The organism is Streptomyces sp. NPDC006529, assembly GCF_040611795.1.
Lineage (GTDB): Bacteria > Actinomycetota > Actinomycetes > Streptomycetales > Streptomycetaceae > Streptomyces.
Genome location: NZ_JBEXPB010000005.1, coordinates 1 through 115,343 on the forward strand (window position 1 = coordinate 1; position 115,343 = coordinate 115,343).

The following is a 115,343-nucleotide window of genomic DNA, read 5'->3' on the forward strand; positions in this document are numbered from 1 at the left end:
CGCTAGTTTGCGCTGCCGCCCTATAATTTTGGTAACCTATACGGGGGGGGGGGGGGGGGGGGGGGGGGGGGGCGGGGGGGGGGGGGGGGGGGGGGGGGGCCCGGGGGCGCCGCGGGCCCCCCGGGGGGGCCGGGGGGGCGGCGCGGGGGGGGCGGCCGCCCCCCCCCGCCGGTCAGACGATCGCGTCCGGGTCCTCGTCCGGGTCCTGGACGACGTGCATGGCCGCCTCCTCGGCGCTCGCCGCGCCCGCGTCGATCCCCTCGTCCCGGGCGATCAGCTCCTTGGTGGTGTCGCTACGGGCGCCCTCGTCCGGCGCCGTCAGTCGCCCGGCGCGGTCACCGCCCACCTCGGCGTCGACCGGTTCGCCCTCTCCGCCGGGCAGGTCACCCACGCCGTCCCCGTCGGGTGCGGCGACGTCGGGGACCTCCTGGGAGAGCCTCTCGTCCAGGGTTTCGCCGGCGTGCTGCTCGGCCGCCGTCGTGCCGTACTTGGTGACGCCCAGGGGCTTTTCGGGAGGGGAGTAGCCCTCGTCCAGCATGTCGTCGTAAGTCCGCTCGTCCACGGCGTTCTGGAGGTCCAGGGGCGCCGCGTCTTCTTGTTCCTCGTTGGTGCCCGTGGGCTGGTAGGCGTCGTCCGCCATCGGGTTCTCGCTCATCAGGCGCTCCTTCTGCCCTTGGTGTCGTGGTCGCGGGGGTCTGCGGGGTCCGTGGGGACCACCTCCGTACGGCCCTCCGGCAGCACGAGCGACCGGTTCCCGCCGGACGGGTCGAGGAGGGCGCGGACCTGCGCGCGGGTGACCGCGCGGGTGACTGGCACGGCCGTATCCGGTGGGTGCTCCGCCATCGGTCCGTCCTTCCGTCTCGATCATCCTCTTGCGGCGGCTGCCCGCGACCCGGCGGGCGAAACAGCGGACCAGCCTGATCGGGGGTGTCGCGGGGCATCGCGGCGAAGGAGCCGGGCAGACGCTCTGCACGGCACACCGCCCCCGGTGCGGCTGCCCGGGCCGCGCAGGGATCCGGCCGCCGCCCGCGCCCGGCCGCTACGAGCCGCGCGCGGTGCGGGCGAGCCACGGGGTGAGCGTGGTGCCCGCGATCAGTTCCCTGTACGTCTCGTCGCCGGGCAGGGGGACGATGAGCCAGTGGCCCGGGGGGAAGAAACGGCCTTTCGTGCGGGCGAGCCCGCCGTAGACGGAGCGCAGGAACGCCGGGACGGAATCCCGGGGCACGTCATGGAACTCGACGTCGTCGACGGTGATCTTCGCGTCGTCCTCGGGGAAGAGCTGGACGGTCACGGCGGGGGATCCCGCCAGTTCCACGAACGCCTCGTGCGGCAGAGAGCCGTCCGGGTCGAGGGTCGCGAAGGCGCCGGCCGAGGTGCGGCGCGACGTCTGGTCGGCGCCGATGTCGTCGGTCACCGTCATCGCCAGGCCGTGGGCGAGCGCGATCTCCCGGATCGCGGTGACGGCGGCCTCGGTGGACGGGAGGTGGGGGCGTTCCATGGTCACCATTCTTGCCGGTCCGGGTGAGGGCCTTGCGGCGGCCCGGTCCGGCGGTGGCGGCACCCGGACCTCCCGCCCCGGTGGCCGCCCGGCACCGCGCGGGGCTCGGCGACCTCCTGGAGCGTGGGGCGCCTCTCCGGCCTGAGGCCGGGGGAGGGCCGTTTCCGCACCCGAATCAGGGCAGGTCGGATGTCGCCGGCCCGGTGCGCCGCCTGCGCTGCGACCGCGGCCCGGAGCGCGTGGCCGAGATGGACCGGGTCCGGAGCCGACGGATCCGGTCGCGGCGGATGATCGCATTAGGGTGGCGCGCATGTCTGCCAACAGCTCCTCGGTGCACGGCACATCGACGACCCGGACGGGTCCCCCCATACCCCGGCGCGGCCGTCGTCCGTACGCGGGCGTCCGCGTCTCGGCGGTGGCCGGCGGTCTGCGCTGGGCCGCCTCGCGGTGGCCGTTCGTCGAGAACGAGGTGGCGGGCCTGCGGCCCTTCGTCCGACCCGGGGCCGTCTGCCTCGACATCGGCGCCGAATACGGGCTCTACACCTGGACCCTGGCCGCGCTGAGCGGACCGACGGGCGCCGTGCACAGCGTCGAGCCGCTGCCCGGCCCGGCGAGCTGGCTGCGCACCACCGCCGCCGCGCTCGGCTGTGACAACGTCACCGTGCACCGCACCGCGCTGGGCGCGCGGGCGCAGGAGGGCACGATGAGCCTGCCCCGGCGCAGGCTGCTTCCGGTGCACGGGCGCGCGTACCTCACCCAGGGGGCGTCGGGGCCCGGCCCCAACACCGAGTTCCCGCGCTCCCGTCCGGTGGCCACGCCCGTACGGACCGTCGACGGACTCTGCCGACACCTGGCGCTGGAGCGGGTCGACTTCATCAAGGCCGACGTCGAAGGGGCCGAGGAAGCCGTCCTGTCGGGCGCCCGGCACACCCTGGAGCGGCACCGGCCCGCGCTGCTGCTGGAGATCGAGGACCGCCACCTGGAGAAGTACGGCACCCGCTCGCACCGGATCGTCGACCGCCTCGCCGCGCTCGGCTACGCGATGCACCGCCGGCACGACGGAGCGTGGACACGGGTGACGGAGGTCACGGAGGAGTTCCGCAATTACCTCTTCACCGTGCGCCCGTTCCCCTCCGGCTGAAGGATCCTGGACTGTTATGGGCTCCACTCTCGTCATCACCAACGATTTCCCGCCGCGCCAGGGCGGGATCGAAACCTTCGTCCACGCCATGGCCACGCGGGTGCCGGACGACGACGTCGTCGTCTACACCTCGCACGAGCCGGGCGACACGGCGTACGACGCCACCCTGCCGTTCCCGGTCGTCCGTGACACCAGCGGCATGCTGCTGCCGACCGGCCGGGTCACCAAGCGCGCCGTCGAGATAGCCCGCGCGCACGGCTGCGACCGCGTGTGGTTCGGTGCGGCGGCGCCGCTCGCCCTCATGGCGCCGACGCTGCGCGAGAACGGCGTCCGGCGCATCGTGGCCACCACCCACGGCCACGAGATCTGGTGGGCCCGGCTGCCCGGCGCGCGCACCATGATGCGCCGCATAGGCAACGGCGTGGACGTGGTCACCTATCTCGGCGAGTACACGCGCGCCCGGATCGCACCGGCACTCGGTCCGCGCGCCGAGCTGAGCCGCCTGGTGCCCGCCGTGGACGCCGACGCCTACCGGCCCGACGCCGAGGCGGGCGCCGCGCTGCGCGCCGAACTCGGCCTGACCGGCAAGCGGATCATCCTGTGCGTGGCCCGGCTCGTCCCCCGCAAGGGCCAGGACAAGCTGATCGAGGCGCTGCCGCTGATCCGGCGGCAGGTGCCCGACGCGGTGCTGCTGATCGTCGGCCAGGGCCCGGACGAGGCCCGGCTGCGCAAGCTGGCCAAGCGGCACGGCGAGGACGCGGTCCGCTTCGTCGGCGGCAAGACGCACCACGAGACGCCCCGTTACTACGCCGCGGCCGACGTCTTCGCGATGCCGTGCCGCACGCGCAAGGGCGGCCTGGAGGCCGAAGGGCTCGGCATCGTCTTCCTGGAGGCGGCCGCCAGCGGCCTGCCCGTCGTCGTCGGTGACTCCGGCGGCGCCCCGGACACGGTGCTCGACGGGACGACCGGCACGGTCGTGGACGGCACCCGGACCGGGGCGATAGCGGCGGAGCTGACGCGCCTCCTCCTGAACACCGACCGGGCCGCCGAGATGGGCACCGCGGGCCGCCAGTGGGCGCGCCGGTCGTGGTCCTGGGACGCGCAGGCCCGCCACCTGAACGAACTGCTCGACCCCGAGCACGAGCCGGTGCCCGTCCCCGCGCCCCGGCGGGCGTAAGGCCGGACCCCGCGTACGCAAGGGCGCCCCTCCCGAACGGGAGGGGCGCCCTTTACGGCTGCCTCAGCCTTCGATCCAGCCGTGGCTCTTCGCGACCCGCAGGAACCTCTCGCGGATCTGCACGATCTGCGCGCCGGTGAGCGACGGGGCCGCCTCCAGCAGGACCTCGGTGACCTCCCGGATGTACTGGGCGGGGCTCAACGCGTCGCACAGCGCGTCGTCGACGGCCCCGGAGCCGGCGGCCGAGAGCGTCCCGGGAGGCGTCACCGCGGTGCCGTCGGCGTTCTTGGCGAGCTGGACCGACGACGCCTTCAGGCCCCGGTCGCCGTCCTCGATCTCGAACTCGACCGCCGTGCCGGACCGGATGTACGACTCCGGGATCAACAGGTCGTTCACGTGCAGGAAGACGTCCTCCCCACCGTGCTCGGGAGCGATGAACCCGTACCCCCGGGTTCCGTCAAAACGGATCACGCGACCAGAAACCACACCAACCCCCAAAGAACACCGGGCACCTTGCCCGGCACCACAGGGCACAGAGTAGGGCGAGCGCCGGGCGCCCGGACACCGGGGCCCCGTCGCGCGGCGCAACGGCCGGGAATTCAAGGGCCCGATGTCACGTGCGCGCCCCGGCCGGGACCCGGCCGACCGGGTGCAGGGCCGCGTGCTCCAAGGGGGCCGACGGGTCGATCGAGACGTCCAGGGGGGCCGGCCGGGCGCCCGCGCGGACCAGCAGGTCGCCCACGGCGGCGATCATCGCGCCGTTGTCGGTGCACAGACCCGGGGACGGGACGCGCAGCGTGATGCCGGCGGAGCGGCAGCGGGCCTCGGCCAGGGACCGGACGCGGGAGTTGGCCGCGACCCCGCCGACGACCACGAGGGTGGTGACCCCGTGCGCGCGGCAGGCCGCGACCGCCTTGCGGGTCAGTACGTCGGCCACCGCCTCCTGGAGCGAGGCCGCCCCGTCGGCCAGCGGCAGCCGCTCGCCCCGGACCCGGTGCTGCTCGGCCCAGCGGGCGGCGGCGGTCTTCAGCCCGGAGAAGGAGAAGGCGTACGGGTCGTCGCGCGGCCCGGTCAGCGGGCGCGGGAAGGCCACCGCGCGCCGGTCGCCCTGCCGGGCCGCCCGGTCGACGGCCGGTCCGCCCGGGTACGGCAGGCCGAAGACGCGGGCCACCTTGTCGAAGCACTCGCCCGCCGCGTCGTCCACGGTGTCGCCCAGGTGCGTGATCGGGTCGCGCGCCAGGTCCCGTACGAGCAGCAGCGAGGTGTGCCCGCCGGAGACGATCAGCACCACGCAGGGGTCGGGCAGCGGACCGTGCTCCAGGGTGTCGGCCGCGACGTGCCCGGCCAGGTGGTGGACGCCGTACAGCGGCACGTCCAGCGCGTACGCCAGGGTCTTCGCCCCGGCGAGCCCGACCTGGAGGGCGCCGGAGAGGCCCGGGCCGGTGGTCACGGCGACCGCGCCGATGTCCGCGGCCGTCAGTCCGGCTTCGTCCAGGGCCCGGCGGACGACCGGGCCGAAGGAGTGGAGGTGCGCGCGGGCCGCGATCTCGGGGACCACCCCGCCGAACCGGGCGTGCTCGTCCATGCTCGACGCGAGCGCGTGGCCGAGCAGCCGCCCGTCCCGGACGAGCCCCGCGCCCGTCTCGTCGCAGGACGATTCGATCCCGAGGACTACCGGAGAGCCCACGTGTCACCCTTTCACCGCAGCCGCTTATTGCGACCTATGTGCAATAAGGCTACGGCACGCCGGGCCGCCGCCCCGCTGCCCCACCTGCGGCGCAGGTCTGCCACCTCACACCGGCAGCCCCGTCGGTTCCTTGATCCGCTTCATGATGATCTGCGAGTTGACCTCGGTGATCCCCGTCAGCGCGGTCAGCTGCTCGATCCACAGCCGCTCGTACGCCCGCAGGTCCGCGACCGCGATCCGCAGCAGGCAGCCCGGGCTGCCGAAGAGCCGGTAGGCCTCGATCACGTCCGGAATGTCCTGGAGGGCCGCCTCGAAGGCCTCGACGGACTCGCGGTCGCGGCGCACCTCGACCGAGACCAGCACCTCGAAGCCGCGCCCGACGGCGTCCGGGTCGATCACCGCGCGGTAGCCCTGGATCACCCCGTCCTGTTCCAGTTGGCGCACGCGGCGCATGCAGGGGGAGGGGGTGAGGCCCACTCGCTGGGCCAGCTCCTGGTTGCTGAGCCGCCCGTCCTTCTGGAGCTCACGCAATATTTCACGGTCGATGGCGTCCATGGCGCAATCATCCCCCACGCTGTGTTAAATCCCGGGCTGAAGTGGCAATCCTATTGCGCGTAGATGTTTCTATGATTGCCCGGATACGCACACACGTACGGGGGCTACGCGCGGAAAGGCAGGCAGCCGTGGGACGGATCGTCGTCATCAGCACCGGCGGGACGATAGCGAGCCGCTGGCAGGGTTCCGGATTCGCGGCCGACGCCGACGGCAGCGAGGTCATGGCGACCGCGCCGCTGCCCGAGGGCATCACCGTCGAGATCGTCGACCTGTTCAGCGTGAACAGCCCCCGCCTCACCACCGCCCACCAGCTCACCCTGCTGCGCACCGTGCACGAGGTGCTCGCCGACCCCGGCGTGCAGGGCGTCGTGGTCACCCACGGCACGGACACCCTCGAAGAGTCCGCCTTCCTGGTCGACCTGCACCACCACGACCCGCGCACGGTCGTCTTCACCGGCTCGCAGCTGCCCATGGGCGCCGAGGACGGCGACGGCCCCGGCAACCTCTACGACGCCCTGCTCACCGCGGCCACCACCCGCGGGCTCGGCGTCCTCATCGCCTTCGCCGGGCGGGTCCACGCCGCGCGCGGCACCGTCAAGACCCAGACGCTGACCGCCGACGCCTTCGCGAACCCCTCCGGCGAACAGCTCGGCAAGGTCGGCTTCGGCAAGGTCACCGTACTGCGCCACCCGGTCCGCCCCGCGCCGCTCGCGCTGCCCGCTATGCCCGAACTGCCGCCCCGCGTCGACATGGTGATGCACCACGCCGACGCCGACCCGACGCTGTTCCAGGCGGCCCTCGCCGCCGGAGCCCAGGGAGTGGTCCTCGTCGCCACGGGTGCGGGCAACGCCACCCCCGAGATCGTGGAAGCGGTACGCGCCGCCACCGCGCGCGGCGTCCTGGTGGCGCTCACCACCCGCGTGGCGGCCGGTCCGGTCACCGAGATCTACACCCAGGGCGGAGCCGTCGACCTGGTCGCCGCCGGCGCGGTACCGACCGGCACCCTGCGCGCCGGGCAGGCCCGCATCGCGGTCCTCTCCGCGCTCCTGGCCGGTCAGGACCCGGCCGAGCGGGTGCGGATCCTGCACCGGTCGCTCGTCTCCGAGGCTCCGGTCCTCGTCGACGCCTGACCACCCCGGATCCGGGCCGCCCGTCGCGGGCGGCCCGGCCCGGGGACAAGGGCAGGACCGCCCGCCCGCTCACGTCGTCGGAGGCAGGTCCCGCCCGAAAGCGGCCAGCAGCTGGTCCGCCGCCGAGGTCGCGGTCACCGTGCCCGCCCGCACCCCGGCCTCCAGGTCCGGCGCCAGCTCCCGTACCGCGGGGTCCGCGCGCAGCCGTCCCAGCAGTTCATCGCGGACCATCGACCAGGTCCACTCCACCTGCTGCGCCGCCCGCTTGGCCGTCAGCCGGCCGTCGGCCTCCAGCACCCGGCGGTGCTGCTCCAGCCGGTTCCACACCTCGTCCAGCCCCGCCGACTCGCGGGCGCTGCACGTCAGCACCGGCGGGGTCCAGGCCGCGTCCACCGGGTGCATCAGCCGCAGCGCACCGGCGAGTTCGCGGGCGGCCGCCCGGGCGTCGCGCTCGTGCGGGCCGTCGGCCTTGTTCACGGCCAGGACGTCGGCCAGCTCCAGGACGCCCTTCTTGATGCCCTGGAGCTGGTCGCCCGTCCGCGCCAGGGACAGCAACAGGAACGAGTCGACCATCCCGGCCACCGTCGTCTCGGACTGGCCGACGCCGACCGTCTCCACGAGCACCACGTCGTAGCCCGCGGCCTCCATGACGATCATCGACTCGCGGGTCGCCTTCGCGACCCCGCCCAGGGTGCCCGCCGAGGGCGACGGCCGGACGAAGGCCGCCGGATCCACCGCCAGGCGCTCCATCCGGGTCTTGTCGCCCAGGATCGAACCGCCCGTGCGGGTGGAGGACGGGTCCACGGCCAGCACCGCCACCCGGTGGCCGAGCCCGGTCAGCATCGTGCCGAAGGCGTCGATGAACGTCGACTTGCCCACGCCCGGCACCCCGCTGATGCCGATCCGGCGCGCGGCCCCCGCGTGCGGCAGCAGCTCCTTCAGCAGTCGCTGCGCCAGCACGCGGTGATCGGGGCGGGTGGACTCGACGAGGGTGATGGCGCGCGCGATGTGCGCGCGCTTCCCGTCGAGCACACCCTTGGCGTAGGCCTCGATGTCGATCTTCGGGGGCATCGGCTCGCCGCCCCGCCTACAGCTCGTGGCCGAGTTCGGCGGCCAGCCGCGTCACCAGGTCGTGCGCCGCGTCCGGGATGACCGTGCCGGGCGGGAACACCGCCGTGGCCCCCATCTCCAGCAGCGTCGGCACGTCCGCGGGCGGGATCACCCCGCCGACCACGATCATGATGTCCTCGCGCCCCTCGTGCGCGAGCTGCTCGCGCAGCGCCGGCACGAGCGTGAGGTGACCGGCCGCCAGCGAGGACACGCCCACCACGTGGACGTCCGCCTCGACCGCCTGGCGGGCCACTTCCTCCGGCGTCTGGAACAGCGGGCCGACGTCCACGTCGAAGCCCAGGTCGGCGAAGGCGGTCGCGATCACCTTCTGGCCGCGGTCGTGCCCGTCCTGGCCCATCTTGGCCACCAGGATGCGCGGACGACGGCCCTCCGCCTCCTCGAACCGGTCCACCAGGGCGCGGGTGCGCTCGACCGACGGGGACTCGCCTGCTTCGCTGCGGTACACACCCGAGATGGTACGGATCTGGCTCGCGTGCCGCCCGTACACCTTCTCCAGGGCGTCCGAGATCTCGCCCACGGTCGCCTTCGCGCGCGCCGCGTCCACGGCCAGCTTGAGGAGGTTGCCCTCCAGCCCGGCGCCGGCGCCGCGCTCGGCGGCGTTCGTCAGGGCCCGCAGGCAGTCCTGCGTCACCGCCTCGTCGCGCTCCTCGCGCAGCCGCCGCAGCTTGGCGATCTGCTGGGTGCGCACCGAGGAGTTGTCCACCTTGAGCACGTCGATCAGCTCGTCGGTCTCCACCCGGTACTTGTTCACCCCGATGACCGGCTGCCGACCGGAGTCGATGCGCGCCTGCGTACGGGCCGCGGCCTCCTCCACCCGCAGCTTCGGGATGCCCGCGTCGATGGCCTGCGCCATACCGCCGGCCGCCTCGACCTCCTCGATGTGCTGCCACGCCCGGCGGGCCAGGTCGTAGGTCAGCTTCTCGACGTACGCGCTGCCGCCCCACGGGTCGATCACCCGGCAGGTCCCCGACTCCTGCTGGAGCAGCAGCTGGGTGTTGCGGGCGATCCGCGCCGAGAAGTCCGTCGGCAGCGCGAGCGCCTCGTCGAGGGCGTTGGTGTGCAGCGACTGGGTGTGCCCCTGTGTCGCCGCCATCGCCTCGATACAGGTGCGCGTCACGTTGTTGAAGACGTCCTGCGCCGTCAGCGACCAGCCCGAGGTCTGCGAATGGGTGCGCAGGGAAAGGGACTTGGCGTTCTTCGGGTCGAACTGCTTGACCAGGCGCGCCCACAGCAGGCGTGCGGCCCGCAGCTTGGCGACCTCCATGAAGAAGTTCATGCCGATCGCCCAGAAGAAGGACAGGCGCGGCGCGAAGGCGTCCACGTCCATCCCGGCGCCCAGCCCCGCCCGCAGGTACTCCACCCCGTCGGCCAGTGTGTACGCCAGCTCCAGGTCGGCGGTCGCCCCCGCCTCCTGGATGTGGTAGCCGGAGATCGAGATCGAGTTGTACCGCGGCATCTTCTGCGAGGTGAAGGAGAAGATGTCGGAGATGATCCGCATCGACGGTTTCGGCGGATAGATGTAGGTGTTGCGGACCATGAACTCTTTGAGGATGTCGTTCTGGATGGTCCCCGCGAGCTGGTCGGGGGAGACCCCCTGCTCCTCCGCCGCCACGATGTACAGCGCCAGCACGGGCAGCACCGCGCCGTTCATCGTCATCGACACCGACATCTTGTCCAGCGGGATGCCGTCGAACAGCTGGCGCATGTCGTAGATCGAGTCGATCGCCACGCCCGCCATGCCGACGTCGCCGGTCACGCGCGGGTGGTCGCTGTCGTAGCCGCGGTGCGTCGGCAGGTCGAAGGCCACCGACAGGCCCTTCTGGCCCGAGGCGAGGTTGCGCCGGTAGAAGGCGTTCGACTCCTCGGCCGTGGAGAATCCCGCGTACTGCCGGATCGTCCAGGGCTGGTTGACGTACATCGTCGGGTACGGGCCGCGCAGGTACGGGGCCACGCCCGGGTAGGTAGCCAGGAAGTCCAGGCCCTCCAGGTCCCGCCCGGTGTACAGCTGCTTGACGCCGATGCCCTCCGGGGTCTCCCACAGCAGGTCGTCCGTGGCGGAGCCGGTGGACTCCTTCACGGCCGCCCGCCACTGCTCCTCGGACCCGGCGGGAGCGGTCCCGCCGAGCGCCAGCTCGGAGAAATCGGGGATGCTCACGAGGTCACTCCCATCCGGTCGAGTACGGAGGACAGCACGGCGACCGCGTCGCAGCCGGCGAAGACGTACTCGTCCACATCGGCCGCGCAGGTGCCCGGGCGTCCGGCGAGGAACACGGTCGTCGCGCCCGCGGCGCGCAGTGCGGCCGCCACCGCCGCGGCCTGCTCCTCGTACAGCGTGTCACTGGAGCACAGCACGGCCATGCCGTCGGCGCCGCTCGCCGCGTAGGCGGCGGCAGCCGTTTGCGCGTCCACGGACACCGGGTCGTGCACCGCCTCGACGCCGCCGGCCTGGAACAGGTTGGAGGCGAAGGTGGCCCGCGCGGTGTGCGCGGCGGCCGGACCCAGCGCCGCCAGGAACACCCGCGGCCGGGACCCGGTCGCGGCCAGGTGCGCGTCGGACCGGGCGCGCAGCGCCTCGAAGGCCTCGTCGCGGCGGACCCGCGGCAGCCCGCCCGAGGGTCCGGCGGGCGCGCTCTCGCGGACCACCGGCTTCTCGGACAGCTGTGGGAACTCGCTGACACCGGTGATCGGTTCGCGCCGCTTGGCGAGCTTCGCGGAGCGCGCGGCCCAGGTGGCGGCCAGGCGTTCGGCGACCAGCCCCGAGCGCAGCGCGGCCGGCTGGCCGCCCGCCTTCTCGACCGTCTGGAAGAACTCCCAGGCGGCGTGCGCGAGTTCGTCGGTCAGCTGCTCGACGTACCAGGAGCCGCCCGCCGGGTCGATCACCCGGGCCAGGTGCGACTCCTCCATCAGGATCGTGGAGGTGTTGCGGGCGATCCGGCGCGCGAAGGCGTCCGACAGCCCGAGTTCGTGGTCGAAGGGGAGCACGGTGACCGAATCCGCCCCGCCCACGCCCGCGGCCATGCAGGCCACGGTGGTGCGCAGCATGTTCACCCACGGGTCGCGCCGGGTCATCATCACCGGCGAGGTCACGGCGTGCTGGCGCTGGGCACCCGCCTCCGCGGCCCCGCAGGCCTCGGCGATCCGGGCCCACAGGCGGCGCGCGGCCCGCAGCTTGGCGATGGTGAGGAACTGGTCGGCGGTGGCCGCGTAGCGGAACTCCAGCTGCCCCAAGGCCGCCGCCGTGTCGAGGCCCGCCTCGGTGAGCGCCCGCAGGTAGGCCACGCCGGTGGCCAGGGAGAGCCCCAGCTCCTCGGCCGCCGAGCCGCCGGCCTCGTGGTAGGGGAGGGCGTCCACGGTCAGGGCGCGCAGGCCGGGCCAGTCGGCCGCGGTCTCGCGGGCCAGCTCCACCGCGCCGGACAGGTCCAACGCCTCGCCGGTACGGGCCTCGTGGCCCAGCGGGTCGGCGCCGAGGCTGCCGCGGGCGTCCGCCGGGGCCACCCCGCGCTCGGCGTACAGGCCCAGCAGCGCCCGGGCCGCCGCGTCGTAGGCGGCTCCGGCGTCCAGGGCGACCGGCGCGAGGTCGAGGTAGACCCCGTCCAGCGCGCGGGCCAGACCCTCGACCGGGACGCCGCTGCGGCCGACGGTCAGCCACAGCGAGGTGACCCCGTTCTCCAGGTCGGCGAGCACGGCCTCGTTCAGGAGGGCCGGATCGGTGTGGGTGAGCCGCTGGCGCACGTCCCAGCCGCCGGCGGCGGTCCCCTCGGGCCGGCCCCCGCGCAGGAACGGCGCGAATCCGGGCAGGCCGATGGCGCCGGTGTCGGCGGAGCCCCCGGACGCGGGTGCGGTGTAGAGCGGGCGCGTACTGAGCCCGTCCTCGAGCGTGGTGGACAACGCGTTCTCAGCTGCCTCGCCGGATGCTTCCTTGCCCGACTTGCGCAGTACGCCCTCTACCAGGCGCTGCCACTGCTCATGCGTCGCGTCAGGGAACTCGGCGGCCAGGGAAAGCCCGTCATCAGGCAGGACCGTCATGGCTCGAATGCTAGGGGCGCCGCTAAAGCGAAGCCATAACCCCCCTATGTGATCTCGCACTCCCAGTTCTTGTCAGGTTCAGGACAGAGCGGCGGGATCCCGGAACAGCGGACCGAGCAGCACGGTGGCAGCGGCCTGCGGAAGTACGGCGGGCCCCGCGTGCGGGGCGACGATCCGGCCCGGGCCCGCCGCCGCCGGGGACAGCTCCGCGGCGGCCGCGCGGATGTCCTCCAGATAGCCCTCGTGCAGCACGCTCGACAGCTCGCTGATCACCATGACGGCCGGGTTGAACACGTCGAAGAGCAGCGCGGCCGCACCGCCGACCGCCCGGGCCCGCTCGCGCAGCAGCGCGTCCGCGCGCGGGTCGCCGGTGGCCGCCGCGTCGACCAGCATCCCCACGGAGGGGTCCGGCACGATGCCCCGGCGCACCGCCTCCGCCCCGAGCGCCGTGTCCGAGGCGGCCGCCTGCAGGCAGCCGGTACGTCCGCACGCGCACGCCGCGGCCGACCCGGGCACCGGCAGGTGCGCCACGTCCCCGGCCGCCGCCCCCGGCCCCTGGTGGACCGTGCCCTCGATGCCGAAGGCGGCGTCGACCACGTTGCCGATGAAGAGGTGCACCAGGCTGCGCCGGGCCTGCGGGTGCCCGAAGAGGATCTCCGCGTGCCCGACGGCGCGCGCGTGGTTGTCCACCCGGACCGGCACCTCCAGGGCGCGGGACAGCGAGGCGGCCAGCGGTACGTCGTGCCAGCCCAGGGCCTCGTGCCGGACGACCGTCCCGGTGTCCGGGCGCACCCAGCCGCCCAGCGCGACGCCGACCCCCAGCAGGGGGCGCGCGCCGCGGGTCTGCGCCAGGAACGGGCCCAGTTCGGCGGCGAGGCGGCCGGTGAGCCGGTCCGGGGACGGTGTCTCCTCGTACGGGAGCGCCCGCCGGGCCAGCACCTGCCCGCGCAGGTCGACCAGCCCGAGGACGGCGCTGCGCACCCCGATGTGCAGCGCCCCCGCCACCGGGCCGCCGACCGCCCCGGTGTGCAGGTCCAGCGGCACCCGGGGCCGGCCCGCCGCCGTGCCCGGGCCGGCCGGGGGTGCGGGCACCTCGCGCAGCAGGCCGCGCCGCACCAGCAGGGTCGTCTGCCGGGACACGGCGGCCGGGCTCAGCCCGCACAGCCCGGACACCGCGCTGCGGGCGACGGGCCCGTGATCCAGCACGGCCCGCAGCACGGCGGCGGCATTGGCCACGGCCCGCCCGTCCCCCGCGCTGCGGCCCCCGGCCGCCACCTGCCCAACCCCCACGCGCCCTCCTCGACTGTCCCCCCGATCATGCCGGACCACCGGGCGCTACCTGGGCCACAGTCAGCCTCGCCGGCGTCTGAGGCGCCCCCGGAGGGCAGGGCCGGGCGCGGCCGGTGACGCGCCGGTGCGCACGTCCGGGCTGCGCCGCGTGTCCGACGCGCGGCTCGCGGGCCCTCCGGGGGCGCCTCAATCGCCGGCGAGGCTGGGATGTGGGCCGCCTTCGGTGTCGGGCCCCGTCGGCGATTGCGCGAGCCGCCCCGCCTCCGGCGTCGGGGTGCCGCCCTCCAGCCCCGCCGGCGTTTGAGGCTCCCCTGGAGGGCTGGGTCCGCTGCGGGGCGCGGCCGGTGCGCTCGGCAAGGCCGCGCCCGGACCGGATGGGGCGGGGGCGTGGCGGGCGCGTTGCGGGGGCGTGAAATCCGGGAGGGGCGATCATGCGCCATACGGCCTGCGCGCCTTGCCAGGGGATCGGCGGAACTGCAGGTCAGGGTAGGTGGAGCGGCACTCACCCCGGCCCCCCACTGGCCGGTTCCCACCCCTCCCCCCGGGGGTTGACCCGCCCCGGACCCCCTGACAGTCTCCGAGCCATGTCCGCGACTGCACGCATCGTCTCGCGGCTCCACACCCCCGGCGGCGCGTGTTCCGCCGTTCCGGGCGGATGTCCGGGCCGCTGTCCGGCCCCCTGCCGGGCCTGACCGCCCGCTCACGTCCCACCGCGCCCCGCCCCGCCGCCCCCGGTCGGCCGACGCCGCGCACCCCTGCCCGTACCCCTGCCCCGCCCCGGCTCCACCCCCGGTCCCACGGCACCCGTACGCCCACCCCTATTTCTTCCGCTGCGGAAAGAACATCAGGAGGCCTCCCATGAGCACCAGCACCCTCACCGAGACCGACACCCACACCCACACCCACACCGACACCCTCACCGTCACCAAGGTCGGCGGCCGCATCGGCGCCGAGATCGGCGGCGTCCGCCTCGGCGGCGACCTCGCCCCCGAGACCGTCACCCGGATCCGCACCGCGCTCCTCACCCACAAGGTCGTCTTCTTCCGGGGCCAGGGCCACCTCGACGAGGCCGGCCACGAGGCCTTCGCGCAGCTCCTCGGCACCCCCGTCGCGCACCCCACCGTCCCCTCCGCGGACGGCCGTTACGCCCTCGGCATCGACTCCCACCACGGCGCCCGCGCCAACCAGTGGCACACCGACGTCACCTTCGTCCCCGCCTACCCCGCCTTCTCCATCCTGCGGGCCGTCACCATCCCGCCCTACGGCGGCGACACCCTGTGGGCCAACACCGCCACCGCCTACGCCGGCCTCCCCGCCCCGCTGCGCGCCCTCGCCGACTCCCTGCGCGCCGTCCACTCCAACGAGTACGACTACGCCGCGCTGCGCCCCGACGCCCTGCCCGAGGCCCTCGCCCAGTACCGCGAGGTGTTCACCTCCACCTCCTTCCTGACCGAGCACCCGGTGGTCCGCGTCCACCCCGAGACCGACGAACGCGCCCTGCTGCTGGGCAACTTCGTCCAGCGCCTCGACGGCCTGACGGGCCGCGACTCCCGCGCCCTCCTCGACCTCTTCCAGGCGCACATCGAGCGCCCCGAGAACACCGTCCGCTGGCGGTGGAGCGCCGGTGACGTCGCCATCTGGGACAACCGCGCCACCCAGCACTACGGCGTCGACGACTCCGACGACCACGAGCGCATCCTGCGCCGGGTCACCGTCGACGGCGACGTCCCGGTCGGCCCCGACGGCCGCCCCTCCCGCCTGATCAGCCCCGAGGCCGTCCCCGCCCCCTCCTTCGGCATCCCCTCCGGAGCCTCCGGAGCCGGAGCCGGAGCCGGAGCCTCCGGAGCCGAAGCAGCCCCGGCCGCCGCCGCGCCCTCCGCCTGACCCCGCCCCGTACGACGCCCAAGGAGCCCCCGTGGCCAGCATCCTCGCCCTCACCGGCAGTCCCTCCCCGCACTCCCGTACCGCGGTCGTCGCCGGCCACGTCCTGCGGCGCCTGTCCCACTCCGGCTTCGCGACCTCGCACCTGCCCGTCCGCGAACTCCCCGCCGCCGACCTGCTCGCCGCCCGCGGCGGCCAGCCCGAGCTGCGCCGGGCCCTGGCCGCCGTGGCCGCGGCGGACGGGCTGGTCATCGCGACCCCCGTCTACAAGGCCTCGTACACGGGCCTGCTCAAGGCCTTCCTCGACCTGCTGCCGCAGGACGGCCTGGCCGGCAAGACCGTCCTGCCGCTCGCCACCGGCGGCAGCCTCGCCCACGTCCTGACCCTCGACTACGCCCTGCGCCCGGTGCTCACCGCGCTCGGCGCCCGCCACGTCACCGCGGGCCGCTTCGTCCTCGACTCCTCCGTCGAGCGCGGCGACGGCCCCGACCGGCTGCGCCCCGAGGCCGAACTCGACCTCTACCAGGCCGTCGACGAGTTCGCCGGCGCCTTGCGCACGCACGCTGCGCCCCGCCCCGACTCCACGCTGACCACCGCCCCGTAACCGTCCCACCGCCCCCAGAAGGACCAGTCATGCCCGCGACATCCACCCGGACCACCACCTCCCGACGCCAGTTCCTCGCCCTGCTCGGCATCTCGGCGGCCGCGGTGAGCTGCGGCACGGCCACGGCCTCCTCCGGCGGGGGCGCCCAGCTCAAGAAGCTCAAGTACCAGGGCGCGGTCGGCGCGGTCACGCTGCCCGAACTCGCCGCGGACCTCGGCTACCTGGGCGACGTGACCCTCGACTGGGTCGGCAACACCATCAGCGGCCCCCAGGACATCCAGTCCGCCGCCACCGGCCAGACCCACTTCGGCGGAGCCTTCAACGGCGCCGTGGTCAAACTCGCCGCGGGCAAGGCCCCGATCAAGGCCGTCATCTCCTACTACGGCTCCGACCAGTACTCCTACGGCGGCTACTACGTCCTGGAGGACAGCCCGATCCGCTCGGCCCGCGACCTCATCGGCAAAAAGGTCGGCATGAACACCCTGGGCGCCCACTATCAGGCGCTCCTGGACATCTACCTCAGCCGGGGCGGCCTCTCCAAGGCGGACGCGGCCAAGGTGGAGGCGCTGGTGATACCGCCGGTCAACACCGAACAGGCGCTGCGGCAGAAGCAGATCGAGGTCGGCGTGCTCAGCGGCGTCCTGCGCGACAAGGCACTGGCCACCGGCGGCATCCGGCCCCTGTTCACCGACTACCAGCTCCTCGGGGCGTTCAGCGCCGGTTCGTACGTGATGACCCAGCGCTTCATCAAGGAGAACCCCGACACCGTCCGTACGTTCGTCACCGGCGTCGCCAAGGCCATCGAGTGGTCGCGCGTCACCCCGCGCGAGGAGGTGATCGCCCGGATGACCGCGATCGTCAAGAAGCGCGGCCGCAACGAGGACACCACCACCCTGCAGTACTGGCACTCGTACGGAGTGGCCGAGGCGGGCGGCCGGATCGGGGACAAGGAGTTCCAGCTCTGGCTCGACTGGCTGGGGGAGCGCGGCGAGATCAAGAAGGGGCAGCTCAAGGCCGCCGACCTCTACACCAACGAGTTCAGCGGTTACCGGAAGGGGGCCTGAACGCCATGGCGAAGATCGTCTTCGAAGCGGTCACCAAGACCTTCCCGTCCGCGTCCCGGGGAGACTTCACCGCCCTCGACGGCATCGACCTCTCCATCCCGGCGGGGGAGTTCCTGGTCGTCGTCGGACCCAGCGGCTGCGGCAAGTCCACCCTCCTCGACCTGCTCGGCGGCCTGACCCGGCCGAGCGGCGGCCGGATCCTGCTCGACGGCGAGCCGGTCACCGGCCCGGGCCTGGACCGGGGCATCGTCTTCCAGCAGTACGCGCTGTTGCCGTGGCGCACGGCGCTGGGCAACATCGAGTTCGGCCTGGAGGCCACCGGCGTACCGCGCCGCCAACGCGCCGCGAGGGCGCGGGAGTTCCTGGACCTGGTCGGGCTCACCGGCTTCGGTGACCGGCACCCGCACGAACTGTCCGGCGGGATGCGCCAGCGCGTCGCCATCGCCCGCGCGCTGGCCTACGACCCCGACGTGCTGCTGATGGACGAACCCTTCGCGGCGCTCGACGCCCAGACCCGCGAATCCCTCCAGGACGAACTGCGACGGATCTGGCAGGCCACCGGCAAGACCGTCGTCTTCATCACGCACAGCATCGAGGAGGCGGTGTACCTCGGTCAGCGCGTCGCGGTCATCACCTCCCGCCCCGGCCGCATCAAGGAGATCGTCCCGGTCTCCCTCGGGGACCGCGCGAGCCGCCTCGTGGGCGAGGACCTCCGCTCCAGCCCCGAATTCGCCCGCCACCGCCACGAGATCTGGACCCTGCTCCACGACGAGGTGGCCCGTGCCCAGCAACTGGAGAAGGAGCAGGCCACCGTATGAGCACTGACACCCGTACCCCGGTCCAGCCCACACCGGCCCCGCCGACGCTTGAGGCGCCGCCGGAGGCACCCGCCGCCCAGCCCGCACCGGCACCCGGCACTCAGCCGGCCCCCGCACCCGCCGCCCGGCCGGCCCCGGCACGCGCAGCCGAGCGCGGCAGGTTCGGGCACCGGCTCCGCGGCGCAGCCGTCCGCTCCGCCGCCCTCGTCGCGCTGCTCCTCGTATGGGAGACCGCGCCCCGCCTCGGCCTGGTGGACCGGACCTTCCTGCCCCCCTTCAGCGAGGTCGCCGTCGCCTGGTGGGAGCTGCTCGCCGACGGACAGTTGGGCGAACACACCTGGGCCAGCCTGGTCCGCTCCTTCGGCGGCTTCGGGATCGCCGTGGTCGTCGCCGTACCGCTCGGCCTGCTCATCGGCTGGTACCGGCCGGTCGCGGAACTGCTCGGCCCGCTGCTGGAGGTGTTCCGCAACACCGCCGCCCTCGCGCTGCTCCCCGTCTTCGTCCTGCTGCTCGGCATCGGCGAGACCTCGAAGATCTCGATGGTCGTCTACGCCTGCGTCTGGCCCGTCCTGCTGAACACCATCAGCGCCGTCCGGGGGGCGGACCCCACCCTGGTCCGGCTCGCCCGCTCGATGGACCTCTCCACCCTGCGGCTGTTCCAGAAGGTGATCCTGCCGTCCTCCGTGCCGACCATCTTCACCGGCATCCGGCTGGCCGGAGCGGTCTCCATCCTGGTCCTCGTCGCCGCCGAGATGATCGGTGCCAAGGCGGGCCTCGGCTACCTGATCAATGCCTCGCAGTTCAACTTCGCGATCCCCCAGATGTACGCCGGGATCATCACCATCTCCGCGATCGGCGTGGCCTTCAACCAGCTCCTCGTCTCGATCGAACGCCGCCTGAGCCTGTGGCGCGTCCCGGCCGCCGGCTGACGCCCGCGCCCCCTCACCGCGCTCGCTCCCCCCCCTGCTCCCCTTACTCCCCGCTGAGGACCCCGCCATGACCACCGACTCCCGCCGCACCCTCCACCTCAACGCCTTCCTGATGAACGCGGGCCACCACGACGCCGCCTGGCGCCACCCCGACAGCACCCCCGAGCGGGTCACCGACCTGCGCTACTTCCAGGAACTGGCCAGGACCGCCGAACGGGGGCTGCTCGACTCGATCTTCTTCGCCGACGGCCTCGCCCTGTGGGGCAAGGCCCGCTACAACGCCCTCGGCGGCTTCGAGCCGCTGACCCTGCTCTCCGCCATCGCCGCCGTCACCGAGCACATCGGCCTGATCGCGACCGTCTCCACCACCTTCAACGAGCCCTTCCACACGGCCCGCAAGTTCGCCTCCCTCGACCACCTCAGCAACGGCCGCGCCGGATGGAACATCGTCACCTCGGGCACCGTCGACGAGGCCCGCAACTTCAACCAGGAAGAGCACCTGGAGCACGGCCTGCGCTACGACCGGGCCCGCGAGTTCCTCGACGTGGCCACCAAGCTGTGGGACAGCTGGGACGACGACGCGATCGTCCTGGACAAGGAGGGCGGGATCTACGCCGACACCGACAAGCTGCACCCGGCCGCCCACCGCGGCGAGTACTTCGGCGTGGCGGGTCCGCTGAACGTGCCGCGTTCGCCGCAGGGCCACCCGCTCCTGGTGCAGGCCGGTTCCTCCGAGGACGGCAAGGAGTTCGCCGCGCGCTACGCGGAGGCCGTCTTCACCGCGCAGCAGACCCTCGCCGACGGCCAGACCTTCTACAAGGACCTCAAGTCCCGCCTCGCCCGCTACGGACGGGCCGAGAGCGACCTGCTCGTCCTGCCCGGCATCGCCCCGGTCATCGGTTCGACCGAGGCCGAGGCCAAGGCCCTCGAACAGCGCCTGACCGACCTCCAGGTGCCGGAGTACGGACTGGCCCAGCTCTCCGGCATGCTCGGCACCGACCTCACCGGCCTCCCCCTGGACGGGCCGCTGCCGGACCTGCCCGAGGAGCGCGACATCAACGGCAACAAGAGCCGGTTCACGCTCGTCGCCGAACTCGCCCGCCGGGACGGCCTCACCCTGCGCGAACTGATCGCCCGGCTCGGCGCCGGCCGCGGCCACCGCGTCTTCGCGGGGACCCCGGAGCAGATCGCCGACCAGCTGGAGCAGTGGTTTACCCAGGGCGCGGCCGACGGCTTCAACATCATGGCGCCCGTCCTGCCCACCGGGCTCACCGACTTCGTCGACCACGTGGTGCCGATCCTGCAGAAGCGCGGTCTCTTCCGCACCGAGTACACCGGACGCACCCTGCGCGAGAACTACGGCCTCGCCCGCCCGGTAAGCCGTTACGCCGCCACGGCGGACGCGCTCTGACGCGGCGCGGGCACGGTCCGCCGCCCCCGGGCGTACCGGACCGGCGGGAACGGCCGGTCGGGCGGACACCTCCGCCCGCCCGGCCGTTCCCCGTCCCCGCGCGGACTCAGACGCTCAGCACGATCTTGCCCCGGGTCCGGCCGGCCCGGCTGATCTCCCATGCCTTCGCCGCCTCGGCGAGCGGCAGCACGTGCTCCACGTTCACCACCAGCGCGCCGCTGTCCGCCAGTTCGGCGAGCGCGGTCAGGTCGGCGGTGTCGGGACGTACCCACAGCTGGTGCGCGCCCTTGGTCGCGGCCTCGTAATCGGCGATGGAGACCACCCGGTCCCGCTGCTTGACCAGGCCCTGGAGCAGTTCGACGGCCCCGTCCCCGAAGAAGTCGAGGCCCGCGTCGATGCCGTGGGGCGCCAGCGCGCTGATCCGGTCGGCCAGTCCTTCGCCGTAGAGCACGGGCTCGGCGCCCAGGGAGCGCAGGTAGTCGTGGTTGTGCGTCCCGGCCGTGCCGATCACCCGGGCGCCCAGGGCGACGGCGATCTGCACGCCCAGCGAACCGGTGCCGCCCGCCGCCGAGTGGATGACGACGGTCTCGCCCGCCGTGACGTTCACGCGCTTCAGGGACTGGTAGGCGGTGAGCCCGGCCAGCGGGATGCCCGCGGCCTGCTCGAAAGTCAGCTCGCGGGGCTTGCGGGCGAGGGTGCGCACGGGAGCCGACACCAGTTCGGCGTAGGTGCCGAGCTGCACCCATTCCTTGCGGAGGTAGCCGTACACCTCGTCGCCCACGGCGTAGTCGAAGGTGTCGGCGCCGACGGCTTCGACGACTCCGGCGACGTCCCAGCCGGGTATGACCGGGTAGCGCACCTCCAGGGTCGGATCGAGGTATCCGGCGGCGATCTTCCAGTCGACGGGGTTGACCCCCGCGGCCCTGACCCGGACGAGCACTTCGCCGGGCCCCACCTTGGGTTCGGGCGCGTCGACGAGTTCGAGGGTGCCGGGAGTGCCGTCGGTGCCGTACGCGGAGTAAGTGATTGCCTTCATGATCACTCCAACTACCCCTGCTGCAGGGCTATTCCGGAGCGGGTACGGCGGAATCAGGCCGATCAGGCGGGCAGGCTGTTGCGGTGGGAGAGCCGCCGGGCGGCGCTCAGCAGGGCCTGGATCCGGGCCCCCGAGCGCTCGACGTCATCCAAGGGGGAGGGGAAGGGCAGGCGGACGTCGCGGTGCCCGGCGCGGTCTTCGAGGCGCAGGGTGATCCCGTACCGGTCCAGGGCGAGCGGCAGCGCGCGCAGCACCCCGGGGGCGGGCGGCGGCTGGACCAGCCGCAGGAGCAGGGTGACCAGATCGTGGTGGTCGTCGAACAGGTGCGTGAGCATGCCCGCCTCGTAGTCGGCGAGCGGGTCGGGGCGGGCCTCGTCGAGCTCGGTGAGACCGATGTACGAGCGGCCCTCGTCCGTCTCCAGGACCGCCCGGCCGAATTCCACGCACGTGCCGGCGCCGCTGCCGTCCGAACCGTCGGCGTACGGGGTCAGGAGGTGGCCGAGGACCGTGACCCGCGCGCGGACCCGGTCGCGTACGGGGGTCGGCGCGATGTCGGTGAACTCCAGCCGGATCGCGGGCCGGTCGTCGTGCGGCGCGCAGCGGCCGGCGAGCGGGTTCCCGGCGGCGGGGCCGGCGGGGTGCCAGTGCAGGTGCCCGAGCACGTCGGCGCCGTCCAGCCGGCGGACCTCGGTGCGCACGCCGTCGACGGTCACGGTCATGGAGTGGGCGGCGGCCAGTACGGAGCGCGCGCGCTCGGCGTCGGTCGGCCGGGCGGGCGCCGGGTCGGACGCAGCGGGGTGGTCGGGGTCGCCGGACGTGCGCATGCGGATCTCTCCATCGTCCCGAGGGGTTGGTTAGGTATGCCTAACCTAACCCATCTCGGTATCGCTGAGTACCCGGCGCGCCAGCCGGTCCAGGGTCCGCGCGATCCGCTCCCGGCTCAGCCCCAGGGTGTGCCGCTGGTGGTGGTACACCTCGGGGGCCAGCGGGCTGAGCAGGATGTCCACACCGCTCTCCGGGTCCTCCATCCCCGCGTCCGCGAGCAGGGTCCGCACGTGGGCCCGCCAGTGGCTGTAGGCGGCGCCCGTGAAGCGGGCCGGGCCGTGCTCGGCGCCCAGCGCGAGCGGAAGGTGACGCTCCAGCAGGTCCAGGGCGGCGGAGTAGAAGGCGGCCATCCGCTCCGCGGCGGGTGCCCCCGGACCGAGCGGCGGCGGGCCGAAGGCCAGCTTCCCGCGCAGGATGCGCTCGTGCTCGTCCAGCAGCGCGACCGCGATCGAGCGCGGATCGGGGAAGCGGCGGTAGAGGGTGGCCCGGCCCACGCCCGCGGCCTTGGCGATGCGGTCCATCGTGACCGTCCGCGGATCGTGCTCGGCGAACAACTGCTCGGCCGCCGCGAGTATCTGCTCGTGATTGCGTAACGCGTCCACCCGCTTGACGAACCGGGGCGCGGGGGCCGTACGACCCACCGGTTCACGGACCGCGGGGAGCTCGTCGCGAGGCGTCATGGCGGCGACCTTACGTGCTTCGTGTCGTTGTTGGGCTGAACGGGTGAAACGCGAGAGGATGGGGAGATGCACAAGAAGCGTCTGGCCAAGGCGGCCTGGTGAGCAGGTACGACGTCACCGATGAACAGTGGGAGGGGCTCGCGCAGGTGGTACCCCTGCGCAATCGCAACGAGTGGCCGTCCAGAGTGGACCACCGCACCATCCCGACGGCTCCCGATGCGGCCGTCGCCGCGCAGCGCCGGTTCGTGGTGATCCGGGTCCAGATCTTCGCCGACGCGCGCGAGGTGGCCGAGTACCTCATCGCGCAGATCCCCGTCCTGCTCGACCTCACGGGCGCCGACAGCGAAGTGGCCAAGCGGATCCTGGACTTCAGCAGCGGCGTGGTCTTCGGGCTCGGCAGCGGCATGCACCGGGTCGACCGCAACGTCTTCCTGCTGGCCCCCGTCGGCACCGAGGTGGAGGGGATCGCGGCCGCGGCCGTCCCCCGATCGTAGGAAGGTCGCGGCGGCGGAACGGTTCGGCGGCGCCGGGGGTGCCCGGGCGGCCCGTAGCGTCCGGGCATGGACGCCACCTTGGACACCGCCCGCAGCGGCTCCGCCGCCGCGTTACCCCCGCCTGCCCCCTTCCCGCCGGCCGCCCCGCCCCCGCCGGCGGCCCACGTGCCCGCCCCGAGGCCGTACGCCGACCGGCGCCCCGGAGCCGCCGCCCACGCGGCGCCGTACGTCGCCCGGGACGCCGCGGCCGCCCCGCGTCCCGAACCGGACGCCGCGGCCGCTCCGCACCCCGGACCGGGCGCCGCGGCGGTGCGGCACGCCCGGCCCGCCGTCACCGAGCTGCGGCTGTCCGCCTTCGCCGCCCACCGCGCGGCGGTGTTCCCGCTCGCCCCGGTCACCCTCTTCGCGGGGCCCAGCGGCAGCGGCAAGTCCCAGGTGCTGGCCGCGTACGAGGCCCTGGCGCGGCTCGGCTCCGGCGCCCTCCTGGACGAGGTGTTCCCCGACCCGGTGGCCCTCGTACCGGAACGGGCCCGCCCCGACGCCGAGCGGCGCCGCGGCTTCCGGATCGGCTGCACGGTCGACGGCCCGGTGGGTCCGGTCCGCCTCGACCTCGCCGTCCAGGCCGAACCCGCCCTGCGCGTCGTCGGCGAACGGCTCACCGCGGGCGGCCAGATCCTGCTGAACACCGCCCTGCGCGACCCCGGGCGGCGCTCGGTCCAGGCCGCCTGGCTGACCGGCGGCTCCACCGGCGTCACCCGCGCGCCCTTCCCCGACGACCGGCTCGGCACCGCGCTGCTGCCGCTGCGGGTGGCCGGCAGCACCGAGGGCCAGCGACGGGTGCTCGCCGCCGCCGAACAGGTGGTGGTCGCGCTGCGGTCGGTGTTCCCCTGCGACCCCCGACCCGCCGCGATGCGCGCCCCCGTGCCGCCCGGCGAGGGACGGCTGCGTGGCGACTGCGGCAATTTGGCCGACGTACTGCGCCGGACCCGGCAGGAGTGCGGCACCCGGTACGCACTGCTGGTCGGGGCGGCCCGGACCGGCTGCGCGGGCCCCGTCGAGGGGCTGGTGGAGCGGGCCGACACCGAGGGGCGGGTGGTGGCCGCGCTGGAGCGCGGCGTTCTCCCGGCCACCGACCTCGGGCGGCTCGGAGCGGGCGAACTGCGCTTCCTCGCCCTGGCGCTGGTCCTGCTGACCGGCCCCGGGGTGCTGGCCGTCGACCAGGCCGCCGAACTGCTGCCCGCCCAGCAGGCGCTGACCGTCCTCGCCGACGGCTTCGACCGGGGCCTCGACCGGACCCAGCGCGCCGAACTCCTGCGCCTGGCCATGCTGTCGTGCGGCCGCGGGCACGTCCGCCTGGTGGCGGCGGTGGGCGAGGAGGGCGCCGGAAACGCCCGCGAACTGCCCGGGGTGTCGGTGGTAGACCTGTCCCCATGAACGAGAACCCCTCCCCGGAACCGGACCCGGACCCGGACTCGAACCCGGACCTGGACTCGAACCCGGACCTGGACTCGAACCCGGAACAGGACCGGGCGCCGAGCCGGGCGCCGGACGAGCGGCTGGCGCTGCTCCAGCGGCGGCTGGCCGCCTTCGCGGCGGCGCGCGACTGGCAGCCCTTCCACACGCCGAAGAACCTGGCGGTGGCGCTGAGCGTGGAGGCGTCCGAACTGGTCGAGATCTTCCAGTGGCTGACGCCCGAGCAGTCGCAGCGGGTCATGGAGGACCCCGGCACCGCGCACCGTGTGGCGGATGAGGTGGCGGACGTCCTCGCGTACCTGCTGCAGTTCTGCGAGGTTCTCGGGGTGGATGTGCTCGACGCGCTGGCGGCGAAGATCGAGCGTAATGAACGTCGTTTTCCTCTGAAGGTCACTTCGGACGGGGAATGTCACTCTTCGGAGTGATGGCACTGTCCACAACCATGTTTGTGTCCACAGATTTCCGAATACCCCTGGCTTTACTGGCCCGTTGCCCTCACTCTGGGTAGTGATAGGGGAACAGCTGGGTGTCGTGCGGACGGGGGGCGGCATATGGACGCGGTACGGCTGATCGCGGCCGGCCGACACGCTCTGGCGCAGAGCGGGGCGGCGATGGACATCGTGGGCGAGGCCTGGCAGACCCAGGCGCTCGCGCAGGGAACAGGGGGCTGGCTGGCCATATCGGGGCCACCGGAGCTGAGAGCGGAGGCGCGAGGGCTGGGCGAGGCGGGGACCAGAGGCTGCGGGGTGATCGACCGCGCCGCGGTCAGCGGCGAGGGCCGGGTCCCGGACTATCCGCCCAGAGCGGCCCAGCTCACCGAGGTGTCGGATGTCCGCCAGTGCCTGCTCGGGCTCCAGGCGCTGCTGGGTGAAGTGGGGATAGCGCTGGTGGGCGTCGCCTGCGCCACGGACGAGGAGGGCCTGTACTGGCAGTGCATAGAGTCGATCGACGCGGCGGACGAGACGAGCGACCGGGTACGGGCGATCCTGCGCAAGATGACGGTGCGCGAGCGCGGTTCCGCCTCGGGGGTGGTCTGAGCGGGCCCGGCAGCGGAGGGGCGCGGGCGGCCCGTCGGGGTCCCGCCGTGCGGGGCGGCGGGCCGCGCGCGTCGCCGGACCCGTTCAGCGCACCGTGGACGGCTGCTCGCTCGCGGGGGCGCGGTCGGGGGCGCCGGGGCCCTGGTGGCTCAGGTGGCCTCGGCGGCTCCGGCGGAGCGGACAGCGGCCGACTGGAGATCGGCGTCGAGATCGCAGAGGTCGGCGTTCAGCGCCGCCATCAGCTCCTCCATCTGCTGCAGCAGCCCCTTCGGCGCTCCGCCGCTCGGGGCGCCGGCGCCGGCCTCTTGGGGGAGCGGGTGCTCCGCTGCTTGTCCGGTCTGTCCTGAGCGCTCGGGCACGGACTCGTGGGACATGGCGGCCTCCTCGGCCCCGGCCCTTCCGGGGAGGGAAGGGGGGTGGTGGACGCGCTGACGCAAGCCGCCGGCGCGCGGTCCGGCGGTCCGGCTCCGTCGGGAAAACGATCCCCTTCGGCGCCGGTCACTGGCGCGGCCGGGCGCGGCCCTTGCGGGTGACCCGGATTCACCCGGGCGGGGCGCGGGGCAGGATGGGGAGCATGGATCTGCGGATTTTCACCGAGCCCCAGCAGGGTGCGGACTACGACACCCTCCTCACCGTCGCCCGGGCCGCCGAAGAACTCCACTTCGACGCCTTCTTTCGCTCCGACCACTACCTCAGCATGGGTTCCGCCGACGGGCTGCCCGGGCCGACCGACGCCTGGATCACCCTGGCCGGGCTGGCCAGGGAGACCAGCCGGATCCGGCTGGGCACCCTGGTGACGGCGGGCACCTTCCGCCTGCCCGGCGTCCTCGCCATCCAGGTGGCACAGGTGGACCGGATGTCCGGCGGCCGGGTCGAACTCGGCCTGGGCGCCGCCTGGTACGAGGCGGAGCACCGGGCCTACGGCATCCCCTTCCCGCCCGAGCGCGGGGCCCGCCTGGAGGAACAGCTGGCGATCGTCACCGGACTGTGGAACACCGCGCCGGGCGACACCTTCGACTTCGACGGCACCTACTACCGGCTGGAGAAGTCGCCCGCGCTGCCCAAGCCGCTGCAGGAGCGGGTGCCCGTCGTGGTCGGCGGGCGCGGCACGAAGCGGACCCCGCGCCTGGCGGCGACGTACGCGGACGAGTTCAACATGGCCTTCGCCCCGCTCGCCGACACCGAGGCGCAGTTCGGCCGGGTCCGGGGCGCGGCCGTGGCCGCGGGGCGGGCGCCCGACGACCTCGTCTACTCCAGCGCGCTCGTCGCCTGCGTCGGCCGCGACGACGCCGAGGTGGCCCGCCGGGCCGCCGCCATCGGCCGGGACGTGGCGGAACTCAAGGCCGACGGTCTGGCGGGCACCCCCGACGAGGTGGTGGAGCGGATCGCCGCCTTCCAGGCCATCGGCTGCTCGCGGATCTACCTCCAGGTGCTCGACCTCGACGACCTGGACCACCTGGAGCTGATCTCCTCCCGCGTGATGCCCCAGCTGGGCGGGTGAGCGGGCGATGACCCGCGCCAGCACCCCCCTGGCCGAGGCCTTGGGCCACCGGACGCTGGTCCTGGACGGCGGCCTCGGCAACCAGCTCACCGACCAGGGCTGCGACCTGAGCGGCGGTCTGTGGTCGGCGCGCGTCCTGGCCGAGGACCCGGCGCAGGTCCGGGCCGCGCACACGGCGTACGCCCGGGCGGGGGCCGAGGTGCTGATCACCGCGAGCTACCAGGTGGGGCTGGAGGCCTTCGCCCGCCACGGCTACGACCGGCGCCGCACCACCGCCCTGCTGCGCGACGCCGTCACCCTGGCAGACGGGGCGGCGCGGGCGGTGGGACACGAGGTGTGGGTGGCCGCGTCCGTCGGGCCGTACGGGGCGACCCTCGCCGACCGTTCCGAGTACCGCGGCCGGTACGGGCTGAGCGTGCGCGAGCTGGCCGCCTTCCACCGGCCCCGGATCGAGACCCTGCTGGAGGCGGGGGCCGACGTACTGGCCCTGGAGACCGTCCCGGACACCGACGAGGCGCTGGCCCTGTTGTCCGTGCTCGCCGGGACGGGGGCGCGGGCCTGGCTGTCGTACACGGTGGCGGGGGACCGTACCCGGGCCGGCCAGCCGCTGGCGGACGCCTTCGCGCTGGCCGCCGCCGCACCCGAGGTGATCGCGGTCGGCGTCAACTGCTGCGCGGCGGCCGATGTCCTGCGCGCCCTGGAGACGGCGGCCGCGGCGACGTCGAAGCCCCTGCTGGCGTACCCCAACGACACCTCGGGCACCGCCGACTGGCCCCTCGACGCCTGGCAGCGGGCGGGCGCCCGGATGATCGGAGGCTGCTGCGGGGTGGGCCCGGCCCGGATCGCCGCCCTGGCGGACGCTCTGCCCGCGGCCGAGCCGCGGGGCGGCGGCGGCCGCCGGTCCGTGTGAACCGCACGCCCCCCGTTAGGTCGTATGGGGGAACTTTGCCCGGGAAGTCCCTGGAAACACCGGGCGGGATCGTTCTTCCAGGGCAGCGGAAATTTCCGCGACCCTGGAAGGACGGAACGTCAGATATGAAGATGACCGCGCGCGGAAGCCTTGCGGCGCTCATGACCTGTATGGCCGCGGCGGGTGCGGCGAGCCCGGCCCTCGCGAGCACGGTGCCGGTGGGGGTCCCGCTGGAAGCCGTGGAGACCACGCTCGGGGTGGACACCCCGCGGGTGGCCACCGGAGTGCCCGTGCCGGTCGTGGGCGCTCCCGACGTGCCCCGGCACCACACCGGGGACCTGCTCCCCACTCCGCTCGTCCCGACCATCCCGGTCGGCACCGAGCTGGGCCGCACCGGGATCACCTCCCCGGTGCCGAACCTGCTGGGCCGGCCGGAGACCGACGGTGAGGGTTCCCTGGACTCGCCGGAGACGACCCTGCTGGCACGCACCGCCGGGGTGGTCGTCGGAGCCCCCCTCTCGATGCCCGACGGGCACAACTACGGGCTGCCCAACCTGGTCGCCCCCAAGTTGGGAGTGATCGCCCCGGAACTGACGGGTTCCCCTTCGGCGCTGCTCGGCCTGCGCTGAGTCGACGGATCGTCAAAACGCCGCCCGGTCTGCGAACGTGTACGCCATGGGATTCCATGTCGACTCCGAGACCGGGCGGCTGCGCCGCGTCATCCTCCACCGGCCTGATCTGGAGCTGAAGCGGCTGACGCCGAGCAACAAGGACGCGTTGCTCTTCGATGACGTGCTGTGGGTGCGCCGGGCGCGGCAGGAGCACGACGGTTTCGCCGACGTGCTGCGCGACCGGGGGGTGGAGGTGCACCTCTTCGGCGATCTGCTGGGCGAGTCCATGGAGATCCCGGAGGCGCGCCACCTCGTGCTGGACCGGGTCTTCGACGAGAAGGAGTACGGCCCCCTCGCCACCGATCACCTGCGGGCCGCCTTCGAGGGACTGAACTCCGTGGAGCTGGCCGAGGCGCTGGTCGGCGGGATGACCAAGCGGGAGTTCCTGGAGCGGTACGCCGAGCCCGTCTCGGTCCGCTTCCACGCCATGGAGTTGGACGACTTCCTGCTGATGCCGCTGCCGAACCACCTGTTCACCCGGGACACTTCGGCCTGGATCTACGACGGCGTGTCCATCAACGCCATGCGCTGGCCCGCCCGGCAGCGCGAGACCGTGCACTTCGAGGCGATCTACAAGCACCACCCGCTGTTCACGGCGTCCGGCGCCTTCCACTACTGGACCCAGGGCCAGGCCGACTACCCCTCGACCATAGAGGGCGGGGACGTCCTGGTCATCGGCAACGGCGCGGTGCTGATCGGGATGAGCGAGCGGACGACTCCGCAGGCGGTGGAGATGCTGGCGCGCGGACTGTTCGCCGCCGGCTCGGCGACCTCCATCGTGGCCCTGGACATGCCCAAGCGGCGGGCCTTCATGCACTTGGACACCGTCATGACGATGGTCGACGGGGACACCTTCACCCAGTACGCCGGTCTCGGCATGCTCCCCTCCTACACGATCGAGCCGGGCAACGGGGACCAGGAACTCAAGGTCACCGACCACCCGCCGGAGCACATGCACCGGGCGATAGCGGCGGCGCTGGGCCTGGACTCGATCCGGGTGCTGACCGCCACGCAGGACGTCCACTCGGCGGAGCGGGAGCAGTGGGACGACGGCTGCAACGTGCTGGCCGTGGAGCCGGGGGTGGTCGTCGCCTACGAGCGGAACGTCACCACCAACACCCACCTGCGCAAGGAGGGCATCGAGGTGATCGAGATCCCGGGCAGCGAGCTGGGCCGCGGGCGGGGCGGACCGCGCTGCATGAGCTGTCCCGTCGAGCGCGACGCCGTCTGAGGCCGGGCGGCGGCGGGGCACGGGCGGCGGCACGGGCACGGAGCGGGGGACAGGGGGCTGTATATCAATGCAGGGGATCGTATAGACTTCCAATACCCCCTGTCCCGTGACTCAGGAGCGCCCCCATGGCCACCGACCTCGTCGGCCGCAGTTTCCTCAAGGAGCTCGACTTCACCGCCGCCGAGTTCCGCGGCCTGATCGAGCTGGCCGCGGAACTCAAGGGCGCCAAGCGGGCGGGCGCCGAGGAGCGGCGGCTCCAGGGCCGCAACATCGCGCTGATCTTCGAGAAGACCTCCACCCGCACCCGCTGCGCCTTCGAGGTGGCGGCCGCGGACCAGGGCGCGTGCACCACGTACCTCGACCCCTCCGGCTCGCAGATGGGCCACAAGGAGTCGGTCAAGGACACCGCGCGCGTCCTGGGCCGGATGTTCGACGGCATCGAGTACCGGGGCGACAGCCAGGACGTGGTGGAGGAACTGGCGGCGCACGCGGGCGTGCCCGTCTTCAACGGGCTCACCGACGACTGGCACCCCACCCAGATGCTCGCGGACGTCCTCACGATGACCGAGCACTGCCCGGGCAGGCCGCTGGAGCGGATCGCCTTCGCCTACCTCGGTGACGCCCGCTTCAACATGGGCAACTCCTACCTGGTCACGGGCGCCCTGCTCGGCATGGACGTGCGGATCGTGGCGCCGAGGGCGTACTGGCCCGCCGAGCCGGTGGTGGCCGCGGCCCGCGCGCTCGCGGAGGCCAGCGGCGCCCGGATCACCCTCACCGAGGAGATCGCCGAGGGCGTCGCCCAGGCCGATTTCGTCATCACCGACATCTGGGTGTCCATGGGGGAGCCCAAGGAGGTCTGGGACGAGCGGATCGCGGCCCTGTCGCCGTACGCCGTCACCATGGACGTCCTGCGCGCCAGCGGGAACCCGGACGTCAAGTTCATGCACTGCCTGCCCGCCTTCCACGACCTGGGCACGAAGGTGGCCCGCGAGATCCACGAGCGGCACGGCCTGGAATCGCTGGAAGTGACGGACGAGGTGTTCGAGTCCGCGCACTCCGTCGTCTTCGACGAGGCGGAGAACCGGCTGCACACCATCAAGGCGGTCCTGGTCGCGACGCTCGCGAAGCCGTAGGGCCCGCAGGTCCTCGGACGGCCCTCAGCACACCGCGGCGGTCGGCCGCGCGGGCAGGGTGAACCAGATGGCCTTGCCGCGCGCCGTCGGCCGGTGTCCGCACGCGGAGCTGAGGGCGCTGAGCAGCAGCAGGCCGCGTCCGTGCTCCTGCCAGGGGTCCGGCGGCGGCGGGTGGAGGTCGCCGGGCGGCCGGGGATCGCCGTCGTGGACCTCGACCTGACAGCCGTTCGCCAGCAGCTCCACCACGAGTTCTATGGGCCCGTCCGCGCGGGTGTGCTCCACGGCGTTGGCGACCAGCTCCGCCGTCAGCAGCTCGGCGGTGTCGCTGTCGGCGCCCGTCGCGGCCTCGGCGAGCGCGGTGCGCACCAGGGCGCGGGCGATCGGCACCGCGGCGGTCGTGTGCGGGAGGGCGATCCGCCAGGCGGAGTCGTCGGGCATGGGTGTCCGTCCGTTCCGTCGGGGCCGGGGGAGGGCTGGGGTCGTAGGAAGAGGTCCCGCCTTCAACCATACGGAGGGGCCGTCCCGGGGCACCGGGCGCCCCTGCGTCTGCGCGCGGGACGCGCGTTCCTTCCGGCCGGGACCTTCGGGCGTGCGGCGCATCGGCATCGGATCTCCCCTCTCCGTGTCGCATCCTGTGGTGCGTTTCCGTGGTGCGTTTCCGTGGTGCGATTCGGTCGTGCGATTCCGTGTTGCGTTTCCCTGACGACAGTCACGATCCGGTGATACCGTCACCGTGTGAGCCCCTTCACCGGTTCCGCAGCCCCCACCGAACGGTGGCGCCACCTCCGGCTGACCCGCCAGGACGGCGTGGCCACCGTGACCCTCGACCGCCCCGAGAAGCTGAACGCGCTCACCTTCGGCGCCTACGCCGATCTGCGCGACCTGCTGGCCGAACTCTCGCGCGAGAGATCCGTCCGCGCCCTCGTCCTCGGGGGCGAGGGCCGCGGCTTCTGCTCCGGCGGCGACGTCGACGAGATCATCGGCGCCACCCTCGCGATGGACACCGCACAGCTCCTCGACTTCAACCGGATGACCGGACAGGTCGTCCGCGCCATCCGTGAATGCCCCTTCCCCGTCATCGCCGCCGTACACGGGGTGGCCGCCGGGGCGGGTGCCGTTCTCGCCCTCGCCGCCGACTTCCGGATCGCCGATCCCACCGCCCGGTTCGCCTTCCTCTTCACCCGAGTGGGCCTCTCCGGCGGCGACATGGGCGCCGCCTACCTGCTGCCCCGGGTCGTCGGCCTCGGCCACGCCACCCGGCTGCTGATGCTCGGCGAACCCGTCCGGGCCGCCGAGGCCGAACGCATCGGCCTGCTCAGCGAACTGACGGAGGAGGGCGGGGCCGACGCCCGGGCCGCCGAACTCGCCGCACGCCTCGCCGCCGGCCCCGCCCTCGCCCACGCCCAGACCAAGGCCCTGCTCACCGCCGAACTCGACATGCCGCTGGCCGCTTCCGTGGAACTGGACGCGGCCACCCAGGCCCTGCTGATGAACGGCGCCGACTACGCCGAATTCCACGCCGCCTTCACCGAGAAGCGGCCACCCCGATGGAGCGGAAGGTGAAGGTGGCGCCATGAAGGTCGCTGTCGTGGGCGGGGGACCCGGGGGACTGTACGCCGCCGTCCTGCTGGCCCGGCAGGGCCACCGGGTCGAGGTGTGGGAGGCCAACGCCCCCGACGACACCTTCGGCTTCGGCGTGGTGCTCTCCGACGAGACGCTCGGCGGCATCGAACGCGCCGACACCGAGGTCTACGCCGCGCTGTCCGCCGAGTTCGTCCGCTGGGACGACATCGACATCGTCCACCGCGGCCGGGTCCTGACCTCCGGCGGCCACGGCTTCGCCGCCCTCGGCCGCCGCAGGCTCCTGGAGATCCTGCACGCGCGCTGCGCAGCCCTGGGCGTCCGGCTCCGCTTCCGCACCCGGCTGCCGGCGGCCCAGGCGCTGGGGCCGACGCACGACCTGGTCATCGCGGCCGACGGGGTGCACAGCGCCACGCGGGCGGCGGGCGCCGAGACCTTCCGCCCGCGGCTGGAGAGCGGCCGCAGCCGGTACATCTGGCTGGCCGCCGACTTCGCCTTCGACGCCTTCCGCTTCGAGATCGCCGAGACCGAACACGGCGTCATGCAACTGCACGGCTACCCCTACTCCGCCGACTCCTCCACCGTCATCGTCGAAATGCGCGAAGAGGTCTGGCGGGCCGCCGGACTCGACCTGTGCGACGAGGCGGAATCGGCCTCCCGCTGCGCCAAGACCTTCGGCGAGGCGCTGCGCGGGCGCTCCCTGCGCGGCAACCGCTCCACCTGGACCGCGTTCCGCACGGTCGTCAACGACCGGTGGTCGCAGGGCAACGTGGCCCTCCTCGGGGACGCCGCGCACACCGCCCACTTCTCCATCGGCTCGGGCACCAAACTCGCCGTCGAGGACGCCCTCGCACTCGCCGAAGCCGTCCGCGAACGGCCCGGCCCCGCCGACGTGCCCGCCGCGCTCGCCGCCTACGAGGCCGCGCGCCGCCCGGCCGTGGCCAGCACCCAGCGCGCGGCGGCGGCCAGCATGCGCTGGTTCGAGGAACTCGCCGGATACGTCGACCAGCCGCCCCGGCAGTTCGCCTTCAACCTGCTCACCCGCAGCCGCCGGGTCACCCACGGCAACCTGCGGCTGCGCGACGAGCGCTTCACCCGCGCCGTCGAGCGGGACTTCGGCTGCCCGGACGCGGCCACCCCGCCCATGTTCACCCCGTACCGGCTGCGCGGCCTGACCCTGCGCAACCGCGTGGTCGTCTCTCCGATGGACATCTACAGCGCCGAGGACGGCGTACCGGGCGACACGCACCTCGTCCACCTCGGCGCGCGGGCCCTCGGCGGCGCGGGCCTGGTCATGACCGAGATGGTCTGCGTCAGCCCCGAAGGGCGGATCACCCCCGCCTGCACCGGCCTCTACACCGACGAACAGGCCGCCGCCTGGACCCGGATCGCCGACTTCGTGCACACCGGCGCACCCGGCACCGCGCTGGGCGTCCAGCTCGGCCACGCGGGGCGCAAGGGATCCACCCGCCGCATGTGGGAGGGCATGGACGAGCCCCTGGACACCGGCAACTGGCCGCTCGTCGCCGCCTCCCCGCTCCCGTACCGGCCCGGCGTCTCGCAGGTCCCCCACGAGCTGGACGCCGCCGGGCTCGCCCGGATCCGCGACCGGTTCGCGGCCGCCGCGATCCGCGCCGCAGGCTGCGGCTTCGACCTGCTCGAACTGCACTGCGCCCACGGCTACCTGCTCTCCGGGTTCCTCTCACCGCTCACCAACCACCGCACCGACGCCTACGGCGGCTCGCCCGCCGCCCGGCTGCGCTTCCCGCTGGAGGTCTTCGACGCCGTCCGCGAGGTGTGGCCCGCCGACCGCCCGATGACCGTCCGGATCTCGGCGACCGACTGGGCGCCCGGCGGCACCACCGCCGACGAGGCCGTCGCCATCGCCGCCGCCTTCGCCGCCCACGGCGCGGACGCCATCGACGTCTCGACCGGCCAGGTCGTCGCCGACGAGGCGCCCGAGTACGGCCGCTCCTACCAGACCCCCTACGCCGACCGGATCCGCAACGCGCTGGGCGTCCCGGTCATCGCGGTGGGCGCCGTCTCCTCCTGGGACGACGTCAACTCCCTGCTCCTCGCCGGGCGCGCCGACCTCTGCGCCCTGGGCCGCCCGCACCTCTACGACCCGCACTGGACCCTGCACGCCGCCGCCGAGCAGGACTACGCGGGCCCGGCCGCCCCCTGGCCCGCCCCCTACCGAGCGGGCAGCCGCAGACCCCCCGTGGGGCGCGGCTGAACCGTACGCTTCGCCGTATGGACGAGCTGGACGGAGTGGAGATCGTCGCCTTCGCGGACGGCGACGCGTTCGACCGCTGGCTGGACGCGCACCACGCGCGCCGCGAGGGCGTGTGGATCAAGGTGGGGAAGAAGAACGCGGGCATCGCGTCCGTCACCGAGGACGAGCTGGTCGACATCGGGCTGTGCCACGGCTGGATCTCCGGGCAGCGCAGGCCGCTGGACGAGCGCCACTACCTCCAGAAGTACGTGCCCCGGCGCCCCCGCAGCCTGTGGTCGCAGGTGAACGTCGACAAGGTCGAGGAGCTGACCGCGGCGGGCCGTATGCGCGAGGCGGGCCTCGCGGAGGTGCGCCGGGCCCGGCAGGACGGCCGCTGGGCCGCCGCCTACGCCCCGCAGAGCACCGCGACGGTCCCCCCGGAGCTCGCGGCCGCCCTCGCGGAGCGCCCCGGCGCGGCGGCGGCCTTCGCGGCCCTGACCGCGTCGCAGCGCTACCAGCTGATGCTCCCGCTCCTCCAGGCCCTCACCCCGCGAAGCCGCGAGACCCGGCTGGCGGCGGTCCTCACCCGCCTGACGGCGCGGCCGGACTCCTGAAACGAGATCTCCTCAGCCGTCCGCACGCGGGACGATGACCGAGCGGTCCCACAGCGGGACGTAGCCGAGGCGCGGGTAGAGCCGGTTGCTGGTGGGGTTGGCGAGGTCGGTGAAGAGCAGCACCTCGGCCGCGCCCGCCGTGCGGGCGGCCAGGGTGGCGGCGTGGGTCGCGCCCGCCGCGTGGCCGCGGCCGCGGTCGGCGGGCGGGGTGTACACGGGGCCGATGCGGGCCGTGGCGGCCTGGGGGCGGGAGAAGCTCGCCAGCGACACGGGCCGCCCGGCCGGGTCCTGCCACAGCAGGATCCCGCCGTAGGAGATCCGGTCGCGGATCCACGTCTCGCCCGCGGTGGGGGTGTCCGCCTCCGCGGCGAAGGCGGCGAGCCACTCCAGCACCAGCGGGACGTCCTCCTCCGCGGCGGGGCGGGCGCGGCCCGCGGGCGCGGGCGAGGGGGCCAGGGGGGCCTCCAGCCGGAACAGCCGCTCCCGGTGGTCCTCCACCGGGCGGCCCCAGGCCCTCGCCAGCACCTCGGCGTCCTGGCTGCGCGCGTTGAACCCGCCGAGCCCGGCCAGGAACGGCTCGGTGTGCAGGACGGACCCCAGCGCGGCCACCGCCTCGGCGGGCGCCGCGCCCACCAGGACGGGATGCGGCGGAGTGCACGCCAGGACCCCCGCGACCGCGCCGTCCGCGCCGGTCCACCAGCCGAAGTAGGGACTGCCGTCGCCGAAGGCCCCCGGGCCGCGCCGGCGCAGGGCGTCGGTGGTGGTCAGCAACAGCGTGTTGGACACCGGGTCGGCCCGCAGCGCGGGGCCCGCCGTGTCGAGGAACGCTGTCAGGTCATCAGTGAAAGTCCAGGTCATGGGCCATTGTGCGACGGAGCCGGGAGCCCGGGCACCTCGTTTTCCGGGCCGCACCCCCGGTCGCCCCCGGGGCCCCGCGCCGGATCAGGAAGCCGGTGTCCCGGACCGCGCGAAGAGCGCCCCCCGCTCCCACAGCAGCGCGTGCAGCTCCGCGAACACCGCCGCGGCGCGCTCGCCCGGCCAGTCGCGGGGCAGCAGGTCCGACGGCAGGCCGGGGTCGGCGTAGGGCAGCCGCCGCCAGGAATCCAGCACCATCAGGTAGTCGTGGTAGGCCTGCTCCGGGGTCGGCGCGGGGCCCGACCGCCAGCCCCGCAGCACCGGTTCGTGCAGCCCCAGGAACTCCTCGTGCTGCTTGGCCAGCGCGGCCAGGTCCCACCACCGGGACACCGCCTCCGCGGTGGCGGCGAAGCCGAGGTGCGCCCCGCGGAACAGGTCCACGTACGGGGTCAGCCCGAGGCGTTCCAGCGTGTGCCGGGTCTCCTCGTACAGCGCCGCCGGGGCGATCCACACGCCCGGCGCGGCCGTGCCGAAGCCGAGGCGGGCCAGACGGGAGCGCAGCAGGTGCCGCTTGTGCCGCTCCGCCTCGGGCACGGAGAACACCGCCAGCAGCCACTGCCCGGCGGAGCCGGCGCCGCCGGGCGCGCGGGCGGCGTAGATCCGGCGGTCGCCGTCCGCCAGCAGCTGGCGCGCCTCCTCGGAGAGGTCGTACGCCGCCGCGCCGTCCGCACCGCGCGCGGGCAGGATGAAGCCGCGCCGCTTGAGCCGGGACACCGAGGAGCGGACCGCGGGGGCGTCCACCCCGGCCGCGCCCAGGAGGCGGATCAGGGCGGACACCGGGACGGGCCCGTCGAAGGTGCGCCCGTAGGCGCCGTAGAAGGTGACGATCAGGGATCGCGGAGTGTGCTGCTCGGCCACGGGATCACTCTAGATCGCGCAACCGGTAGCGCTGAAGCTTCCCCGTCGGGGTCCGCGGCAGCGCGGGCAGGAAGACGAAGGCGCGCGGGCACTTGTGGGGGGCCAGCTCCGCCCGCATGAACGCGCGCAGATCCTCCTGCGACGGCTCCGATCCCGTCCGGGCCACCACGTAGGCCACCGCGACCTGCCCGCGTCGCTCGTCCGGGCGGCCGATCACCGCGGCCTCCACCACGTCCGGGTGGCGCAGCAGGGCCTCCTCCACCTCCGGGCCCGCGATGTTGTACCCCGCCGAGATGATCATGTCGTCGGCGCGGGCGACGTAGCGGAAGTAGCCGTCCCGGTCACGGACGTAGGTGTCGCCGGTGATGTTCCAGCCGTCCCGCACGTAGTCGCCCTGGCGCGGATCGGCCAGGTAGCGGCAGCCGACCGGGCCGCGCACCGCGAGCAGCCCCGGCTCCTCGTCGGCCACCTCGCGGCCCGTCCCGTCCACCACCCGCGCCTGCCAGCCCGGAACCACGCGGCCGGTGGTGCCCGGGCGGATGTCCGCGTCGGCCGCCGAGATGAAGATGTGCAGCAGTTCGGTGGCCCCGATGCCGTTGATGATGCGCAGGCCGGTGCGCTCGTACCACTCCTGCCAGGTGGCGGCCGGCAGGTTCTCGCCCGCCGACACGCAGCGCCGCAGCGCCGAGAGGTCGTGCGCCGCCGGCTCGTCGAGCATCGCCCGGTAGGCGGTGGGAGCCGTGAACAGCACGGTCACCCGGTGCTCGGCCAGCGCGGGCAGCAGCACGCGCGGCCCCGCCTGCTCCAGCAGCAGCGCCGAGGCCCCCGCCCGCAGCGGGAAGACCACGAGCCCGCCCAGGCCGAAGGTGAAGCCGAGCGGCGGGCTGCCGGTGAACACGTCGTCGGGGCGCGGGCGCAGGATCCGCCGGGAGAAGGTGTCGGCGACCGCCAGGACGTCCCGGTGGAAGTGCATGCAGCCCTTGGGCCGGCCGGTGGTGCCGGAGGTGAAGGCGATCAGCGCCACGTCGTCGGCGGAGGTGTCCACGGCGCGGTACGGGGCGGCGGGGCTCCGCTCGGCCAGGCGCAGCAGGTCATCCGGGTCCCCACCGCCGTACGGGGTGATCCGCAGCCCCGGGACCTCGGCCCGGACCAGGTCCTCCAGCACGTCCGCGTGGCACAGGGCGTGCCCGACCCGGGCCATCTCGCACACGGTGGCCAGCTCCTGGGACCGCTGCTGGGCCAGGACGGTGACGGCGACCCCGCCCGCCTTCATGACCGCCAGCCAGCAGGCGGCGAGCCAGGGCCCGGTGGGTCCGCGCAGCAGCACCCGGTTCCCGGGGACCACGCCGAGGTCCGCGGTGAGCACGTGCGCGAGCCGGTCCACCCGCTCGCGCAACGCGCCGTACGACCAGACCTCGCCGGCCTGGGTGCGGAAGGCCGGGCGGTCCGCGCCGAACCGGCCGATGGTGGCGTCGAGCAGCTCGGTCCCGCAGTTCAGCCGGTCCGGATAGGCCAGTTCCGGGAGCTGGAAGAGGAGTTCGGGCCAGGCGTGGGACGGCGGCAGGTGGTCGCGGGCGAAGGTGTCGGCATGGGCGGAAGGCATGAGTTTCAAGGCGGGTTCGCCCCCTGGCGACGGTCCGGGATGGGGGTGGTGCCGGCCGTGCGGTCGCGTGACGAGCGTATCGTGATGGTGACGACAGTCAACTGCACGCGATAAGACTGGTACGACAGATTCAGGCACACGGACGCACGCGCTCCCGCGGAGAACTGAGGCTTCGGATGACCGGATTCGCGCTCGACCCCGAACAAGAGCAAGAGTGCGAGCGGCTGCGCGCCCTCGCCACGGAGCGGCTCCGGCCGCTCGCCGAAAAGGGTGAACCGGGACGCGTCAACCGGCCGCTGCTCGCCGCGCTCGGCGAACACGGCCTGCTGGAGCGGGTCTTCGCCGCGGGCGCCCTGGAGCTGTGCCTGCTGCGGGAGTCCCTCGCCTACGGCTGCACCGAGGCCGAGACGGCCCTCGCCCTCCAGGGGCTCGGCGCGCACCCCGTCCTGCGCGCCGGGAGCCCGGAGCAGTGCGCGCGCTGGCTGCCAGGCGTACGGGCGGGCCGCACGGTCGCGGCCTTCGCGCTGAGCGAGCCGGGCGCGGGCTCGGACGCGGCCGCGTTGGCGCTGGCGGCGCGGCCGGTCGCGGGCGGCGCGGGTGGGGGCTGGCGGCTCACCGGGGAGAAGCGCTGGATCTCCAACGCCCCCGAAGCCGACTTCTACACCGTCTTCGCCCGGACCGGCGAGGGGCCCGGTGCCCGGGGCGTCAGCGCGTTCCTGGTCCCCGCCGACCGCCCCGGACTCGGCGGCGAGGCCCTCGACATGCTCTCCCCGCACGCGATCGGCGCCCTGACCTTCGACGGGGTACCGGTCGGCCCCGAGGACCTGCTCGGCGAGCCGGGCGGGGGCTTCCGCGTCGCCATGGACACCCTCAACCGCTTCCGGCCCAGCGTCGGCGCCTTCGCCGTCGGCATGGCCCGGGCGGCCCTGGACGCGACCTTGGCCCACACCGCGCACCGCGCCGCGTTCGGCGGCGTACTCGGCGACCTCCAGGCGGTGGCCCACCGGGTCGCCGAGATGGCCACCCGCACGGAGGCCGCCCGGCTGCTCGTCTACGCGGCGGCCGCGGCCTACGACGCGGACAGCGGCTCGCCGGACGTGCCCCGGCGGGCGGCCATGGCGAAACTGCTCGCCACGGAGAGCGCGCAGTACGTCGTCGACCACGCGGTCCAACTGCACGGCGCGGTCGCCCTCCAGCGCGGCCACCTGCTGGAACACCTGTACCGCGAGGTACGGGCACCGCGGATCTACGAGGGGGCGAGCGAGGTGCAGCGCACGATCATCGCGCGGTCGCTGTACGCGCAGCACGCGTCGGCGGAGCAGCACGCACCGGCGGAGGTGGACCGGTGATCGAACGCATCAACCCGCCCGGGCTCTCCCCGGCGACCGGTTTCTCGCACGCGGTCGCCGCCACCGGCTCCCGGCTGGTCCTGCTGGCCGGCCAGACCGCGCTCGACGCGGCGGGCGCGGTGGTGGGGGACACCCTGCCCGAGCAGTTCGAACGGGCACTGGCCAACCTGCTGGCCGCGCTCGCGGCGGCGGGCGGCGGCCCCGCGGACCTGGCCCGGGTGACCGTGTACGCCGTGGACGTGGCGGAGTACCGCGCCTGCGCCCCGGAACTGGGCCGGATCTGGCGCAGGCTGGCGGGCCGCGACTATCCGGCGATGGCCGTCATCGGCACCACGCGCCTGTGGGACGAGCAGGCCCTGGTCGAACTCGACGGCATCGCGGTCCTCGCCTAGGGTTGAAATGCACTATTTCAGATAGTTCCGATCATCGGAGGTGCATGAACATGCGCCGTGCGATCGCCTCGGCCCTGGTTGCCGGGGGTGCCGGAATCGTTCTCGCCCTCGCGCCACTGGGCAGCGCCGTCGCGGCGGGTCTCCCCGAGACCCACCCGCAGACCTGGTGGTGCTCCGACCAGTGGCACGGACAGGACTGGCGTACCTGCTGCGACCCCTCGCGCGGGGACGACCGTCCCAGCTGGTGCTGGGACTCGGACACCCACAACCGGCACCACGCCGGCAACTGGGACCACCACTGGAACGACGGCAACTGGAACCACGACAGCAGCTGGAACGACAGCTGGAACCACGACAGCAATTGGAACCACGACAGCAATTGGAACCACGACGGCAACTGGAGCCACGACAGCAGTTGGAACCACGACCACCGCTGAGCCGAACGAGAGGAAGGCGCGGCCCGGGCGGATCAGCCCTCCAGCAGCGTCCCCATCCACTCCTCGATTCCCGCCACCGTGCGGGGGAGCGCGCCCGACATCAGGCGCGCTCCTTGCGCGGTGACGACCAGGTCGTCCTCGATCCTGACTCCGATCCCTCGCAGCTCCGCCGGCAGCGTCTCGTCGTCCGGCTGGAGGTAGAGACCGGGCTCCACGGTGAGGACCTGCCCCTCCTCCAGCACCCCGTCCAGGTAGGTGTCCTCCCGCGCCTGGGCGCAGTCGTGGACGTCCAGGCCCAGCATGTGACCGCTGCTGCACAGGGTGTACCGGCGGTGCAGGTCGCCCTGCGCGTCCTTCAGGACGCCCCAGTCGGCGAGCCCCTCGGCGATGACGCGCATCCCGGCCCGGTGGAAGTCGCGGAAGCTGGCCCCGGGGCGCAGGGCGGCCATGCCCGCGTCCTGGGCGGCCAGCACCAGCTCGTACACCTGCCGCTGGACGGGTGAGAAGCGCCCCGAGAGCGGGAGGGTGCGGGTGATGTCGGCGGTGTAGAGGGAGTCGGTCTCCACGCCCGCGTCCAGGAGCAGCAGTTCGTCGCGGTTCAGGCGGCCGTCGTTGCGGATCCAGTGCAGCACGCAGGCGTGCGCGCCGGAGGCCGCGATCGTGTCGTAGCCGGTGCTGTTGCCCTCGGCGCGGGCGCGCAGCCCGAAGACCCCCTCGATCCAGCGCTCGCCGCGCGGGTGCTCCAGGGCGCGCGGCAGCGCCCGTACGACGTCCTCGAAACCGGCGGCCGTGTGGTCGACGGCGAGCTGCAACTGGCCCACTTCCCAGGCGTCCTTGACCAGCCGCAGCTCGGAGAGGACGGCGGCGAGCGCCGGGTCGTGCGCGGCGTTGCGGGCCTCGGGGGCGCCCAGGGTGTCCAGGTGGGCGCAGCGGATGCCGGTGAGCCGCTCGGCCTCGGCGAGGTCGGGGCGGCGGCCGACCCAGAACTCGCCGTAGCGGCGGTCCCGGTAGAATTCCTCGCTGCCGTCGGCGCGCGCGGAGCGGGGGCGCAGGTACAGGACGGCCTCGTGCCCGTGCGGCCCGGCCGGCTCCATCACCAGGACGTGCCCCACCTGGTCCTCGCCGGTGAGCCCGGTGAGCCACGCGTAGGCGCTGTGCGGGCGGAAGCGGTGGTCGCAGTCGTTGGAGCGGACCCTGAGTTCGCCCGCCGGGACGAGGAGCCGCTCGCCCGGGAAGCGGGCCGAGAGCCGTGCGCGCCGGGCCGGGGTGAGGGCGTGGGCGGCGACCCGGGCGTCGGCCGACAGCGGTGAGGCGGACCAGTTTCCGGACATGAAGGCGGACAACTCGGCCGATACTGGCAGATCGTGGCTGCCCGTATTGAGGCGGGAGGGGCGGTCGGTCACGAAAGCTCCCTGAGGTGACGTGAACTGGTGGGCGCACAGGGCTTGTCAGTGCAATTTCACATTACTATGTTACAGGTCACACGGTGAAACATTAATCCCCGTCAAACACCCTGTGACGCAAGGCAGTTGCGCGTTGCCGTTTCTCCGTGGTTCCCGCTGGTCCCGTACGTGTTTCCCCATGCCTCCCGCACGTGATCCGTACGGCCTTCCCACCCCCCTCACCGCATCAGGAGTCCCCGGTGTCCCAGCACAGAGCTGTGCGTACGTCCCTCCTCGCCGCCGCCATCACGGTGACCCTCCTCGCCTCGGCGGGCCAGGTCGTGGCCCAGACGGCCGGCGCGGGCTCCGCCCCGGCCCCCTCGACGTTCGCCCCGGGCACGCCCGCCGCCGCCCCGGCCGCCCAGGCCCCGGCGGGCAACCCCTTCGACGAGGTCGACCGCCTCGCCACCGCTCCCGCGCTCACCTCGGCGCCGGCCCCCGCCCCGGGCACCGGCCAGGAAGCGGGCCGGATCGCCGGGCCCGCCCCGTCGGCCGACCCGAGCGCCACCCGGCTCGCCGACCGCGGCGCGGAGAAGGCGGGCAAGGCCACCGCCCAGCGCACGGCGGGCAACGGCTCGCTCGCCGCGGGCGTCCCCTGCACCCTCGACGGCATCACGGGCCTGAGCCCCGAGCAGTTCGCCGACTTCCTCGGCGACACCGCGGTGACCGCGGACGGCTGTCTGCGCGGACTCATCTGGACCTGGGACGCCCGCCTCGCCCCGGTGATGTCCGATGCCCACGTCCAGGCCGTCTCCCGCCGGATATCCGGCCTGGCCGCCGCCCACGACGGCCGCAACTCCTCGCACCTGGAGGAGATGTTCACCTACCTGCACGCCGTCGCGTTCCACGACTACTCGCGCACCGAGATCGACGTGACGGACGCCCCGACGGTCGACGCGATGCGCCGCGCCATCGCCGACTTCGGCGGCGCCGCCCACACCTTCGACGTCACCGCCTCCAACGCCCGCACCCTGCGCGAGGCCCTCTACGCGGGCAGCGCCCCCGGGCTGCGCCAGCACCAGCTGGGCCTGATCAAGAAGGTCCTGCCCGTCCTGGACCCGGCCCACCCGCAGACCAACCAGGACGCCTCCTGGGCGGGCGCCGTGCTCGCCGGCCTGTCCGTGAACTACCTGGGCGTCTACCCGGGCAACCAGGACGCCGCCTTCCACGCGGCCGTCGCGGCCGACCCCGCCTACCGCGCGCTGTTCAAGGCCTACAGCACCTACGGCCACCTGAAGGACACCCCCAACGCCTGGGCGGCGCGCGACGCCATCAGCGAGTACGGCCGGTTCGGCCAGGTCGAGGGGCTCCAGCCGCAGATCACCGCCGACCTCGGCGCCCTCCTGGAAACCGTCAAGGCCACCTTCGGCAACGGCAGCCAGCCGTGGGCCAAGGTCGTCTCCTGGCTCAACACCTACAACGCCTGCAAGCAGTACGGGGTGTGCAAGGAGGACATCGAGAAGCAGCTCTTCCCCAACACCTACTCCTACGACAACGGCGGCATCAAGGTCCGCACCGCGCTCGACCGGGCCACCGTCGACCAGCTCTACTACGCGAGCAAGCAGGTCAAGACCCAGTTCCACCGGGTGCTCGGCACCGATCAGCCGCTCGCCGGAGACCCCAACACGAGCCTGAACATCGTGCTCTACGCCTCCCGCGCCGACTACGAGAACTACCACCCCATCCTCACCGGCATGGGCACCAACAACGGCGGCGTCTACATCGAGAACGGCGCCACCTTCTACACCTACCAGCGCCGGGTGCCGCAGGACTCCTCCCTCACCCTGGAGGAGCTGTTCCGCCACGAGTACACCCACTACCTCAACGGCCGCTACGCCGTACCGGGCTTCTTCGGCCAGGGCGCCTGGTACGAGAACGACCGCACGACCGCCATGGACGAGGGCACCGCGGAGTTCTTCGACGGCGCCACCCGCGACAACGGCATCGCGGTGCGCAAGTCCCTGGTCAAGGGCGTCATGAACGACACCGCCGGCGGCGGCCCGCGGATGAGCATCCAGCAGCTGCTGCACGCGACCTACGACGGTGACGGCTTCCGCTTCTACAACTACGCGGGCACGTTCTTCGAGTTCCTGTGGAACGAGAAGCCCTCCGCGCTGCGCGAGATGTACACCCACCTGCGCGCGAACGACGTGGCCGGCTTCGACGCCTGGCGCGTGCGGATGAGCACGGACACCTACCTCCAGCGGGACTACAACAAGTTCCTGGACGCGCAGATCGCCAAGGTCAACGACCTGTACGTGCCGAACACCGTCTTCACGCCCAACGACCGGCTGCGCGACTCCGCGCTCGCGTCGGTGAAGTCGGCCTTCGCCGGCGCCACGTACAACACCCCGGACTGCGTGGAGAACGGCGACCCCGGCAAGCGCCGGTTCACCTGTACCGGCCGCATCACGGCCACCCTGAAGAACTGGCGCAACGACGACCAGAACTTCAAGGACATGTCCGAGACGGTCGACTACTTCATCCTCGACCGGGCGGGCACGGTCTCCAACAACCTCGCCGACATGAACTGCTCCTTCGGCGCGGTGGAGATCTGGTCCAACAAGGTCGCGGGCACCTCGCCCTACAGCTGCGAGGGCCCGCTGCGCAGCTGATCCGGCTGCGGGCCGGTACGGACCCGAACGGGGGGCCGGACCGGCCCGGCCGCGTCCGGGGCCACACCCTGGATGCCCGATAAAGAATGTGACATATTACTGCCGTGCCCAAGATCCCAGCCACGGACGCACCCCTGGACGCCGTCATCATCGGCGCCGGCGTCGTCGGAGCCGCGTGCGCCTACTACGCCGCCCGCGCCGGACTCACCGTAGCCGTCGTCGACCGCGGCCCCGTCGCGGGCGGCACGACCGGCGCCGGCGAAGGCAACCTGCTCGTCTCCGACAAGGGGCCGGGCCCCGAACTCGACCTCGCGCTGCTCTCCACCGCCCTGTGGCGCGACCTGGCCGCCGCCCTCCCGGCGCAGACCGAGTACGAAGCCAAGGGCGGCCTCGTCGTCGCCCCCGACGAAGCCACCCTGAAGGCCCTGCGGGTCTTCGCCGACGGCCAGCGCGCCGTCGGCGTCACCGCCACCGAGGTGGCGCCGGACGCGCTCCACGACCTGGAGCCGCACCTCGCCCCCGGCCTCGCCGGCGGCTTCCACTACCCCCAGGACGCGCAGGTCCAGCCCGCCCAGGCCGCCGCCCGGCTGCTCGCGGCCTCCGGCGCCCGGGTCCACACCGGCGAGGAGGTCACCGCGATCCTCCGCGGCGCGGACGGCGCCGTACGGGGCGTGCGCACCCCGCGCCGCGAACTGCGCGCCCCGGCCGTCGTCAACGCGGCCGGCACCTGGGGCGGCCGGATCGCCGCCCTGGCGGGCACCACCCTGCCCGTCATGCCGCGCCGCGGCTTCGTCCTGGTCACCGAGCCCCTGCCGCGCGTCGTGCGGCACAAGGTGTACGCCGCCGACTACATCGCCGACGTCGCCAGCGGCTCCGCCGCCCTCCAGTCCTCCGCCGTGGTCGAGGGCACCCCCGCCGGGCCGGTCCTCATCGGCGCCACCCGCGAACGCGTCGGCTTCGACCGCACGCTGTCCACCGAGGCGCTGCGCCGCCTCGCCGCCCAGGCCGCCGCCCTCTTCCCGGTCCTCGCCGACGTCCGGGTGCTGCGCGCCTACCACGGCTTCCGCCCCTACCTCCCCGACCACCTCCCGGCGATCGGCCCCGACCCGCGGGTCCCCGGGCTGCTGCACGCCTGCGGCCACGAGGGCGCGGGCATCGGCCTCGCGCCCGGCACCGGCGCCCTGATCACCGCCGCCCTCACCGGCGGCGCGGCCCCCCTGGATCCCGGGCCGTTCCACCCCGACCGCTTCACGGAGGACGCATGATGGCCGGCCCGCGCCGCACCCGCCGACCCCGGGAACCGCGCGACCTCGTCGGCGGCGCGGCCCCGGCCGCCCACACCGTCGAGTTCGACGGCCGGACCCTGCCCGCGCAGAGCGGGCAGAGCATCGCCGCCGTCCTGTGGGCCGCCGGCATCCTCGCCTGGCGCACCACCCGCGAGGGCGGCGCCCCGCGCGGCGCGTTCTGCGGGATCGGCAGCTGCTACGACTGCCTCGTCACCGTCAACGGCCGCCCCAACCAGCGCGCCTGCCTGGTCCCGGCCCGGCCCGGGGACACCGTCACCACCCAGGAGGGAACCGGCCGTGCCGACCTCGCCGTCTGACCCCGCGGAAACCGGCGCCGAGCCGTACGGCCTCGCCGTCGTCGGGGCCGGGCCCGCCGGGCTCGCCGCCGCCGTGACCGCCGCCGACCTCGGCCTGCGCGTCGCCCTCGTGGACGCCGGGGAGCGGCCCGGGGGCCAGTACTACCGCCACCCCGCCCCGGCGCTCGGCGCCGAGCGGCCCGAGGCCCTGCACCACGACTGGGCCGCCTTCGCCACCCGCGAACGGCGCCTGCGCGCCCACGAGTCGGCGGGCCGGATCACCCACCTGCCCGCCCACCACGTCTGGACGGTCGTCCCCGACACCGCCGCGCCGGGCCGCTGGCTGCTGCACGCCGTCGCGGGGACCCGCGGCGAGGACGAGCGCGCCGTCACCCTCGCGGCCCGCGCCGTCCTGCTCGCCACCGGCGCCCACGAGCGCCACCTGCCCTTCCCGGGCTGGACCCTGCCGGGCGTCGTCGGCGCCGGGGGAGCGCAGGCCATGCTCAAGGGCGGCCTCGTGCTGCCCGGCCGCCGGATCGTGGTCGCGGGCAGCGGCCCCCTGCTGCTGGCGGTCGCCGGATCGCTGGCCGCCGCGGGGGCCCGGGTGCCCGCCGTGATCGAGGCCTCCGCCTACACGGCCTACGCGGGCCGCGTGCCCACGCTGCTGCGCAACCCCGGCAAGCTCGCCGAAGGCGCCGTCCACGGCGGGGCGCTGCTGCGCCACGGGGTGCGGCTGCTCACCCGGCACGCCGTCGTCGAAGCCGAGGGCAGGGACCGGGTGGAAGCCGTGGTCGTGGCCCGGCTCGACCGCGACTGGCGGCCCGTCCCCGGCACCGCGCGCCGGATCCCCTGCGACGCGCTCGCGGTGGGCCACGGGCTGCTGCCCCAGCTGGAACTCGCCACCGGCCTCGGCTGCGCCACCGTGCCCGCGGCGGACGGGACGGTGGCGCTCGACCTCGACGCGCAGGGGCGGACCTCCGTCCCCGGCATCTGGTCGGCCGGCGAGACCGGGGGGATCGGCGGTGCCGGACTCGCCCTGGCCGAGGGGGAGCTGGCGGCGCGCTCGGTCGCCGGACGGCCGGCCCCCGCCGCGCTGGTACGCCGCCGCGCCCGGCTGCGGGCCTTCGCCGACGCGATGGCCGCGGCCCACCGCCCGGGGGCCGGGTGGACCGGTTGGCTGCGGGACGACACGGACGTCTGCCGCTGCGAGGAGGTCCCGGCCGGGCGGATCCGGGAGGCCGTGGCCGACCTCGGCGCGCGGGACGCCCGTACGGTCAAACTGCTCACCCGCGCGGGCATGGGCTGGTGCCAGGGCCGGATGTGCGGCGCGGCCGTCGCCGCGCTCGCCGGCTCCGAAGCGGCCGCCGACCGGCGCCCGTTGTCCTGCCCGGTGCCGCTCGGTCAGCTGGCGGCCCTGTCGCTCCCCGAACCGGCGGCGGACCGATAGGTCCGCCGAGCGGCCGCCGATCGGGCGCTCCCGGCTCTTGTGGCCGGTCTGCGGGTACTAGTAAAATGTCACACATCACATAAGGAGTTCTGTCATGACCGACGCGCCCACCCCCGCGCCCAGCACCGCCCCGCCCCGCAACCGCCCCTGGCACGGCATCATGGTCGCCACCGCGCTGCCGCTGCGCGAGGACCTCTCCGTCGACTACGACGCCTACGCCGAGCACGTGGCCTGGCTGATCGCCAACGGCTGCGACGGCGTCGTCCCCAACGGCTCGCTGGGCGAGTACCAGACCCTCACCGACGAGGAGCGCGCTTGCGTCGTGCGCACCGCCGTCGAGGCCGCGGGCGACGGCGACCGCGTCATGCCCGGCGTCGCCGCCTACGGCAGCGCCGAGGCCCGCCGCTGGACCGAGCAGGCCGCCGAAGCGGGCGCCGGCTCCGTCCTGCTGCTCCCGCCGAACGCCTTCCGCGCCGACCACGACACCGTACGCGCCCACTACGCCGAGGTCGCCAAGGCCGGCGTGCCCGTCGTCGCGTACAACAACCCCATCGACACCAAGGTCGACCTGGTCCCGCAGCTGCTCGCCCGGCTGCACGCCGACGGCAGCATCGTCGCCGTCAAGGAGTTCACCGGCGACGTCCGGCGCGCCTACGAGATCGCCGAACTCGCCCCCGGCCTCGACCTGCTGATCGGCTCCGACGACGTCCTGCTCGAACTCGCGCTGGCCGGCGCCGTCGGCTGGATCGCCGGATACCCCAACGCCCTGCCGAACTCCTGCGCCGCCCTGTACCGCGCCGCCGTCGCCGGTGACCTGGAGACCGCGCTGCCGCTGTACAAGTCCCTGCACCCGCTGCTGCGCTGGGACTCCAAGACCGAGTTCGTCCAGGCCATCAAGCTGTCCATGGACCTCGCGGGCCGACCCGGCGGCGCCGTCCGCCCGCCCCGCTTCCCGCTCACGGGCGAGACCGAGGCGGCCGTCCGGGCCGCCACCGAGAAGGCCCTCGCCGAGGGCCTGAACTAACCCCGCCCGCGCGGTCCGTCCAGCCGGCACACCAGCCCGAGATCCCAGGGGGACTCCATGCGCACCCGCCACGTCTACCACGCCGTGGACTCACACACCGAGGGCATGCCCACCCGGGTGATCACCGGCGGAGTCGGGGTGATCCCCGGCGCCACCATGGCCGACAAGCGGCTCCACTTCATCGCGCACATGGACCACGTCCGCACCCTGCTGATGAACGAACCGCGCGGACACGCGGCGATGAGCGGGGCCATCCTCCAGCCGCCCACCCGCCCCGACGCCGATTTCGGGGTTCTCTACATCGAGGTGTCGGGCCTGCTCCCGATGTGCGGCCACGGCACCATCGGCGTCGCCACCGTCCTCGTCGAGACCGGCATGGTGGCGGTCGTGGAGCCCGTCACCACGGTCCGGCTCGACACCCCGGCGGGCCTGGTCAGCGTGGACGTCCAGGTCAAGGACGGGGTGGCCGAGCACGTCACCCTCACCAACGTCCCCTCCTTCTGCGTCGGCCTCGACCTGAAGACCGAGGTCCCCGGCTACGGCACGGTCACCTACGACCTCGCCTACGGCGGCAACTTCTACGCCTTCGTCGAACTGGACGCCCTCGGCCTGCCCTTCGACCGGGCCCGCGGCAACGACCTGCTCGCCGCCGGGCTCGCGATCATGGACGCGATCAACGCGGGCGAGAACCGGCCCGTCCACCCGGAGAACCCCTCCATCGGCGGGGTCAAGCACGTCTACCTCGCCGCCCCCGGCTCCGACGCCGAGCGCTCCCGGCACGCGATGGCCATCCACCCCGGCTGGTTCGACCGCTCGCCCTGCGGTACGGGAACCTCCGCGCGGATGGCCCAGCTGCACGCCCGCGGCCTCCTCCCGCTCGGCCGGGACTTCGTCAACGAGTCCTTCATCGGCACCGAGTTCACCGGCCGGCTGGTCTGCGAAACCACCGTCGGCGACCTGCCCGCCGTAGTCCCGACCGTCACCGGCCGGGCCTGGATCACCGGCACCGCCCAGTACTTCCTCGACCCGTCCGACCCCTTCCCCGGAGGGTTCCAGCTGTGACCGCCGAGCACCCCGAACCGGCCGGGCGCACCGAGGCGGCCGGGCACTCCCGCGCGGCCGAGCAGGCGTACCCGCCGGTGCGCACCACCGACTACCACGCCGCCGGAGAACCCTTCCGGATCGTCACCGGTGGCCTGCCGCCCATCCCCGGCGACACCGTGGCCGAGCGCTGCGCCACCGCCATCGGCCCCGGCGGCAGCGGCACCGCGCCGCGCCGGGGCGCGCTGGACGACGTACGCCGCCTCCTCGTCCAGGAACCGCGCGGACACGCCGGGATGTACGGAGGGTTCGTGGTCCCGCCGGACGACGACGGGGCGCACTTCGGGGTGCTCTTCTGGCACAAGGACGGCTACTCCACCGCCTGCGGGCACGGCACGATGGCGCTCGGCGCCTGGGCCGTGGACAGCGGGCTGGTCCCCGCCCCGCGCGACGGGGACGTCCAGGTGCGCATCGACGTGCCCTCCGGGCGGGTCACCGCCACCGTCCACCGCTCCGAGGGCCGCACCACCGGGGTCACCTTCCGCAACGTCCCGGCCCGGGTCACCGCCCGCAAGGTGCCCGTCGCCACCTCCTTCGGGGTGGCCGAGGTGGACCTCGCGCACGCCGGGGCCTGTTACGCCTCCGTCGCCGCCCGCGAACTGGGGCTGGGCACCGGCCGGGACGCGCTGCCCGCGCTGGTCCGCGCCGGGCAGGAGATCCGGGCGGCGCTGGCCGCGCACCCCGGCACCTGGCACCCGGGCGGTCCGCTGCTGTCGGGGGTGTACGGGGTGATCCTGCACGAGGAGCTGCCCGACACCCCCTTCGGCCCGCACCAGCGCAACGTCACCGTCTTCGCCGACGGCCAGATCGACCGCTCGCCCTGCGGATCCGGCACCTCCGCCCGCCTCGCCCTGCTCGCCGAGGACGGGCGGCTCGGCGCGCACGAGGACCTGCTCCACGAATCGGTCGTCGGCACCGTCTTCACCGGCCGGTTCCTGCGGCCCGCCGGCGCGGCGGCCGAGCCCGTCGGGCTGGTCACCGAGGTCACCGGCACCGCCCACCGCACCGGCGAGCACGTCTTCGTACGCGACCCGCACGACGCCCTCGGCACCGGGTTCACGCTGTGAGCGCCGGCGGCGCCGCCCCCGCCGGGCTGCCGCAGTTCGGCGCCGAGCGGATGGCGGCCCTGCTCACCCCGGCCGCCGCCGCCGACGCGCTGGCCGAGGCGCTGCACGCCGGGCCCGATCCGGAGAGCTGCCCGCAGCGGACCGCGCTCGCGGTGCCCGGCGGGGAGCTGCTGCTGATGCCGGCCGCGTCCGGTGCGTACGCCGGGGTGAAGATCGCCGGGGTGGCTCCCGGCAACCCCGCGCGCGGACTGCCCCGGATCACCGGGTCCTACCTGCTGCTGGACGGCCCCACGCTGCGCCCGCTGGCCCTGTTCGACGGGGCGGCCCTCACCGCGCTGCGCACCCCGGCGGTCTCCGCCCTGGCGCTGCGGTACCTGGCTCCGGCCGGGCGGCCGCTGCGGCTGGTGCTGTTCGGGTCGGGCCCCCAGGCGTACGGGCACCTCGACGCGGTGCTCGCGGTGCGGGAGGTCGCGGAGGCGGTGGTGGTGGCGCGGGACCCGGCGGGGGCCGGGAAGCTGGCCGCGTACGCCCGTACCGTCGGCGTGCCCGCCCGCACCGGCGGCCCCGGGGACGTGGCGGACGCTGACCTCGTCGTCTGCTGCACCACGGCCCGCGAACCGCTCTTCGACGGGCGGCTCGTGCGGCCCGGCGCCACGGTGGTCGCGGTGGGCTCGCACGAACCGGACGCCCGGGAGACGGACACGGCCCTGGTGCGGAGGGCCGCCGTGTACGTCGAGTCCCGGGCGGCCGCGCTGCGGGAGGCGGGGGACCTGCTGATCCCGGAGGCGGAGGGGGCCATCGGGCCCGGTCATATCAGCGGCACCCTGGCTGACCTGGTCGCGGGCCGGTCGGGGGGCGCGAGGGGGCAGAGTTGTCCACAGCTCTTCAAGAGCGTGGGCATGGCCTGGGAGGATCTTGCCGTGGCGGTGGCCTTGTACACCGCGGCCGGGGGCCACAGCGAAACGTGACATTGTACGCTGTGCCTCTGCGATTCTCGGAGGAAAAGCTATGGGTGACCTGAAGCAGCACAGTCTCATCAAGGCCCAGGAGCGGCTGCGCGACCAGGTCGGACATGCCCTTCGGGCCGCCCTGATAGCGGGTGAACTCCGGCCGGGGAACGTCTATTCGGCGCCCGGTCTGGCCGCCGAACTGGGGGTCTCGGCCACCCCGGTGCGCGAGGCCATGCTCGACCTGGCGCGCGAGGGCCTGGTGGAGCCCGTCCGCAACAAGGGGTTCCGGATCACCGAGGTCAGCGAGCGGGACCTCGACCAGTACACCGAACTGCGCACGATGATCGAGGTGCCGACCATCGGCCGGGTCACCGAGATCGCCACTGCCGCGCAACTGGAGGCGCTGCGGCCGATCGCCGAGGAGATCGTCACCAGCGCCCGCGAGCACAACCTCATCGGCTACCTGGAGGCGGACCGCCGCTTCCACCTGTCGCTCCTGGCCCTCGCGGGCAACGACCGGCTCGTCGAGACGGTCGGCGACCTGCGCAAGCGCTCCCGGCTGTACGGGCTCACCGGCCTCGACGAGGCGGGCAAGCTGGTCTCCTCCGCCGAGGAACACGTCGAACTGCTCGACCTGATGATCGCGGGCGACGCGGCGGCGGCCGAGGCCTGCATGACCCGGCACCTGGGGCACGTCCGCTCGCTGTGGGCGCAGGGCCGCGACGAGCCCGTGGGCCGCGGCGCGTCCCGCCTCGGTGGCGGTACGGCCGTCAAGGCCTGAAAGGCAGGGTCAAGGCCTGATCCGGCGCGGTCACAGCCTGACCCGGTGGGGTCAAGGCCCGGCCCGGCCGGGCGTCGGCCAACCGCGCCCGCGCCACCGCACAGCCGCGCCCCCGGGGGCTCCGACCGTCCAGGTCGGGGCCCCGACGCGCGTTCCCGGCGGGTGATTTGGACACGGCTGGATAACGTCGGCGCAGACCCCTTGTCAGTACAATTTCACATTACTATGTTACCGGTCACGTCGTAGAGCGCGGCCCTTCCCTGGAGTGACCATGACCAAGCGCCATCAACTCGCCCTCGCCACCGCCCTGGTGGCGGCCCTCGCGCTCGGCGCCTCGGGCTGTTCCGACACCAAGAAGGGCTCGGAGGGCGCCGGCGCCTCCAACCCGGTCGCCGCGGGCGACGGCCGGACCATCGGCGGTACCCCGGTCAAGGGCGGCACCCTCACCATCCTGTCCAACCAGGACTTCGCCCACCTCGACCCGGCCCGCAACTGGGTCATGCCGACCATGGACTTCGGCACCCGGCTGCTCTACCGCACCCTGGTCACCTTCAAGGCCGAACCGGGCAAGGGCGGCAGCGACCTCGTCCCGGACCTCGCCACCGACCTCGGCACCCCCAGCAACGGCGGCCGCACCTGGACCTTCACCCTCAAGGAGGGCCTGAAGTACGAGGACGGCACACCGATCAAGGCCGCCGACATCAAGTACAACGTCGAGCGCTCCTTCGCCCCGGACCTCACCGGCGGCCCCGACTACGCCGCCCAGTACCTGGCCGGCGCCGACGGCTACAAGGGCCCCCTCCAGGGCAAGCACCTGGACTCGGTCAAGACCCCGGACGACCGCACGATCGTCTTCGAACTGAAGCGGCCCGTCGCCGAGTTCTCCGCCACCACCACCCTGCCGACCTTCGCCCCCGTCCCCGTCGCCCAGGAGAAGGGCCCCCAGTACGACGCCCGCCCCTTCTCCTCCGGTCCGTACAAGATCGAGTCCTACGACCGGGACAAGAAGCTCGTTCTCGTCCGCAACGAGCACTGGGACCCCAAGACGGACACCGTCCGCAAGGCCTATCCCGACAAGTTCGTGGTGGTCATGGGCCTCAAGGGCGGCCAGATCGACGACCGCATCATCGCGGGCGAGGGCGCCGACGCCTCCGCCGTCCAGTGGTCCAACATGCGCCCCGAGAGCGCCCCCAAGGTGCTGCCCAAGCCCGAGATCAAGCAGCGCCTCCTCGCCGAGTCCCAGGGCTGCACCGAGATGCTCAGCCTCAACAACTCCCGCGCCCCCTTCAACGACCCCAAGGTCCGCGAGGCCGTGCAGTACGCGGTCGACAAGGAGGCCATCATGACCGCGAACGGCGGCCCGGCCCTCAACGAGGTCGCCACCGCCTACCTGCCGCCCGCCCTCTCCGGCGGCAAGCAGGCCGACACCCTCAAGATCGCCCCGACCGGCGACCCCGCCAAGGCCAAGGAACTCCTGCGGGCCGCTGGCAAGGAGAAGCTGAAGGTGTCCCTCGCCGTCTCCACCGGCGACAAGGGCGAGGCCGAGGCCATCCAGCAGAGCCTGTCCCGCGCGGGCATCGAGGTGGTCATCGACACCATCGACCCGGGCGCCTACTACGACGTCATCGGCGACCTGTCCACCACCCCCGACATGACCATGAGTGGCTGGTGCCCCGACTACCCCTCGGGCTCGACCTGGATCCCCATGGTCTTCGACGGCCGCACCATCAAGGCCAAGGGCAACCAGGGCAACAACAGCCAGTTCCGCGACGACGAGACCATGAAGCGGATCGACGAGATCAACGCCATGGCCGACGCCAAGCAGGCCAACCAGGCCTGGAAGGACCTCGACGCGGCCATCATGGCCAAGTCCCCGTCCGTGCCGCTCTTCCTGGAGCGCAAGCCGCTGCTCGTCGGACCCAACATCGCGGGCGCCTTCGGCCACCCCGTCTGGGTCGGCCAGATCGACTACGCCACCGTCGGTCTCAAGGACCCGGCGAAGAGCCAGGGCTGAGCATGACCGACACCGCACCCGCCACCGCCCCGGCGGCGGTGGCGGCGAAGGTCCCCCCGGGAAGCAGCCCCTGGCAGCTCGCCCGGCGGGAGCTCCGCCGCCGCCCCGCCGTCCGCGTCAGCCTCGCCATCGTCGTCCTCTTCGTCCTGATGGCCGTCGCCGCCCCCTGGCTCGGCGCCCTCGGCGGCTGGACCCCGGACACCTTCGACAAGGGCGCCATCGACCCCTACCTCGGCGGTCTCCCGCTCGGCTCCCTCGGCGGCATCGGCCCCGAGCACTGGCTCGGCGTCGAACCCGTCACCGGCCGCGACCTGTTCGCGCGCGTCGTGCACGGCGCCCAGGTCTCCCTCCTGATCGCCTTCGCCGCCACCGCGATCGTCGTCCTCGCGGGCACCGCCGCGGGCATCGCCGCCGGCTACTTCGGCGGCCGTACCGACGCCGTGCTGTCCCGGCTCATGGACCTGACCATGTCCTTCCCGTCCCTCATCTTCATGATCGCGGTCCTGTCGGTGGCCAAGGACGTCAACCGGATCGTCCTCATGACCGCCGTCATCGGCCTCTTCGGCTGGCCCGGCATCGCCCGCGTCGTGCGCGGCCAGACCCTCTCCCTCAAACACCGCGAGTACGTCGACGCGGCCCGGGTCGGCGGCGCGAGCTCCTGGCGGATCCTGACCCGCGACATCCTGCCCGGCGTCTCCGGCCCCGTCATCGCCTACACCACCCTCCTCATCCCCGGCATGATCAGCACCGAGGCCGCCCTGAGCTACCTGGGCGTCGGCGTCCGCCCGCCCACCCCGTCCTGGGGCCAGATGATCGCCGAGAGCGTCGCGTTCTACGAGACCGACCCCATGTACTTCGTCATCCCCAGCACCTTCCTCTTCCTCGCCGTCCTCGCCTTCACCCTGCTCGGCGACGCACTGCGCGACATCCTCGACCCGAGGGGCGGCCGCACGTGATCCTCTACCTGCTGCGCCGCCTGCTCGCCCTGGCCGGGGTGCTGCTCGCCATCGCCGCCGTCACCTTCCTCATCTTCTACGTGCTGCCCTCCGACCCGGCCGCGGCCGCCTGCGGCAAGACGTGCAGCGTGGAGCGGATCGCCGCGGTCCGCGAGTACCTCGGCCTCGACCAGCCGCTGTGGAAGCAGTTCTACGACTTCCTCAGCGGCATCTTCACCGGGCGCACCCTGGGCACCGGCCAGTACGCCGTGCAGTGCGACTTCCCGTGCCTGGGCTACTCCTACGAGAACTCCCTGCCCGTGTGGGACCTGCTGATGGACCGCCTCCCGGTCTCCGCCTCCCTCGCGCTCGGCGCCGCCGCCCTGTGGCTGCTCCTGGGCCTGGGCGCCGGGGTCACCGCCGCCCTGCGCAAGGACACCGCCACCGACAAGGTCCTGATGGTCGGCGCGGTCGCCGCCGCCTCCCTGCCCGTCTACTTCACCTCCGTGATGCTGATCTACGGCGTGATCCGCGTCGCCGACCTGCTGCCCTACCCCAGCTACCAGCCCTTCACCGGCGACCCCCTCGGCTGGGCGACCAACCTGCTGCTGCCGTGGACCGCGCTCGCGCTGCTGTACGCCGCCATGTACGCCCGCCAGAGCCGCGGTTCGATGATCGAGGCGATGGCCGAGCCGTACATCCGTACCGCCCGGGCCAAGGGCATGCCCGAACGCACCGTCGTCGTCAAACACGGCCTGCGCTCGGCGATGACCCCCATCCTCACCATCTTCGGCATGGACCTCGGCGGCCTGCTCGCCGGCGCCGTCATCACCGAGTCCATCTTCGGACTCCCCGGCATCGGACGGCTCTTCTACGGCGCCCTCGTCAACTCCGACCAGCCGGTGGTCCTCGGGGTCACCCTGCTCGCCGCCTTCTTCATCGTCGTCGCCAACCTCGTCGTCGACCTCCTGTACGCCGTCATCGACCCGAGGGTGAGGTACTGATGGCCGCTCTCCTTGAAGTGCGCGACCTGCAGGTCACGTTCAGCACCCCGCGCGGCACCGTCCGCGCCGTGGACTCCCTCGGCTTCACCGTCGAGGCGGGCCGCACCCTCGGCATCGTCGGCGAGTCCGGCTCCGGCAAGTCGGTCACCTCGCTCGCCGTCATGGGACTGCACCGCGGCGCCGAGATCGGTGGCTCCATCGCCCTGGACGGCCGCGAACTCACCACGCTCGGCGAGAAGGAGCTGTCCCGGCTGCGCGGCCGCAAGATGGCCATGATCTTCCAGGACCCGCTCTCCAGCCTGCACCCCTACTACACGGTCGGCGAACAGATCGCCGAGCACTTCCGCGTCCACTTCAAGGCCGGCCGGGCGGCCGCCCGCAAGCGCGCCGTGGACATGCTGGGCGAGGTCGGCATCCCCGAACCGGCCCGCCGCGCGGGGGAGTACCCGCACCAGTTCTCCGGCGGCATGCGCCAGCGCGCGATGATCGCGATGGCGCTGGCCTGCGAACCCGACCTGCTCATCGCGGACGAGCCCACCACCGCCCTGGACGTGACCGTCCAGGCGCAGATCCTCGAACTCATCGCCACGCTCCAGCAGGACCGCGGCCTCGGCGTGGTCATGATCACGCACGACCTGGGCGTGGTTGCCCGCGTCGCCCACGAGGTCCTGGTCATGTACGGCGGCCGGGCTGCCGAACAGGCGCCGGTGGACGAGCTGTTCGTTGACCCCGCCCACCCCTACACCCGGGGCCTGCTCGACTCCCTGCCCCGGCTGGACGACGCCGACGACCAGCCGCTGCGGACCATCCCCGGCTCCCCGCCCTCCCTGCGCGAGCCGGCCCCCGGCTGCGCCTTCGCCCCGCGCTGCGCCCGCGCCGCCGCCGGGACGGACGCCGAGCGGGTGCTCTGCACGACCGTCCGGCCCGCCCTCGATCCGTACGCGGGCACCGAGCGCCGGGTGGCCTGCCACTTCGCGGGGCCCGGCGCGGCCCCGTCCGGCGCGGAGCCCGTACAGGAGGCATCCCGGTGACCACCACGACCACGACGAGCACCCCGGCCGGGGGCGCGGCCGCCGCCCGGCCCCTGCTGTCCGTCCGCGACCTGACCATGGCCTTCCCCGGCAAGCGCTCCGTCACCGGCCGCCGCGGCGACCCGGTCCGGGCCGTGGACGGGGTCTCCTTCGAGCTGGCCGCCGGGGAGACCCTCGGCCTGGTGGGGGAGTCGGGCTGCGGGAAGTCCACCACCGGCCGGATGCTGGTCCGGCTGCTGCAACCCACCTCGGGCAGCATCGCCTTCGAGGGCCGGGAGATCGCCCGGCTCTCCCAGGGCGCCATGCGGCCCCTGCGGCGCCACCTCCAGATGGTGTTCCAGGATCCGCACTCCTCGCTCAACCCCCGCCAGACCGTGGCCCGGATCATCTCCGACCCGCTCCTGGTGCAGGGCTGGAGCGCCGCCGACGCCCGCCGCCGCGCGGCCGAGCTGATGGAGCTGACCGGGCTGATCCCCGAGCACATCGACCGCTACCCGCACGAGTTCTCCGGCGGCCAGGCCCAGCGCATCGGCATCGCCCGCTCACTGGCCACCAGCCCGCGCCTGATCATCGCCGACGAGCCGGTCTCCGCGCTCGACGTCTCCGTGCAGGCCCAGATCGTCAACCTGATGGAACGGCTGCGCCGCGAACTCGGCCTCGCCTACGTCTTCATCGCGCACGACCTCTCGGTGGTCAAGCGGGTCAGCGACCGGGTCGCCGTGATGTACCTCGGCCGGATCGTCGAGATCGGTGACAAGCACGCGCTGTACGCCGACCCGCAGCACCCCTACACGCGGGCGCTGCTGTCCGCCGTACCGCTGCCGGATCCGGCGGCCGAGCGGCGCCGGGAGCGGATCGTGCTGCTCGGCGACCCGCCGAGCCCGGCCGCGCCGCCGCCCGGGTGCTCCTTCCACCCGCGCTGCCCCAAGGCGCAGGCCGTCTGCCGCACCGACCGGCCCGTGCTCCAGCTCGTCGCGGGGCGCGAGGTCGCATGCCACTTCCCGGGGGACTGACGGGGGTCCCCGGGAAGAGGAGAAGGGCCCCGCCGCCGGAATCCGGCGGCGGGGCCCTTTCGCGTGCGGTCACCCGCGCCGGGCGGGCGGGTCCCGCCTCAGGCCAGGCCCAGCTCCGCGCGGAAGAAGGCCAGTTCCAGCGCCATCACCTTCTCCCGGACCCCGCCCGGCGTCATGTGCGTGACCCCCGGCAGTGCCAGCAGCTGGTGCGGACGGCCCGCGTCGGTCAGCGCCCGCGAGAGCCGCAGGGTGTGCGAGGGGTGCACGTTGTCGTCGGCGAGCCCGTGGACCAGCAGCAGGGGACGCGTCAGCGCCGGGGCATCCCCGATCAGGCAGTCCCGCTCGTAGACCTCCGGCTCCTCCTGGGGCAGGCCCAGGTAGCGCTCGGTGTACGCCGTGTCGTAGTGCCGGAAATCGGTCGGCGCGGCTCCTGCCACCGCCGCGTGGAAGACGTCGGGGCGCCTCAGCACGCCCATCGCGGCCAGGTAGCCGCCGTAGGACCAGCCGCGCACCCCGACCCGGCCGAGGTCCAGGTCCGGGTGCCGCTCGCCCAGCGCGCGCAGCGCCGCCACCTGGTCCTCCATCGTCACCTTCGAGAACCCGCGGTACATGGCGTGGGTGAAGGCCGGCGAGACGTACGGGGTGCCCCGGTTGTCGACGGTGACCACCGCGAAGCCCTGGTCGGCCCACCACTGGCGGGCCTGCCAGCGCCGCGGCTCCGCGGACACGTCCTGGTAGCCGGGGCCGCCGTAGGTGTCGAGCAGGACGGGCAGCCGCCGCCCCGGGACGTGCCCGCGCGGCAGCACCAGCGCGGTGGGGATCCCCCGCTCGGTGACCCGCTCGAACCGCGGCGCCACCCGGTACGGCAGCGGCTCGGCGAGGTCGGTGACGCCCAGCTCCCGCCCGTCCGCCGTGCGCACGGTCCGCCGGAACCCGCCGGCGCCGGCCGAGGTCAGCAGCAGCGCCCCGGCGGAGGTCAGCGCCGTGTGCACGCCGGGGCCGTCGGCCAGCGGCGTCAGCTCCCCGGTGCCGGTGTCGAGCAGCACCACCTGCTGCTCGGCGGGGTCCCGCAGCCCGGCCTCGACGAGCAGCCGCCCCCGGTACTCGCCCAGCACGCCCCGCACCTGGACCCCGTCCCCGGTGAGCGCTACGCCGTCCACGGCCAAGGCGCGCGCGGCCCCGCCCGGGGTGTCGAGCGCGGTCAGCATCCGCCCGTCGGACAGCCGGGCCGGGGTGCCGGGCACCATCGGGTCCACCCACTGGGGATGCGTGGTGCGGGACAGCTCCGTGGTCCGCCCGGTGGCCGGGTCGGCGCCGAGCAGCAGCACCGTGCGCTGGAGCCGGTCCTGGACGGTCAGCAGGATCTCGGCGGGGGACTCCCACCCGGCGTCGGAGACGTAGGGGAACGCCGCCGCGTCCCAGTCGAGCCGCACCCCGGGCCCGCCGTCCGCGCCGAGCACCCACAGGCTCACCTCGGCGTTGGGCCCGCCCGCCTCGGGGTACGCGAACTCCTCGGCCGGGCGCTCGGGGTGCTCCGGATCGGCGAACCAGCGGCGCTGGAGGCCCTCTTCGGTGACCCGGGCGGCCAGCAGGGTGCGCCCGTCGGGGGACCACCAGTGGCCGCGGGCCCGGCCCAGTTCCTCGGCGGCCGCGAATTCGGCGACGCCCCAGCGGGCTCCGTCGGCGGGGCTCACCCGGCCGCCGGGGGCGACGTACAGCGCGTCGTCGGCGACGTAGGCGGTGCGCGAACCGTCGGCGTTCGGGCGCGGGTCGAAGGCGGCCGGGGCGGCCGGGATCTCCTCGGGCGCCGCGTCCTGGCCGGCGGTGACCGCGTACAGCCGCCCGTACAGGGCGAAGACCGCCCTGCGGCCGTCACCGGAGAGCGCGTAGGAGCCGATCCCGGCGGCGGTCAGCCGGATCCGCTCGCGCAGGCGGCGTTCGGTCGCGGGCAGTTCGCCGGGACCGTCCGGCAGCAGCGTGCGCGGATCGGCGAGCCGGGTCTCGGCTCCGGTCGCGGTGTCGAGCACCCAGAGGCCGTCGAAGGGATCGGTGGGGCCGGTGGAGCGCAGGAACCAGAGCAGCCGGCCGTCGTCGCCGAAGGAGAACGCGCGGGGGGAGCCGTGGGTGAAGCGCGCGGTGGCCGCCGAGAGGCGGAGGAAGTCGTCCGTGGGATCCATGCGCAGAGTGTGACATGTGAAATAGCACATGCTCTAGTCCGTTCGAGTGGTGACCCCCGGGACCCGGGCTTAGCGTCGAACAGTGGACCCGAACACATCGCCGAGCACCAGCGGGACCGAAGGCAAGGTCCGAGGGAACGGCGACGAGCAACGGCACGGGAACGGACTCGCACTGCTCGTCATCGCCTCCTGCCAACTCATGGTCGTTCTCGACATCACCATCGTGAACATCGCGCTGCCCCACATCCAGACCGCCCTCAAGTTCTCCACCGAGAGCCTCTCGTGGGTCGTCAGCGCCTACACCCTCACCTTCGGCGGACTGCTGCTGCTGGGCGGCCGCACCGGTGACATCCTCGGCCGTCGCCGCGTCTTCGTCTTCGGCGTCCTGCTCTTCGGCCTGGCCTCGCTGCTCGGCGGATTCTCCCAGAACGCGGGCCAGTTGCTGGCCGCCCGTGCCCTCCAGGGCGTCGGCGGGGCCATCGCGTCCCCCACCGCGCTCGCCCTGATCACGACCACCTTCCGCGAGGGGCCCGAACGCAACCGCGCCTTCGGCGTGTTCGCGGGCGTCTCGGCGGGCGGCGGCGCCATCGGGCTGCTCGCCGGCGGCGCGCTCGTCGAATGGCTCAACTGGCGCTGGGTGCTCTTCGTGAACGTCCCCATCGCGATACTGATCGCCGTCGCGACCCCGAAGGTGATCCGCGAGTCCGAACGCCATCCCGGACACTTCGACTTCGTGGGCGCCCTGACCGCGACGGTGGGCATGGTGTGCCTGGTCTACGGGTTCATCCGGGCCTCGCAAGAAGGGTGGACCGACCCGTACACCCTCGCGTCCTTCGCCGTGGCCGTCGTCCTGCTCACCTGCTTCATCCTGGTGGAGCGGCGCTCGCCACAGCCGATCACCCCGCTGCACATGTTCGCCGACCGCAACCGGGCCGGGACCTACGGCATGATGCTCTTCCTCGCCTGCGCCATGTTCGGCATGTTCTTCTTCCTCACCCTCTTCGTGCAGAACGTGCTCGGGTTCACCCCCATCCGCGCCGGCCTCGCCTTCCTCCCGGTCAGCGCCGTGATCGCGGTGGGCGCGGGCATCACCTCCCAGCTGCTGCCGAAGTTCGGGCCCAAACCCTTCATGGTCGGCGGCGCCCTCTTCGCGGCCGCCGGGCTCGGCTGGCTCACCTTCACCGACGTGCACTCCACCTACCTCGGCAGCATCCTCGGCCCGATGCTCCTGTTCAGCCTCGGCATGGGCATGCAGTTCGTCTCGCTGACGCTGATGGCCCTCTCCAACGTCCCCCACCGCGAATCGGGCGCCGCGTCCGGACTGCTCAACACCATGCAGCAGGTGGGCGGTTCACTGGGCCTGTCCATCCTGGTGACCCTCTACGGCACGGCCAGCCGCAACGAGGCCACGAAGCAGGTCCCGGCCTTCCTGGCCAACGCCACCCCCGAACAGAAGGCCGCCTTCCGGCAGACCGGCCGGCTGCCCGGCGCGTACGGCGCCCAGGTGCTGACCTCCGGCGTCTCGGCGGCGTTCGTCGTCGCGGCCCTCTTCGCCCTGGTCGCGGCCGTCATCGCGCTGGTCGTCATCCAGGTCCGGCCCTCCGACCTCGAACGGCTGAAGGGCACGCACACCCCGGCGGCCGTCTGAAGCGGCCGACCCGGGCGCGGTCCTCCCCGCGCACCACGGCGGGGCCGGGCGGAAGGATCCGCCCGGCCCCGCCGTCCCCCGTCGGTCACCCCCACCCTCGCAGGGCGCGGAGCCGGGGTATTGGACAAAAACGCCATGGCGCGCAGCGGCGGCCGCCCACCGGTGGTCCAGCAGCCCGCGGCTACCGCGTCGGCCGCAGCGGGCGGATCCGGCAGCGCGCCGGGCCGGTGGCCCGCAGGGTGATCCCGGTGCTGACCGGAACCTCGGTGTCCACGGCCTCGAAGGCGTACGCCCGCAGGGTCATGGCCAGGGCGATCACCGACTCCAGCATCGAGAAGTGCTGGCCGATGCACGCGCGCGGACCCCCGCCGAAGGGGAACCAGGCGTAGCGCGGCCGGGCCGCCTCCGCCTCGGGCGTGAAGCGGTCCGGATCGAAGCGCTCCGGCTCGGGCCAGTACTCCGGGTGCCGGTGGGTCACCCACGGCGCCAGGATCACCGTCGCGCCCGCCGGGACGGCGTGCCCGTCGATCTCCGCCGCGGCGACCGCCTGGCGCCCGATGACCGGAGCCGCCGGGTAGAGCCGCATGGCCTCCTTGAGCACCCGCGTGAGGTACGGCAAGCGCTCCAGGTCCGCGGCTTCGGGCGTACGGTCGCCCAGCACCCGGGAGACCTCCTCGCGCGCGCGAGTCTGGAGCTCGGGGTGGCGGGCCAGCAGGTGCAGGGCGAAGGCGAGCGAGGTGGCCGTGGTCTCGTGCCCGGCGAGCAGGAAGATCAGTACCTGGTCGCGCAGCTCGCCGGCGTCGAAGGAGGCGTCGTCCGCGCTCTCGGCGGCCGCGAGCAGGGTGAGCAGGTCCTCGCCGTCGCGCGCCGCGGCGGGGCCCGCTTCCGGGGCGCGGCCGGCGGCCCCCGGCCCCCGGTCCGCCGTGCCGCGCCGTTCGGCGATGATCCGGTCGCACACCCCGTACAGCTCCTCCATCGCGGCGGCCGCCCGCCGGTTGCCCGGAGTCGGCCAGGAGCGGGGGATGTTGGCGGGGGAGTACCCGCGCCGGAGCACGTACTCCGTGATGACCGGAAAACACCGGTCTACGACGTCGACGGTGGCGTCGACATCGGTACCGAAGAGGATCCGGGCGACCGCGCGCAGCGCCAGGTGCGTCATCTCGACCGAGACGTCGACCACCGCGTCCTCGGCCTCCCGCCAGCTCTCCAGGGTCTGCGCGGTCTCGGCGGCCACCGCGGCGGCGTACCCGTCGACCCGGCGGCGCGTGAACAGCGGCTGGACCAGCCGTCGCTGGCGCTGGTAGTCCTCGTCCTGACTGGTCAGCAGGCCGTTGCCGAAGGAGTCCCGGACCTCCTGGTAGAAGGGGTTGTCCTTGCGGAAGTTGGCCGACTCCGAGGCCAGGACCCGCTGCGCGCCCTCCGCGGAGAAGACGCCGTACAGCTCGGCCCGCAGCCCGGGCGGCCCGGCGCTGATCCGCACGACGTCCCCGTGCCGCTGCTGCGCCCGCAGGTAGGTGCCGAGCGAATCCGACGTGAGGTCGAACAGCGACCCGAGCAGCGGCACCCCCTCCAACCGCGGAGTCCGCACCCGGCCCGCCCCGCCCGACGCTGCTGTTTCCACTGACATGGCCGCCCCCTCGACACGTACCGACGGGCCGATTCTGCCGGGCCGCCGCGGCGAGCGGCGGGCCCTTACGGCCGAAACCGGCCGTTCCGCGGGTGCCACCTCGCCGCTCGCCCGTCGCCCCTCGTCCTACTTGTCGCAGGCGATGCCGTCGTTGTCCCGGTCCAGGGCCTTGCGGTAGCCGGGTTCGCCGCGCCGGATGGGCGCCGCCCCGGCGGCGCGGGCCGCGGCGCAGTTGCTGTAGTAGGCGTCCGACCCGCCGCCCCCGCTGCTCGCGGCGGTGTCACCGTTGCCGCCGTCGCCGCCGGTGCTGCCGGTGTCGGTGGGGACGGTGGCCTTCGGCTTGGGCGCGGGGACGGGCGTCGTGCTGGCGGCGGGAGCGGGGGCCTTCGAGGGGTGCAGCGCCGCCCCGGCCTTCCCGGGACACGGCGTTCCGGGCGCCACCAGGGACAGTTCCACCGCCGTGTCGGGCGCCACCGGGGCGCCCCCGGCGGGGGTCTGGAAGCAGACCGTCCAGGCGCCGTGCGCCGCGGCGAGGGTGACGTCGGAGTAGGCGCTGCGGGCCTCGACGGGCCGGGTGACGAGCGCCTTGACCGCCGTCTCCGCCTCGCTGAACCCCTTTCCGACGACCGAGGGCATCACGGCGGCGGTGGACGGGGACGCCGGCGCGGACACCGACGCGGAAGGGGACGTGGAAGCGCTCGGCCGGGTCGCCCCCGCCGCCTTCGGCGCGGGGTCCTCACACCCCGCTCCCAGCAACAGGACCGCACTCACGACGACGGCGGCGGCCGCCCCACGGCGAACGAACACGATGGACCCCCCAAGTTCAGCATTGAACAAAGCCCGCAGCCTATGCGCGCCGCCGGACCCGGGGGGAGGCATTGACGAAACTGCTCGCCGGTCCCACTGCCTACAATGAGCGAATGATCTTCATTGTGGTGAAATTCGCCGTCAAGCCGGAGTACGTCGACCAGTGGCCCGAAAAGGTCGCCGACTTCACCCGCGGCACCCGCGCGGAGCCGGGCAACCTCTGGTTCGAGTGGTCCCGCAGCCTGGAGGAGCCGGACACCTACGTCCTGGTCGAGGCGTTCCAGGACGGCGCGGGCGAAGCGCACGTCAATTCCGACCACTTCAGCGCCGGCCTGGAGGCCATGCGCCCCCTGCTCACCCGGACGCCCGAGATCGTCAGCACGACGATCGAGGGCGCCACGGGCTGGAGCCGGATGGGCGAACTCCAGATCGACTGAGCCGGTCAGATGTCGCGGAAGATCTCGATCTGGGCGCCGACCGAGTTGAGGCGCTCGGCGAGTTCCTCGTAGCCGCGGTTGATGACGTAGACGTTGCGGAGCACCGAGGTGCCTTCCGCCGCCATCATCGCGAGCAGGACGACCACCGCGGGGCGCAGGGCCGGGGGGCACATCATCTCGGCCGCGCGCCAGCGGGTGGGGCCCTCGACCAGGACGCGGTGCGGGTCCAGGAGCTGGAGGCGGCCGCCGAGCCGGTTGAGGTCGGTGAGGTAGATGGCCCGGTTGTCGTACACCCAGTCGTGGATCAGGGTCTGGCCCTGGGCCACGGCGGCGATGGCCGCGAAGAACGGGACGTTGTCGATGTTCAGCCCGGGGAACGGCATCGGGTGGATCTTGTCGATCGGCGCCTCCAGCTTGGAGGGACGGACCGTCAGGTCGACCAGGCGGGTCCGGCCGTTGTCGGCGGTGTACTCCGCGGAACGGTCGTGGTCGAGGCCCATCTCCTCCAGCACCGCGAGTTCGATCTCCATGAACTCGATCGGAACCCGGCGGATCGTCAGTTCCGACTCCGTGACGACGGCGGCGGCGAGCAGGCTCATCGCCTCGACCGGGTCTTCGGAGGGGGAGTAGTCGACGTCGACGTCGATGGTCGGGACGCCGTGCACGGTCAGCGTGGTGGTGCCGACGCCCTCGACCTTGACGCCCAGCGCCTCCAGGAAGAAGCACAGGTCCTGGACCATGTAGTTGGACGAGGCGTTGCGGATGACGGTGACGCCGTCGTGCCGGGCGGCGGCGAGCAGCGCGTTCTCGGTGACGGTGTCCCCGCGCTCGGTCAGCACGATCGGGCGGTCGGGGGAGACGCCGGCCTCGACCTGGGCGTGGTAGATGCCCTCGGTCGCGGTGATGTCCAGGCCGAAGCGGCGCAGGGCGATCATGTGCGGCTCGATGGTGCGGGTGCCGAGGTCGCAGCCGCCCGCGTAGGGCAGCTTGAAGTGGTCCATCCGGTGCAGCAGGGGACCCAGGAACATGATGATGCTCCGGGTCCGGCGGGCCGCGTCGGCGTCCATCGCGTCCATGTCGAGCCTGGCCGGCGGGATCAGTTCGAGGTCCACGCCGCCGTTGATCCAGCGGGTGCGCACGCCGATGGAGTTCAGTACCTCCAGAAGGCGGTACACCTCTTCGATGCGGGCGACCCGGCGGAGCACGGTGCGGCCCTTGTTGAGCAGCGAGGCGCAGAGCAGTGCGACGCAGGCGTTCTTGCTGGTCTTGACGTCGATGGCGCCGGAGAGACGACGGCCGCCGACCACCCGCAGGTGCATCGGGCCGGAGTAACCCAGGGACACGATCTCGCTGTCGAGCGCTTCACCGATTCGGGCGATCATCTCAAGGCTGATGTTCTGGTTGCCGCGCTCGATGCGGTTCACCGCGCTCTGGCTGGTGCCGAGGGCGTCGGCGAGCTGACTCTGTGTCCAGCCCCGGTGCTGACGGGCGTCACGGATGAGCTTGCCGATGCGTACGAGGTAGTCGTCTGCCATGGCTGCACGGTATCTCACATATGAGATGTAGATCGCGCCGGGTGTGGCAGACGGGTGTCACCGACCGTCAGCCGCCGCGCGTCCTTCCCCACTCGGGCCCCGGGCCACGGCTGACGCCCCGTCGGGGACTCGGCGCCCTCCCGTGTCCCCCGTATCCGGATATACCGGACGCCGACCCCCTGTCGGGGTGCGGCCCCGGTGGCCCAATCCCGCCCGCGGCCCGGCGGGCACGCCTCAATCGCCGGCGGGGCTGAGGCATGTCCCCTGGCCCGGGGGTGGGCGTCGCGGCCCGCGGTCGTGCGCCTCAATCGTCGGCGGGGCTGGGTAGGGCCACTGGGCCGGGGTGTCAGGGGGGTGGCGCCGCGGCCCTGCGGAGCGTCTCCTCGGCTCGCGGAACTCGGGGGGTCCGGATCAGTGGTCCGGTGCTGTCCGCTCGTCCTGCGGGGACACTCCTCCGGGCCGCGTCACCACCACCCTGACGCCGCGCCGCCCGGCGGGTCGGGGTCGGGGCGGGGGCGCGCAGGAGTGTCCCCGCAGGGCGAGCGGCCACTGCTGGGGACTTTCTCCGACCGGGTGAGGCCGCGAGCCGAGGAGACGCTCGTGCGGGGCACCGGCACGGCCGCGGCCCGCCACCCCCGGCCCGGGGGCCATACCCAGCCCCGCCGGCGTTTGAGGCGCGCCCCGCCAGGGGCGTGCCTGGCGGACCCGGCGGCCCCGGAGCCACGCCCCCGCCCCACCGGGAGCACCCCGCGCGCGGACATGTACTAGAGTTATCTCGACATCGAGATAACTGCCGAAGGCGCGCCGCAGCCCCCCGTCGGGGTAAGGGTTACCTAACTTAGTCCCACCTTAGCGGATTGGCCCCAGTGCCACGCGGCAGGATGCGGTAGAACGCGCGAATTCATGCATGAAGGAGACTGTCGTGTCGGCGAACAGCTTCGACGCCCGCAGCACGCTGCAGGTGGGCGACGAGTCGTACGAAATCTTCAAGCTGGACAAGGTCGAGGGCTCCGCCCGCCTGCCTTACAGCCTGAAGGTGCTGCTGGAGAACCTGCTCCGCACGGAGGACGGCGCGAACATCACCGCCGCCCACATCCGGTCGCTCGGCAACTGGGACTCGCAGGCCCAGCCGAGCGAGGAGATCCAGTTCACGCCGGCCCGCGTGATCATGCAGGACTTCACCGGCGTGCCGTGTGTCGTGGACCTCGCGACCATGCGCGAGGCCGTGAAGGCCCTGGGCGGCGACCCCTCGAAGATCAACCCGCTCTCCCCGGCCGAGATGGTCATCGACCACTCCGTCATCGCCGACAAGTTCGGCACGAAGGACGCCTTCGCGCAGAACGTCGAGCTGGAGTACGGCCGCAACAAGGAGCGCTACCAGTTCCTGCGCTGGGGCCAGACCGCCTTCGACGACTTCAAGGTCGTCCCCCCGGGCACCGGCATCGTCCACCAGGTCAACATCGAACACCTGGCCCGCACGGTCATGGTCCGCAACGGCCAGGCGTACCCCGACACCCTCGTCGGCACCGACTCGCACACCACCATGGTCAACGGCCTCGGCGTGCTCGGCTGGGGCGTCGGCGGCATCGAGGCCGAGGCCGCGATGCTCGGCCAGCCGGTCTCCATGCTGATCCCGCGCGTCGTCGGCTTCAAGCTGACCGGCGAGCTGCCGACCGGCACCACCGCCACCGACCTCGTGCTGACCATCACCGAGATGCTCCGCAAGCACGGCGTCGTCGGCAAGTTCGTCGAGTTCTACGGCCAGGGCGTCGCCGCCACCTCGCTCGCGAACCGCGCCACCATCGGCAACATGTCGCCGGAGTTCGGTTCCACCGCCGCGATCTTCCCGATCGACGACGAGACCCTGAAGTACCTGCGCCTGACCGGCCGCGACGCCCAGCAGGTCGCGCTCGTCGAGGCGTACGCCAAGGAGCAGGGTCTGTGGCTGGACCCGGCCGCCGAGCCCGACTTCTCCGAGAAGCTGGAGCTCGACCTCTCCACGGTCGTCCCCTCCATCGCCGGCCCGAAGCGCCCGCAGGACCGCATCGTCCTCGCCAACGCCGCGCAGCAGTTCGCGCAGGACGTGCGCAACTACGTCAGCGACGACGAGGAGGCCGGCAAGGAGTCCTTCCCGGCGTCCGACGCCCCGGCGTCCTCCAACGGTGTGCCCACCAAGCCCACCCTGGTGACCCTGGCCGACGGCACCTCGTTCGAGATCGACCACGGCGCCGTCACCGTCGCCGCGATCACCTCCTGCACCAACACCTCGAACCCCTACGTCATGGTCGCCGCGGCGCTCGTGGCGAAGAAGGCGGCCGAGAAGGGCCTGACCCGCAAGCCCTGGGTCAAGACCACCCTGGCCCCGGGTTCGAAGGTCGTCACCGACTACTTCGACAAGGCCGGCCTGACCCCGTACCTGGACAAGCTGGGCTTCAACCTGGTCGGCTACGGCTGCACCACCTGCATCGGCAACTCCGGTCCGCTGGACGAGGAGATCTCGAAGGCGATCAACGAGGCCGACCTCGCGGTCACCTCGGTGCTCTCGGGCAACCGCAACTTCGAGGGCCGCATCAACCCCGACGTCAAGATGAACTACCTGGCCTCCCCGCCGCTGGTCGTCGCGTACGCCATCGCGGGCTCCATGAAGGTGGACATCACCAAGGACGCCCTGGGCACCGACCTCGACGGCAAGCCGGTCTTCCTCGCGGACATCTGGCCCTCCGAGGCCGAGGTCAACGAGGTCGTTGCCAGCGCCATCGGCGAGGACATGTTCAGCAAGTCCTACCAGGACGTCTTCGCGGGCGACGCGCAGTGGCAGGCGCTGGAGATCCCGACCGGCAACACGTTCGAGTGGGACCCGCAGTCCACCTACGTCCGCAAGCCCCCGTACTTCGACGGCATGACGATGGAGACCACCCCGGTCTCCGACATCGCCGGCGCCCGCGTCCTGGCGAAGCTGGGCGACTCGGTCACCACCGACCACATCTCCCCGGCCGGTGCGATCAAGGCCGACACCCCGGCGGGCAAGTACCTCACCGAGCACGGTGTCGAGCGCCGCGACTTCAACTCGTACGGTTCCCGCCGCGGCAACCACGAGGTCATGATCCGCGGTACCTTCGCCAACATCCGCCTGCGCAACCAGATCGCGGCGGGCACCGAGGGCGGCTTCACCCGCGACTTCACGGTCGAGGGCGCGCCGGTCGCGTTCATCTACGACGCCTCGCAGAACTACCAGGCCGCCGGCATCCCGCTGGTCATCCTGGCGGGCAAGGAGTACGGCTCGGGCTCGTCCCGCGACTGGGCCGCCAAGGGCACCGCGCTGCTCGGCGTCAAGGCCGTCATCGCCGAGTCCTACGAGCGCATCCACCGCTCCAACCTGATCGGCATGGGCGTCCTGCCGCTCCAGTACCCGGAGGGCGCCACGGCGGCCTCCCTCGGCCTGACCGGCGAGGAGACCTTCTCCTTCACCGGTGTCGAGGAGCTGAACAACGGCACCACCCCGCGCACGGTCAAGGTCACCACCGACACCGGCGTCGACTTCGACGCGGTCGTCCGGATCGACACCCCGGGCGAGGCGGACTACTACCGCAACGGCGGCATCATGCAGTACGTGCTGCGGAACCTCATCCGCAACTAAGCACGACCAGCACGACCGAGCAGGGCCGGGCGTAGCCGAGCACGGCGAAGCACATCGGCACCAAAGGGCCGTATCCCCGTTAAAGGGGGTACGGCCCTTTTCGTTGTCCCGGACCACCTCCGGCGGGCGGGGCCAGGTGACGGTGAGGTCTCAACTCGGAAAAGCCCAAGGTCTTCTCTGTGCATGATCTTGCTCATCCGAGCGGAAGTGGACTATACCTGTGCCCGTCCGGACTACCGCGTCTCCCGCGGCGCCGGACCGGGGGACGGGCGGGGACCTGCGGCGTTGTCCGCATGCGCGGCGACTGCCGCGACTTCCGGCCTCCTTCACACTTCTGAGAAGGCGAGGACATGAGCATGGGATCCATCTCCGCCCAGGGCGAGCACAACAACGGTGAGGGCCTCGGCCGCCGTGACCTGATCCGGCGGTCGGCGGCACTCGGCCTGATCGCGGTGCCGACGATGAGCTTCCTTTCGGCCTGCGCCTCCGGCGGCGACGCGCCCTCGGACACCGCCTCCAAGGGGGTCACGTCCAAGGACAACCCCTTCGGTGTCGCCAAGGGCAGCAAGATGGACGTGGTCGTCTTCAAGGGCGGCTTCGGCGATGACTACGCGAAGGCCTGGGAAGCGGCCTTCGACAAGAAGTGGGGCACCACCACGACCCACCTCGGCACCCAGGAGATCACCGCCAAGCTCCAGCCGCGCTTCAACGGCGGCACCCCGCCGGACGTCGTCGACGACTCGGGCGCCCAGCAGATCAAGATCGACGTCCTCGCCAAGTCGGGTCAGCTCGCGGAGCTGACCCAGGTCCTGGACGCGCCCTCGCTCGACGACCCGGCCAAGAAGGTCCGGGACATGCTGCTCCCCGGCACCGTCGAACAGGGCACCCAGGGCGGCAAGTTCGTCGCCCTCTACTACGTCTACACCGTCTTCGGCCTCTGGTACTCGGGCAAGCTCTTCAAGGAGAAGGGCTGGGCCGAGCCCAAGACCTGGGACCAGTTCCTCGACGTCTGCGCCAAGGCCAAGGCGGCCGGCATCGGCGGCCTCGCCCACCAGGGCAAGTTCCCGTACTACATCAACGTCGTCATCATGGACCTCATCGCCAAGAAGGGCGGCCTCGACGCCGTCAAGGCGATCGACAACCTCGCGCCGAACGCCTTCGCGGACAACCCGGCCGCCCTCGCCGCCGTCGAGGCGGTCTACGAGGTCGTCGAGAAGGACCTCCTGATGCCGGGCACCAACGGCCTCACCCACACGGAGTCGCAGACCGCCTGGAACCAGTACAAGGCCGCCTTCATCCCCTCCGGCTCCTGGCTGGAGAACGAGCAGCTCAAGCAGACCCCGGACGACTTCGACATGAAGTTCCTCCCGATGCCCGTCCTGGCCGACAGCAAGATGCCCTTCGAGGCCATCCGCGCCGGCGCCGGCGAGCCCTTCATCGTCCCGGAGAAGGCCGCGAACAAGGCGGGCGGCCTGGAGTTCCTGCGCTCGATGCTCTCCCGCGAATGGTCGACCCTCTTCGCCCAGCAGGCCAACTCCCTGACCGTGGTCAAGGACGGCGTCGACCCGAACGTCAAGCTGCGCCCCGGTACCGCCTCGGCGGTGACCGCGGTCAAGGCGGCCGGCACCAACACCTTCGCGTACCTGTACCCGGACTGGTACAGCGAGATGGACAACGAGATCCAGGCCGCGTCCAATGAGCTGATGGCCAAGCGAATCCAGCCGAAGGAATGGATCAAGCGGGCCCAGGCTGCGGTAGACAAGGCGGCCAAGGACCCCAACGCCAAGAACAACCACCGCAGCTGACGCCACCGCCCCCGTCCGGCCCGCCGGCCGGGGGCACCACCCGGCGCCAGCCGGGGGAACCATCAGGGACGGACACCATGAGTCACGTTGCCCGGGGCAGAGGACAGGTCGGCTTCATCGCCGGATTCCTCTTCCTGCCCCTCGCGCTGTATCTGACCTTTGTCATCTGGCCGTACATCCAGACGTTCGGCTATTCCTTCACCAACTGGTCGGGCCAGTCGCCGACGTTCGACTTCGTGGGTCTGGACAACTACGCGACCCTGATGAAGGACGAGGTCTTCCGGGGCGCCCTGCTGCACAACCTCTTCCTCCTGGTGTTCGTCCCGACCATCACCATCCTGCTGGCCCTCTTCTTCGCCTTCATGGTGAACGTCGGAGGGCGCAGCGGCGCGGGCGGCGTGCGCGGCGTCCGGGGCGCGGCCTTCTACAAGATCGTCTACTTCTTCCCGCAGGTCCTCTCGCTCGCGATCCTCGCGGTGCTCTTCGGCGCCGTCTACCGCAGCGACGAGGGCGGCCTGCTCAACGGCCTGCTGACCAAGCTGCACGTCATCGACCGGCTGCACCCCATCGAGTGGCTCAACGAGCCCGACCTGGTGCTGTGGTGCATGCTCGGCGTCGTCGTCTGGCACGGCGTCGGCTTCTACCTGGTGCTCTTCTCCGCGGCGATGCAGACCATCCCCAAGGACATCTACGAGGCCGCGCTGCTCGACGGCGCGGGACGCGCCCAGACCTTCATCAAGGTCACGCTGCCCCTGCTGTGGGACTCTGTGCAGACCTCCGCGGTCTATCTGGGCATCGCCGCGATGGACATGTTCGTCCTCGTGTCGACCATGACATCCGGCCAGTTCGGCGGCGGACCCGACCACCACGGCGAGGTCATGGCGACGGTCCTGATGCGCAACTTCCTGTACTTCGGCAAGAGCGGCTACGCCTGTGCCATGGGAGTCGTCATGCTCCTCCTCACCCTGATCCTTTCCCTCGTCACGCTGCGCGCCACCCGCCGCGAGCGCATCGAGTTCTGAGCGGGAGACACCATGACCACAGTCATCAAGGCACCCGGTGAGGCCGCCGCCGAGGGCGGGGACCGCAAGAAGCCGGCCGCGCCCGGCCGCTCCGGCCGCTCCGAGGGGGCGGTGCTCAACGTCTTCTCGCACGGCTTCCTCGCCGTGTGGGCCATATTGATCGTCCTGCCCCTGATCTGGCTGGCGCTCGGTTCCTTCAAGACCGACGTCCAGATCGGCGGTTCGGCCCTGAGCTGGCCCTCCAACTGGCACTTCGACGCCTTCTCCCGGGCCTGGGACAAGGGCATCGGCGACTACTTCGGCAACACCGTCATCGTGATGGTGTTCTCCGTCCCGCTGACCATGCTGCTGGGCTCGATGGCGGCGTACGTGCTGGCCCGCTACCCCTTCAAGGGGAACCGGGTCATCTACTACTTCTTCGTCAGCGGGGCGATGTTCCCGGTGTTCCTGGCGCTCGTACCGCTGTTCTTCATGGTCAAGCGGCTCGACATGCTCAACAGCTTCCAGGGCCTGATCCTGGTGTACGTCGCCTACTCGATGCCGTTCACCGTGTTCTTCATGCACTCGTTCTTCCGCACGCTGCCCACCGCGGTCTACGAGGCGGCGGTGATCGACGGAGCCTCCGACACCCGGATCTTCTTCCAGGTGATGCTGCCGATGGCCAGGCCCGGCCTGATCTCCGTCGGGATATTCAATGTCCTGGGGCAGTGGAACCAGTACATCCTGCCCGCCGTGCTGATGCAGCCGCAGTCCGGATCGGACCCCGAGCGCTACATGCTCACCCAGGGCCTGATCCAGCTCCAGTACCAGATGGGCTACGAGACGGACCTGCCGGTGCTCTTCGCCGGCGTCACCATCGCGATGATCCCGATGCTGGTGGTCTACCTGTCCTTCCAGCGGCAGATCCAGGCCGGTCTGACCTCCGCCACCCTCAAGTAGCGGGACTCGCCGACGGCCGGCCGCGCGGGAACCTTCCCGTCGCGGCCGGCCGTTGGCGCGCCTTACAGCCAGCTGCCGAACTTCTTGATGTAGAGGCCCTTCAACAGCTGCGTGAGCGTGCAGTAGGCGAGCAGGATGCCGATCAGCCACGGGAAGTAGCCCGCGGGCAGCGCCACCAGGCCGAGCGGTCCGGCCAGCGGCGAGAAGGGCAGGTACAGCCCGGTCAGCACCGCGAGGACGGTCATCACCAGCACCGGCCAGGACGCCCGCGACTGGATGAAGGGGATCTTGCGGGTGCGGATCATGTGGACGACCAGGGTCTGCGAGAGCAGCCCCTCGACGAACCAGCCGGACTGGAAGAGCGACTGGGCCGCCTCGTTGTCGGCGCCGAAGACGTTCCACATGATCAGGAACATCGCGATGTCGAAGACCGAGCTGATCGGGCCGATGCAGACCATGAACCGGCCGATGCCCCTGGCGTCCCAGCTGCGCGGCTCGCGCAGGTACTCCTCGTCCATCCGGTCCCAGGGGGTCGCCAGCTGGGCGATGTCGTAGACCAGGTTCTGCATCAGCAGCATGATCGCGAGCATCGGCTGGAACGGGATGAACGCGCTGGCCACCAGGACCGAGAAGACGTTGCCGAAGTTCGAGCTGGCGGTCATCTTGATGTACTTGACGGTGTTGCCGAAGGTGGTCCGGCCCTGGACCACGCCGTGCTCCAGGACGGTCAGGTCCTTCTCCAGCAGGATGATGTCCGCCGACTCCTTCGCGATGTCGACGGCGGTGTCCACCGAGATGCCGACGTCCGCGTCGCGCAGCGCGGCCGCGTCGTTGATGCCGTCCCCGAGGAAGCCGACCGTGTGGCCCCCGGCCTGCAGGGCCCGCACGATGCGGGCCTTCTGGACCGGGTTAACCTTGGCGAAGACGGTCGTACGGGCGGCCAGCTCGCGCAGGTCCGTGTCGTCGAGGGTGTCCAGGGCGCGGCCCTGGACCACCCGGCCCACGTCGATCCCGACATCGGCGCAGACCCGCGCCGCGACCAGCTCGTTGTCACCGGTGATCACCTTGACGGCGATGCCCTTGTCGGCCAGGGCCTTCAGGGCGCGGCCCGCGTCGGCCTTCGGCGGGTCCAGGAAGGCGAGGAAGCCGACCAGGGTCAGCCGGTCCTCGTCCGCGACGGTGTAGGTGTCGCGGGGGGAGGCGATCGTGCGGGTGGCCACGGCCAGTACCCGCAGGCCCCGGCGGTTGTGGTCCTCGGCGACCCGGGTGGCGTGCCACCGCAGCTGATCGGTCAGCTCGACGATCCGCCCGCGGTCCCGCACGTGGCCGCAGAGCCCCAGGACCTCCTCGACCGCCCCCTTCGTGATCATGACGTGCTCGGACCGGCCCGCCGGTCCGTCCAGGGCGTTGCGGGCCAGGACCACGGACATCCGGCGCCGGGCGAAGTCGAAGGGGATCTCGTCGACCATCGAGAACCGGGTGTCGACGACAACCTCCTCGGCCTCGCCCACGCGGTCGATGACCGCCTGGTCCATCAGGTTCTTCAGGCCCGTCTGGAAGTGCGCGTTGAGGTAGCCGTACTCCAGCACCTCGGCGTCCTCGTCGCCGTGCACGTCGAGGTGGCGGTCGAGGACGATCCGGTCCTCGGTGAGGGTGCCGGTCTTGTCCGTGCAGAGCACGTCCATCGCGCCCAGGTTCTGGATCGCGTTGAGCCGCTTGACGACGACCTTGTGCCGGGCCATCGCGACCGCGCCGCGCGCCAGGTTGGCGGAGACGACCATCGGCAGCATCTCGGGCGTGAGGCCCACCGCCACGGCGATGCCGAGCAGGAAGGCGGCGTTCCAGTCGCCCTTGGTGAAGCCGTTGATCATGAAGACGACGGGGACCATCACCAGCATGAAGCGGATCAGCAGGAAGCTGACCTTGCGCACGCCGGTGTCGAAGGCGGTCTGCGGGCGCTCGCCGGTCAGCGAGCCCGCCATCGAGCCGAAGTAGGTGTCGGTGCCGGTGGCGACGACGACCGCGGTGGCGGTGCCCGAGGTGACGGAGGTCCCCATCAGGCAGAGGTTGTCGGCCTCGACCGGGTCGGCGGTCGCGGCCTGCCCGAGGTCCACCGGGCGGGTGTCGGCCTTGGCGACCGGCAGCGACTCGCCGGACAGGGCGGCCTGGCTGACCATGAGGTCCTTGGACGTGACCAGCCGCAGGTCCGCGGGGACCAGGTCACCGGCGGCCAGCTTGACGACGTCACCGGGCACGACCCGGTCCATCGGGATCTCGAAGGTCGTCGGGACCGAGCCGCCGCCCGCCCGCCGCTGGACCGCGCAGGTGGTGGTGACGAGCTGCTGCAGCGCGTCGGCGGCCCGGCCCGAGCGGTACTCCTGCCAGAAGCGCAGCAGTCCGCTGACGGCGACCATCACCGAGAGGATGATGACGCCCGGGTCGGCGGGGTCCTGCCAGAACATGACGGCGGCCAGGAAGACCAGGACCGCGATGAAGGGGTTCGCGTACGCCCTGGCGAGCTGGACCCACCAGCGGGGCGCGCGCTCCCGGGCGACGGCGTTCGCGCCGCCGCGCTCCAGGCGCAGTGCGGCCTCGGCGCGGGTGAGGCCGTCGGGGGTGGCGGACAGGTCCCGCAGCACCTGCGGGCCGGGCCGCGCGCTGAGCGCGGTGAGCCGCTCGCCGACCGCGCGGGTGCGGGCTTCGAGTTCCGCCGCCTTGCGCTCGCGGCGGGCCCGGCCCGGCGGTGCGAGCTTCGTGGGCGTACGGGGGGTGAGCATGGTCATGACGAGTACCTCCCTCCACGGCGTCCGGGCGGCACGGAGCCGCGCGGTCACGTGGAGTGATCATGGGTCGGCGCGGGGGCACGGGGCCGCGCGGAGCGCCGACGGGCATGGATGACGCACGCCGGGCGCGGGGCCGGGAGCGTGCGGAGGGCATGAGGACGTGCACGGATCTCCGCGGGCATGCCGCGGCCGTGCGCACTCAAGGAAGAAGGGTCAGCCGGTGCGGCCGATCAACCGACGAGAGCGCGGCAAGGACTTCGGTCGGGACTCATTCCCGAACACCTCCTCGCGTAGCGCCGTCATCGACGTGGCGCCCGGTCCGGCCGGAATGGCCGCAGAGGACCGGCGCCTCAGCGACCGTAACACGGGCCCCGGGGATGTTTCTCCCGCCTTATGACCGGTAGTGGCCGATTCGTGCTGCGTCGGCCTCTTGACGTCTGGATGTCCAAAGGCTCGACTAAGGGTTCACAAGTTGGAGAGACGCCGGGGTCTCGTCAAGGCGATCCCGGCCGGGGGGCGACGCAGGCCGTCGCTCATGGCAGGAGTGGATGAGTCGTGAAGACTCCGGGATCGCAGTCGTCACTGCACCGCGCGAACCTCGAACGGGTCGTGCGGGCGGTCCGGCTCGCCGGCTCGCTGACCCAGGCGGAGATCGCCCGTACCACCGGACTGTCGGCGGCCACGGTCTCCAACATCGTCCGCGAGCTGAAGGACGGCGGGACCGTCGAGGTCACCCCGACCTCCGCCGGGGGCCGCCGGGCCCGCAGCGTCTCGCTGAGCGGCGACGCGGGCATCGTGATCGGCGTCGACTTCGGCCATACGCACCTGCGCGTGGCGGTCGGCAACCTCGCCCACCAGGTGCTGGCCGAGGAGGCCGAGCCGCTGGACGTCGACGCCTCCTGGGTGGACGGCTTCGACCGGGCCGAGGCGCTGGTCGGCAGTCTGATCGACGGCATCGGGGTGAGCCGGGACAAGGTCATCGGCGTCGGCCTCGGCGTCCCCGGCCCGATCGACGGCGAATCCGGGAACCTGGGGTCCACCTCGATCCTGCCGGGCTGGGCCGGCATCAATCCGCGCCGGGAGCTCTCGCAGCGGCTCGGCGTCCCGGTGTACGTCGACAACGACGCGAACCTCGGCGCCCTGGGCGAGCTGGTGTGGGGCAGCGGCCGGGGGGTCAAGGACCTGGCCTACATCAAGGTCGCCAGCGGCGTCGGCGCCGGTCTGGTGATCAACGGGCAGATCTACCGGGGCCCGGGGGGCACCGCGGGCGAGATAGGCCACATCACGCTGGACGAGTCGGGTCCGGTGTGCCGCTGCGGGAACCGGGGCTGCCTGGAGACCTTCGCGGCGGCCCGCTACGTCCTGCCGCTGCTCCAGAGCAGCCACGGGCCGGAACTGACCATGGAGCGGGTGGTCGAGCTCGCCCGCGGCGGCGACCCGGGCTGCCGCCGGGTGATCACCGACGTGGGCCGGCACGTGGGCAGCGGCGTGGCGAGCCTCTGCAACCTCTTGAACCCGAGCCGGGTGGTGCTGGGCGGTTCGCTGGCGGACGCCGGAGAGCTGGTCCTGGCCCCCATACGCGAGTCCGTGGGCCGGTACGCCATCCCGAGTGCGGCGCGTCAGTTGTCGGTCCTCACGGGCTCGTTGGGCGGCCGGGCCGAGGTGCTGGGCGCGCTGGCGCTGGTGCTGAGCGAGATGGGCGATTCGACCGTACTTGGCGGGTTTCAGGAGCCCGTGCTGCTGCATTCAGTTAGATAACGGATGGCACCGTTGTCATCTCGTTAAGGATTCACTCCTTGACGGCAATCTTGCGGCCGGGGTTGACTCACATCCACCTCGGCCGCAACGTTGCGGCCTCGTCAGGGAGGTTCAAGTAATGAACACGCGTATGCGCAGAACCGCTGTTGCCGTCGCCGCGGGCGCGATGGCCGTCTCGCTCGCCGCTTGTGGCAGTGCGAAGGAGTCCGGAAGCAAGTCGGACACCAACACCGTCAAGGGCAACGCGATCAAGGTCGGCCTGCTCCTGCCGGAGAACCAGACCGCGCGCTACGAGAAGTTCGACAAGCCGCTGATCGAGAAGCAGGTCGCCGAGCTCACGGGCGGCAAGGGCGAAGTGGTCTACGCCAACGCGAAGCAGGACGCGACCACCCAGAACTCGCAGGTCGACACGATGATCACCAACAAGGTGAACGTCCTGATCATCGACGCCGTGGACTCCAAGGCCATCGCGGGCTCCGTCAAGCGGGCCAAGGACGCGGGCATCCCCGTCGTGGCCTACGACCGTCTGGCCGAGGGCCCGATCGACGCCTACACCTCCTTCGACAACGAAGAGGTCGGCAAGGTCCAGGGCAAGGCGCTCCTGGAGGCGCTCGGCGACAAGGCCAAGGACGGCCAGATCGTCATGATGAACGGGTCCGTCACCGACCCGAACGCCAAGCTGTTCAAGCAGGGCGCGCACTCCGTCCTCGACGGCAAGGTGAACGTCGCCAAGGAGTACGACACCGTCGAGTGGAAGCCGGAGAACGCCAACACCAACATGGCGGCCGCGCTCTCCGCGGTCGGCAAGGACAAGATCGTCGGCGTCTACTCGGCCAACGACGGCATGGCCGGCGGCATCATCACCGCCCTCAAGGCGGCCGGTCTGTCCACCCTGCCCCCGGTCACCGGCCAGGACGCCGAACTCGCCGGTGTGCAGCGGATCGTGGCGGGCGAGCAGTTCATGAGCGTCTACAAGCCGTACGCCCCCGAGGCCGAGGCCGCCGCCAAGATGGCCGTCGCCCTCGCCAAGAAGGAGCGGATCGAGGTCGTCGCCACGTCCAAGGTCGACAGCCCCACCACCAAGGGCGTCCCGTCCGTGCTGATCCCGGTCGTCTCGCTGACCAAGGCGAACATCAAGGACACCGTCATCCGTGACAACGTCTACACGGCCGACGAGATCTGCACCGACAAGTACGCCGCCGCCTGCGCCACCCTCGGCCTGAAGTAGGGCCCCGCCGCGCCCGGCGACCGCAGGCCCCCACGGGCCGACGCCCCCGCCGAGCGCGGCCCCCACGCCTGTCGGCGCCCCGCCTTCCAACTCCCGCCACTGGCGGGGCGCCGTACAGAAACGTTTTACCTACCCTTGTTCATACCCCCTGTGGTCCTGCTCTTTTGCACGACATCCCCGCCGGTCAGGCGGCGAAGGAGATGGTTCATGTGTCCGCTGCGCCCGTGCTGGCGTTGCGAGGGGTCTCGAAGAGGTTCGGCGCCGTCCAGGCCCTGACCGACGTAGAACTCGAGATCCACTCAGGCGAGGTGGTCGCCCTCGTCGGCGACAACGGCGCCGGTAAGTCCACGCTGGTCAAGACGATCGCCGGCGTGCACCCCATCGATGACGGAGTCATCGAGTGGCAGGGGCGCCCGGTGTCCATCACCAAGCCCCACGACGCCCAGAACCTGGGCATCGCGACGGTCTACCAGGACCTCGCGCTCTGCGACAACATCGATGTCGTCGGCAACCTCTTCCTGGGACGCGAGATCAAGCGGCGCGGGGTCCTCGACGAGGTGGAGATGGAGCGCCGCGCACGCGAGCTGCTCACCACCCTGTCCATCCGGATCCCCAGCGTGCGCATCCCCATCGCCTCGCTCTCGGGCGGCCAGCGCCAGACCGTGGCGATCGCCCGCTCCATGCTGGGCGAGCCCCAGCTCGTCATCCTCGACGAGCCCACCGCCGCCCTCGGCGTCGAGCAGACCGCACAGGTGCTCGACCTCGTGGAGCGGCTGCGCGAGCGCGGCCACGCCGTCATCCTCATCAGCCACAACATGGCCGACGTGAAGGCCGTGGCCGACAAGGTGGCCGTCCTGCGCCTCGGGCGCAACAACGGCGTCTTCTCCGTGAAGGACACGTCGCAGGAAGAGATCATCTCCGCCATCACCGGGGCCACGGACAACGCCGTGACCCGCCGGGCGGCCCGTACCGGGGAGGCCCGCAAGTGAGTACCCAGAATCGCCCGGCCGGTCCGCTGGGCAAGGGACCGCAGCACGCCAGGCCGACCGACCCCGTCCCGGCCGCCGCGGACGCCATCCCGGCCGTGGACCCCCGGCTGCTCGTGCGCGAGCAGGGGTTCGCCGGCTACCTGAACGAGTTCGGCCGCAAGCTGAAGGCCGGCGACCTGGGCTCCGTCCCCGTCGTCCTCGGTCTGATCATCATCTGGAGCATCTTCCAGAGCCTGAACTCGAACTTCCTCGGCCCCGAGAACCTCACCAACATCGCGATCACGATGACGGCCACCGGCATGATGGCGGTCGGCATCATCTTCGTCCTGCTGCTCGGCGAGATCGACCTCTCGGTCGGTTCGGTCAGCGGCGTCTCGGGCGCGATCGTCGCGGTCCTCGCCGTCACCCACGGCGTCAACGAATGGCTGGCCGTCCTCGCGGCGATCGCCGGAGGCGCCCTGATCGGCTCCCTCCACGGCTTCTTCTTCGCCAAGATCGGTGCCCCGGCCTTCGCCGTCACCCTGTCGGGCCTGCTGTTCTGGTCCGGCGCCATGCTGCAGATCCTCGGCAGCAACGGCACCGTCAACATCGACGCGGACGGCGTGGTCGGCAAGCTGACCACGTACTTCTTCTCGGACGTGGCCGTCGGTTACGGGCTCGCCGCCCTCGCCACGGCGGCGTACTTCCTCGCGTCCTTCTCCGACGCGCGGCGCCGCGAGGCCGCCGGGGTCCCCTCCCGCCCGCTCGGCGAGATCCTGCTGCGCACCGCGCTCCTCGCGGTGTTCACCTTCGGCCCCGCCGTCGTCTTCAACCAGTACAAGGGCATGCCGCTCGCGGTCCTGCTCTTCCTGCTGGCCCTGGTCGCCACGGACTTCGTCCTGCGGCGCACCACCTTCGGCCGCCAGGTCTTCGCCCTCGGCGGCAGCGTCGAGGCCTCCCGGCGCTCGGGCATCAACGTGAACCGGGTCCGCATCACCGTCTTCGCCATCGCGGGCACGTTCGCGGCGATCGGCGGCCTGTTCTGGGCCTCCAAGATCGCGGCGGCGAACCAGAGCGCCGGTGCGGGCGACCTGCTGATGAACGTCATCGCGGCGGCCGTCATCGGCGGCACCAGCCTCTTCGGCGGCCGCGGCCGCACCTGGAACGCCCTCCTCGGTGTCATGGTCATCACATCGATCCAGTACGGTCTGGCCCTGGAGGGGATCGCCACACCGATCCAGTACATGATCACCGGCGCGGTGCTGCTGGCCACCGTGGTGATCGACTCCGTCACCCGCAAGACGCAGAAGACGGCGGGACGCGCCTAGCCGCACCCCGCCCGGATCCCGGTCCGCCCCTGGTCGGACCGCGATCCGGCCCGGCGGCGGCCGGGACACGCCCGGGCCCGACACGTCCGGGCGTACACCGCTCATGTGCCCGGCGCCACCTCGTGTGGTGCCGGGCACCTGTGCGTACGTCCACTCGAACGTGGTGTGTGAGCCCGTACCGGTGTGTACAGATATGACAAAGGCGGGACAGTGGCGGGACGGCCCGGCGACCGGCGCCGTGAGCGGAACATTAGACTCGACAGACCAGCAAGCAACTGCAAGGAGGCACGGGTGCTGCTGACCCGCATCAAGGGACCGCGCGATCTGGACCGGCTCAGCCAGGAGGAGCTCGACCAGCTCGCCGCCGAGATCAGGTCTTTCCTCGTCGACGCCGTCTCCAAGACCGGCGGGCACCTCGGCCCCAACCTCGGTGTGGTCGAACTGACGATCGCCCTGCACCGGGTCTTCGACTCGCCGAAGGACAAGGTCCTCTTCGACACCGGCCACCAGGCCTACGTCCACAAGCTGCTCACGGGCCGCCAGGACTTCGGGAACCTGCGCGCCAAGGGGGGCCTGTCCGGCTACCCCTCGCGCGCCGAGTCCGACCACGACGTCATCGAGAACTCGCACGCCTCCACGGTCCTCGGCTGGGCCGACGGCCTCGCCAAGGCCAACGAGGTGCTCGGCCGCGAGGACCACCACGTCGCGGCCGTCATCGGCGACGGCGCCCTCACCGGCGGCATGGCCTGGGAGGCGCTGAACAACATCGCCGCCGCCAAGGACCGCCCGCTGGTGATCGTCGTCAACGACAACGAGCGCTCCTACGGGCCCACCATCGGCGGCCTCGCGAACCACCTGGCCACCCTGCGCACCACGGACGGCTACGAGCGCTTCCTGGCCCGCGGCAAGGACCTGCTGGAGCGCACGCCGGTCGTCGGCAAGCCGCTCTACGAGACCCTGCACGGAGCCAAGAAGGGCCTCAAGGACTTCATCGCCCCGCAGGGCATGTTCGAGGACCTCGGCCTGAAGTACATCGGGCCGATCGACGGGCACGACATCGACGCCCTGGAGTCCGCCCTGCAGCGCGCCAAGCGCTTCAGCGGGCCGGTCATCGTGCACTGCCTCACGCAGAAGGGGCGGGGGTACGAGCCCGCCGTCCAGGACGAGGCGGACCGCTTCCACGCGGTCGGCGTGATCCACCCGGACACCGGCCTGCCGGTGACCACCGACGCCGCCAGCTGGACCTCCGTCTTCGCCGACGAGATGGTCAAGCTGGGCAAGGAGCGCAAGGACCTCGTCGCGATCACCGCGGCCATGCTCCAGCCCGTGGGCCTGAAGAAGTTCGCGGACGCCTACCCGGACCGGATCTTCGACGTCGGCATCGCCGAGCAGCACGCCGCCACCTCGGCGGCGGGCCTGGCGACCGGCGGCGCCCACCCGGTCTTCGCGGTCTACGCGACCTTCCTCAACCGCGCCTTCGACCAGGTCCTCATGGACGTGGCCCTGCACAAGTGCGGGGTCACCTTCGTGCTCGACCGGGCCGGGGTCACGGGTACGGACGGCGCTTCCCACAACGGCATGTGGGACATGTCGATCATGCAGGTCGTTCCGGGCCTGCGCCTGGCCGCCCCGCGTGACGCCGAACAGCTGCGCGCCCAGCTGCGCGAGGCCGTCGAGGTCAAGGACGCCCCGACCGTGGTGCGCTACTCCAAGGGCGTCGTCGGCCCGGCCGTCCCGGCCGTCGGCCGGATCGGCGGCATGGACGTGCTGCGCACCCCGGCCCCCGAGGTCACCCGCCCCCTCGGCCCTTCGGGCCTGGGGGGACCCCTCGGGGACGTACTCATCGTCTCGGTCGGCGCGCTCGCCCCGATGTGCCTGGAGATCGCCGATCTGCTGGACAAGCAGGGCATCTCCTCGACCGTCGTGGACCCGCGCTGGGTCAAGCCGGTGGACGAGGCCCTGGCCCCGCTCGCCGACGGCCACCGCGTCGTCGTCACCGTCGAGGACAACGGGCGCACCGGCGGCGTCGGCTCGGCCGTCTCGCAGGCCCTGCGGGACGCGGGCGTCGACGTACCGCTGCGCGACTTCGGCATCCCGCAGCGCTTCCTGGACCACGCCTCCCGCAAGGAGGTCATGGCCGAGATCGGGCTGACGGCTCCGGACATCGCGCGGCAGGTCACCGGCCTGGTCGCCAAGCTGGACGGCCGCTACGAGAGCGAGCCCGCCGCCACGGTCGACTAGCGGGCCGGGGGCGCCCGGCGCGTCCCGGCGCCTGATCATCTGCGGTTGCACGCCACGGGCCGGAAGGTTCACCCTGAGGGGGTGGGCCCTCCGGCCCGTCTCGTTTCCGGTGCTTTCCCGCGCGGTCCGATCCCGCGCGGTGCGATGCGGTCTCTTCTGGAGGTGCGTCGGTGCGTACGAATCTGAACAGCCCCTTCCGTACCAAATCCGTCGAACAGTCCATCCGTGACACGGAAGAACCGGAACACGCGCTCCGGAAATCCCTCTCGGCCTGGGACCTCACCGTCTTCGGCGTCGGCGTCATCATCGGCACCGGCATCTTCGTCCTCACCGGCAAGGTCGCCAAGGAGACCGCCGGTCCCGCCACCGCCCTCGCGTTCGTCGCGGCCGGCGTGGTGTGCGCGCTGGCCGCCCTCTGCTACGCCGAGTTCGCCTCGACCGTGCCGGTGGCCGGCTCCGCCTACACCTTCTCGTACGCCTCGATCGGCGAGCTGCCCGCCTGGATCATCGGCTGGGACCTGGTGCTGGAGTTCGCGCTGGGCACCGCCGTCGTGGCCGTCGGCTGGTCGGGCTACGTCCGCTCGCTGATGGACAACGCGGGCATCCACCTGCCGGCCTCGCTCCAGGGGCCCGACGTGCCGGGCGGCACCTTCGACCTGCTCGCCTTCGTCCTGGTGCTGGTCCTCACCGCGATCCTCGTCGTCGGGGTGAAGCTCTCCGCGCGGATCACCGGGATCGTCGTGGCCATCAAGGTCACGGTGGTGCTCATCGTGATCATCGCGGGCCTGTTCTTCATCACGAAGTCGAACTACCACCCGTTCATCCCACCGGCCCAGCCCCAGAAGGGCGGATCGGGGCTCGACGCCCCGCTGGTCCAGCTCATCTTCGGCTACCAGCCCACCAACTTCGGCGTGATGGGCATCTTCACCGCCGCCTCCGTCGTCTTCTTCGCCTTCATCGGCTTCGACGTGGTGGCCACCGCCGCCGAGGAGACCCGGCTGCCGCAGAAGGACATGCCGCGCGGCATCCTCGGCTCGCTGGTCATCTGCACCGTGCTTTACGTCGCGGTGTCGATCGTGGTCACGGGCATGCAGAACTACAGACAGCTCTCCACCAGCGCCCCGCTGGCCGACGCCTTCAAATCCGCCGGGCACCCGGTGTACGGAGGCATCATCAGCTTCGGCGCGGCCGTCGGTCTGACCACCGTCTGCATGATCCTGCTGCTCGGCCAGACCAGGGTGTTCTTCGCGATGAGCCGCGACGGACTGCTGCCCCGCTTCTTCTCGCGGACCCACCCCAAGTTCCGTACGCCCTACCGGCCGACGATCCTGCTCGGCGTGATCATCGCGATCGTCGCCGGGTTCACCAGCATCAACGAGCTGGCCACCCTGGTGAACATCGGCACGCTCTTCGCCTTCGTCGTCGTGGCGCTCGGCGTGATCGTCCTGCGCCGCACCCGCCCCGACCTGCACCGGGCCTTCCGGACCCCGTGGGTGCCGCTGGTGCCGATCCTGTCGATCGCGGCGTCGCTGTGGCTGATGCTCAACCTGCCGGCCGAGACCTGGCTGCGGTTCGGGATCTGGATGGTCGTCGGCTTCTTCGTCTACTTCCTGTACGGAAGGCAGCACAGCCGGCTGGGACGGGGCGAGGGCATGCCGGTGGCCGATGCCCCGGTCACCGGAACCGGCCCGGGGCCCGACACGGGGCCGGGGCCCGACCCGGGCCGGACGCCCGGCGCGGGCCCGGGGCCCGGCACGTACTGACCGTCGGGGCTCCGGCCGCGCGAAGCCCGCGACTGCGAGGAGTCCCCGGCCGCCGACGGATCAGCCGCCGGTGGCCGGGGACTTCTTCGCATCGGCCGGGATCGGCCGGTCGTTGCGCAGGGCCTCCCACAGGGTGCCGGCCTGCGGCTCGGCGACGACCACGCGGTTGCGGTCGACCTTGTCGTAGTCGACCGGCAGCATGATGGTCTCCATCGTGCTCGGGTCGACGCCCTTCATGCTCTGCGCGAAGTCGGCGAGCGCGGTCAGCGAACCGAGGCCGGAGTCGGTGGTCAGCGACTTGGTCCCGGCGTCGGCGAGCTTGTACAGCCGGGCCGGGCTGCCGAGGGCGTCCTGCTGCTTGATCTCGGAGAGCATCGCCATCATGAACTGCTGCTGGAGGCCTATGCGTCCGAGGTCGCTGCCGTCGCCGTAGCCGTAGCGGGTACGGACGAACTTCAGCGAGTCGGCGCCGTCCAGACGGTGCGTCCCGGCATCGAGCTTGAGCCCGCCCTTGGACCCCGACATGGGCTTGTCCAGGGTCACGGTGACCCCGCCGAGGGCGTCGACCAGGCCCTTGAACCCGGCGAAGTCCACCTCCACGAAGTGGTCCACCCGGATCCCCGACATCTGCTCCACGGTCTTGACCACACAGGCCGGACCGGCCGCGGAGTAGACGGAGTTGAACATGACCCGCTTCGCGGTTCCCAGCGTCTTGCCGTCCTCGTCCTTGCACTCGGGCCGGGTGACCAGGGTGTCGCGGGGGATGCTCACCGCGGTGGCCTTCGCCCGGCCCTCGGGCAGGTGCACGAGCATGGCGGTGTCCGAACGGGCCCCGCTGACGTCGCCGTGGTCGAGGTCGCCGTTGGCCCCGGCGCGCGAATCGGATCCGAGCACGAGGACGTTCTGGGCCCCGGGGACCACCTTGGCGGGCCGGTTGTCCCCGATGGCGTCGTCGAGGTCGACGCTGTCGATGTTCCCGTTCAGGTGGCTGTAGGCCCACCACCCGGCGCCCGCGCCCGCGAGGAGCAGCACCGCGACCAGCGCCAGGACGGTCCGCAGGACCCGGCGTCCGCGCGAGCGCGGCGGTCGGGCGCCCGTACCGCCCGTGCCCCCGGCGCCGTCCGCGCCACCGGAGCCGCCCGCGCCGCCCGCCGCGGCCGCGTCGACCGGGCCGTCGGAGCCGTCCGCAGATGCGGCCGACGTGCTGTCTGGTGACGCGGCGTTGGTCTTCATCTGCCCCGGTCCTCCGCTCGATTGTTCGATCGCGCACTATAGACCACCGGCGCCCTTCCTATAGTCGACCGATGTCATCGGTGTGCGAGGATCACGGGCGCGAAGGAACGGGCGGGAGCGACGGGTGGGGGCGGGCCCAGCGGTGAAGAGCGAGCGATCGTCGCGGCGCCGGCGCCGCGGAGCCCCCGCCACCGCACCGGCCCACCGCATCCCCTCCCACACCCTCCACGTGGTGGCCCATCCGGCCGACGCCCTCGCCGTGACCGGCAGCGCGCTGTTCGGCGCGCTGGCCGAACCGGACCGCGCGGTGACGGTCGTCTGCCTGGTCCCCGGACCGCCGCAGGCCCGCGACCACCTCCTCGACGTGATCGGCCGTGGCGGCCCCTGGGAGCGGGCCGCCGAACCGCTGGGCACGGATGCGGTGTTGCACCTCTTCCGGCTCCGCACCCGGCCCGCGACGACGGTCTGCTTCGCCGAGCCGTCGCGGTCGCCCTCGCCCTCGGACCCGGCCGCAGGCCCCGACGGCGAAGGCGACGGCGGCCGGCCGGAGTTCGCCGCCCTCGCCGCCGCGCTGCTGCGCCGCTTCGCGCCCACCCTGGTGTGCACCCTGGACCCGGATCCCGAACACCTCGGGTGGAGCGAGCCGCAGGGCGCGGTGTACGCCGACCACCCCGACCACGCGGCCGTGGCGGAGGGCGTGCTGGAGGCGGTGCGGTCCGAGCGCCTGCCCGGCCTCGTCGTGGAGTGCTTCCGGGCCGCCGGTTCCTGCGGCCGGGCCGCCCCCACCGCCATCGCCCGCTACCCCGGGCCCCGGATCGGGCTCGGCCGGGGCCCCGACGGGCGGCTGACCGCCCACGCCGCGCTCGGCGGGGCGGTGGTGCGCTGGACCGAGCGGGCCCCCGGCGGCCCCGACTGGGTGCGCGAGGAACTCGACACCCCGCCCCTGCTGCCGGTGCTGTCCGTGGCCCGGACCGCGCAGGGGTGGGTCCACCTCTTCTCGCTGCGCCGCACCGCCGCGTCCGGACCGGCGGGCGCCGGGGTCGAGGTGGTGCACGCCGTGCAGTACCAGACCGGGCGCCCCGTGGGCAGCTGGCACGGGCTGGGCAACCCGAACGGGGCGCACACCGGCAAGGGACGCGCGGCCGGGGTGCCGTGCGCGGTGGTCGACGCCGAGGGCTGCGTCCACGTGTACGTCCGCAACTTCGGGCGCGGGCTGAGCGCCCGCTCGCAGCGCGAGGACGGCTCCTGGACGCCCTGGCGGGACCTCCAGGGGTCCGGGGTCCAGGACGGCGCGGCCGCCGCGCTCGACGCCGCGGGACGGCCCGTGCTGTTCGCCCCGTCCCGGGACGGGGTGCTGCACTGGCGCCACGACCCCGCGGCCGGCGACCTGCGCCGCGCCGGACCGCCGCTGCCGCTGCTCGCGCCCCCGGGCGCCGGGCTGACCGCGCTGGCCACCGGGCCCGGCCGGGTCACCGTCTACGGCTGCGACGAACGGGACGGGGCGACGTACGCCCTGCGCCCCGACGGGACGCTGACGTCCCTGGGCGGCGCAGGAGCGGCCGGGCCCGCCGCGGCGGCCGCGACGGGCGCGCTGCGCACGGCCATCGACGGCTACGACTGCACGGTGCTGCTGCGCCGGACGCCCGACGGCCCGGTCGGGATCGCGGCGTACCCGACCGAGCAGGAGCAGGCCGGACTCTGGTGGGAGCCGCTGGGCGCGCCGGGCCTGCGGGAACCGGCGGCCGCCGTGGACGCGTTCGGCCGCCTCACGGTCGTCTCCCTGGGCGCGGACGGCCGATTGTCCGTGGCCCGCCAGGATCCGGCGGTCCCGGGGCTGGCCTTCGGCGGATGGGTGGTCCTTTAGCATCCCGGGGCGTCGTCCGGATGCCGGGGGGTAAGCCGCCTTCCTTTATAATTTCCGAATCTTGCGGCGATGGGACCGGGAACTCGGCAGCGTGCGAGACGCGGCGCGAGAGACCGGTGACAGAAGGCGCGGAAAGGTTCACATGCCTGGTGGTGCGATACGGGCCGGGGCGGAGCACATGGGTCCGGTCGGTGGGACCGGCGGTCCCACCCTGTCGGTGGGGGACGCGGGCGACACGGCGTACGCCGACCCCCGCGCGACCCCGTTGGCCGCCCGCGAGGCCAACCGCGCCGCCGTCGCCGGACTCCTCGACGCCCTCGGGGTCGCCCACTTCGCCGTCCGCGGCAAGTCCGACCACGGCACGGTCATCGCGGTGGAGGAGGCCGACCGGGCCCGGGTGCTCGAAGGCCTGCGGCGGCTCCTGGCCTCCTCCGCCGGGTACGTCACCGCCCTGGCCGCCGAACCGCTGCGCACCCCCCGGCCCGTCCCCGGTCATGATCCGGCGGTGTGGCAGCGCGCCCGGACGGCCGCCGCGGTCCAGGTCAGCTGGTACCGCACCGACCCCGGCGGACACCTGGTCCTCGGGCACGAATACGGCTGCGCGGTCGAGTTCTGGGCCCGCCAGGGCGACCGGCTGACCGCCCCGCGCGCCAACCGCGTCGCCTGGTCCGTGGCCGCCGACGGTCCCCTCATGCTGGGCGCCGGACGGCTGTTCAGCCGCTTCGTGCCCGTCCACACCACCCTCCCCGAGGCGCCCGCGCTGGCGACCCGGCCGGAGTTCCTGGTCCCGCTGGTCGAGGACATCGACTTCCCCGTGGACGCCGTCTACACCTGGGTCGACGGCAACGACCCGGTCTGGGCGGCCCGCAAGGCCTCCGCGCGCGGCGAGGCCTACCATGCCGAATCCGCCAGCGACGCCCGCTTCCTCAGCCGCGACGAGCTGCGCTACTCGCTGCGCTCGCTGCACCTGTTCGCGCCCTGGATCCGCACCGTCCACGTGGTCACCGACGACCAGGTGCCCGCCTGGATGCGCCGCGACCTGCCCGGCTTCCGGATCGTCAGCCACCGCGAGATCTTCCGGAACCCGGACGACCTGCCCACCTTCAACTCGCACGCCATCGAGAGCCGGCTGCACCACGTGCCCGGACTCTCCGAGCACTTCCTGTACTTCAACGACGACATGTTCCTCGGCCGCCCGCTGACCCCGCACACCTTCTTCAGCCCCGTCGGCACGGCGCGCTACTTCCCCTCCCAGAACCGGATCCCGCAGGGCCCGGTGACCGACGCCGACACCCCCGTCGACGCCGCCTGCAAGAACAACCGGGCGCTGCTTCTGGAGCGGTTCGGCCGGGTCATCACCCAGCCCATGGAGCACATCCCCTACGCCCTGCGCCGCAGCGCCATGGCGGAGGCCGAGGCGGACTTCCCGCGCGAGTGGGCCCGTACCTCCGCCAGCCGGTTCCGCGCGATGACCGACCTGTCCCCGACCTCGTCCCTGGCGCTGTACTACGCGGCGCTCACCGGCCGGGCCCAGCCGGGCTCCATGGCCTTCACCTACCTCCAGCTGGCCGTGCCGGACCTCGCGCGGCGCCTGGAGAGGCTGCTGAAGGGACGGGACCAGGACTCCTTCTGCCTGAACGACGCCTTCTCGACCCCGGAGGACATGGCGGTGCAGCAGGAACTCCTCTCCGGGTTCCTGAACGCGTACTTCCCCGTCCCCGGCCCCTGCGAACTCTGAGGAGGAGCGTGCGCGTGCAAGATTCCGGATCGACGACTTCCGCCTCGCAGGTCTACCAGAAGCTGGTTCCCCGGCCGGTGCGGACCGTGGCCATGAACACCGTGCCCGTCCAGGTGCGCCGCACGCTGAAGAAGCGCCTGGACCGCGCCCTGGCCCAGCGCGAGTCCCGGCTGCACCAGCGGGCGCTGCGGCGGCTGCGGACCACGGACTTCAGCAACCTGCCCGAAGGGCGCACCAAGGCCGCGGACGGCCGGGTCGGCCACGTCCACTCCGGACTCACCCCCGACCTCGCCCGGCGCACCGACCTCGCCCTGGTGACGACCGTGCTCGACGCGGCGAAGATCCCGTGGTTCACCGTGCCCGCCCTCGACGACCGCCGGATGTGCCTGGCCGTCCCCCGCGAGCACAAGGGCGCCGTGCGGCGCGTGCTGCGCGCCCTGCTGGAGCGGCAGACGGGGTACGTGGTCTCCGTCGCTCCGGGCAAGGACGACACGGCGAAGATCCCCGGCAGCCACGTCAAGGCCTGGAAGCACTTCGGCGCGGCCCGGGTGATCCGGATCGTGTGGCTGCGCACCGACCCGACCGGCTCCCTGTGGGTGGGCGAGAACCAGGGCGTCGAGATCGAGTTCTGGGCCACGGACACCACCCGGGACGCCCCCCGGCTGGTCGGCCCCCGCCCCAACCGGGTGCAGCGGGTCGTCCCCGCCGAGGCCCCGCGGACGGTGGAGATCACCCACGACCGGCTCACCGGGTACGCCGACACCGACGCGGGCGCCGAGCCGACCCTGACCCGGGAGGGGTTCGACGTCCCGCGCGTGGAGGAGGTCACCTTCCCCGTCGACGCCGCGGTGCTGTGGTGCCACGACGAGCCGTGGGGCGAGGAACTGCTGCGCGCCACCCTGCGCTCCCTGCACCAGTACGCGCCCTGGACCGACATGGTGCACCTGCTGGCCGTCGCGCCCGTACCGCAGTGGGTACACGCGGACGACCGGCTGCGGATCGTTCCCGCCGGACCGGACGCGGAACAGCACCTGCACGCGGTGCCCGGCCTCGCCGACCGCTTCCTGTACTTCCGGCCCGGCGCCCTGCTCGGCCGCCCCGTGCGGCCGTTCGACTACTTCACCGCGCTCGGCGGGACCCGGCCCCGGCGCGGCCCGTGGACGGCCCGGGAGGCCGCGGCGCCCTGGACGGGCTGGGCGTACTCCTTCACGCAGCGCGCGGTGACCCACGGCTACGCGCCGGGCCCGCAGCCCTTCGCGCGGGAGATACTGGCCGCCGTGGCCGACGGGTTCGCCGGCCACCAGCCGCTCACCGACGGCCAGTACGCCCCCGAACTGGAGGGCACCCACCCGCTCGACGGGGTAGTCCACCACGCCGCGCACTTCTCCGGGCACGCCGAGCCCTCCGGCGAGGCCACGATCGCCGTCCACGCGGCCGTGCCCGGCGTCACCCGCTGGCTCGACCGGCTCCTCGTACGCCGCGACGCGCAGCAGATGCAGCTGTGCGGACTGGGCTCGCCCGACGCGCTGGACCACGGCGGGACCCGGTCCGTCACGGACTTCCTGCGCCGGTACTACCCGGTGCCCAGCCCCTTCGAACGGTCCCTGCCCGAGCCCCCGCCCGCAGCCGAGCCCGCCGCGCCGACCGGGTCCGCCGACCAGGACGGCTTCGGCTCCGCGTCCGCGCTGCTGGCCGGCTTCGCCTTCGAGGAGTTCGGGACCGGCACGGACACCGACGCCGACGGCTTCCGCTTCGGCTTCGAGCCCGCGTCCCCCGTGGCGAGCGCGCGCGGGGAGGCGGGCAGTCCTTCATGACCGTGGCGAACCCCGAAGCGTCCCCGGCCGTCTCCCTCTACCGCGCCGTGTTGCCCACCCGGCTGCGCCGCGGCCTGGCCCGGCGCATCCCGGCCGGGCTGCGCGCCGTGGTAAAGCGGCTGCTGCGCGGGGCCCGGTTCGGCCTCGGCCCGGCCCGCTCGCTGCGTGCGCGGCGGGCGCGCCGGCGCTGGCCCGACCTGTTCCCTACGGGCGGGGGTCTCGCCGCACCCGCCGAGGGGAGCGCCCGGATCGCGCTGGTCCGGCCCACCGCCTCGCCGCTCGGGCTGCGCGAGGCCAACCTCGAACTGGTCGTCGCCGCCCTGGAGCGGGCGGGCGTCGACCACTTCGCCGTGCGCGGCGCCAGCGACCTGCGGGCCTGCTTCGCCGTGCGCGCGGCGGACCGGCCCCGGGTGGCCGCCGCCCTGCGGGAGTGCGCGCGCCGCACACCGGTGTACGTCGGCCACGGCCCCCTGGACTCGGCGGTGGCGGCGGACGACGCGCCGCGGCCCCCGGGCCGGGTCGCGCTCGGCGGCTCGCGGCGCGGCCGGCGGATCACCGCGGCGGCCGCCGTGCTGCGCGTCGGCATGATCTGGCGAGACCCGGGAGGCACCCTCACCCTCGGCCTCGAATACGGCTGCGACCTGGAGTTCTGGGAGCAGGAGGAGGGGCGGCTGATCGCGCCCCGGCCCAACCGGGTGACCGGCAGCGTGCCCTGCGACGCGCCCCGCATCACGGTCCCCGTGAACCGGCTCACCTCCTTCGCCTCCCACCACACCCGCCGCACCCGCCACGTCCGTACCGTCGAGGCCTACGCGGCTTCCCTGCCCGAGGACATACGCTTCCCCGTCGACGTCGTCTACACCTGGGTCGACGGCGACGACCCCGAATGGCGGCGCCGCCGCCGCGAACAGGGCGGCGAGGGCTATCACGCGGAGTCCGCCAACCCCGCCCGCTACCTCAACCGCGACGAACTGCGCTACTCCCTGCGCTCGGTGGAGCAGCACGCGCCCTGGGTCCGCCGGATCTTCCTGGTCACCGACCGGCAGCGGCCGCAGTGGCTGGAGGAGGGCCACCCCCGGATCACGGTGGTCGACCACCGGGAGATATTCGACGACCCCGCGGCCCTGCCCACCTTCAACTCCCATGCCATCGAGAGCCGTCTGCACCACATCGACGGCCTCGCCGAGCACTTCCTCTACTTCAACGACGACATGTTCCTGGGCCGGCCCGTCACCCCCCGGGACTTCTTCCTGTCGAACGGCATGACCCGCGCGTTCCTCTCGCCGTCCCAGATCCCGCGCTCCGAGGTCACCCCGGGGGACCGCCCGGTGAACGCCGCGGCCAAGAACAACCGCCGGCTCCTGGAGGAGCTGTTCGGCACCACCCTCGTGCAGAAGCTGCGGCACGCCCCCTACCCGCTGCGCCGCAGCGTCCTCGCGGAGATAGAGGAGAGGTTCGCCGGACCGCACCGGGCCACCACCTTCAGCCGGTTCCGCAGCGCGACCGACCTCTCCGTCCCCTCCTCCCTCTACCACTACTACGCCTACCTGACGGGCCGCGCGGTGCCCTCGGACATCGCCTTCGCCTACCTCCCCCTGGACCGGCCCCAGATCGAGCGGCGGCTGAACATCCTGCTGGCCCGCCGCGACCGCCAGGCCTTCTGCATCAACGACACCGTCTCCGACGGCCACGACCAGGAGCGCCAGGCCCGCATGGTCCAGGACTTCCTGCGGGCCTACTTCCCCGTCCCCGGCCCCTTCGAGCGGAAGGAGTTCCACGACCGATGAAGATCTCCTTCCTGATCAACAACATCTACGGCATCGGCGGCACGAACCGGACGGTGATCAACCTCGCCGAGGCGCTGTCCGCGGACCACGAGGTCGAGATCGTCTCGGTCTTCCGCCGTACGTCCGCTCAGCCCAAATTCACCATCTCCCCCCAGGTCGCCGTGCGCGCCCTGGTGGACCTCAGACCCGGCGCCGCGGGCGCCGACCGGGGCCACCCGGACCTGGCCGGACCCACCGACGTGGTGCCCCGCCAGGAGGAGTTCCACGAGCAGTACAGCGCGCTGTCCGACCGGCGGATCATCGACGAGCTGCGCGGGACCGCGGCCGACGTGGTCGTCGGCACCCGGCCCAGCCTCAACCTGTTCGTGGCCCGCCACACCCGCGACTCCGCGCTGCGGGTGGCCCAGGAGCACATGACGCACCTGGCCATCCCGGCGGCCGTCCGGGCGGAGATGGCCCGCGTCTACGGGCGCCTCGACCTCGTCACCACGGTCACCGAGGCCGACGCCCGTTCCTTCCGGGAGCACACGCCGGTCCCCGCAGTGCCCGTGCACGCCGTGCCCAACAGCGTGCCCCGCCCCGTGGTCGCCCCCTCCGACGGCACCCGCAAGGTGATCGTCAGCGCGGGCCGCATGCACCACGTCAAACGCTACGACCTGCTGATCCGCGCCTTCGCCCGGCTCGCCCCCGACTTCCCGGACTGGCGGCTGCGGATCTACGGCGACGGGGAGGAGACGGGCGCGCTGCGCACCCTCGTCAACGACCTGGACCTCGCCGGGCGGATCCTGCTGATGGGCGGGTTCTCGCCGATCGAGTCCGAGTGGGCCAAGGGCTCGGTCGCCGCCGTCACCTCCAGCGCCGAGTCCTTCGGGATGACCCTGGTGGAGGCCATGCGCTGCGGGCTGCCCGTCGTCGCCACCGACTGCCCGGTCGGCCCCCGCGAGATCCTGCGCGACGGCGAGGACGGCTTCCTCGTGCCCAACGGGGACGTCGCCGCCATCGCCGCCGGCCTCGGCCGGCTGATGGCCGACGCCCCGCTGCGCGCCGCGATGGCCGCCGCCGCGCTGCGCAACGCCGAGCGCTACGACCCGGCCGTGATCGCCGCCCGGTACACCGCGCTGTTCGAGGAGGCCGCCGGACGCCGCGCGGCCGCCCGCTCCGGCTACCGCGGGCCGACCGCCGCCCGGCTGGGGCGCCCGCCCGGCGACAGCGCCCCGCCCGCGTCCCTGCGCAGCGCCGTCTGCCACGCCGAGGCCCCCGACGCCGGCTGGCTGAGCCTCACCTGCGACGGCCCCGCGGGCACCCGCGGCCGCGGCGCCTTCCTGCTGCGCCACCGCCCCTCCAGCGGCTCCCGGCAGCCCGACCTCACCCTGGACACCGCGCACGAGGAACTGCCCACCGGCGCGGTGCGGCACACCGCCGTCGTGCCGCCCGCAGCCCTCGACCACCTCGGCGACGGCCGGTGGCGGGTCATGCTCTCCACCGGCAAGGGGGACCCCGTCCACCTCGCGGCCGGAATCCGCGACACCCGCGGCCTCATCGACGCCCGCGCCCGCCTGCTGGACGCGCCCGGCGCCGGACCCGTCCTGTGGAACCTGCCCTACGCGCAGCCGAACGGCGCCCTCATGCTGCGCACCGTGCACCGCGAGACGCACGCGGAAGCCCGCGAGGTCCGCGTCGGCGAGGACGGGATCACCGTCTCCGGCGTGCTCTGCGGAGCGCGGACCCTGGAGTACGGGGCCCGCTTCGTCCTCGTCCGGCGCGGCCCCCACCGCAGCGAGGTCTCGCTGCCGGTGGAGGTGCTCGGCGAGCGGTCCTTCCGGATGGAACTGCCCCTGGGCCGACTGGTGGAGGACCGCCTCGCCCGCTGGGAGGACTGGGACTGGTGGCTCCAGCCGCACCCCGGCACCCGGCGCCGGGTCCGCGTCTGCCACCTCTTCGAGGACTTCCCCGACGTCCGGGGCGCCCATCCGTACCCCGCCGTCCCCCTCTCCGCCGACGACGTGTCCCGTTTCGTCGTCGTGCACCCGTCCCGGCCGGTCCGAGTCCGGCCCTACTGCTCCGTCTCCGGAGCCATGGCTATGAACGTGGTGGACCGATGAACCCGAACCGATCGATCCTGCACGTCGTCGCCCACCAGGACGACGACCTGTACTTCATGAACCCGGACCTGGTCCGCTCGCTCCAGGACGGCGACCCGGTCACCACGGTCGTCCTGACCGCGGGGGAGGGGGACGGCATCAACGCCGACACCAACGACCCCGAACGGGCCGCCTTGCCCACGGACTACACGGGCTACAGCACGGCCCGCGGCTGCGGCCTGCGCTCGGCCTACGCCCGGATGGCCACGGGCGACCGGGACAGCCCCTGGGGGCGCGAGGTCACCGAGCTGGTGCCCGGCTTCGCGGTGGAGCGCTTCACGCTCCTCGCGCACCCGACCGTGCGGATGTACTTCTGCCAGCTGCACATGGGCGTGCCCACGCCCTCCGGCGTCCGCACCCGGATGTTCGAGCTGTGGAACGGCGTCCACCCCACCCAGGCGACCGTGCCGGTCCTCGGCTCCGCGCTGACCCACGTCCAGCAGGTGTCCCGCGAGATGGTCATCGCGGGCCTGACCGCGCTGCTCGCCGAGATCCGGCCCACCACCGTCCGCACGCTGGACCCCGATCCGGAACACGACGGCGGCAAGAGCGAGTTCGTCACCTCCGACCACGTCGACCACGGCACCACCGCCGAGTTCGCGATCGCGGCCCTCGCCCGCCACCGCGACAGCGTGGAGCGCCCCCCGGTCGTCGAGTACTACCGCGCCTACGCCAACCGGTTCTGGGGCCCGAACCTGGACCGGATGGAGCTGGCCGAGAAGGCCGACTACCTGGCCACCTACATCGGCCTGGACGCCACGCACTGCCCGCAGGGCACCTGCCAGACGTGCGGCGACCGCCAGCTCGGCCCCAACCCCTACCGCAGCACCCACATGCGCAGCACCGCCTACCGCTATTCGCCGGCCACCGACTGGCTCCGGCTCGGGCCGGGCGGCCGGCTGAACGCCTTCACCGTCCTGTCGGGCCGCCTCGTGTTCTTCACCGAGACCGGCCCCGCGAGCGGCCGGTGGCAGGGGCCCTTCCCGCTCGGCGACGGCTGGCTCGCGCCCACCACGGCGGTGGCGGGGATCCCCGGGGGACCGGCCCACGTGGTCGCGCAGCGCCGCCGCACGGCCGAGGGCGGCGCGGTCGCCGTCGACCTCGTCTACACGACGCAGAACCCGGACGGCGGCGGGTTCAGCGGCTGGCAGTCGCTGGAGTCCCCGGAGTGGGTCCACCCCGACGGCCGCCGCCAGCGCGAACTCGGCGTCCCGATGGCCGCGGTGGACGGCGCGGGCCTGCTGTACGTCTTCGCCCGCAACTTCGACCAGGGCATCTCCATGCGGCGCCAGAACGCCCAGGGCGGCTGGGAACCCTGGGTCAGCCTCGGCGGCAGCTTCCTCCAGGACGCGGGCACCGCCCTCACCACCGAGTTCGGCACCGTCGAGCTGTACGTACCGGGCAAGAACTCCGTGGTCCGCTGGTTCCAGAAGGAGCAGGGCGCCCCCTTCACCCGGGACGACTCCCTGGTGACCGGACCCGTCGCCACCGGCGGCATCACCGCCGTGAACTCCGGTGGCGGGCGCACCTGCCTCTACTTCCGCGAGGCCGGCACCCAGCAGGTCATGGCCTACCGCCAGCACGACACCGGCCGCTGGCCCGGCTCGGGCGCGGGCGTCGGCGGCCACGGCGGTACGGGCGCGGTCGCCGCACTGTGGGCCCCGCAGCGCGGCGCCCGCGAGGCGCACCTGGCCCACCGCAGCTCGCGCGGCCGGCTCACCGTCTCGATGCCCGACCGGGAGAAGGACGTCGCCGGGGCCCGCTGGCGGGAGGGCGGCGAGATGTTCGTCCAGGCCCCCGCCCTCGCCCACGACGCCGCGGGCGCCGTGACCGTCGCGGTCGTCGGGACCGACGGACGGCTGCGGGTCCGCCGCCAGCTCGCCCCGGAGACGGGGAGCCCGCTGGGGCCCGTCGTGACGGCGTGAGACGGCGACTCCCGGCGGCGCTGGGACTGACCGCCGTGGCGCTCGCCGCCGCCCTGGGCTGGGCCGGCGGCGCCGCCGACGCGCCGCTGTGGGACGGCTCCGGCGAGGCGGACCCGTCCGCCGGGCCCTCCGTGGTGGTCCTCCAGTGGAACATCTGCGGGGCCGCCCACCAGTGCGCCAACCACGGCGGCACGGGCAAGGGCACCTCGGTCACCCGGCTGGTCAACGAGGTGGTGCTGCGCCACCCCGACCTGCTCGGCGTCAACGAGATCTGCCGGGGCCAGTTCGAGGCCCTCCAGGGCGCGTTCAGGGAGCGCGGCCTGCCCCTCCAGGGCGCCTACCAGCAGATGCACGGCAACGTCCCGGCCTGCGGCGGCGACAGCTCCTATGGCCTCGCGGTGTTCTCCCGCGAGGCGCCGACCGGCCCGCCGCGCTACCGCGCCTTCACCGACACCGACGGGGAGACCTACCTGGCCGCCGGCCGCTCGGAACCGGTGCGGCGCGGGCTGCTGTGCCTGCCCACCCGGGCGCGCGGCCGCGAGGTGACCTTCTGCGGGGCGCACGCGGGGACCGCCGACAGCCAGCTGAAGGAGCTCCAGCGCTGGTTCGCCGACCCGGTCGCCTTCCCTTCGGCCCTGCCCGTGATCCTGGCGGGCGACCTGAACCAGCAGCCCAACGAGGCCTCCCTGGCGGGGCTGTACGGCCACACGCGCGGCGAGAAGGACCAGCACGACCCGGACGGGCGCTTCCTGGAGGCGGACGAGCGCAACCGGCGCTGGTTCAAGATGGGCGGGACCGGGGGAGTGCGCTGCCAGGACCCGGCGCCGGCGCGGTGCCGCAACGGCGCGCCCACCGCGGACGATGGCCGCAAGATCGACTACATCTTCGCCACCGAGGCCCACTTCACCGCGCCCCGGGCCGCGACGGTGAAGGTCCAGGAGTCCGACCACGTGCTGTACGAAGGCGTCTTCCAGTTCAAGCAGTAACGATTCGGCGGGGTACGCGGAACGGCGGGCGGTACGGGGTGACCCGTACCGCCCGCCGTCGTCGTGCGGGGTGTGTCCGGCGTTACGCCGGGACGCTCGCCACGCCGGGGGCGAGGAACTTCTTGCCGTTCACCCGCTCCGAGACGCCCTCGCGGTCCAGGTACGGCGTGACGCCGCCCAGGTGGAAGGGCCAGCCCGCACCGGTGATCAGGCAGAGGTCGATGTCCTGGGCCTCGGCCACGACACCCTCCTCCAGCATCAGACCGATCTCCTGCGCGACCGCGTCCAGGACGCGCCTGCGGACCTGCTCCTCGGTCAGCACGCTGTCGCCCTGGACGAGCAGCGCGGCGACCTCGGGGTCGAGCTCCGGCTTGAAGCCGTTCTCGGCGTTGTAGACGTAGAAGCCGCGCTTGCCGGCCTTGACGACGGCCGCGAGGTTCGGCGAGACGGTGAAGCGCTCCGGGAAGGCGCGGTTCAGGGTCTCGGAGACGTGCAGACCGATCGCCGGGCCCACGAGCTCCAGCAGCACCAGCGGGGACATCGGCAGGCCGAGCGGCTCGATGGCCTTCTCGGCGGTGGCCACCGGGGTGCCCTCGTCGATGACGTTCTGGATCTCGCCCATGAAGCGGGTGAGGATGCGGTTCACGACGAACGCCGGGGCGTCCTTGGTGAGGACCGCGGTCTTCTTCAGCTTGCGCGCCACGCCGAAGGCCGTCGCCAGCGAGGCGTCGTCCGTCTGCTCGCCGCGGACGATCTCCAGCAGCGGGAGGATCGCGACCGGGTTGAAGAAGTGGAAGCCGACCACGCGCTCCGGGTGCCGGAGCTTGGAGGCCATCTCCGAGACCGACAGCGAGGAGGTGTTGGTGGCGAGGATCGCGTGCGCCGGGGCGACCGCCTCGACCTCCGCGAACACCTTCTGCTTGACCGACATCTCCTCGAACACGGCCTCGATGATGAAGTCCGCGTCCGCGAAGCCCTCGGCCTTGTCCAGGACGCCCGTCACCAGGGCGGTCAGCCGGTTGGCCTTGTCCTGGTTGATGCGGCCCTTGCCGAGCAGCTTCTGGATCTCGGCGTGGACGTAGCCCACGCCCTTGTCCACGCGCTCCTGGTCGATGTCGGTGAGGACCACCGGCACCTCCAGGCGGCGCAGGAAGAGCAGCGCCAGCTGCGAGGCCATCAGGCCCGCGCCGACGACGCCGACCTTGGTGACCGGGCGCGCCAGGTTCTTGTCCGGGGCGCCGGCCGGGCGCTTGGCGCGCTTCTGGACCAGGTTGAAGGCGTAGATGCCGGAGCGCAGTTCGCCGCCCATGATGAGGTCGGCCAGGGCTGCGTCCTCGGCGTCGAAGCCCTTCTGCAGGTCCCCGTCCTTGGCCGCTTCGATGATCTCCAGCGCGCGGTAGGCGGCCGGGGCCGCGCCGTGCACCTTGGAGTCCGCGATGCCGCGGCCGCGGGCGACCGCCGCGTCCCAGGCCTCGCCGCGGTCGACCTCGGCCCGTACGACCTCGGTCTCGCCCTTGAGGACCTTCGCGGTCCACAGGAGCGACTGCTCCAGGAAGTCCGCGCCCTCGAACAGCGCGTCCGCGATGCCGAGTTCGAAGACCTGCTTGCCCTTGAGCTGACGGTTCTGGTTCATCGAGTTCTCGATGATCACCGAGACCGCGCGGTCGGCGCCGATCAGGTTCGGCAGCAGGGCGCAGCCGCCCCAGCCGGGAACCAGACCGAGGAAGACCTCGGGCAGCGAGAAGGCCGGGATGGCCTTCGAGACGGTGCGGTAGGTGCAGTGCAGACCGACCTCGACACCGCCGCCCATCGCCGCGCCGTTGTAGTAGGCGAAGGTGGGGACGGCCAGCGCGGCGAGGCGCTTGAAGACGTCGTGGCCGCCCTTGCCGATGGCGAGCGCCTCGTCGTGCTTCTTGAGCAGCTCGACGCCCTTGAGGTCGGCGCCGACCGCGAAGATGAACGGCTTGCCGGTGATGCCCGCACCGACGATGGAGCCCGCGAGGGCCTCCTGCTCCAGCTGGTCGATCGCCGCGTTCAGGTTGGCGAGGGACTGCGGGCCGAAGGTGGTCGGCTTGGTGTGGTCCAGGCCGTTGTCCAGCGTGACGAGCGCGAAGCGCCCGGCGCCGAACGGCAGGTCGAGGTGGCGGACGTGCGCCTGCGTGACGACCTCGTCCGGGAACAGCTCGGCCGCGCCCTTCAGAAGCTCAGTGGTGGTGGTGCTCACTTGCTGCCTCCGTCGAAGTGCGGGTTCTCCCAGATGGTCGTCGCGCCCATGCCGAAGCCGACACACATGGTGGTCAGGCCGTAGCGGACGTGCGGCTGCTCCTCGAACTGGCGGGCCAGCTGGGTGAGCAGGCGGACGCCGGAGGAGGCGAGCGGGTGACCGTAGGCGATCGCGCCGCCGTACTGGTTGACGCGGGCGTCGTCGTCCGCGATGCCGTAGTGCTCCAGGAAGGCCAGCACCTGGACGGCGAAGGCCTCGTTGATCTCGAAGAGGCCGATGTCGGAGATCGACAGGCCGCCCTGCGCGAGGGCCTTCTCGGTGGCCGGGATCGGGCCGTAGCCCATGACCTCGGGCTCGACGCCCGCGAAGGCGTAGGAGACCAGGCGCATCTTGACCGGGAGGTTGTTCTCGCGGGCGAAGTCCTCGGAGGCGAGGATCGAGGCGGTGGCGCCGTCGTTGAGACCGGCGGCGTTGCCCGCGGTGACGCGGCCGTGGGTACGGAACGGCGTCTTCAGGTTCGCCAGGTTCTCCAGCGTGGTGCCCGGGCGCATCGGCTCGTCGGCGGTGACCAGGCCCCAGCCCGTCTCGCCGGCGTCCGGGTTGGTGTTGCGCACCGAGACCGGCACCAGGTCCTGCTGGATCTTGCCGTCGGCGTACGCCTTGGCGGCCTTCTCCTGCGAGCGCACGGCGTACTCGTCGGCGCGGAGCTTGGTGATGGCGGGGTAGCGGTCGTGCAGGTTCTCCGCCGTCATGCCCATGAAGAGGGCCGACTCGTCGACCAGCTTCTCGCTGACGAAGCGCGGGTTCGGGTCCACGCCCTCGCCCATCGGGTGGCGGCCCATGTGCTCGACGCCACCGGCGATGACCACGTCGTAGGCACCGAAGGCGATGGAACCGGCGGCGGTCGTCACGGCCGTGAGCGCACCGGCGCACATGCGGTCGATGGAGTAGCCCGGAACCGACTGCGGGAGGCCCGCGAGGATGCCGGCCGTGCGGCCCAGCGTCAGGCCCTGGTCGCCGATCTGGGTGGTCGCGGCGATGGCGACCTCGTCGATCTTGGCGGGGTCCAGGTCCGGGTTGCGGCGCAGCAGCTCCCGGATCGCCTTGACGACGAGGTCGTCGGCCCGGGTCTCGTGGTAGATGCCCTTCGGGCCCGCCTTGCCGAACGGGGTGCGGACGCCGTCGACGAAGACGACGTCCCTGACGGTACGAGGCACGATGGCTCTCCTCCAGGGTGCGGGGTGGCACTGCTGCGCGGGGGCGCCTCCATCATTGCTGAGCGCCCGCTCACCTGCCCCATGCTACTTGCGGGTAACCCATGTGGACACCCCCACCCGAAGGAGCGGCGAAGGTCACACTCCGCCGGGCGCGCTCCGGGTCGCGGGCCCCCGGCCCGTCCGGTGTCCGACGCCCGCGGTACGGGCGCCAGGGCCCGCGGGACCACCCGGGGCGGCGGGCAGGGGGCCCATGGCGGCGGCCGGCCCGGCCGAGGACCGCCACGCGTCCCGGACGAAGGCGTACCGCCCCACCCCGAGACCGCGCAGGGCCGGGCCGTGGTCCACGGCGACCACCGCCGCCCCGGCCGCGAGCAGCGCCCGCCAGGCCGGGGCGGCCGCCCGGCGGACCGGCCGGGGGAGACCCGCCAGGCCCTCCCGCAGGCGCAGGCAGTGGAACGGCACGTGCCGCTCCTCGTCCGCCAGGATCCGCCCCGCCACCTCCGACGCCAGCGGATCCGGACAGCCGTCGCGCACCGCCCGGTAGTACCGCAGCGCCACCACCTCGGCCACCATCAGCACCAGCAGCTCCACCCGCAGGCCCAGCAGCCGCCGCAGGCGGACGAACGCCGCGTCGCTCCAGTGCCCCTCCAGCGTCCCCGCGCCGCCCGCGGCCAGCAGCAGCGCCAGCATCCGCGCGTGGTTCTGCTCCTCCGCCACGAAGAGCCGCACGGCCTCGGTGTACGCCGCGTCCCCCGCCCGCCGCGCCTTGGCCGTCAGTGCGGCGCCGTCCCCGTCCTCGCCGATCTGGAACCGCTGGAGGCTGCGGACCAGTGCGGGATCCAGCACGGCGCCCCGGCCCCACGCCGGATCGCCCACCCGGGCGCGGCGCTCCCGCTCGGCCTCGAAGTCCCGTACCCATGCCTCGTACCCGGAATTGATCATGTTCAAAAAGCTAGCCGCTTTTGAGCATGTTCAAAAGACGTCGGGTGCCGGCTGTTGCGGAACCGGGACAGGGGGGAGCGGGGGCGAAGGCCTCGGGCCGGGGGCGCGCGGCCCCGCACAACGCGGAACCCCCGGTCGCCGGGACCGGGGGTTCTCGGGTGCGCGCGGGATGCCGGCGGGCTGTCAGGCGGTGACCGCCAGGGCCTCCACCAGGGCCGGGGTGACCTGCTCGATCTGCCAGGGCCGGGCCCCGTAGGAGCCCAGCGCCCGGGCCACCGAATCGGCCGACACCTCGACGGGCGGCTCCCAGCACAGCCGCCGGACGCTGTCCGGGGCGATCAGGTTCTCCTGCGGCAGGTTCAGCCCCTCCGCCAGCGCGGAGACGGCCGTCCGGGCCGCCGAGAGCCGGGCCGCGGCGTCCGGGTCCTTGTCCGCCCAGGAACGCGGCGGCGGCGGACCCGCCGGGGTGGCCCCGGGCTGCGGCAGCTGGTTCTCGGGCAGCGCCTTCGCGCGGTCCACGGCGGCCATCCACTGCTCCAGCTGGCGCCGGCCGACCCGCTGGCCGTACCCGGGCAGGGTGGACAGCTCCTGCACGTTGAGGGGCAGCGCGAGGGCGGCCTCGACGATCGCCGTGTCGCCCAGAACCTTGCCCGGGGATACGTCACGTCGCTGGGCGATCCGGTCGCGGGCCTCCCACAGTTCGCGGACGACCGCCATCTGACGGCGGCGCCGCACCTTGTGCATGCCGGAGGTGCGCCGCCAGGGATCCTTGCGCGGCGGAGCGGGCGGGGCGGCGGCGATGGCGTCGAACTCCTGGTGCGCCCAGTCCAGCTTGCCCTGCCGGTCGAGCTCCTCCTCCAGCGCGTCGCGCAGGTCCACCAGCAGTTCCACGTCCAGGGCGGCGTAGCGCAGCCACGGCTCCGGCAGCGGGCGGGTGGACCAGTCGACGGCGGAGTGCCCCTTCTCCAGGGCGTAGCCGAGCACGCCCTCGACCATCGCGCCGAGCCCGACCCGGGGGAACCCGGCCAGGCGCCCGGCCAGTTCGGTGTCGAAGAGGGAGGTGGGGACCATGCCTATGTCCCGCAGGCACGGCAGGTCCTGGGTCGCGGCGTGCAGGATCCACTCGGTGCCGGACAGCGCCTCGCCCAAGGACGAGAGGTCCGGGCAGCCGACGGGGTCGATCAGTGCGGAACCGGCCCCTTCGCGCCGCAGCTGCACCAGGTAGGCGCGCTGGCCGTAGCGGTACCCGGAGGCGCGCTCGGCGTCGACGGCCACGGGTCCCGTGCCCGCGGCGAAGGCCGCGACCACCCGGGCGAGCGCCTCTTCGTCGGCGACCACGGGAGGGATGCCCTCACGGGGTTCGAGCAGCGGGATGGGCAGCCCGTCGGACGAAACCTCGTCGTCCGGGGGGCCGCCCCCGGTGGTGGTGCGCAGGTGTGCTGCGGTCTCTTGGGCGTCGGTCACCGCTCAAGGGTATCCGTGGATGCGACGAGCCCGTCGCCGGAACGTTCCGGCGACGGGCTCGACGGGTGGGGGCGAACGCTCCCCCGGGTGCCCCGGGGCGCCGCCCGGCGGTCACCGGGGGCGTGGGCGGGGGGTTCCGGGTACGGGGTCAGTGGATGATCCCGGTCCGGAGTGCGACGGCGACCATCCCGGCCCGGTCGCCGGTGCCCAGCTTGCGGGCGATCCGGGCGAGGTGGGACTTGACGGTCAGGGCGGACAGGCCCATCGAGACGCCGATGGCCTTGTTGGACTGGCCCTCCGCGACGAGGCGCAGGACCTCGACCTCGCGGCCGGAGAGCTCGCGGTAGCCGCCCGGGTGGCTCGGGGCACCCGGGGGGCGGCGGTGCATCCGGGCGGCGGCCGCGCCGATGGGCGCGGAGCCGGGCCGGCTGGGGAGCCCGATGTTGGTGCGGGTTCCGGTGACGACGTAGCCCTTGACTCCGCCCGCGAGGGCGTTGCGTACGGCGCCGATGTCGTCGGCGGCGGACAGGGCCAGGCCGTTGGGCCAGCCCGCGGCACGGGTCTCGGAGAGCAGGGTGAGACCGGAACCGTCGGGCAGGTGCACGTCGGCCACGCAGATGTCGCGCGGGCTTCCGATGCGGGGGCGGGCCTCCGCGATGGACGAAGCCTCGATGACGTCACGAACCCCGAGGGCCCACAGGTGGCGGGTCACGGTGGAGCGGACGCGCGGGTCGGCCACGACAACCATGGCCGTCGGCTTGTTCGGGCGGTAGGCGACCAGGCTTGCGGGCTGCTCGAGAAGAACGGACACCAGGCCTCCTGAGGGAGTGGCGAGTGGGTTCGGGCCGGGGAAGGAGCCGGGTACCCACCGTGCGGATGGTCACTCACTCCTTCGGCACGTCACCCGCCCGGCTTTAGGGAATGATCACGATTTGGTGAGTAACAATTCGGGCAATTCGGACGAGCGATCGATCAAGGGGCGATCAGAAGGCCGCAACGGTTGCCCCGTTCCGACCGCCCGCCGCGGGCGCCGAGGGGGTACCGGGGGCCTCCTAAGGTGCCGCGAAAGCCCCGTGCGCAAGGCCCGCGGGGCCGCGCGACAGGGCCGTCCGGCCCCTTCCCTACGGGTGGTGCGGACCGCGGCGCTGTGGCAGGGAGACGACACCCGTGTCCACGGGCCCGGTCGGGGGCAGACCCGCGATCTGGCACAGCAGATCGCACCAGGCGGCCAGGTGGGCCCCCGTGTCCGGCACGCCGCCCACCCCCTCGCGGGGCGTCCACGAGGCTCTGATCTCGATCTGGGTGGCGGGCCGCCGCTCCGCGAGGCCGCCGAAGTAGTGCGACCCGGCCATGGTCACCGTGCCGCTCGGCTCCCCGTAGGCGAGCCCGCGCGCTTCCAGCGCCCCGGTCAGCCAGGACCAGCACACCTCGGGCAGGAGCGGATCGGCCGCCATCTCCGGTTCGAGCTCCGCCCGGACCAGCGTCACCAGCCGGAAGGTCCCCTGCCAGGCGTCGTGCCCCGACGGGTCGTGGAGCAGGATGAGGCGGCCGTCGGCGAGGTCGTCCTCGCCGTCGACGACCGCGGCCTCCAGCGCGTAGGCGTGCGGAGCGAGCCGCTGGGGCGGCTTCGTCGGGTCGATCTCGATCCCGGACCGCAGCCGCGCCTTCTTCAAGCCGTCGACCGCCCGCCGGAACGGGAGCGGGACGGAGCTCTCCTTCGCGCTGTCCACACCGTCAGCGCCATCTGAAAATCGTCCCTGAGCCGCAGCCATGCGGGGAAGACTAGGCGCAGCGGGCGCCCGTACGGCGCAGGGACACCCGCGCCGGGCCGGGCACTTCGTCATACGTGCGAAGATTTGGGTCGTGAGCGCCAACGACAGCCCGCAGGGCACGCCGAGTCAGACGTACGATTCCGCCTTCCTGAAGGCCTGCCGCCGCGAGCCGGTGCCGCACACGCCCGTGTGGTTCATGCGCCAGGCGGGGCGCTCGCTCCCCGAGTACCGCAAGCTCCGCGAGGGCACGCAGATGCTGGAATCCTGCATGCGGCCCGACCTGGTCACCGAGATCACGATGCAGCCGGTGCGGCGCCACGGGGTCGACGCGGCGATCTTCTTCTCCGACATCGTGGTCCCGCTCAAGGCCATCGGCGTCGACCTGGACATCAAGCCGGGCATCGGCCCGGTCGTCGCCCAGCCGATCCGCCGCCGCGAGGACCTCGCACAGCTGCGCGACCTCACCCCGGAGGACGTCTGGTACGTCACCGAGGCGATCGGCATGCTCACGAGTGAACTCGCCGGCACGCCGTTGATCGGTTTCGCCGGTGCGCCGTTCACCCTCGCGAGCTACCTCGTCGAGGGCGGCCCGTCGAAGAACCACGAGCACACCAAGGCCCTGATGTACGGGGACCCGGAGCTGTGGGCCGACCTGCTCGACCGGCTCGCGGAGATCACCTCCTCCTTCCTGAAGGTCCAGATCGAGGCGGGCGCCTCCGCCGTCCAGCTCTTCGACTCCTGGGTCGGCGCGCTCGCCCCGGCGGACTACCGCCGCTCGGTGATGCCGGCGTCCGCGAAGGTCCTGGAGTCCGTGGCCTCCTACGGGGTCCCGCGGATCCACTTCGGTGTCGGCACGGGCGAGCTGCTCGGCCTGATGGGCGAGGCCGGTGCGGACGTCATGGGCGTCGACTACCGGGTCGCGCTCGACGAAGCGGTGCGGCGGGTCGGGCCCGGCAAGGCGCTCCAGGGGAACCTGGACCCGGCGGTGCTCTTCTCCACTCCGGAGGCCGTCGAGGCCAAGACGGACGAGGTCCTCGCGGCGGCCGCCGGTCTGGAGGGCCACATCTTCAACCTGGGCCACGGGGTCCTCCCGACGACCGACCCGTCGGCCCTGACCCGCCTCGTGGACTACGTCCACACCCGCACGCAGCGCTGACCCTCGCGGGTGGCGGGCGGATTCACCGCCGCGCCGCTCCCGGGGCTCAAACGCCGGCGAGGCTGGATTCGGCTGAGGCCGCCTTTCAGCCCGTCCGGCGTTTGAGGACGTCTGTTCAGCCCCGCCGGCGTTTGAGGCGCGGGGTACGGGGCGGAGCCCCGGGCGGGGACGGCCGCTACACCCCCGCCGCCCGCACCGCGGACACGGCCTTGCGGGCCGCCACCAGGACCGGGTCCCACACGGGAGAGAACGGCGGGGCGTAGCCCAGGTCCAGGGACACGACCTGATCGACGGTCATGCCCGCGGTCAGGGCGACGGCCGCGACGTCCACCCGCTTCGCCGCCCCCGCCCCGCCCACGATCTGGACGCCCAGCAGCCGGCCGGTCCGCTGCTCGGCCAGCATCTTGACCGTCATCTCGGCCGCCCCAGGGTAGTACCCGGCCGTGTTCGTCGAGCGGATCGTCGAGGTCACGAACCGCAGCCCGACCTCCCGCGCGTCCCGCTCCCGCAGGCCCGTCCGGGCGATCTCCAGGTCGCACACCTTGCTCACCGCCGTCCCCACCACCCCGGGGAAGGTCGCGTAGCCGCCGCCGACGCCGGAGCCGATGACCTGGCCGTGCTTGTTGGCGTGGGTGCCCAGCGGGATGTGCCGGGTGCGGCCGGAGACCAGGTCCAGGACCTCCACGCAGTCCCCGCCGGACCAGATGTCCTCGTGTCCCCGGACCCGCATCGAGAGGTCCGTCAGCAGCCCGCCCGACTCCCCGAGCGGCAGCCCGGCCGCCCGGGCCAGGGCGGTGCGCGGCTCCACGCCGAGGCCGAGCACCACGACGTCCGCCGGGTACTCGTCGCCCGCCGCCGTGGCCACCGCGCGGGCCCGGCCCGCGTCGTCGGTGAGGATCTCCGTCACCTCGGCCCCCGACACCGTGGTGATCCCCATCGCGTTCATCGCCCGGTGCACCAGGCCGCCCATGTCCGGGTCCAGGGTGGCCATCGGCTGCTCGCCCCGGTGCAGGACGGTCACCTCGAAGCCCCGCAGGACCAGGGCCTCCGCCATCTCCACGCCGATGTACCCCGCGCCGACGACCACCGCCCGGCGGACGTCCGTACGCTCCAGGGTGTCCATCAGGCGCTGGCCGTCGTCCAGGGACTGGACGCCGTGCACGCCGTGCGCGTCGATCCCGGGGAGCCGGGGGCGGACGGGCCGGGCGCCGGTGGCCAGGACCAGCCGGTCGTAGCCGGTCCAGGATTCGGACCCGGAGTCCAGGTCCCGGGCGCGGACGCGCCGGCGGGCCAGGTCCAGCTCCACCACCTCCGTCCGGGTGCGCAGGTCGATCCCGCGCGCCCGGTGCTCCTCCGGGGTCCGGGCGATCAGCTCGTCCCGTCCGCCGACGGCGCCGCCGATCCAGTAGGGGATCCCGCACGCGGAGTACGACGTGAAGTGCGACCGCTCGAACGCGACGATCTCCAGCTCCGCCGGGCCCTTGAGCCGCCGGGCCTGGGACGCGGCGGACATCCCCGCCGCGTCGCCGCCGACCACCACCAGTCGTTCCGTCGCCGCCATCGTCCCTACCGTCCCTCCGCCGCCCTGCAGGTCGGGAACACGCTACGGCCGAACGGACGTTCAGCCCGCCACGCGGGCCTGCGGGTCCGCCGCGTCCCCGGCCCCCGTGTCCACCGCGTCCCGGGCCTCCGGGGACGGCGCGGCCCCGGGCGCCGGGGCGCGCAGCCGACGCAGCACCCGCAGGCCGAGGACGACCAGCGCGGCCGCCGCCGCGAACGGCAGGACCGCCCCGAGCGCGAGCACGAGCCAGCGCAGCACCGTCGTGAACACCGACCACCCGCCGCCCAGCGCGTCGGTGAATCCCGCCCGGTCCGCGTTTCCGGCCCCCGCGGCCTGCCGCGGCTGCGCGACCTGGAGGGTGATCGTGCCCAGCGTGGTCTGGTCCTTGAGCGCGGTCTGCTGCGCGAGCAGCGACTCCAGATCGGACTGGCGGCGGCTCAGTTCGCCCTCCAGCAGCACCACGTCGCTGAGCGCCGAGGCCTTCTCCATCATCTCCCTGACCCGGACCACGCTCGCCTGCTGGGACTTCACGCGGCTGTCGACGTCCGCGACCTTCTGTGTCACGTCCACCGCCTCGACCGTGCGGCCGCGCAGCGTCCCGGCGCCCTCCAGCGCCGTGAGGACCGCGTCGAACCGCTCGGCGGGCACCCGCAGGGTCATGGTCGAGGTCAGTGCCCCGTCGGCCTCGCGCCGAGTGCTCTCGGCGCCGACGAACCCGCCCGCGCCCTCGGCGGCGGACCGGGCCCCGGCCAGGGCCCGCTGGGCCTGCGCCGTCTCGATCGCGAGGGTCGCCGTCCGGATGACCTGCGGGCGCACGGTCACCGGCTGCTTGGCCTGGTCGGCCGGGGCGGAAGGCGCCGGTGCGGCGGCGCCCGGGGCGCCCTCCGCGTCCTGCCGGGCGGGCGCGGGCGCCACCGCCGCCTTGTCGTCCTTGGCGCCGGAGTCGGCGGAGGCGTCGGAGGACCGGGCCGCACCGCCGCAGCCGGTGAGGGCGAGCGCCGCGGCCAGGGCCAGGGCCAGGACCGCCCAGGCCGCGCCCGACCGGCGCCGCCGGTGCGGCGGCCGGTCCTGTCCGCTGTGCCGTGCGCCGTGTCGCGTTTCACGGTGTGTGCGCATCGCTGGTCCCCCCGGGGCTCGGCTGGTGTCCGCCCTTCGACGCGCCCGGAGCCGCCCGGGTTTCGCCGACGGGTCCCGGGCCGGTCCCGATGAGGTCACGGTCCGGCGTCGGTGATCGGTCTGAGACGATGTGTCCATGCAGGAAGCGGACACGAGTACGCACGGGCGCACGGGCTCCGGCCCCGGGACCCCCGGCCACGCGGTGGTCATCGGCGGCGGCATCGCCGGACTCGCGGCGGCCCACCGGCTGCTCGCCACCGGCGCGCGGGTGACCGTACTGGAGGCCGGTTCCCGGCTCGGCGGCAAGCTGTACGCCGGGGAACTCGCCGGCCTCCCCGTCGACCTCGGCGCCGAATCGGTGCTCGCCCGCCGCCCCGAGGCCGTGGAACTGGCCCGCGCCGTCGGCCTCGGCGACGCCCTCCAGGCTCCCGCCACCGCCACCGCGAGCCTGTGGACCCGCGGCGCCCTGCGCCCCATGCCGCGCGGCCACGTCATGGGCGTCCCCGGCGACATCGGCCCGCTGGCCGCCTCCGGCGTGCTCTCGCCCGAGGGGCTCGCGAGGATCTCCGCCGAGGCGGACCTCGCGCCCGCCGACCCGGGCGAGGACGTCGCCGTCGGCGCGTACGTCGCCGCCCGGCTGGGCCGCGAGGTGGTGGACCGGCTGGTGGAACCGCTGCTCGGCGGGGTCTACGCCGGGGACGCCTACCGGATCTCGATGCGCGCCGCGGTTCCCCAGCTCTTCGAGGCCGCCCGCACCCACCGCTCGCTCGGCGACGGCGTCCGCGAGATCCAGCGCCGGGCCGCCGAGGGCCCGCAGGCCGCCGGGCCCGTCTTCGCGGGCATCGAGGGCGGCATCGGGCGCCTCCCGCTCGCCGTCGCCGACGCCTGCCGGGCCGCCGGGGCGCGGATCCTGACGGGAGCGCCCGTGCGCGAACTGCTGCGCACCGAAACGGGCTGGCGCGTGGTGACCGGCGGCGCCGGCTCCGCCCCGGCCGAGGTCATCGAGGCCGACGCGGTGGTCCTGGCCACCCCCGCCGGGCCCGCGGCCGGGCTGCTGGAGCGCCTCGCGCCCGCGGCCGCGAGCGAGCTGCGCGGGGTCGAGTACGCCTCGATGGCCCTGGTCACCCTGGCCTTCCGGCGCGCCGACCTGCCGCCGACGCTGACCGGCAGCGGGTTCCTGGTGCCGCCGGTGGACGGCCGGACCATCAAGGCCTCGACCTTCTCCAGCAACAAGTGGGCCTGGTCGGGCGCCGATCCGGAGTTGTTCCTGCTGCGCACCTCCGTCGGCCGGCACGGCGACGAGGCGGTCCTGGAGCGGGAGGACGCCGAGCTGGTCGGTGTGTCGCTCGCGGACCTCGGCGACGCCGTGGGCCTGGCCGCGCGCCCCGTGGCCTCGGCCGTCACCCGCTGGAACGGCGGACTCCCGCAGTACCCCGTCGGGCACCTGGACCGGGTCGCCCGGATCCGGACGGCCGTCGCGGCCCTGCCCGGGCTCGCCCTCTGCGGGGCGCTGTACGAGGGCGTGGGCATTCCGGCGTGCGTCGCGAGCGCCCACCGGGCCGCCGACGCGGTGGCCGCCGTACTGCCCGCGGCGGCCCCCGCGGGCGCGTTCGGCACCCCAGGCACAGAGCACTGATCAGGACACGGGACAATAGGCACATGACTGCACCAGAGAAGATTCCCAACGCGGGGAAGAAGGCGAAGGACCTCAACGAGGTCATCCGCTACACCCTGTGGTCCGTCTTCAAGCTGAAGGACGTCCTCCCGGAGGACCGCGCCGGTTACGCCGACGAGGTCCAGGAGCTGTTCGACCAGCTCGCCGCGAAGGACATCACCGTCCGCGGCAGTTACGACGTCTCCGGCCTGCGCGCCGACGCGGACATCATGATCTGGTGGCACGCCGAGACCTCGGACGAGCTGCAGAGCGCCTACAACCTGTTCCGCCGCACCAAGCTGGGCCGCGCGCTGGAGCCGGTGTGGTCGAACATGGCCCTGCACCGCCCGGCGGAGTTCAACAAGTCGCACATCCCGGCCTTCCTGGCCGACGAGAACCCGCGCGACTACGTCAGCGTGTACCCCTTCGTCCGCAGCTACGACTGGTACCTGCTGCCCGACGAGGACCGCCGCCGCATGCTCAAGGACCACGGCATGATGGCCCGCGGCTACCCGGACGTGCGCGCCAACACCGTCGCCTCCTTCTCGCTGGGCGACTACGAGTGGCTGCTCGCCTTCGAGGCCGACGAGCTGTACCGCATCGTCGACCTCATGCGCCACCTGCGCGCCTCCGAGGCCCGCATGCACGTCCGTGAAGAAGTGCCCTTCTACACCGGACGCCGCAAGTCCGTCGCCGATCTGGTGGCCGGGCTCGCCTGATACCTCCCCTGGGGGGAAGGACCGGAGGACAGCGCGTCCAGACCGACGCGTGCTTCCGGGGATCGGGAGGCCCTGCCCCCGAATCGACGCAGCCGGAGATCCCGCCCGGAAGTTCAGACGACAGGCGGCAGCGGCACCCTGCGGGTGCGCGCTGCCCGGTCGTCCAGCGACACCGGTGCGGGCTCCGGATGCGGCGCGCACGTGACGCGCCGTCCCGCCGTGTCACCCGTCAGCAGATACCGCTCCACGTGCCGGTCCACGCAGTCGTTGCGTCCGCCGACCACGCCGTGGGTACCGGCCCCCGCCTCCGTGACCAGCGAGGCCCGCGGGCCGAGGCGTCGCTGGAGTTCCAGGGCCCCCGGATAGGGCGTTGCCCCGTCCCGCTCCGCGGCCACCACGAGGGTCCGCGGCAGCGCCGCAGCGCCCGCCCCGCCCGTGCCCACCTCCACCGGGCGCTGCCGCCGCGCGGCGGCCGGCCAGGACGCGCACGGCAGGTTCAGGAAGGCGTTCGGCCAGGTCTCGAAGGGGGCGGTGCGGGCCAGCTCGGTGTTGTCGCGGTCCCAGGTCGCCCAGTCCGCGGGCCAGGGCGCGTCGTTGCACAGCACCGCGGTGTAGACCGCCCGCGCGTTCTCGTTCGCCGCGGCCGCCGCCGGGTCCGGGCCCGCCTGCTCGACCAGCGGCCCGGGGTCTCCGCGCAGGTAGGCGCTGAGCGCGGCCGCCCGCTGCGGCCAGACGTCGTCGTAGTAGGCCGCCTTGAGGTACGCCGCCTGCAGTTCACCGGTGCCGACCACGCCGCCCGCGGGCGCGCGGGCCACCCGCGCCCGGACCTTCTCGTAGCTCGCCCGGACCGCCTCGGCGGTGCCGCCGAGGCGGTAGACGTCGTGGTGGCGGGCCGCCCAGGCGCGGAAGTCGGCCCAGCGCCGCTCGAACGCCGGTGACTGGTCGAGGTTGTCGCGGTACCAGATCCGCCGCGGGTCCGGGTCGACCGCCGAGTCGAAGACCAGCCGTCGCACATGCCGCGGAT

94 protein-coding genes (1 of these 94 running past the window's edge) are annotated in these 115,343 nt (G+C 73.1%); 60 read left to right on the forward strand and 34 right to left on the reverse strand.

What is annotated here, in order from left to right:
- Positions 1 to 172: 172 nt before the first annotated feature.
- The 3 genes from ABZY31_RS06060 to ABZY31_RS06070 all read right to left on the reverse strand — a co-directional run bounded on the left by ABZY31_RS06060 (position 173) and on the right by ABZY31_RS06070 (position 1,498).
- Entirely contained in the window at positions 173 to 655 is a 483-nt protein-coding gene (locus ABZY31_RS06060) for a DUF5709 domain-containing protein (RefSeq protein WP_356405313.1), read from the reverse strand.
- A complete protein-coding gene (locus tag ABZY31_RS06065) occupies positions 655 to 816 on the reverse strand; it encodes a hypothetical protein (protein ID WP_356405314.1) in 162 nt (53 codons plus the stop codon). Before ABZY31_RS06065 ends, ABZY31_RS06060 begins: the two co-directional genes overlap by 1 nt.
- Positions 817 to 1,039: 223 nt before the next feature.
- Positions 1,040 to 1,498: a hypothetical protein gene (locus tag ABZY31_RS06070; RefSeq protein WP_356405316.1), complete on the reverse strand. Its 459-nt coding sequence runs from the start codon at positions 1,496 to 1,498 to the stop codon at positions 1,040 to 1,042.
- A 310-nt stretch (positions 1,499 to 1,808) separates the two neighbouring features.
- Here ABZY31_RS06070 and ABZY31_RS06075 point away from each other — a divergent pair, with 310 nt between their 5' ends.
- Together ABZY31_RS06075 and ABZY31_RS06080 are read left to right on the forward strand one after the other, a co-directional pair.
- Positions 1,809 to 2,639: an FkbM family methyltransferase gene (locus ABZY31_RS06075; RefSeq protein ID WP_356405318.1), complete on the forward strand. Its 831-nt coding sequence runs from the start codon at positions 1,809 to 1,811 to the stop codon at positions 2,637 to 2,639.
- 16 nt (positions 2,640 to 2,655) lie between these two features.
- Complete coding sequence (locus ABZY31_RS06080) at positions 2,656 to 3,816, forward strand: glycosyltransferase family 4 protein (protein WP_356405320.1); 1,161 nt, start codon at positions 2,656 to 2,658, stop codon at positions 3,814 to 3,816.
- Between the two features lie 63 nt (positions 3,817 to 3,879).
- Here the strand turns inward: ABZY31_RS06080 and ABZY31_RS06085 are convergent, their stop codons facing one another.
- From ABZY31_RS06085 to ABZY31_RS06095, 3 genes are all read right to left on the reverse strand, one after another.
- A complete protein-coding gene (locus tag ABZY31_RS06085; protein WP_356405321.1) occupies positions 3,880 to 4,302 on the reverse strand; it encodes a cold shock domain-containing protein in 423 nt (140 codons plus the stop codon).
- Between the two features lie 127 nt (positions 4,303 to 4,429).
- Positions 4,430 to 5,503 carry a tRNA (adenosine(37)-N6)-threonylcarbamoyltransferase complex transferase subunit TsaD gene (gene tsaD / locus ABZY31_RS06090; protein WP_356405323.1) on the reverse strand — a complete coding sequence of 358 codons (1,074 nt, stop codon included), beginning with the start codon at positions 5,501 to 5,503 and terminating at the stop codon, positions 4,430 to 4,432.
- A 105-nt stretch (positions 5,504 to 5,608) separates the two neighbouring features.
- Entirely contained in the window at positions 5,609 to 6,058 is a 450-nt protein-coding gene (locus ABZY31_RS06095) for an Lrp/AsnC family transcriptional regulator (RefSeq protein WP_330333188.1), read from the reverse strand.
- A gap of 128 nt (positions 6,059 to 6,186) precedes the next feature.
- On the opposite strand from ABZY31_RS06095, the gene ABZY31_RS06100 reads away from it, so the two are divergent.
- The gene (locus ABZY31_RS06100) at positions 6,187 to 7,188 is read left to right on the forward strand and encodes an asparaginase (protein ID WP_356405325.1); all 1,002 of its coding nucleotides are present in this window, start codon (positions 6,187 to 6,189) and stop codon (positions 7,186 to 7,188) included.
- Positions 7,189 to 7,257: 69 nt separating this feature from the next.
- On the opposite strand, the gene meaB is transcribed toward ABZY31_RS06100, so the two are convergent.
- The 4 genes from meaB to ABZY31_RS06120 all read right to left on the reverse strand — a co-directional run bounded on the left by meaB (position 7,258) and on the right by ABZY31_RS06120 (position 13,635).
- Positions 7,258 to 8,259, reverse strand: a complete 1,002-nt coding sequence (gene meaB, locus ABZY31_RS06105) for a methylmalonyl Co-A mutase-associated GTPase MeaB (RefSeq protein ID WP_356405327.1) — start codon at positions 8,257 to 8,259, stop codon at positions 7,258 to 7,260.
- 16 nt (positions 8,260 to 8,275) lie between these two features.
- Positions 8,276 to 10,474 (reverse strand): methylmalonyl-CoA mutase, encoded by a 2,199-nt coding sequence (gene scpA / locus ABZY31_RS06110; RefSeq protein WP_356405329.1) that lies wholly within the window; start codon positions 10,472 to 10,474, stop codon positions 8,276 to 8,278.
- A complete protein-coding gene (locus ABZY31_RS06115) occupies positions 10,471 to 12,345 on the reverse strand; it encodes a methylmalonyl-CoA mutase subunit beta (protein ID WP_356405331.1) in 1,875 nt (624 codons plus the stop codon). The genes scpA and ABZY31_RS06115 overlap by 4 nt, the downstream gene beginning before the upstream one ends.
- 78 nt (positions 12,346 to 12,423) lie before the next feature.
- Positions 12,424 to 13,635 (reverse strand): ROK family protein, encoded by a 1,212-nt coding sequence (locus ABZY31_RS06120; RefSeq protein ID WP_356405333.1) that lies wholly within the window; start codon positions 13,633 to 13,635, stop codon positions 12,424 to 12,426.
- An 858-nt stretch (positions 13,636 to 14,493) separates the two neighbouring features.
- Between ABZY31_RS06120 and ABZY31_RS06125 the strand changes: the two genes are divergently transcribed.
- From ABZY31_RS06125 to ABZY31_RS06150, 6 genes are all read left to right on the forward strand, one after another.
- A complete protein-coding gene (locus ABZY31_RS06125) occupies positions 14,494 to 15,519 on the forward strand; it encodes a TauD/TfdA family dioxygenase (RefSeq protein ID WP_356405335.1) in 1,026 nt (341 codons plus the stop codon).
- A gap of 31 nt (positions 15,520 to 15,550) precedes the next feature.
- Positions 15,551 to 16,120 (forward strand): NADPH-dependent FMN reductase, encoded by a 570-nt coding sequence (ssuE, locus tag ABZY31_RS06130; protein WP_356405337.1) that lies wholly within the window; start codon positions 15,551 to 15,553, stop codon positions 16,118 to 16,120.
- Positions 16,121 to 16,149: 29 nt separating this feature from the next.
- Positions 16,150 to 17,184 carry an ABC transporter substrate-binding protein gene (locus ABZY31_RS06135; protein WP_356405339.1) on the forward strand — a complete coding sequence of 345 codons (1,035 nt, stop codon included), beginning with the start codon at positions 16,150 to 16,152 and terminating at the stop codon, positions 17,182 to 17,184.
- 5 nt (positions 17,185 to 17,189) lie between these two features.
- Positions 17,190 to 18,002 (forward strand): ABC transporter ATP-binding protein, encoded by an 813-nt coding sequence (locus ABZY31_RS06140; RefSeq protein WP_356405341.1) that lies wholly within the window; start codon positions 17,190 to 17,192, stop codon positions 18,000 to 18,002.
- Positions 17,999 to 18,931 (forward strand): ABC transporter permease, encoded by a 933-nt coding sequence (locus ABZY31_RS06145; protein ID WP_356405343.1) that lies wholly within the window; start codon positions 17,999 to 18,001, stop codon positions 18,929 to 18,931. The genes ABZY31_RS06140 and ABZY31_RS06145 overlap by 4 nt, the downstream gene beginning before the upstream one ends.
- Positions 18,932 to 18,998: 67 nt before the next feature.
- Positions 18,999 to 20,342, forward strand: a complete 1,344-nt coding sequence (locus ABZY31_RS06150) for an LLM class flavin-dependent oxidoreductase (RefSeq protein WP_356405345.1) — start codon at positions 18,999 to 19,001, stop codon at positions 20,340 to 20,342.
- Between the two features lie 106 nt (positions 20,343 to 20,448).
- On the opposite strand, the gene ABZY31_RS06155 is transcribed toward ABZY31_RS06150, so the two are convergent.
- The 3 genes from ABZY31_RS06155 to ABZY31_RS06165 form a co-directional block, all read right to left on the reverse strand.
- Positions 20,449 to 21,378 (reverse strand): NADP-dependent oxidoreductase, encoded by a 930-nt coding sequence (locus ABZY31_RS06155; RefSeq protein WP_356405347.1) that lies wholly within the window; start codon positions 21,376 to 21,378, stop codon positions 20,449 to 20,451.
- Between the two features lie 62 nt (positions 21,379 to 21,440).
- A complete protein-coding gene (locus tag ABZY31_RS06160) occupies positions 21,441 to 22,202 on the reverse strand; it encodes a DUF2470 domain-containing protein (RefSeq protein WP_356405349.1) in 762 nt (253 codons plus the stop codon).
- 45 nt (positions 22,203 to 22,247) lie between these two features.
- Positions 22,248 to 22,883, reverse strand: coding sequence for a helix-turn-helix domain-containing protein (locus ABZY31_RS06165; RefSeq protein ID WP_356405351.1), 636 nt, complete (start codon positions 22,881 to 22,883; stop codon positions 22,248 to 22,250).
- A gap of 98 nt (positions 22,884 to 22,981) precedes the next feature.
- Here ABZY31_RS06165 and ABZY31_RS06170 point away from each other — a divergent pair, with 98 nt between their 5' ends.
- The 4 genes from ABZY31_RS06170 to ABZY31_RS06185 all read left to right on the forward strand — a co-directional run bounded on the left by ABZY31_RS06170 (position 22,982) and on the right by ABZY31_RS06185 (position 25,887).
- The gene (locus tag ABZY31_RS06170; RefSeq protein ID WP_356405353.1) at positions 22,982 to 23,377 is read left to right on the forward strand and encodes a cell division protein SepF; all 396 of its coding nucleotides are present in this window, start codon (positions 22,982 to 22,984) and stop codon (positions 23,375 to 23,377) included.
- A gap of 66 nt (positions 23,378 to 23,443) precedes the next feature.
- Positions 23,444 to 24,811 (forward strand): ATP-binding protein, encoded by a 1,368-nt coding sequence (locus tag ABZY31_RS06175; RefSeq protein ID WP_356405355.1) that lies wholly within the window; start codon positions 23,444 to 23,446, stop codon positions 24,809 to 24,811.
- 122 nt (positions 24,812 to 24,933) lie between these two features.
- Positions 24,934 to 25,275, forward strand: coding sequence for a nucleotide pyrophosphohydrolase (locus ABZY31_RS06180; RefSeq protein WP_356405640.1), 342 nt, complete (start codon positions 24,934 to 24,936; stop codon positions 25,273 to 25,275).
- A gap of 126 nt (positions 25,276 to 25,401) precedes the next feature.
- A complete protein-coding gene (locus ABZY31_RS06185; RefSeq protein ID WP_356405357.1) occupies positions 25,402 to 25,887 on the forward strand; it encodes a DUF6099 family protein in 486 nt (161 codons plus the stop codon).
- Between the two features lie 149 nt (positions 25,888 to 26,036).
- On the opposite strand, the gene ABZY31_RS06190 is transcribed toward ABZY31_RS06185, so the two are convergent.
- Complete coding sequence (locus ABZY31_RS06190) at positions 26,037 to 26,261, reverse strand: hypothetical protein (RefSeq protein WP_356405662.1); 225 nt, start codon at positions 26,259 to 26,261, stop codon at positions 26,037 to 26,039.
- A gap of 200 nt (positions 26,262 to 26,461) precedes the next feature.
- On the opposite strand from ABZY31_RS06190, the gene ABZY31_RS06195 reads away from it, so the two are divergent.
- The 5 genes from ABZY31_RS06195 (at position 26,462) to argF (ending at position 31,333) form a co-directional block, all read left to right on the forward strand.
- Positions 26,462 to 27,388 (forward strand): LLM class F420-dependent oxidoreductase, encoded by a 927-nt coding sequence (locus ABZY31_RS06195; protein WP_356405358.1) that lies wholly within the window; start codon positions 26,462 to 26,464, stop codon positions 27,386 to 27,388.
- A gap of 7 nt (positions 27,389 to 27,395) precedes the next feature.
- Positions 27,396 to 28,298 (forward strand): homocysteine S-methyltransferase, encoded by a 903-nt coding sequence (gene mmuM, locus ABZY31_RS06200; RefSeq protein ID WP_356405360.1) that lies wholly within the window; start codon positions 27,396 to 27,398, stop codon positions 28,296 to 28,298.
- A 125-nt stretch (positions 28,299 to 28,423) separates the two neighbouring features.
- Positions 28,424 to 28,927: a hypothetical protein gene (locus ABZY31_RS06205; RefSeq protein ID WP_356405362.1), complete on the forward strand. Its 504-nt coding sequence runs from the start codon at positions 28,424 to 28,426 to the stop codon at positions 28,925 to 28,927.
- A 46-nt stretch (positions 28,928 to 28,973) separates the two neighbouring features.
- A complete protein-coding gene (locus ABZY31_RS06210) occupies positions 28,974 to 30,200 on the forward strand; it encodes an arginine deiminase (protein ID WP_356405364.1) in 1,227 nt (408 codons plus the stop codon).
- Positions 30,201 to 30,325: 125 nt separating this feature from the next.
- On the forward strand, positions 30,326 to 31,333 hold the full coding sequence (gene argF, locus ABZY31_RS06215) for an ornithine carbamoyltransferase (RefSeq protein ID WP_356405366.1): 1,008 nt from the start codon (positions 30,326 to 30,328) through the stop codon (positions 31,331 to 31,333).
- A gap of 24 nt (positions 31,334 to 31,357) precedes the next feature.
- Here the strand turns inward: argF and ABZY31_RS06220 are convergent, their stop codons facing one another.
- Positions 31,358 to 31,771, reverse strand: a complete 414-nt coding sequence (locus ABZY31_RS06220) for an ATP-binding protein (RefSeq protein ID WP_356405368.1) — start codon at positions 31,769 to 31,771, stop codon at positions 31,358 to 31,360.
- A gap of 297 nt (positions 31,772 to 32,068) precedes the next feature.
- Here ABZY31_RS06220 and ABZY31_RS06225 point away from each other — a divergent pair, with 297 nt between their 5' ends.
- From ABZY31_RS06225 to ABZY31_RS06235, 3 genes are read left to right on the forward strand one after another with little or no spacing between them, the layout of a single operon-like run.
- Positions 32,069 to 32,896 (forward strand): enoyl-CoA hydratase family protein, encoded by an 828-nt coding sequence (locus ABZY31_RS06225; RefSeq protein WP_356405370.1) that lies wholly within the window; start codon positions 32,069 to 32,071, stop codon positions 32,894 to 32,896.
- Between the two features lie 10 nt (positions 32,897 to 32,906).
- Complete coding sequence (locus ABZY31_RS06230; protein ID WP_356405372.1) at positions 32,907 to 35,150, forward strand: bifunctional salicylyl-CoA 5-hydroxylase/oxidoreductase; 2,244 nt, start codon at positions 32,907 to 32,909, stop codon at positions 35,148 to 35,150.
- A 17-nt stretch (positions 35,151 to 35,167) separates the two neighbouring features.
- The gene (locus tag ABZY31_RS06235) at positions 35,168 to 35,743 is read left to right on the forward strand and encodes a YdeI/OmpD-associated family protein (protein WP_356405374.1); all 576 of its coding nucleotides are present in this window, start codon (positions 35,168 to 35,170) and stop codon (positions 35,741 to 35,743) included.
- Between the two features lie 12 nt (positions 35,744 to 35,755).
- Here the strand turns inward: ABZY31_RS06235 and ABZY31_RS06240 are convergent, their stop codons facing one another.
- The 3 genes from ABZY31_RS06240 to ABZY31_RS06250 all read right to left on the reverse strand — a co-directional run bounded on the left by ABZY31_RS06240 (position 35,756) and on the right by ABZY31_RS06250 (position 39,119).
- Entirely contained in the window at positions 35,756 to 36,601 is an 846-nt protein-coding gene (locus tag ABZY31_RS06240) for a GNAT family N-acetyltransferase (RefSeq protein WP_356405375.1), read from the reverse strand.
- A gap of 84 nt (positions 36,602 to 36,685) precedes the next feature.
- Positions 36,686 to 37,516 (reverse strand): PaaX family transcriptional regulator C-terminal domain-containing protein, encoded by an 831-nt coding sequence (locus tag ABZY31_RS06245; RefSeq protein WP_356405377.1) that lies wholly within the window; start codon positions 37,514 to 37,516, stop codon positions 36,686 to 36,688.
- A gap of 4 nt (positions 37,517 to 37,520) precedes the next feature.
- On the reverse strand, positions 37,521 to 39,119 hold the full coding sequence (locus tag ABZY31_RS06250; protein ID WP_356405379.1) for an AMP-binding protein: 1,599 nt from the start codon (positions 39,117 to 39,119) through the stop codon (positions 37,521 to 37,523).
- A gap of 176 nt (positions 39,120 to 39,295) precedes the next feature.
- On the opposite strand from ABZY31_RS06250, the gene ABZY31_RS06255 reads away from it, so the two are divergent.
- Genes ABZY31_RS06255 through ABZY31_RS06265 form a run of 3 tightly spaced genes read left to right on the forward strand, consistent with a single transcriptional unit; the run spans position 39,296 to position 41,297 of the window.
- A complete protein-coding gene (locus ABZY31_RS06255) occupies positions 39,296 to 40,468 on the forward strand; it encodes an acyl-CoA dehydrogenase (RefSeq protein ID WP_356405381.1) in 1,173 nt (390 codons plus the stop codon).
- Positions 40,465 to 40,860 carry a RidA family protein gene (locus ABZY31_RS06260; protein WP_356405383.1) on the forward strand — a complete coding sequence of 132 codons (396 nt, stop codon included), beginning with the start codon at positions 40,465 to 40,467 and terminating at the stop codon, positions 40,858 to 40,860. The genes ABZY31_RS06255 and ABZY31_RS06260 overlap by 4 nt, the downstream gene beginning before the upstream one ends.
- A 44-nt stretch (positions 40,861 to 40,904) precedes the next feature.
- Positions 40,905 to 41,297 (forward strand): hypothetical protein, encoded by a 393-nt coding sequence (locus tag ABZY31_RS06265; protein ID WP_356405385.1) that lies wholly within the window; start codon positions 40,905 to 40,907, stop codon positions 41,295 to 41,297.
- A gap of 32 nt (positions 41,298 to 41,329) precedes the next feature.
- On the opposite strand, the gene ABZY31_RS06270 is transcribed toward ABZY31_RS06265, so the two are convergent.
- Entirely contained in the window at positions 41,330 to 42,700 is a 1,371-nt protein-coding gene (locus ABZY31_RS06270) for an aminopeptidase P family protein (protein ID WP_356405387.1), read from the reverse strand.
- A 239-nt stretch (positions 42,701 to 42,939) separates the two neighbouring features.
- Between ABZY31_RS06270 and ABZY31_RS06275 the strand changes: the two genes are divergently transcribed.
- The 14 genes from ABZY31_RS06275 (at position 42,940) to ABZY31_RS06340 (ending at position 59,303) form a co-directional block, all read left to right on the forward strand.
- Positions 42,940 to 45,354, forward strand: a complete 2,415-nt coding sequence (locus ABZY31_RS06275) for a collagenase (RefSeq protein ID WP_356405389.1) — start codon at positions 42,940 to 42,942, stop codon at positions 45,352 to 45,354.
- A gap of 113 nt (positions 45,355 to 45,467) precedes the next feature.
- The gene (locus ABZY31_RS06280) at positions 45,468 to 46,619 is read left to right on the forward strand and encodes an FAD-binding oxidoreductase (protein ID WP_356405642.1); all 1,152 of its coding nucleotides are present in this window, start codon (positions 45,468 to 45,470) and stop codon (positions 46,617 to 46,619) included.
- Positions 46,616 to 46,957, forward strand: coding sequence for a (2Fe-2S)-binding protein (locus tag ABZY31_RS06285; protein WP_356405391.1), 342 nt, complete (start codon positions 46,616 to 46,618; stop codon positions 46,955 to 46,957). The genes ABZY31_RS06280 and ABZY31_RS06285 overlap by 4 nt, the downstream gene beginning before the upstream one ends.
- On the forward strand, positions 46,938 to 48,383 hold the full coding sequence (locus tag ABZY31_RS06290) for an NAD(P)/FAD-dependent oxidoreductase (protein ID WP_356405392.1): 1,446 nt from the start codon (positions 46,938 to 46,940) through the stop codon (positions 48,381 to 48,383). Before ABZY31_RS06285 ends, ABZY31_RS06290 begins: the two co-directional genes overlap by 20 nt.
- Before the next feature lie 94 nt (positions 48,384 to 48,477).
- A complete protein-coding gene (locus tag ABZY31_RS06295; RefSeq protein ID WP_356405394.1) occupies positions 48,478 to 49,407 on the forward strand; it encodes a dihydrodipicolinate synthase family protein in 930 nt (309 codons plus the stop codon).
- A 57-nt stretch (positions 49,408 to 49,464) separates the two neighbouring features.
- On the forward strand, positions 49,465 to 50,469 hold the full coding sequence (locus tag ABZY31_RS06300) for a proline racemase family protein (RefSeq protein ID WP_356405395.1): 1,005 nt from the start codon (positions 49,465 to 49,467) through the stop codon (positions 50,467 to 50,469).
- A gap of 77 nt (positions 50,470 to 50,546) precedes the next feature.
- The gene (locus ABZY31_RS06305; RefSeq protein ID WP_356405644.1) at positions 50,547 to 51,575 is read left to right on the forward strand and encodes a proline racemase family protein; all 1,029 of its coding nucleotides are present in this window, start codon (positions 50,547 to 50,549) and stop codon (positions 51,573 to 51,575) included.
- Positions 51,572 to 52,543, forward strand: a complete 972-nt coding sequence (locus ABZY31_RS06310) for an ornithine cyclodeaminase family protein (protein WP_356405397.1) — start codon at positions 51,572 to 51,574, stop codon at positions 52,541 to 52,543. Before ABZY31_RS06305 ends, ABZY31_RS06310 begins: the two co-directional genes overlap by 4 nt.
- A 40-nt stretch (positions 52,544 to 52,583) precedes the next feature.
- Positions 52,584 to 53,306, forward strand: coding sequence for a GntR family transcriptional regulator (locus ABZY31_RS06315; RefSeq protein ID WP_356405399.1), 723 nt, complete (start codon positions 52,584 to 52,586; stop codon positions 53,304 to 53,306).
- A gap of 271 nt (positions 53,307 to 53,577) precedes the next feature.
- Entirely contained in the window at positions 53,578 to 55,320 is a 1,743-nt protein-coding gene (locus tag ABZY31_RS06320; RefSeq protein ID WP_356405401.1) for an ABC transporter substrate-binding protein, read from the forward strand.
- A gap of 2 nt (positions 55,321 to 55,322) precedes the next feature.
- A complete protein-coding gene (locus ABZY31_RS06325) occupies positions 55,323 to 56,276 on the forward strand; it encodes an ABC transporter permease (RefSeq protein WP_356405402.1) in 954 nt (317 codons plus the stop codon).
- Positions 56,273 to 57,259, forward strand: a complete 987-nt coding sequence (locus tag ABZY31_RS06330) for an ABC transporter permease (RefSeq protein ID WP_356405404.1) — start codon at positions 56,273 to 56,275, stop codon at positions 57,257 to 57,259. Before ABZY31_RS06325 ends, ABZY31_RS06330 begins: the two co-directional genes overlap by 4 nt.
- Complete coding sequence (locus ABZY31_RS06335) at positions 57,259 to 58,290, forward strand: ABC transporter ATP-binding protein (RefSeq protein ID WP_356405405.1); 1,032 nt, start codon at positions 57,259 to 57,261, stop codon at positions 58,288 to 58,290. Before ABZY31_RS06330 ends, ABZY31_RS06335 begins: the two co-directional genes overlap by 1 nt.
- 77 nt (positions 58,291 to 58,367) lie before the next feature.
- Positions 58,368 to 59,303 carry an oligopeptide/dipeptide ABC transporter ATP-binding protein gene (locus ABZY31_RS06340; protein ID WP_356405646.1) on the forward strand — a complete coding sequence of 312 codons (936 nt, stop codon included), beginning with the start codon at positions 58,368 to 58,370 and terminating at the stop codon, positions 59,301 to 59,303.
- Between the two features lie 98 nt (positions 59,304 to 59,401).
- Here ABZY31_RS06340 and ABZY31_RS06345 read toward each other — a convergent pair whose 3' ends face one another.
- Positions 59,402 to 61,480 carry a prolyl oligopeptidase family serine peptidase gene (locus ABZY31_RS06345; RefSeq protein ID WP_356405407.1) on the reverse strand — a complete coding sequence of 693 codons (2,079 nt, stop codon included), beginning with the start codon at positions 61,478 to 61,480 and terminating at the stop codon, positions 59,402 to 59,404.
- A gap of 82 nt (positions 61,481 to 61,562) precedes the next feature.
- On the opposite strand from ABZY31_RS06345, the gene ABZY31_RS06350 reads away from it, so the two are divergent.
- Positions 61,563 to 63,128 (forward strand): MFS transporter, encoded by a 1,566-nt coding sequence (locus ABZY31_RS06350; RefSeq protein WP_356405409.1) that lies wholly within the window; start codon positions 61,563 to 61,565, stop codon positions 63,126 to 63,128.
- Between the two features lie 181 nt (positions 63,129 to 63,309).
- Here the strand turns inward: ABZY31_RS06350 and ABZY31_RS06355 are convergent, their stop codons facing one another.
- Complete coding sequence (locus ABZY31_RS06355) at positions 63,310 to 64,755, reverse strand: cytochrome P450 (protein WP_356405411.1); 1,446 nt, start codon at positions 64,753 to 64,755, stop codon at positions 63,310 to 63,312.
- A gap of 126 nt (positions 64,756 to 64,881) precedes the next feature.
- A complete protein-coding gene (locus ABZY31_RS06360) occupies positions 64,882 to 65,562 on the reverse strand; it encodes an excalibur calcium-binding domain-containing protein (RefSeq protein ID WP_356405413.1) in 681 nt (226 codons plus the stop codon).
- Between the two features lie 113 nt (positions 65,563 to 65,675).
- On the opposite strand from ABZY31_RS06360, the gene ABZY31_RS06365 reads away from it, so the two are divergent.
- On the forward strand, positions 65,676 to 65,999 hold the full coding sequence (locus ABZY31_RS06365) for a putative quinol monooxygenase (protein ID WP_356405414.1): 324 nt from the start codon (positions 65,676 to 65,678) through the stop codon (positions 65,997 to 65,999).
- A 5-nt stretch (positions 66,000 to 66,004) separates the two neighbouring features.
- Here ABZY31_RS06365 and ABZY31_RS06370 read toward each other — a convergent pair whose 3' ends face one another.
- A complete protein-coding gene (locus ABZY31_RS06370) occupies positions 66,005 to 67,534 on the reverse strand; it encodes a UDP-N-acetylglucosamine 1-carboxyvinyltransferase (RefSeq protein WP_356405416.1) in 1,530 nt (509 codons plus the stop codon).
- Between the two features lie 907 nt (positions 67,535 to 68,441).
- Between ABZY31_RS06370 and acnA the strand changes: the two genes are divergently transcribed.
- From acnA to ABZY31_RS06390, 4 genes are all read left to right on the forward strand, one after another.
- A complete protein-coding gene (gene acnA, locus ABZY31_RS06375; protein WP_356405417.1) occupies positions 68,442 to 71,171 on the forward strand; it encodes an aconitate hydratase AcnA in 2,730 nt (909 codons plus the stop codon).
- 356 nt (positions 71,172 to 71,527) lie between these two features.
- Positions 71,528 to 72,976, forward strand: a complete 1,449-nt coding sequence (gene ngcE / locus ABZY31_RS06380) for an N-acetylglucosamine/diacetylchitobiose ABC transporter substrate-binding protein (RefSeq protein ID WP_356405648.1) — start codon at positions 71,528 to 71,530, stop codon at positions 72,974 to 72,976.
- Between the two features lie 77 nt (positions 72,977 to 73,053).
- Entirely contained in the window at positions 73,054 to 73,998 is a 945-nt protein-coding gene (locus ABZY31_RS06385) for a sugar ABC transporter permease (RefSeq protein ID WP_356405419.1), read from the forward strand.
- A 12-nt stretch (positions 73,999 to 74,010) separates the two neighbouring features.
- Positions 74,011 to 74,937, forward strand: coding sequence for a carbohydrate ABC transporter permease (locus tag ABZY31_RS06390; protein WP_356405421.1), 927 nt, complete (start codon positions 74,011 to 74,013; stop codon positions 74,935 to 74,937).
- 62 nt (positions 74,938 to 74,999) lie between these two features.
- On the opposite strand, the gene mgtA is transcribed toward ABZY31_RS06390, so the two are convergent.
- Positions 75,000 to 77,720, reverse strand: coding sequence for a magnesium-translocating P-type ATPase (mgtA, locus tag ABZY31_RS06395; protein WP_356405423.1), 2,721 nt, complete (start codon positions 77,718 to 77,720; stop codon positions 75,000 to 75,002).
- Positions 77,721 to 78,275: 555 nt separating this feature from the next.
- Between mgtA and ABZY31_RS06400 the strand changes: the two genes are divergently transcribed.
- The 6 genes from ABZY31_RS06400 to ABZY31_RS06425 all read left to right on the forward strand — a co-directional run bounded on the left by ABZY31_RS06400 (position 78,276) and on the right by ABZY31_RS06425 (position 87,006).
- Positions 78,276 to 79,478, forward strand: a complete 1,203-nt coding sequence (locus ABZY31_RS06400) for an ROK family transcriptional regulator (RefSeq protein WP_356405425.1) — start codon at positions 78,276 to 78,278, stop codon at positions 79,476 to 79,478.
- A gap of 118 nt (positions 79,479 to 79,596) precedes the next feature.
- A complete protein-coding gene (locus tag ABZY31_RS06405; RefSeq protein ID WP_356405426.1) occupies positions 79,597 to 80,706 on the forward strand; it encodes a substrate-binding domain-containing protein in 1,110 nt (369 codons plus the stop codon).
- Positions 80,707 to 80,906: 200 nt separating this feature from the next.
- Entirely contained in the window at positions 80,907 to 81,695 is a 789-nt protein-coding gene (locus ABZY31_RS06410; protein ID WP_356405428.1) for an ATP-binding cassette domain-containing protein, read from the forward strand.
- An 86-nt stretch (positions 81,696 to 81,781) separates the two neighbouring features.
- Positions 81,782 to 83,002: a sugar ABC transporter permease gene (locus tag ABZY31_RS06415; protein ID WP_356405650.1), complete on the forward strand. Its 1,221-nt coding sequence runs from the start codon at positions 81,782 to 81,784 to the stop codon at positions 83,000 to 83,002.
- Between the two features lie 291 nt (positions 83,003 to 83,293).
- A complete protein-coding gene (dxs, locus tag ABZY31_RS06420) occupies positions 83,294 to 85,243 on the forward strand; it encodes a 1-deoxy-D-xylulose-5-phosphate synthase (protein WP_356405430.1) in 1,950 nt (649 codons plus the stop codon).
- Positions 85,244 to 85,413: 170 nt separating this feature from the next.
- A complete protein-coding gene (locus ABZY31_RS06425; RefSeq protein WP_356405432.1) occupies positions 85,414 to 87,006 on the forward strand; it encodes an amino acid permease in 1,593 nt (530 codons plus the stop codon).
- Positions 87,007 to 87,066: 60 nt separating this feature from the next.
- Here ABZY31_RS06425 and ABZY31_RS06430 read toward each other — a convergent pair whose 3' ends face one another.
- Entirely contained in the window at positions 87,067 to 88,239 is a 1,173-nt protein-coding gene (locus tag ABZY31_RS06430) for an LCP family protein (protein ID WP_356405434.1), read from the reverse strand.
- Positions 88,240 to 88,471: 232 nt separating this feature from the next.
- On the opposite strand from ABZY31_RS06430, the gene ABZY31_RS06435 reads away from it, so the two are divergent.
- From ABZY31_RS06435 to ABZY31_RS06465, 7 genes are all read left to right on the forward strand, one after another.
- Positions 88,472 to 90,103, forward strand: a complete 1,632-nt coding sequence (locus ABZY31_RS06435; RefSeq protein ID WP_356405436.1) for a hypothetical protein — start codon at positions 88,472 to 88,474, stop codon at positions 90,101 to 90,103.
- Between the two features lie 142 nt (positions 90,104 to 90,245).
- Positions 90,246 to 91,841, forward strand: coding sequence for a stealth family protein (locus ABZY31_RS06440; RefSeq protein ID WP_356405438.1), 1,596 nt, complete (start codon positions 90,246 to 90,248; stop codon positions 91,839 to 91,841).
- Between the two features lie 14 nt (positions 91,842 to 91,855).
- The gene (locus ABZY31_RS06445; protein ID WP_356405440.1) at positions 91,856 to 93,655 is read left to right on the forward strand and encodes a sugar phosphotransferase; all 1,800 of its coding nucleotides are present in this window, start codon (positions 91,856 to 91,858) and stop codon (positions 93,653 to 93,655) included.
- Entirely contained in the window at positions 93,652 to 95,442 is a 1,791-nt protein-coding gene (locus tag ABZY31_RS06450; protein ID WP_356405442.1) for a stealth family protein, read from the forward strand. The genes ABZY31_RS06445 and ABZY31_RS06450 overlap by 4 nt, the downstream gene beginning before the upstream one ends.
- A complete protein-coding gene (locus tag ABZY31_RS06455; RefSeq protein ID WP_356405443.1) occupies positions 95,439 to 97,544 on the forward strand; it encodes a glycosyltransferase family 4 protein in 2,106 nt (701 codons plus the stop codon). Before ABZY31_RS06450 ends, ABZY31_RS06455 begins: the two co-directional genes overlap by 4 nt.
- Positions 97,541 to 99,508 (forward strand): hypothetical protein, encoded by a 1,968-nt coding sequence (locus tag ABZY31_RS06460; RefSeq protein WP_356405445.1) that lies wholly within the window; start codon positions 97,541 to 97,543, stop codon positions 99,506 to 99,508. The genes ABZY31_RS06455 and ABZY31_RS06460 overlap by 4 nt, the downstream gene beginning before the upstream one ends.
- A complete protein-coding gene (locus ABZY31_RS06465) occupies positions 99,505 to 100,494 on the forward strand; it encodes an endonuclease/exonuclease/phosphatase family protein (RefSeq protein WP_356405447.1) in 990 nt (329 codons plus the stop codon). The genes ABZY31_RS06460 and ABZY31_RS06465 overlap by 4 nt, the downstream gene beginning before the upstream one ends.
- Before the next feature lie 82 nt (positions 100,495 to 100,576).
- Here the strand turns inward: ABZY31_RS06465 and ABZY31_RS06470 are convergent, their stop codons facing one another.
- The 6 genes from ABZY31_RS06470 to ABZY31_RS06495 form a co-directional block, all read right to left on the reverse strand.
- A complete protein-coding gene (locus ABZY31_RS06470; RefSeq protein ID WP_356405449.1) occupies positions 100,577 to 102,718 on the reverse strand; it encodes a 3-hydroxyacyl-CoA dehydrogenase NAD-binding domain-containing protein in 2,142 nt (713 codons plus the stop codon).
- Positions 102,715 to 103,935 (reverse strand): acetyl-CoA C-acyltransferase, encoded by a 1,221-nt coding sequence (locus ABZY31_RS06475; protein ID WP_356405451.1) that lies wholly within the window; start codon positions 103,933 to 103,935, stop codon positions 102,715 to 102,717. The genes ABZY31_RS06470 and ABZY31_RS06475 overlap by 4 nt, the downstream gene beginning before the upstream one ends.
- A gap of 135 nt (positions 103,936 to 104,070) precedes the next feature.
- Complete coding sequence (locus ABZY31_RS06480; RefSeq protein WP_356405453.1) at positions 104,071 to 104,877, reverse strand: ferritin-like domain-containing protein; 807 nt, start codon at positions 104,875 to 104,877, stop codon at positions 104,071 to 104,073.
- 183 nt (positions 104,878 to 105,060) lie between these two features.
- On the reverse strand, positions 105,061 to 106,341 hold the full coding sequence (locus ABZY31_RS06485; protein ID WP_356405455.1) for a ribonuclease D: 1,281 nt from the start codon (positions 106,339 to 106,341) through the stop codon (positions 105,061 to 105,063).
- A 148-nt stretch (positions 106,342 to 106,489) separates the two neighbouring features.
- Positions 106,490 to 107,152: a response regulator transcription factor gene (locus ABZY31_RS06490; protein WP_283449916.1), complete on the reverse strand. Its 663-nt coding sequence runs from the start codon at positions 107,150 to 107,152 to the stop codon at positions 106,490 to 106,492.
- A 310-nt stretch (positions 107,153 to 107,462) separates the two neighbouring features.
- Positions 107,463 to 108,113 carry a DUF3000 domain-containing protein gene (locus tag ABZY31_RS06495; protein WP_356405457.1) on the reverse strand — a complete coding sequence of 217 codons (651 nt, stop codon included), beginning with the start codon at positions 108,111 to 108,113 and terminating at the stop codon, positions 107,463 to 107,465.
- Between the two features lie 91 nt (positions 108,114 to 108,204).
- Between ABZY31_RS06495 and hemE the strand changes: the two genes are divergently transcribed.
- Entirely contained in the window at positions 108,205 to 109,269 is a 1,065-nt protein-coding gene (gene hemE / locus ABZY31_RS06500) for a uroporphyrinogen decarboxylase (protein ID WP_356405459.1), read from the forward strand.
- A gap of 175 nt (positions 109,270 to 109,444) precedes the next feature.
- On the opposite strand, the gene ABZY31_RS06505 is transcribed toward hemE, so the two are convergent.
- Positions 109,445 to 110,830 (reverse strand): FAD-dependent oxidoreductase, encoded by a 1,386-nt coding sequence (locus tag ABZY31_RS06505; protein ID WP_356405461.1) that lies wholly within the window; start codon positions 110,828 to 110,830, stop codon positions 109,445 to 109,447.
- A gap of 60 nt (positions 110,831 to 110,890) precedes the next feature.
- Positions 110,891 to 111,946: a DUF4349 domain-containing protein gene (locus ABZY31_RS06510; protein WP_356405463.1), complete on the reverse strand. Its 1,056-nt coding sequence runs from the start codon at positions 111,944 to 111,946 to the stop codon at positions 110,891 to 110,893.
- A gap of 136 nt (positions 111,947 to 112,082) precedes the next feature.
- Between ABZY31_RS06510 and hemG the strand changes: the two genes are divergently transcribed.
- Together hemG and hemQ are read left to right on the forward strand one after the other, a co-directional pair.
- Positions 112,083 to 113,582, forward strand: coding sequence for a protoporphyrinogen oxidase (gene hemG, locus ABZY31_RS06515; protein WP_356405465.1), 1,500 nt, complete (start codon positions 112,083 to 112,085; stop codon positions 113,580 to 113,582).
- A gap of 23 nt (positions 113,583 to 113,605) precedes the next feature.
- Positions 113,606 to 114,319 carry a hydrogen peroxide-dependent heme synthase gene (hemQ, locus tag ABZY31_RS06520; RefSeq protein WP_330333270.1) on the forward strand — a complete coding sequence of 238 codons (714 nt, stop codon included), beginning with the start codon at positions 113,606 to 113,608 and terminating at the stop codon, positions 114,317 to 114,319.
- Between the two features lie 113 nt (positions 114,320 to 114,432).
- On the opposite strand, the gene ABZY31_RS06525 is transcribed toward hemQ, so the two are convergent.
- Positions 114,433 to 115,343 carry the 3' portion of an alpha/beta fold hydrolase gene (locus ABZY31_RS06525; protein WP_356405467.1) on the reverse strand. Its footprint extends 811 nt past the window's final position, so 911 of the gene's 1,722 nt are visible here — the last part of the coding sequence; its start codon lies beyond the right edge, outside the window — the gene reads right to left on this strand; the stop codon is at positions 114,433 to 114,435.

Excerpts from the sequence above, each read along its gene's own strand:
- ABZY31_RS06165 (WP_356405351.1), bottom strand. The coding sequence starts at position 22,883 with ATGACGCCTCGCGACGAGCTCCCCGCGGTCCGTGAACCGGTGGGTCGT.
- ABZY31_RS06325 (WP_356405402.1), top strand. The coding sequence starts at position 55,323 with ATGACCGACACCGCACCCGCCACCGCCCCGGCGGCGGTGGCGGCGAAG.
- ABZY31_RS06195 (WP_356405358.1), top strand. The coding sequence starts at position 26,462 with ATGGATCTGCGGATTTTCACCGAGCCCCAGCAGGGTGCGGACTACGAC.
- ABZY31_RS06495 (WP_356405457.1), bottom strand. The coding sequence starts at position 108,113 with ATGGCTGCGGCTCAGGGACGATTTTCAGATGGCGCTGACGGTGTGGAC.
- ABZY31_RS06175 (WP_356405355.1), top strand. The coding sequence starts at position 23,444 with ATGGACGCCACCTTGGACACCGCCCGCAGCGGCTCCGCCGCCGCGTTA.
- ABZY31_RS06455 (WP_356405443.1), top strand. The coding sequence starts at position 95,439 with ATGAAGATCTCCTTCCTGATCAACAACATCTACGGCATCGGCGGCACG.
- ABZY31_RS06335 (WP_356405405.1), top strand. The coding sequence starts at position 57,259 with ATGGCCGCTCTCCTTGAAGTGCGCGACCTGCAGGTCACGTTCAGCACC.
- ABZY31_RS06405 (WP_356405426.1), top strand. The coding sequence starts at position 79,597 with ATGAACACGCGTATGCGCAGAACCGCTGTTGCCGTCGCCGCGGGCGCG.
- ABZY31_RS06135 (WP_356405339.1), top strand. The coding sequence starts at position 16,150 with ATGCCCGCGACATCCACCCGGACCACCACCTCCCGACGCCAGTTCCTC.
- ABZY31_RS06410 (WP_356405428.1), top strand. The coding sequence starts at position 80,907 with ATGGTTCATGTGTCCGCTGCGCCCGTGCTGGCGTTGCGAGGGGTCTCG.
- ABZY31_RS06295 (WP_356405394.1), top strand. The coding sequence starts at position 48,478 with ATGACCGACGCGCCCACCCCCGCGCCCAGCACCGCCCCGCCCCGCAAC.
- ABZY31_RS06190 (WP_356405662.1), bottom strand. The coding sequence starts at position 26,261 with ATGTCCCACGAGTCCGTGCCCGAGCGCTCAGGACAGACCGGACAAGCA.
- ABZY31_RS06285 (WP_356405391.1), top strand. The coding sequence starts at position 46,616 with ATGATGGCCGGCCCGCGCCGCACCCGCCGACCCCGGGAACCGCGCGAC.
- ABZY31_RS06235 (WP_356405374.1), top strand. The coding sequence starts at position 35,168 with ATGGACGAGCTGGACGGAGTGGAGATCGTCGCCTTCGCGGACGGCGAC.
- ABZY31_RS06125 (WP_356405335.1), top strand. The coding sequence starts at position 14,494 with ATGAGCACCAGCACCCTCACCGAGACCGACACCCACACCCACACCCAC.
- argF (WP_356405366.1), top strand. The coding sequence starts at position 30,326 with ATGGCCACCGACCTCGTCGGCCGCAGTTTCCTCAAGGAGCTCGACTTC.
- ABZY31_RS06365 (WP_356405414.1), top strand. The coding sequence starts at position 65,676 with ATGATCTTCATTGTGGTGAAATTCGCCGTCAAGCCGGAGTACGTCGAC.
- ABZY31_RS06160 (WP_356405349.1), bottom strand. The coding sequence starts at position 22,202 with ATGCGCACGTCCGGCGACCCCGACCACCCCGCTGCGTCCGACCCGGCG.
- mgtA (WP_356405423.1), bottom strand. The coding sequence starts at position 77,720 with ATGACCATGCTCACCCCCCGTACGCCCACGAAGCTCGCACCGCCGGGC.
- ABZY31_RS06480 (WP_356405453.1), bottom strand. The coding sequence starts at position 104,877 with ATGATCAATTCCGGGTACGAGGCATGGGTACGGGACTTCGAGGCCGAG.
- ABZY31_RS06345 (WP_356405407.1), bottom strand. The coding sequence starts at position 61,480 with ATGGATCCCACGGACGACTTCCTCCGCCTCTCGGCGGCCACCGCGCGC.
- acnA (WP_356405417.1), top strand. The coding sequence starts at position 68,442 with ATGAAGGAGACTGTCGTGTCGGCGAACAGCTTCGACGCCCGCAGCACG.
- ABZY31_RS06315 (WP_356405399.1), top strand. The coding sequence starts at position 52,584 with ATGGGTGACCTGAAGCAGCACAGTCTCATCAAGGCCCAGGAGCGGCTG.
- ABZY31_RS06060 (WP_356405313.1), bottom strand. The coding sequence starts at position 655 with ATGAGCGAGAACCCGATGGCGGACGACGCCTACCAGCCCACGGGCACC.
- ABZY31_RS06080 (WP_356405320.1), top strand. The coding sequence starts at position 2,656 with ATGGGCTCCACTCTCGTCATCACCAACGATTTCCCGCCGCGCCAGGGC.
- ABZY31_RS06340 (WP_356405646.1), top strand. The coding sequence starts at position 58,368 with ATGGCCTTCCCCGGCAAGCGCTCCGTCACCGGCCGCCGCGGCGACCCG.
- ABZY31_RS06140 (WP_356405341.1), top strand. The coding sequence starts at position 17,190 with ATGGCGAAGATCGTCTTCGAAGCGGTCACCAAGACCTTCCCGTCCGCG.
- ABZY31_RS06355 (WP_356405411.1), bottom strand. The coding sequence starts at position 64,755 with ATGTCAGTGGAAACAGCAGCGTCGGGCGGGGCGGGCCGGGTGCGGACT.
- ABZY31_RS06150 (WP_356405345.1), top strand. The coding sequence starts at position 18,999 with ATGACCACCGACTCCCGCCGCACCCTCCACCTCAACGCCTTCCTGATG.
- ngcE (WP_356405648.1), top strand. The coding sequence starts at position 71,528 with ATGGGATCCATCTCCGCCCAGGGCGAGCACAACAACGGTGAGGGCCTC.
- ABZY31_RS06320 (WP_356405401.1), top strand. The coding sequence starts at position 53,578 with ATGACCAAGCGCCATCAACTCGCCCTCGCCACCGCCCTGGTGGCGGCC.
- ABZY31_RS06145 (WP_356405343.1), top strand. The coding sequence starts at position 17,999 with ATGAGCACTGACACCCGTACCCCGGTCCAGCCCACACCGGCCCCGCCG.
- ABZY31_RS06250 (WP_356405379.1), bottom strand. The coding sequence starts at position 39,119 with ATGCCTTCCGCCCATGCCGACACCTTCGCCCGCGACCACCTGCCGCCG.
- ABZY31_RS06155 (WP_356405347.1), bottom strand. The coding sequence starts at position 21,378 with ATGAAGGCAATCACTTACTCCGCGTACGGCACCGACGGCACTCCCGGC.
- ABZY31_RS06300 (WP_356405395.1), top strand. The coding sequence starts at position 49,465 with ATGCGCACCCGCCACGTCTACCACGCCGTGGACTCACACACCGAGGGC.
- ABZY31_RS06205 (WP_356405362.1), top strand. The coding sequence starts at position 28,424 with ATGAAGATGACCGCGCGCGGAAGCCTTGCGGCGCTCATGACCTGTATG.
- ABZY31_RS06460 (WP_356405445.1), top strand. The coding sequence starts at position 97,541 with ATGAACCCGAACCGATCGATCCTGCACGTCGTCGCCCACCAGGACGAC.
- ABZY31_RS06220 (WP_356405368.1), bottom strand. The coding sequence starts at position 31,771 with ATGCCCGACGACTCCGCCTGGCGGATCGCCCTCCCGCACACGACCGCC.
- ABZY31_RS06185 (WP_356405357.1), top strand. The coding sequence starts at position 25,402 with ATGGACGCGGTACGGCTGATCGCGGCCGGCCGACACGCTCTGGCGCAG.
- hemG (WP_356405465.1), top strand. The coding sequence starts at position 112,083 with ATGCAGGAAGCGGACACGAGTACGCACGGGCGCACGGGCTCCGGCCCC.
- ABZY31_RS06265 (WP_356405385.1), top strand. The coding sequence starts at position 40,905 with ATGAACATGCGCCGTGCGATCGCCTCGGCCCTGGTTGCCGGGGGTGCC.
- ABZY31_RS06370 (WP_356405416.1), bottom strand. The coding sequence starts at position 67,534 with ATGGCAGACGACTACCTCGTACGCATCGGCAAGCTCATCCGTGACGCC.
- meaB (WP_356405327.1), bottom strand. The coding sequence starts at position 8,259 with ATGCCCCCGAAGATCGACATCGAGGCCTACGCCAAGGGTGTGCTCGAC.
- ABZY31_RS06240 (WP_356405375.1), bottom strand. The coding sequence starts at position 36,601 with ATGACCTGGACTTTCACTGATGACCTGACAGCGTTCCTCGACACGGCG.
- ABZY31_RS06505 (WP_356405461.1), bottom strand. The coding sequence starts at position 110,830 with ATGGCGGCGACGGAACGACTGGTGGTGGTCGGCGGCGACGCGGCGGGG.
- ABZY31_RS06450 (WP_356405442.1), top strand. The coding sequence starts at position 93,652 with ATGACCGTGGCGAACCCCGAAGCGTCCCCGGCCGTCTCCCTCTACCGC.
- ABZY31_RS06070 (WP_356405316.1), bottom strand. The coding sequence starts at position 1,498 with ATGGAACGCCCCCACCTCCCGTCCACCGAGGCCGCCGTCACCGCGATC.
- ABZY31_RS06230 (WP_356405372.1), top strand. The coding sequence starts at position 32,907 with ATGAAGGTCGCTGTCGTGGGCGGGGGACCCGGGGGACTGTACGCCGCC.
- ABZY31_RS06390 (WP_356405421.1), top strand. The coding sequence starts at position 74,011 with ATGACCACAGTCATCAAGGCACCCGGTGAGGCCGCCGCCGAGGGCGGG.
- ABZY31_RS06210 (WP_356405364.1), top strand. The coding sequence starts at position 28,974 with ATGGGATTCCATGTCGACTCCGAGACCGGGCGGCTGCGCCGCGTCATC.
- ABZY31_RS06510 (WP_356405463.1), bottom strand. The coding sequence starts at position 111,946 with ATGCGCACACACCGTGAAACGCGACACGGCGCACGGCACAGCGGACAG.
- mmuM (WP_356405360.1), top strand. The coding sequence starts at position 27,396 with ATGACCCGCGCCAGCACCCCCCTGGCCGAGGCCTTGGGCCACCGGACG.
- ABZY31_RS06385 (WP_356405419.1), top strand. The coding sequence starts at position 73,054 with ATGAGTCACGTTGCCCGGGGCAGAGGACAGGTCGGCTTCATCGCCGGA.
- ABZY31_RS06440 (WP_356405438.1), top strand. The coding sequence starts at position 90,246 with ATGCCTGGTGGTGCGATACGGGCCGGGGCGGAGCACATGGGTCCGGTC.
- ABZY31_RS06430 (WP_356405434.1), bottom strand. The coding sequence starts at position 88,239 with ATGAAGACCAACGCCGCGTCACCAGACAGCACGTCGGCCGCATCTGCG.
- ABZY31_RS06095 (WP_330333188.1), bottom strand. The coding sequence starts at position 6,058 with ATGGACGCCATCGACCGTGAAATATTGCGTGAGCTCCAGAAGGACGGG.
- hemQ (WP_330333270.1), top strand. The coding sequence starts at position 113,606 with ATGACTGCACCAGAGAAGATTCCCAACGCGGGGAAGAAGGCGAAGGAC.
- ABZY31_RS06255 (WP_356405381.1), top strand. The coding sequence starts at position 39,296 with ATGACCGGATTCGCGCTCGACCCCGAACAAGAGCAAGAGTGCGAGCGG.
- ABZY31_RS06075 (WP_356405318.1), top strand. The coding sequence starts at position 1,809 with ATGTCTGCCAACAGCTCCTCGGTGCACGGCACATCGACGACCCGGACG.
- ABZY31_RS06115 (WP_356405331.1), bottom strand. The coding sequence starts at position 12,345 with ATGACGGTCCTGCCTGATGACGGGCTTTCCCTGGCCGCCGAGTTCCCT.